The 110,910-nt window shown below is 75.1% G+C and carries 108 protein-coding genes and 4 pseudogenes (1 of these 112 only partly in view); 50 read left to right on the top strand and 62 right to left on the bottom strand.

From position 1 onward, the window contains the following. On the bottom strand, nucleotides 1-282 hold the 5' end (the start) of the coding sequence (locus QSK52_RS25825; protein WP_285738546.1) for a diacylglycerol kinase family protein. Its footprint begins 1,368 nt before the window's first position; the window shows 282 of its 1,650 coding nt (coding positions 1-282); its start codon is at nucleotides 280-282; its stop codon lies off the left edge, out of view. A gap of 132 nt (nucleotides 283-414) precedes the next feature. Between QSK52_RS25825 and QSK52_RS25820 the strand changes: the two genes are divergently transcribed. From QSK52_RS25820 to QSK52_RS25810, 3 genes are all read left to right on the top strand, one after another. Continuing rightward, entirely contained in the window at nucleotides 415-1,617 is a 1,203-nt protein-coding gene (locus QSK52_RS25820; RefSeq protein ID WP_285738545.1) for a phospholipase D-like domain-containing protein, read from the top strand. A 100-nt stretch (nucleotides 1,618-1,717) separates the two neighbouring features. After that, nucleotides 1,718-1,969, top strand: a complete 252-nt coding sequence (locus QSK52_RS25815; RefSeq protein ID WP_352230309.1) for a hypothetical protein — start codon at nucleotides 1,718-1,720, stop codon at nucleotides 1,967-1,969. 44 nt (nucleotides 1,970-2,013) lie between these two features. Beyond that, nucleotides 2,014-2,817, top strand: coding sequence for a DUF1206 domain-containing protein (locus QSK52_RS25810; RefSeq protein WP_285738543.1), 804 nt, complete (start codon nucleotides 2,014-2,016; stop codon nucleotides 2,815-2,817). A 61-nt stretch (nucleotides 2,818-2,878) separates the two neighbouring features. Here the strand turns inward: QSK52_RS25810 and ligD (QSK52_RS25805) are convergent, their stop codons facing one another. Together ligD (QSK52_RS25805) and ligD (QSK52_RS25800) are read right to left on the bottom strand one after the other, a co-directional pair. Further along, nucleotides 2,879-3,781, bottom strand: a complete 903-nt coding sequence (ligD, locus tag QSK52_RS25805) for a non-homologous end-joining DNA ligase (RefSeq protein WP_285738542.1) — start codon at nucleotides 3,779-3,781, stop codon at nucleotides 2,879-2,881. Then, nucleotides 3,778-4,740, bottom strand: coding sequence for a non-homologous end-joining DNA ligase (gene ligD / locus QSK52_RS25800; protein ID WP_285738541.1), 963 nt, complete (start codon nucleotides 4,738-4,740; stop codon nucleotides 3,778-3,780). The genes ligD (QSK52_RS25805) and ligD (QSK52_RS25800) overlap by 4 nt, the downstream gene beginning before the upstream one ends. Before the next feature lie 133 nt (nucleotides 4,741-4,873). Between ligD (QSK52_RS25800) and QSK52_RS25795 the strand changes: the two genes are divergently transcribed. Together QSK52_RS25795 and QSK52_RS25790 are read left to right on the top strand one after the other, a co-directional pair. After that, nucleotides 4,874-5,482: an endonuclease gene (locus QSK52_RS25795; RefSeq protein ID WP_285738540.1), complete on the top strand. Its 609-nt coding sequence runs from the start codon at nucleotides 4,874-4,876 to the stop codon at nucleotides 5,480-5,482. A 146-nt stretch (nucleotides 5,483-5,628) separates the two neighbouring features. Then, nucleotides 5,629-6,705 carry a Ku protein gene (locus QSK52_RS25790; protein WP_285738594.1) on the top strand — a complete coding sequence of 359 codons (1,077 nt, stop codon included), beginning with the start codon at nucleotides 5,629-5,631 and terminating at the stop codon, nucleotides 6,703-6,705. A gap of 15 nt (nucleotides 6,706-6,720) precedes the next feature. Here the strand turns inward: QSK52_RS25790 and QSK52_RS25785 are convergent, their stop codons facing one another. Genes QSK52_RS25785 through QSK52_RS25740 form a run of 10 tightly spaced genes read right to left on the bottom strand, consistent with a single transcriptional unit; the run spans nucleotide 6,721 to nucleotide 12,533 of the window. After that, a complete protein-coding gene (locus tag QSK52_RS25785) occupies nucleotides 6,721-7,008 on the bottom strand; it encodes a gas vesicle protein K (RefSeq protein ID WP_285738539.1) in 288 nt (95 codons plus the stop codon). Further along, a complete protein-coding gene (locus QSK52_RS25780; protein WP_285738538.1) occupies nucleotides 7,005-7,223 on the bottom strand; it encodes a gas vesicle protein in 219 nt (72 codons plus the stop codon). Before QSK52_RS25780 ends, QSK52_RS25785 begins: the two co-directional genes overlap by 4 nt. After that, nucleotides 7,220-8,014 carry a GvpL/GvpF family gas vesicle protein gene (locus QSK52_RS25775; RefSeq protein WP_285738537.1) on the bottom strand — a complete coding sequence of 265 codons (795 nt, stop codon included), beginning with the start codon at nucleotides 8,012-8,014 and terminating at the stop codon, nucleotides 7,220-7,222. Before QSK52_RS25775 ends, QSK52_RS25780 begins: the two co-directional genes overlap by 4 nt. Further along, nucleotides 8,011-8,448 carry a gas vesicle protein gene (locus QSK52_RS25770; protein WP_435053360.1) on the bottom strand — a complete coding sequence of 146 codons (438 nt, stop codon included), beginning with the start codon at nucleotides 8,446-8,448 and terminating at the stop codon, nucleotides 8,011-8,013. Before QSK52_RS25770 ends, QSK52_RS25775 begins: the two co-directional genes overlap by 4 nt. Further along, the gene (gene gvpO / locus QSK52_RS25765) at nucleotides 8,445-9,113 is read right to left on the bottom strand and encodes a gas vesicle protein GvpO (RefSeq protein ID WP_285738536.1); all 669 of its coding nucleotides are present in this window, start codon (nucleotides 9,111-9,113) and stop codon (nucleotides 8,445-8,447) included. The genes QSK52_RS25770 and gvpO overlap by 4 nt, the downstream gene beginning before the upstream one ends. Before the next feature lie 3 nt (nucleotides 9,114-9,116). Further along, nucleotides 9,117-9,359 (bottom strand): gas vesicle protein GvpG, encoded by a 243-nt coding sequence (locus QSK52_RS25760; RefSeq protein ID WP_285738535.1) that lies wholly within the window; start codon nucleotides 9,357-9,359, stop codon nucleotides 9,117-9,119. Then, nucleotides 9,350-10,138, bottom strand: coding sequence for a GvpL/GvpF family gas vesicle protein (locus tag QSK52_RS25755; RefSeq protein WP_285738534.1), 789 nt, complete (start codon nucleotides 10,136-10,138; stop codon nucleotides 9,350-9,352). Before QSK52_RS25755 ends, QSK52_RS25760 begins: the two co-directional genes overlap by 10 nt. Next, nucleotides 10,135-10,557 carry a gas vesicle protein GvpJ gene (gene gvpJ, locus QSK52_RS25750; protein ID WP_285738533.1) on the bottom strand — a complete coding sequence of 141 codons (423 nt, stop codon included), beginning with the start codon at nucleotides 10,555-10,557 and terminating at the stop codon, nucleotides 10,135-10,137. The genes QSK52_RS25755 and gvpJ overlap by 4 nt, the downstream gene beginning before the upstream one ends. 5 nt (nucleotides 10,558-10,562) lie before the next feature. Further along, entirely contained in the window at nucleotides 10,563-11,729 is a 1,167-nt protein-coding gene (locus QSK52_RS25745; RefSeq protein ID WP_285738532.1) for an SRPBCC family protein, read from the bottom strand. A 6-nt stretch (nucleotides 11,730-11,735) separates the two neighbouring features. After that, nucleotides 11,736-12,533, bottom strand: a complete 798-nt coding sequence (locus QSK52_RS25740) for a hypothetical protein (RefSeq protein ID WP_285738531.1) — start codon at nucleotides 12,531-12,533, stop codon at nucleotides 11,736-11,738. A 206-nt stretch (nucleotides 12,534-12,739) separates the two neighbouring features. On the opposite strand from QSK52_RS25740, the gene QSK52_RS25735 reads away from it, so the two are divergent. From QSK52_RS25735 to QSK52_RS25720, 3 genes and pseudogenes are all read left to right on the top strand, one after another. Further along, the gene (locus tag QSK52_RS25735) at nucleotides 12,740-13,009 is read left to right on the top strand and encodes a DUF6479 family protein (protein ID WP_285738530.1); all 270 of its coding nucleotides are present in this window, start codon (nucleotides 12,740-12,742) and stop codon (nucleotides 13,007-13,009) included. Between the two features lie 129 nt (nucleotides 13,010-13,138). Beyond that, nucleotides 13,139-13,687 carry a hypothetical protein gene (locus QSK52_RS25730; RefSeq protein WP_285738529.1) on the top strand — a complete coding sequence of 183 codons (549 nt, stop codon included), beginning with the start codon at nucleotides 13,139-13,141 and terminating at the stop codon, nucleotides 13,685-13,687. A gap of 3 nt (nucleotides 13,688-13,690) precedes the next feature. Beyond that, nucleotides 13,691-14,920 (top strand): annotated as a pseudogene (locus tag QSK52_RS25720) (PP2C family protein-serine/threonine phosphatase). A 111-nt stretch (nucleotides 14,921-15,031) separates the two neighbouring features. On the opposite strand, the gene QSK52_RS25715 reads toward QSK52_RS25720, so the two are convergent. Beyond that, entirely contained in the window at nucleotides 15,032-15,202 is a 171-nt protein-coding gene (locus QSK52_RS25715; RefSeq protein WP_285738526.1) for a hydrophobic protein, read from the bottom strand. A gap of 97 nt (nucleotides 15,203-15,299) precedes the next feature. Further along, nucleotides 15,300-17,501 (bottom strand): catalase, encoded by a 2,202-nt coding sequence (locus QSK52_RS25710; protein WP_285738525.1) that lies wholly within the window; start codon nucleotides 17,499-17,501, stop codon nucleotides 15,300-15,302. Between the two features lie 168 nt (nucleotides 17,502-17,669). Here QSK52_RS25710 and QSK52_RS25705 point away from each other — a divergent pair, with 168 nt between their 5' ends. From QSK52_RS25705 to QSK52_RS25695, 3 genes are all read left to right on the top strand, one after another. Beyond that, a complete protein-coding gene (locus QSK52_RS25705; protein ID WP_285738524.1) occupies nucleotides 17,670-18,632 on the top strand; it encodes an SDR family NAD(P)-dependent oxidoreductase in 963 nt (320 codons plus the stop codon). A gap of 24 nt (nucleotides 18,633-18,656) precedes the next feature. Then, nucleotides 18,657-19,844: an alcohol dehydrogenase catalytic domain-containing protein gene (locus QSK52_RS25700; RefSeq protein WP_285738523.1), complete on the top strand. Its 1,188-nt coding sequence runs from the start codon at nucleotides 18,657-18,659 to the stop codon at nucleotides 19,842-19,844. Between the two features lie 73 nt (nucleotides 19,845-19,917). Next, complete coding sequence (locus tag QSK52_RS25695; protein WP_285738522.1) at nucleotides 19,918-20,640, top strand: Mut7-C RNAse domain-containing protein; 723 nt, start codon at nucleotides 19,918-19,920, stop codon at nucleotides 20,638-20,640. A gap of 28 nt (nucleotides 20,641-20,668) precedes the next feature. Here QSK52_RS25695 and QSK52_RS25690 read toward each other — a convergent pair whose 3' ends face one another. The 6 genes from QSK52_RS25690 to QSK52_RS25665 form a co-directional block, all read right to left on the bottom strand. Continuing rightward, nucleotides 20,669-21,631 (bottom strand): LLM class F420-dependent oxidoreductase, encoded by a 963-nt coding sequence (locus QSK52_RS25690; RefSeq protein WP_285738521.1) that lies wholly within the window; start codon nucleotides 21,629-21,631, stop codon nucleotides 20,669-20,671. Nucleotides 21,632-21,658: 27 nt separating this feature from the next. Next, nucleotides 21,659-22,141 carry a hypothetical protein gene (locus tag QSK52_RS25685; RefSeq protein WP_285738520.1) on the bottom strand — a complete coding sequence of 161 codons (483 nt, stop codon included), beginning with the start codon at nucleotides 22,139-22,141 and terminating at the stop codon, nucleotides 21,659-21,661. Continuing rightward, complete coding sequence (locus QSK52_RS25680) at nucleotides 22,138-24,600, bottom strand: molybdopterin oxidoreductase family protein (RefSeq protein ID WP_285738519.1); 2,463 nt, start codon at nucleotides 24,598-24,600, stop codon at nucleotides 22,138-22,140. Before QSK52_RS25680 ends, QSK52_RS25685 begins: the two co-directional genes overlap by 4 nt. Nucleotides 24,601-24,680: 80 nt before the next feature. Continuing rightward, nucleotides 24,681-25,196, bottom strand: a complete 516-nt coding sequence (locus QSK52_RS25675; protein WP_285738518.1) for a CinA family protein — start codon at nucleotides 25,194-25,196, stop codon at nucleotides 24,681-24,683. Beyond that, nucleotides 25,193-26,659 (bottom strand): aminotransferase class I/II-fold pyridoxal phosphate-dependent enzyme, encoded by a 1,467-nt coding sequence (locus tag QSK52_RS25670; RefSeq protein WP_285738517.1) that lies wholly within the window; start codon nucleotides 26,657-26,659, stop codon nucleotides 25,193-25,195. The genes QSK52_RS25675 and QSK52_RS25670 overlap by 4 nt, the downstream gene beginning before the upstream one ends. Nucleotides 26,660-26,715: 56 nt before the next feature. Next, nucleotides 26,716-27,570: a class I SAM-dependent methyltransferase gene (locus tag QSK52_RS25665; protein ID WP_285738516.1), complete on the bottom strand. Its 855-nt coding sequence runs from the start codon at nucleotides 27,568-27,570 to the stop codon at nucleotides 26,716-26,718. A gap of 94 nt (nucleotides 27,571-27,664) precedes the next feature. On the opposite strand from QSK52_RS25665, the gene QSK52_RS25660 reads away from it, so the two are divergent. The 5 genes from QSK52_RS25660 (at nucleotide 27,665) to QSK52_RS25640 (ending at nucleotide 32,385) form a co-directional block, all read left to right on the top strand. Next, nucleotides 27,665-28,288: a TetR/AcrR family transcriptional regulator gene (locus QSK52_RS25660; RefSeq protein WP_285738515.1), complete on the top strand. Its 624-nt coding sequence runs from the start codon at nucleotides 27,665-27,667 to the stop codon at nucleotides 28,286-28,288. A gap of 97 nt (nucleotides 28,289-28,385) precedes the next feature. Beyond that, nucleotides 28,386-29,348: an ABC transporter ATP-binding protein gene (locus tag QSK52_RS25655; protein ID WP_285738514.1), complete on the top strand. Its 963-nt coding sequence runs from the start codon at nucleotides 28,386-28,388 to the stop codon at nucleotides 29,346-29,348. Beyond that, nucleotides 29,345-30,193: an ABC transporter permease gene (locus QSK52_RS25650; protein ID WP_285738513.1), complete on the top strand. Its 849-nt coding sequence runs from the start codon at nucleotides 29,345-29,347 to the stop codon at nucleotides 30,191-30,193. Before QSK52_RS25655 ends, QSK52_RS25650 begins: the two co-directional genes overlap by 4 nt. A 138-nt stretch (nucleotides 30,194-30,331) precedes the next feature. Next, nucleotides 30,332-31,702 (top strand): sensor histidine kinase, encoded by a 1,371-nt coding sequence (locus tag QSK52_RS25645; protein ID WP_285738512.1) that lies wholly within the window; start codon nucleotides 30,332-30,334, stop codon nucleotides 31,700-31,702. Then, nucleotides 31,699-32,385 carry a response regulator gene (locus QSK52_RS25640; protein ID WP_285738511.1) on the top strand — a complete coding sequence of 229 codons (687 nt, stop codon included), beginning with the start codon at nucleotides 31,699-31,701 and terminating at the stop codon, nucleotides 32,383-32,385. Before QSK52_RS25645 ends, QSK52_RS25640 begins: the two co-directional genes overlap by 4 nt. A gap of 20 nt (nucleotides 32,386-32,405) precedes the next feature. Here the strand turns inward: QSK52_RS25640 and QSK52_RS25635 are convergent, their stop codons facing one another. Both QSK52_RS25635 and QSK52_RS25630 read right to left on the bottom strand, forming a co-directional pair. After that, entirely contained in the window at nucleotides 32,406-33,773 is a 1,368-nt protein-coding gene (locus QSK52_RS25635; RefSeq protein WP_285738510.1) for a sensor histidine kinase, read from the bottom strand. Next, nucleotides 33,766-34,443, bottom strand: a complete 678-nt coding sequence (locus QSK52_RS25630) for a response regulator transcription factor (RefSeq protein ID WP_285738509.1) — start codon at nucleotides 34,441-34,443, stop codon at nucleotides 33,766-33,768. The genes QSK52_RS25635 and QSK52_RS25630 overlap by 8 nt, the downstream gene beginning before the upstream one ends. Before the next feature lie 141 nt (nucleotides 34,444-34,584). Between QSK52_RS25630 and QSK52_RS25625 the strand changes: the two genes are divergently transcribed. The 3 genes from QSK52_RS25625 to QSK52_RS25615 all read left to right on the top strand — a co-directional run bounded on the left by QSK52_RS25625 (nucleotide 34,585) and on the right by QSK52_RS25615 (nucleotide 36,662). Further along, nucleotides 34,585-35,133 (top strand): hypothetical protein, encoded by a 549-nt coding sequence (locus tag QSK52_RS25625; protein WP_285738508.1) that lies wholly within the window; start codon nucleotides 34,585-34,587, stop codon nucleotides 35,131-35,133. A gap of 153 nt (nucleotides 35,134-35,286) precedes the next feature. Continuing rightward, nucleotides 35,287-35,934: a DedA family protein gene (locus QSK52_RS25620; RefSeq protein WP_285738507.1), complete on the top strand. Its 648-nt coding sequence runs from the start codon at nucleotides 35,287-35,289 to the stop codon at nucleotides 35,932-35,934. Next, complete coding sequence (locus QSK52_RS25615) at nucleotides 35,931-36,662, top strand: phosphatase PAP2 family protein (RefSeq protein WP_285738506.1); 732 nt, start codon at nucleotides 35,931-35,933, stop codon at nucleotides 36,660-36,662. Before QSK52_RS25620 ends, QSK52_RS25615 begins: the two co-directional genes overlap by 4 nt. A 52-nt stretch (nucleotides 36,663-36,714) precedes the next feature. Here the strand turns inward: QSK52_RS25615 and QSK52_RS25610 are convergent, their stop codons facing one another. The 4 genes from QSK52_RS25610 to QSK52_RS25595 form a co-directional block, all read right to left on the bottom strand. Next, complete coding sequence (locus tag QSK52_RS25610) at nucleotides 36,715-37,056, bottom strand: VOC family protein (RefSeq protein ID WP_285738505.1); 342 nt, start codon at nucleotides 37,054-37,056, stop codon at nucleotides 36,715-36,717. Between the two features lie 71 nt (nucleotides 37,057-37,127). Continuing rightward, nucleotides 37,128-37,868 carry a class I SAM-dependent DNA methyltransferase gene (locus tag QSK52_RS25605; protein WP_285738504.1) on the bottom strand — a complete coding sequence of 247 codons (741 nt, stop codon included), beginning with the start codon at nucleotides 37,866-37,868 and terminating at the stop codon, nucleotides 37,128-37,130. 93 nt (nucleotides 37,869-37,961) lie between these two features. Beyond that, the gene (locus tag QSK52_RS25600) at nucleotides 37,962-38,660 is read right to left on the bottom strand and encodes a response regulator (protein ID WP_285738503.1); all 699 of its coding nucleotides are present in this window, start codon (nucleotides 38,658-38,660) and stop codon (nucleotides 37,962-37,964) included. Next, nucleotides 38,657-40,261 (bottom strand): ATP-binding protein, encoded by a 1,605-nt coding sequence (locus QSK52_RS25595; RefSeq protein ID WP_285738502.1) that lies wholly within the window; start codon nucleotides 40,259-40,261, stop codon nucleotides 38,657-38,659. Before QSK52_RS25595 ends, QSK52_RS25600 begins: the two co-directional genes overlap by 4 nt. Before the next feature lie 247 nt (nucleotides 40,262-40,508). Between QSK52_RS25595 and QSK52_RS25590 the strand changes: the two genes are divergently transcribed. Genes QSK52_RS25590 through QSK52_RS25580 form a run of 3 tightly spaced genes read left to right on the top strand, consistent with a single transcriptional unit; the run spans nucleotide 40,509 to nucleotide 43,270 of the window. After that, entirely contained in the window at nucleotides 40,509-41,333 is an 825-nt protein-coding gene (locus QSK52_RS25590) for an ABC transporter ATP-binding protein (RefSeq protein WP_285738592.1), read from the top strand. Beyond that, on the top strand, nucleotides 41,323-42,177 hold the full coding sequence (locus tag QSK52_RS25585; protein WP_285738501.1) for an ABC transporter permease: 855 nt from the start codon (nucleotides 41,323-41,325) through the stop codon (nucleotides 42,175-42,177). Before QSK52_RS25590 ends, QSK52_RS25585 begins: the two co-directional genes overlap by 11 nt. Nucleotides 42,178-42,214: 37 nt before the next feature. Continuing rightward, on the top strand, nucleotides 42,215-43,270 hold the full coding sequence (locus tag QSK52_RS25580; protein WP_285738500.1) for an ABC transporter substrate-binding protein: 1,056 nt from the start codon (nucleotides 42,215-42,217) through the stop codon (nucleotides 43,268-43,270). An 86-nt stretch (nucleotides 43,271-43,356) separates the two neighbouring features. Here QSK52_RS25580 and QSK52_RS25575 read toward each other — a convergent pair whose 3' ends face one another. Both QSK52_RS25575 and QSK52_RS25570 read right to left on the bottom strand, forming a co-directional pair. Beyond that, nucleotides 43,357-45,051, bottom strand: a complete 1,695-nt coding sequence (locus QSK52_RS25575; protein ID WP_285738499.1) for a serine/threonine-protein kinase — start codon at nucleotides 45,049-45,051, stop codon at nucleotides 43,357-43,359. A gap of 102 nt (nucleotides 45,052-45,153) precedes the next feature. Then, nucleotides 45,154-46,026, bottom strand: coding sequence for a hypothetical protein (locus tag QSK52_RS25570; RefSeq protein ID WP_285738498.1), 873 nt, complete (start codon nucleotides 46,024-46,026; stop codon nucleotides 45,154-45,156). An 81-nt stretch (nucleotides 46,027-46,107) separates the two neighbouring features. On the opposite strand from QSK52_RS25570, the gene QSK52_RS25565 reads away from it, so the two are divergent. Continuing rightward, nucleotides 46,108-46,749, top strand: coding sequence for an SMI1/KNR4 family protein (locus QSK52_RS25565; RefSeq protein WP_285738497.1), 642 nt, complete (start codon nucleotides 46,108-46,110; stop codon nucleotides 46,747-46,749). Nucleotides 46,750-46,822: 73 nt separating this feature from the next. On the opposite strand, the gene QSK52_RS25560 is transcribed toward QSK52_RS25565, so the two are convergent. Then, nucleotides 46,823-47,320 carry a MarR family transcriptional regulator gene (locus QSK52_RS25560; protein ID WP_285738496.1) on the bottom strand — a complete coding sequence of 166 codons (498 nt, stop codon included), beginning with the start codon at nucleotides 47,318-47,320 and terminating at the stop codon, nucleotides 46,823-46,825. 90 nt (nucleotides 47,321-47,410) lie between these two features. On the opposite strand from QSK52_RS25560, the gene QSK52_RS25555 reads away from it, so the two are divergent. The 4 genes from QSK52_RS25555 to QSK52_RS25540 all read left to right on the top strand — a co-directional run bounded on the left by QSK52_RS25555 (nucleotide 47,411) and on the right by QSK52_RS25540 (nucleotide 51,457). Beyond that, nucleotides 47,411-48,472 carry an ABC transporter substrate-binding protein gene (locus QSK52_RS25555; protein ID WP_285738495.1) on the top strand — a complete coding sequence of 354 codons (1,062 nt, stop codon included), beginning with the start codon at nucleotides 47,411-47,413 and terminating at the stop codon, nucleotides 48,470-48,472. Nucleotides 48,473-48,608: 136 nt separating this feature from the next. Beyond that, nucleotides 48,609-50,030 (top strand): APC family permease, encoded by a 1,422-nt coding sequence (locus QSK52_RS25550; RefSeq protein WP_285738494.1) that lies wholly within the window; start codon nucleotides 48,609-48,611, stop codon nucleotides 50,028-50,030. After that, nucleotides 50,027-51,046, top strand: a complete 1,020-nt coding sequence (locus tag QSK52_RS25545) for an acetamidase/formamidase family protein (protein WP_285738493.1) — start codon at nucleotides 50,027-50,029, stop codon at nucleotides 51,044-51,046. The genes QSK52_RS25550 and QSK52_RS25545 overlap by 4 nt, the downstream gene beginning before the upstream one ends. 84 nt (nucleotides 51,047-51,130) lie before the next feature. Further along, entirely contained in the window at nucleotides 51,131-51,457 is a 327-nt protein-coding gene (locus tag QSK52_RS25540; RefSeq protein WP_285738492.1) for a putative quinol monooxygenase, read from the top strand. Between the two features lie 27 nt (nucleotides 51,458-51,484). Here the strand turns inward: QSK52_RS25540 and QSK52_RS25535 are convergent, their stop codons facing one another. Then, complete coding sequence (locus QSK52_RS25535) at nucleotides 51,485-52,447, bottom strand: TerC family protein (RefSeq protein WP_285738491.1); 963 nt, start codon at nucleotides 52,445-52,447, stop codon at nucleotides 51,485-51,487. 131 nt (nucleotides 52,448-52,578) lie between these two features. On the opposite strand from QSK52_RS25535, the gene QSK52_RS25530 reads away from it, so the two are divergent. From QSK52_RS25530 to QSK52_RS25510, 5 genes are all read left to right on the top strand, one after another. After that, nucleotides 52,579-53,007 carry a protein-tyrosine phosphatase family protein gene (locus QSK52_RS25530; RefSeq protein ID WP_285738490.1) on the top strand — a complete coding sequence of 143 codons (429 nt, stop codon included), beginning with the start codon at nucleotides 52,579-52,581 and terminating at the stop codon, nucleotides 53,005-53,007. A gap of 81 nt (nucleotides 53,008-53,088) precedes the next feature. After that, the gene (locus QSK52_RS25525) at nucleotides 53,089-54,228 is read left to right on the top strand and encodes a winged helix DNA-binding domain-containing protein (protein WP_285738489.1); all 1,140 of its coding nucleotides are present in this window, start codon (nucleotides 53,089-53,091) and stop codon (nucleotides 54,226-54,228) included. A gap of 520 nt (nucleotides 54,229-54,748) precedes the next feature. After that, nucleotides 54,749-55,048: a hypothetical protein gene (locus tag QSK52_RS25520; protein ID WP_285738488.1), complete on the top strand. Its 300-nt coding sequence runs from the start codon at nucleotides 54,749-54,751 to the stop codon at nucleotides 55,046-55,048. Next, a complete protein-coding gene (locus QSK52_RS25515; RefSeq protein ID WP_285738487.1) occupies nucleotides 55,045-56,703 on the top strand; it encodes an alpha/beta hydrolase in 1,659 nt (552 codons plus the stop codon). The genes QSK52_RS25520 and QSK52_RS25515 overlap by 4 nt, the downstream gene beginning before the upstream one ends. Nucleotides 56,704-56,717: 14 nt before the next feature. After that, nucleotides 56,718-57,191: a hypothetical protein gene (locus QSK52_RS25510; protein ID WP_285738486.1), complete on the top strand. Its 474-nt coding sequence runs from the start codon at nucleotides 56,718-56,720 to the stop codon at nucleotides 57,189-57,191. 97 nt (nucleotides 57,192-57,288) lie between these two features. Here the strand turns inward: QSK52_RS25510 and QSK52_RS25505 are convergent, their stop codons facing one another. Then, complete coding sequence (locus QSK52_RS25505; RefSeq protein WP_285738485.1) at nucleotides 57,289-57,636, bottom strand: PRC-barrel domain containing protein; 348 nt, start codon at nucleotides 57,634-57,636, stop codon at nucleotides 57,289-57,291. Between the two features lie 99 nt (nucleotides 57,637-57,735). Further along, nucleotides 57,736-58,296, bottom strand: a complete 561-nt coding sequence (locus QSK52_RS25500; RefSeq protein WP_285738484.1) for a MarR family winged helix-turn-helix transcriptional regulator — start codon at nucleotides 58,294-58,296, stop codon at nucleotides 57,736-57,738. A 48-nt stretch (nucleotides 58,297-58,344) separates the two neighbouring features. Here QSK52_RS25500 and QSK52_RS25495 point away from each other — a divergent pair, with 48 nt between their 5' ends. Further along, complete coding sequence (locus QSK52_RS25495) at nucleotides 58,345-59,316, top strand: DMT family transporter (protein WP_285738483.1); 972 nt, start codon at nucleotides 58,345-58,347, stop codon at nucleotides 59,314-59,316. Nucleotides 59,317-59,359: 43 nt separating this feature from the next. On the opposite strand, the gene QSK52_RS25490 is transcribed toward QSK52_RS25495, so the two are convergent. Next, complete coding sequence (locus tag QSK52_RS25490; RefSeq protein WP_285738482.1) at nucleotides 59,360-60,412, bottom strand: aldo/keto reductase; 1,053 nt, start codon at nucleotides 60,410-60,412, stop codon at nucleotides 59,360-59,362. A gap of 330 nt (nucleotides 60,413-60,742) precedes the next feature. On the opposite strand from QSK52_RS25490, the gene QSK52_RS25485 reads away from it, so the two are divergent. Both QSK52_RS25485 and QSK52_RS25480 read left to right on the top strand, forming a co-directional pair. Continuing rightward, nucleotides 60,743-61,627, top strand: a complete 885-nt coding sequence (locus QSK52_RS25485; protein WP_285738481.1) for a helix-turn-helix transcriptional regulator — start codon at nucleotides 60,743-60,745, stop codon at nucleotides 61,625-61,627. A 157-nt stretch (nucleotides 61,628-61,784) separates the two neighbouring features. After that, nucleotides 61,785-64,976, top strand: coding sequence for a penicillin acylase family protein (locus QSK52_RS25480; RefSeq protein ID WP_285738480.1), 3,192 nt, complete (start codon nucleotides 61,785-61,787; stop codon nucleotides 64,974-64,976). Nucleotides 64,977-65,011: 35 nt separating this feature from the next. Here the strand turns inward: QSK52_RS25480 and QSK52_RS25475 are convergent, their stop codons facing one another. Genes QSK52_RS25475 through QSK52_RS25465 form a run of 3 tightly spaced genes read right to left on the bottom strand, consistent with a single transcriptional unit; the run spans nucleotide 65,012 to nucleotide 69,091 of the window. After that, nucleotides 65,012-67,087: an ABC transporter ATP-binding protein gene (locus tag QSK52_RS25475; protein WP_285738479.1), complete on the bottom strand. Its 2,076-nt coding sequence runs from the start codon at nucleotides 67,085-67,087 to the stop codon at nucleotides 65,012-65,014. Continuing rightward, complete coding sequence (locus QSK52_RS25470; protein WP_285738478.1) at nucleotides 67,084-68,049, bottom strand: ABC transporter permease; 966 nt, start codon at nucleotides 68,047-68,049, stop codon at nucleotides 67,084-67,086. Before QSK52_RS25470 ends, QSK52_RS25475 begins: the two co-directional genes overlap by 4 nt. A 58-nt stretch (nucleotides 68,050-68,107) precedes the next feature. After that, a complete protein-coding gene (locus tag QSK52_RS25465; RefSeq protein WP_285738477.1) occupies nucleotides 68,108-69,091 on the bottom strand; it encodes an ABC transporter permease in 984 nt (327 codons plus the stop codon). Between the two features lie 363 nt (nucleotides 69,092-69,454). Between QSK52_RS25465 and QSK52_RS25460 the strand changes: the two genes are divergently transcribed. Continuing rightward, nucleotides 69,455-71,146 (top strand): ABC transporter family substrate-binding protein, encoded by a 1,692-nt coding sequence (locus tag QSK52_RS25460; RefSeq protein WP_285738476.1) that lies wholly within the window; start codon nucleotides 69,455-69,457, stop codon nucleotides 71,144-71,146. A gap of 52 nt (nucleotides 71,147-71,198) precedes the next feature. Here QSK52_RS25460 and pip read toward each other — a convergent pair whose 3' ends face one another. The 4 genes from pip to QSK52_RS25440 all read right to left on the bottom strand — a co-directional run bounded on the left by pip (nucleotide 71,199) and on the right by QSK52_RS25440 (nucleotide 74,753). Next, on the bottom strand, nucleotides 71,199-72,185 hold the full coding sequence (gene pip / locus QSK52_RS25455; protein WP_285738475.1) for a prolyl aminopeptidase: 987 nt from the start codon (nucleotides 72,183-72,185) through the stop codon (nucleotides 71,199-71,201). 64 nt (nucleotides 72,186-72,249) lie between these two features. After that, nucleotides 72,250-72,885: a VOC family protein gene (locus QSK52_RS25450; RefSeq protein WP_285738474.1), complete on the bottom strand. Its 636-nt coding sequence runs from the start codon at nucleotides 72,883-72,885 to the stop codon at nucleotides 72,250-72,252. A gap of 97 nt (nucleotides 72,886-72,982) precedes the next feature. Beyond that, nucleotides 72,983-74,311: a hypothetical protein gene (locus QSK52_RS25445; protein WP_285738473.1), complete on the bottom strand. Its 1,329-nt coding sequence runs from the start codon at nucleotides 74,309-74,311 to the stop codon at nucleotides 72,983-72,985. 157 nt (nucleotides 74,312-74,468) lie between these two features. Further along, on the bottom strand, nucleotides 74,469-74,753 hold the full coding sequence (locus QSK52_RS25440) for a hypothetical protein (protein ID WP_285738472.1): 285 nt from the start codon (nucleotides 74,751-74,753) through the stop codon (nucleotides 74,469-74,471). A 129-nt stretch (nucleotides 74,754-74,882) separates the two neighbouring features. On the opposite strand from QSK52_RS25440, the gene QSK52_RS25435 reads away from it, so the two are divergent. Continuing rightward, nucleotides 74,883-75,452 (top strand): TetR/AcrR family transcriptional regulator, encoded by a 570-nt coding sequence (locus tag QSK52_RS25435; RefSeq protein WP_285738471.1) that lies wholly within the window; start codon nucleotides 74,883-74,885, stop codon nucleotides 75,450-75,452. 36 nt (nucleotides 75,453-75,488) lie between these two features. On the opposite strand, the gene QSK52_RS25430 is transcribed toward QSK52_RS25435, so the two are convergent. The 3 genes from QSK52_RS25430 to QSK52_RS25420 form a co-directional block, all read right to left on the bottom strand. Next, nucleotides 75,489-75,851 carry a hypothetical protein gene (locus QSK52_RS25430; RefSeq protein ID WP_285738470.1) on the bottom strand — a complete coding sequence of 121 codons (363 nt, stop codon included), beginning with the start codon at nucleotides 75,849-75,851 and terminating at the stop codon, nucleotides 75,489-75,491. A 118-nt stretch (nucleotides 75,852-75,969) separates the two neighbouring features. After that, nucleotides 75,970-76,275 (bottom strand): hypothetical protein, encoded by a 306-nt coding sequence (locus tag QSK52_RS25425; RefSeq protein ID WP_285738469.1) that lies wholly within the window; start codon nucleotides 76,273-76,275, stop codon nucleotides 75,970-75,972. A 90-nt stretch (nucleotides 76,276-76,365) separates the two neighbouring features. After that, a complete protein-coding gene (locus tag QSK52_RS25420) occupies nucleotides 76,366-76,668 on the bottom strand; it encodes a DUF3040 domain-containing protein (protein WP_285738468.1) in 303 nt (100 codons plus the stop codon). A 181-nt stretch (nucleotides 76,669-76,849) separates the two neighbouring features. Between QSK52_RS25420 and QSK52_RS25415 the strand changes: the two genes are divergently transcribed. The 5 genes from QSK52_RS25415 to QSK52_RS25395 all read left to right on the top strand — a co-directional run bounded on the left by QSK52_RS25415 (nucleotide 76,850) and on the right by QSK52_RS25395 (nucleotide 81,661). Beyond that, nucleotides 76,850-77,305, top strand: coding sequence for an SRPBCC family protein (locus QSK52_RS25415; RefSeq protein WP_352230308.1), 456 nt, complete (start codon nucleotides 76,850-76,852; stop codon nucleotides 77,303-77,305). 183 nt (nucleotides 77,306-77,488) lie between these two features. Beyond that, nucleotides 77,489-78,763 (top strand): NAD(P)/FAD-dependent oxidoreductase, encoded by a 1,275-nt coding sequence (locus QSK52_RS25410; protein ID WP_435053363.1) that lies wholly within the window; start codon nucleotides 77,489-77,491, stop codon nucleotides 78,761-78,763. Between the two features lie 2 nt (nucleotides 78,764-78,765). Continuing rightward, on the top strand, nucleotides 78,766-79,542 hold the full coding sequence (locus tag QSK52_RS25405) for a DUF1365 domain-containing protein (RefSeq protein ID WP_435053362.1): 777 nt from the start codon (nucleotides 78,766-78,768) through the stop codon (nucleotides 79,540-79,542). Nucleotides 79,543-79,574: 32 nt separating this feature from the next. Next, nucleotides 79,575-80,852, top strand: coding sequence for a class I SAM-dependent methyltransferase (locus QSK52_RS25400; protein ID WP_285738467.1), 1,278 nt, complete (start codon nucleotides 79,575-79,577; stop codon nucleotides 80,850-80,852). A 56-nt stretch (nucleotides 80,853-80,908) separates the two neighbouring features. Next, nucleotides 80,909-81,661 carry a DUF1295 domain-containing protein gene (locus QSK52_RS25395; protein WP_285738588.1) on the top strand — a complete coding sequence of 251 codons (753 nt, stop codon included), beginning with the start codon at nucleotides 80,909-80,911 and terminating at the stop codon, nucleotides 81,659-81,661. A 169-nt stretch (nucleotides 81,662-81,830) separates the two neighbouring features. On the opposite strand, the gene QSK52_RS25390 is transcribed toward QSK52_RS25395, so the two are convergent. The 3 genes from QSK52_RS25390 to QSK52_RS25380 form a co-directional block, all read right to left on the bottom strand. Further along, nucleotides 81,831-82,568, bottom strand: a complete 738-nt coding sequence (locus QSK52_RS25390) for an anti-sigma factor (RefSeq protein ID WP_285738466.1) — start codon at nucleotides 82,566-82,568, stop codon at nucleotides 81,831-81,833. Continuing rightward, on the bottom strand, nucleotides 82,565-83,149 hold the full coding sequence (sigK, locus tag QSK52_RS25385; protein ID WP_285738465.1) for an ECF RNA polymerase sigma factor SigK: 585 nt from the start codon (nucleotides 83,147-83,149) through the stop codon (nucleotides 82,565-82,567). Before sigK ends, QSK52_RS25390 begins: the two co-directional genes overlap by 4 nt. Nucleotides 83,150-83,341: 192 nt before the next feature. Further along, on the bottom strand, nucleotides 83,342-83,749 hold the full coding sequence (locus tag QSK52_RS25380) for an SsgA family sporulation/cell division regulator (RefSeq protein ID WP_285738464.1): 408 nt from the start codon (nucleotides 83,747-83,749) through the stop codon (nucleotides 83,342-83,344). A gap of 536 nt (nucleotides 83,750-84,285) precedes the next feature. On the opposite strand from QSK52_RS25380, the gene QSK52_RS25375 reads away from it, so the two are divergent. Then, on the top strand, nucleotides 84,286-85,371 hold the full coding sequence (locus QSK52_RS25375) for an S-(hydroxymethyl)mycothiol dehydrogenase (RefSeq protein ID WP_285738463.1): 1,086 nt from the start codon (nucleotides 84,286-84,288) through the stop codon (nucleotides 85,369-85,371). Next, nucleotides 85,371-86,003, top strand: a complete 633-nt coding sequence (locus tag QSK52_RS25370; RefSeq protein WP_285738462.1) for an MBL fold metallo-hydrolase — start codon at nucleotides 85,371-85,373, stop codon at nucleotides 86,001-86,003. Before QSK52_RS25375 ends, QSK52_RS25370 begins: the two co-directional genes overlap by 1 nt. Here QSK52_RS25370 and QSK52_RS25365 read toward each other — a convergent pair. The 4 genes from QSK52_RS25365 to QSK52_RS25350 form a co-directional block, all read right to left on the bottom strand. Beyond that, nucleotides 86,000-86,623: an AAA family ATPase gene (locus QSK52_RS25365; protein WP_285738461.1), complete on the bottom strand. Its 624-nt coding sequence runs from the start codon at nucleotides 86,621-86,623 to the stop codon at nucleotides 86,000-86,002. The two genes, QSK52_RS25370 and QSK52_RS25365, sit on opposite strands and share 4 nt — an antisense overlap. 40 nt (nucleotides 86,624-86,663) lie before the next feature. Beyond that, complete coding sequence (locus QSK52_RS25360; protein WP_285738460.1) at nucleotides 86,664-86,870, bottom strand: ferredoxin; 207 nt, start codon at nucleotides 86,868-86,870, stop codon at nucleotides 86,664-86,666. Between the two features lie 26 nt (nucleotides 86,871-86,896). Then, a complete protein-coding gene (locus tag QSK52_RS25355; protein WP_285738459.1) occupies nucleotides 86,897-88,105 on the bottom strand; it encodes a cytochrome P450 in 1,209 nt (402 codons plus the stop codon). A gap of 252 nt (nucleotides 88,106-88,357) precedes the next feature. Continuing rightward, nucleotides 88,358-88,705, bottom strand: a complete 348-nt coding sequence (locus QSK52_RS25350; RefSeq protein WP_285738458.1) for a hypothetical protein — start codon at nucleotides 88,703-88,705, stop codon at nucleotides 88,358-88,360. Between the two features lie 378 nt (nucleotides 88,706-89,083). Between QSK52_RS25350 and QSK52_RS25345 the strand changes: the two genes are divergently transcribed. Both QSK52_RS25345 and QSK52_RS25340 read left to right on the top strand, forming a co-directional pair. Next, entirely contained in the window at nucleotides 89,084-89,668 is a 585-nt protein-coding gene (locus QSK52_RS25345; RefSeq protein WP_285738457.1) for a TMEM165/GDT1 family protein, read from the top strand. Between the two features lie 90 nt (nucleotides 89,669-89,758). After that, entirely contained in the window at nucleotides 89,759-90,769 is a 1,011-nt protein-coding gene (locus QSK52_RS25340) for a phosphotransferase family protein (RefSeq protein ID WP_285738456.1), read from the top strand. Between the two features lie 18 nt (nucleotides 90,770-90,787). Here QSK52_RS25340 and QSK52_RS25335 read toward each other — a convergent pair whose 3' ends face one another. From QSK52_RS25335 to QSK52_RS25325, 5 genes and pseudogenes are all read right to left on the bottom strand, one after another. Further along, nucleotides 90,788-92,380 carry a M4 family metallopeptidase gene (locus QSK52_RS25335; protein ID WP_285738455.1) on the bottom strand — a complete coding sequence of 531 codons (1,593 nt, stop codon included), beginning with the start codon at nucleotides 92,378-92,380 and terminating at the stop codon, nucleotides 90,788-90,790. Nucleotides 92,381-92,598: 218 nt separating this feature from the next. Then, nucleotides 92,599-93,141, bottom strand: coding sequence for a transposase family protein (locus QSK52_RS39505; protein WP_352230310.1), 543 nt, complete (start codon nucleotides 93,139-93,141; stop codon nucleotides 92,599-92,601). Between the two features lie 1,028 nt (nucleotides 93,142-94,169). Then, nucleotides 94,170-94,511, bottom strand: a complete 342-nt coding sequence (locus QSK52_RS39500; RefSeq protein WP_352230307.1) for a SpoIIE family protein phosphatase — start codon at nucleotides 94,509-94,511, stop codon at nucleotides 94,170-94,172. After that, nucleotides 94,475-95,797, bottom strand: a pseudogene (locus QSK52_RS25330) (SpoIIE family protein phosphatase); the annotation flags it as partial. The pseudogene QSK52_RS25330 and the gene QSK52_RS39500, both read right to left, overlap by 37 nt. An 860-nt stretch (nucleotides 95,798-96,657) precedes the next feature. Next, nucleotides 96,658-97,893 (bottom strand): PucR family transcriptional regulator, encoded by a 1,236-nt coding sequence (locus QSK52_RS25325; protein WP_285738453.1) that lies wholly within the window; start codon nucleotides 97,891-97,893, stop codon nucleotides 96,658-96,660. A 224-nt stretch (nucleotides 97,894-98,117) separates the two neighbouring features. Between QSK52_RS25325 and QSK52_RS25320 the strand changes: the two genes are divergently transcribed. Continuing rightward, the gene (locus QSK52_RS25320) at nucleotides 98,118-98,903 is read left to right on the top strand and encodes an AMP-binding protein (protein WP_285738452.1); all 786 of its coding nucleotides are present in this window, start codon (nucleotides 98,118-98,120) and stop codon (nucleotides 98,901-98,903) included. Nucleotides 98,904-99,072: 169 nt separating this feature from the next. Here the strand turns inward: QSK52_RS25320 and QSK52_RS25315 are convergent, their stop codons facing one another. The 4 genes from QSK52_RS25315 to QSK52_RS25300 form a co-directional block, all read right to left on the bottom strand. Beyond that, complete coding sequence (locus QSK52_RS25315; protein WP_285738451.1) at nucleotides 99,073-101,526, bottom strand: SpoIIE family protein phosphatase; 2,454 nt, start codon at nucleotides 101,524-101,526, stop codon at nucleotides 99,073-99,075. Between the two features lie 251 nt (nucleotides 101,527-101,777). Beyond that, nucleotides 101,778-102,965 carry a sugar ABC transporter permease gene (locus QSK52_RS25310; RefSeq protein ID WP_285738450.1) on the bottom strand — a complete coding sequence of 396 codons (1,188 nt, stop codon included), beginning with the start codon at nucleotides 102,963-102,965 and terminating at the stop codon, nucleotides 101,778-101,780. Nucleotides 102,966-103,137: 172 nt separating this feature from the next. Then, entirely contained in the window at nucleotides 103,138-103,926 is a 789-nt protein-coding gene (locus QSK52_RS25305) for an ATP-binding cassette domain-containing protein (RefSeq protein WP_285738449.1), read from the bottom strand. 18 nt (nucleotides 103,927-103,944) lie between these two features. Beyond that, the gene (locus tag QSK52_RS25300; RefSeq protein ID WP_285738448.1) at nucleotides 103,945-105,015 is read right to left on the bottom strand and encodes a substrate-binding domain-containing protein; all 1,071 of its coding nucleotides are present in this window, start codon (nucleotides 105,013-105,015) and stop codon (nucleotides 103,945-103,947) included. Between the two features lie 318 nt (nucleotides 105,016-105,333). Between QSK52_RS25300 and QSK52_RS25295 the strand changes: the two genes are divergently transcribed. After that, nucleotides 105,334-107,373: a carbohydrate-binding module family 20 domain-containing protein gene (locus QSK52_RS25295; RefSeq protein WP_285738447.1), complete on the top strand. Its 2,040-nt coding sequence runs from the start codon at nucleotides 105,334-105,336 to the stop codon at nucleotides 107,371-107,373. A gap of 579 nt (nucleotides 107,374-107,952) precedes the next feature. Here QSK52_RS25295 and QSK52_RS25290 read toward each other — a convergent pair. Next, nucleotides 107,953-108,405, bottom strand: coding sequence for an SsgA family sporulation/cell division regulator (locus tag QSK52_RS25290; RefSeq protein WP_285738446.1), 453 nt, complete (start codon nucleotides 108,403-108,405; stop codon nucleotides 107,953-107,955). Nucleotides 108,406-108,688: 283 nt separating this feature from the next. Here QSK52_RS25290 and QSK52_RS25285 point away from each other — a divergent pair. After that, nucleotides 108,689-109,121, top strand: a pseudogene (locus QSK52_RS25285) (xylosidase); the annotation flags it as partial. A gap of 273 nt (nucleotides 109,122-109,394) precedes the next feature. Further along, complete coding sequence (locus QSK52_RS25280; protein ID WP_285738445.1) at nucleotides 109,395-110,018, top strand: carbohydrate-binding module family 20 domain-containing protein; 624 nt, start codon at nucleotides 109,395-109,397, stop codon at nucleotides 110,016-110,018. 492 nt (nucleotides 110,019-110,510) lie between these two features. Here the strand turns inward: QSK52_RS25280 and QSK52_RS25275 are convergent. Continuing rightward, nucleotides 110,511-110,786, bottom strand: a pseudogene (locus tag QSK52_RS25275) (transposase); the annotation flags it as partial. Nucleotides 110,787-110,910: the final 124 nt, after the last annotated feature.

The raw sequence follows: 110,910 nt of genomic DNA, 5'->3' as shown, positions 1-110,910 counted from the left end.
GTCCCGCCACCGGTGCCGGAGCAGCAGCAGGGCCGCGGCGGCGGCCGTCACCGCCACGACGGCCGGGGTGAAGGCGATCGCGGAGAGCCAGTCGCTGGCGGTGGTCAGGGCGGGGGTGCGGTGCGCGGCCAGCCGGCTGACCAGGCCGTTCTCGCCCGGGTCCCACCAGTGGCCGGGCGGGTGGGTGATCAGCAGTCCGACGGCGACCAGTGCCGCCAACTGCCCCAGCACCGCCGCCAGTACGCCGAGCGGTCCGGCCGCCCGTCCCCGAGTCCTCGTCATGGCCCCCGTGTCCCCCGGTCCGCGGTTTTCATCCCTCCCGTTTCCTCTTCGGCCCCCCTCCGCGGGCATCGTTCGCGGCGCAGTGGGTAGCCGAGCGGCCGCCACAGCGACCCGCCCCGGACGGAGAGACCGATGACGACCGAGACCGCGCCCGAACCCGCCCCGTCCCCACTCCCCGCGGACCGCGGCCGGGTGCTGCGCCGCCGACTGGAGGGGCTGATCGGCATCGCCGCGACCGAGGGCAACCTGCTGACGCCGCTGCGCAACGGGGACGAGATCTTCCCGGCCATGCTGGCGGCGATCGACGGGGCGCGGCGGACGGTCGACCTGATGACGTTCGTGTACTGGCGCGGGGAGATCGCCCGGGTCTTCGCCCGCTCGCTGGCCCGCCGGGCGGCCCTGGGCGTGCGGGTGCGGCTGCTGCTGGACGGGTTCGGCAGTCGGCTGATCGAGCCGGAGCTGATCGACCTGATGGAGTCGGCGGGCGTCCAGATCTCGTGGTTCCGGCGGCCGGTGCGGCTGTCGCCGTTCAAGCAGAACCACCGCTGCCACCGCAAGGTCCTGGTGGTGGACGGCCGGGTCGCGTTCACCGGCGGGGTCGGCATCGCCGAGGAGTGGTGCGGCGACGCCCGGCACCCGGGCGAGTGGCGGGACACCCACGTGCGGGTGGTCGGGCCCGCGGTGGACGGCATCGCGGCGGCGTTCGCGCAGAACTGGGCCGAGTGCGCACCCGGCACGCTGTACGACGCGGCGGACCGGTTCGCGGAGCACGAGCAGCCGGGCGGGGCGGTGGTGCAGGTGGTGCGGGGTTCGGCCGCGGTCGGCTGGCAGGACCTGCAGACCCTGATGCGGGTGGTGATCTCCTCGGCCGAGCGGCGGCTGCGCCTGGCGACGGCGTACTTCGCGCCCGACGACTACTTCGTCGACCTGCTGTGCGCCGCGGGCCGCCGCGGGGTCGCCGTCGACCTGCTGGTGCCGGGTCGGCACACCGACAAGCGGGTGTGCCAGTTGGCGGGCGAGCGCCACTTCGGGCGGCTGACCGCCGCCGGGGTGACGGTGTGGCGGTACGGGCCGACGATGATGCACGCCAAGGTGCTGACGGTGGACGGGACGGCCGCGGTGGTCGGCTCGGCGAACTTCAACCGCCGCTCGCTGGACCACGACGAGGAGGTGGTGCTGACCGTGGTGGACGAGGAGTTCACCGCCGTCCTGGACCGGCACTTCGACGAGGACCTGGCGCGCAGCGAGGCCGTCGTGCCGGAGCGCTGGCACCGCCGCGGCCCGGCCCGGCGCGCCCTGGAGGCGGCCACCGCCCCGATCCGGCACTTCCTGTGAGCGCCCCCGCCCCCGGCGGAAACGGCCAACTCCCCTCCCCTGCAACGGGTTTGGGGTCGACGCGACGGGCAAGGCGGCAGCCATGAGACGGACAACTTCGGTGATATCGGTCCTGGCCCACGCGCTCGCGGCGATCCTGGTCGTCTGGATCCTGCTGGACCTCTTCGGCGCCAACCAGGACAACGGCCTCGTCAACTGGTTCCACACCGCCGCCGACTGGCTCTCCGGCTGGTCCCGCGGCCTGTTCACGGTCTCCCACCACACCGCCCAGGTCCTGCTGGACTACGGCGTCCCGGCGGTCGTCTACGTCGTCATCGGCAACCTCGTCACCCGCAGCCGGGCCCTCGACTGAGCGGCCCGCGAGAACCGTACGAAGGAACGAGGAGGAGGACGTCGATGGACGGGAACCCGCGTGAGGACGCCCGGCTGGGCCGGGTGACGACGGCCGCGGGCCGGACGGGCTTCGTGGCCCGGGGCGTGGTGTACGCCCTGGTCGGGGTGCTGGCCCTGCGGATCGCCTTCGGGGCGGGCGGGGAGGACGCCGACCGGCAGGGGGCGCTGCACCAGGTCGCGGAGCAGCCGTTCGGCACGGTGCTGCTGTGGGCGCTGGCGGTCGGCTTCGTCGGGATGGCGCTGTGGCGGGCCTCGACGGCGGTGTTCGGCGAGGCCGGGCGGAAGAAGACCGGCTCGCGGCTGCTGTCGGCCGGGCGGGCGGTGTTCTACGGCTTCGTGGCCTGGGGAACGGCCTCGTACGCGGCGGGCTCCGGCGGCGGCTCGGACAGCGACTCCGCCTCCAAGGACTGGACGGCCACCACGCTGGGCTGGCCCGGCGGCCGCTGGCTGGTGGGCGTGGCCGGGCTGGTGCTGGCGGGCGTCGGCGCGGCGATCGCGGTCCGCGCCCTGCAGCGGCGCTTCCTGCGCAAGCTCGACACCGCGTCGATGGACCCGCGCACCCGGACCGCGGTGACCGGGACGGGCATCTCCGGCAACGTGGCCCGCGGCGCGGTGTACGCGGCCGCCGGGGCGTTCGTCGTGGTGGCGGCCGTCCGCTTCGACCCCGGGCGGGCCCGGGGCATGGACGACACCCTGCGCTCCTTCGCCGACAGCGCGGCGGGCCCGTGGCTGCTGGTGGCGGTGGCCGCCGGGCTGGTCCTGTACGGCGTGTTCTCCTTCGCCTCGGCGCGCTGGCGCCGGTTCTGAACCCCCGCCGGGTGACGAGGGCCCGGCTCCCGACGAGGGCCCGGCTCCCCCGGCCGCGCGGTCAGAGCCGTTCGAGGCGGCGGCGCGCGGCGTCCAGCGAGCGGACCCGGCGGGCGGCGCCCCGCCACGGGTCGGGGGCCTGCAGGCGTTCCGCCGTGGTGGCGAGGGTCCAGCGCCGGGCGGTGAGGTCGGGGTCGTCCAGTTCGTCGAGGGCCAGCGGGGTGGCGACCGGCGCGCCGGGCAGGGCGCGGACCGCGTACGGGGTGACGGCGTTCTGGCCGTAGGCGTTGCGCTGGACGTCGAGGTAGAGCCGCCCCCGGCGGGCCGCCTTGCGGGCCTCGGTGGTGACCAGGCCGGGGTGGCGGCGGGCGAGCAGCTCGGCGGCGTCCCGGGCGAAGGCCCGGACCTCGTCGAAGGAGGCGCTGCGGTCGAGCCGGACCAGCAGGTGCAGTCCGCGCGAGCCGGTGGTCATCAGGTCGGCGGGGAGGCCGAGTTCGGCGAACAGCCCGTGCGCCAGGACGGCCGCCTCCCGGACGGGTTCGAAGTCCTCGCCCGCCGGGTCGAGGTCGAGGACCATCAGGTCGGGGTGGTCGGGCCGGTCGGCCTTGGCGAGCCAGCGGTGCGGGGTGACGCACGCCTGCCCGACCAGGTGGAGCAGGGTGGCCAGGTCGTCGCAGACGGGGTAGCGCACCGTGCCGCCCGCCTTGGGCAGTTCGGCGCGCCGGATCCACTCCGGGAAGTGCTCGGGGGTGTCCTTCTGGACGAGCCGGGGGCCGTCGATGCCGTCGGGGTAGCGCTCCAGCATCAGCGGACGGTCGCGCAGCTGCGGCAGGATGCGCCGGGCGACGCGGCGGTAGTGCGCGGCGAGGTCGGCCTTGGTGAGGCCGTCCGCCGGGAACAGTTCCTTGTCGGCGCGCTTGAGCTGGACGATCCGGCCGCTGGCCCGGATCTCGACGGTGGTCATGGCGTGCTCCGTTCCCGGACCACCTCGGTGGGCCGCTTGTCCTCGCGCAGGCCCAGGTAGCGCGGGTGGCGCAGCCGCCCGGCCCTGGTCCACTCGGTGAAGGCGATCTGCGCGACCAGTTCGGGGCGCGCCCAGTGCGCGCCCGGCTCCCGGACCCGGTCGGCGAACGGCGGGCGCTCCTGCTCCAGTTGCTCCAGCCGGGCCCGCAGGGCGTGCAGGGTCGGGGTGTCGTAGCCGGTGCCGACCTTGCCCGCGTACCGGAGCCGCCCGTCCTGGTAGTGGCCGACCAGCAGGGCGCCGAAGCCGACCCGGCTGCCGGCCGGCTCGGTGAAGCCGCCGATCACCAGTTCCTGGTCGGCCGCGCACTTGAGCTTGAGCCAGTCCGGGGAGCGCCCGCGCCGGTAGCGGCCGTCGGCCCGTTTGGCGATCAGCCCCTCCCAGCCGCGTGCGCAGGCCGCGGCGAGCAGCTCGCGGCCGTCCCGTCCGACCCGGTGGGTGGTGTAGTGCAGCGGGGCGCGGAACTCCAGTGCCCGGCGCAGCAGGGACTTGCGGCTGCGCAGCGGCAGCGCGGTGGTGTCGCGGCCGTCCAGGCGCAGCAGGTCGAACAGGTAGTAGCGGACGGTGACGGGGCTGGCCCGGACGTCCTCGGCGCGGGTGAGCTGCATGCGCTGCTGGAGCAGGGCGAAGTCGCTGCGTCCGCCGCGGACGGCGGTGATCTCGCCGTCGACGGTGAAGTCCCGGACCGGCTGGGCGGCGAGGGCGGCCACGACCTCCGGGTAGGTCGGGCCCAGGTCCCGCCCGGTGCGGGACAGCAGCCGGACCGGGCCGCCGTCGCGGACCGCGAGGGCCCGCACGCCGTCCAGCTTCCGTTCGAACAGCATGTCGGCGTCGAAGGTGCGGCGGTCACTGAGGGTGGCGAGCATCGGCTGCTCGGGCCCGCGGGCGTCCGTTCCGGGCATCGTCCTGCCTCCTCCCGGCCGGGCCCCGGCGTCTACCCGGCCGGGGTCGGGCCGACACGTCCCGCGTGCCGGGTGCGGATCCGGGCAGGCGCGGTGGCGGGGGTGATACGCGCGGAAGGCGAGGTGCGGGGCGATGACGGTGGAGACGACCACGTCCGAACTGCTGGCGGAGCACGGCCGGACGTACGCGCAGGAGGCCGGGATCACGCTGCGCGACCGGCCCTCGCCGCTGTACCGGCTGCTGGTGCTGACGGTGCTGAGCGCGGTCCGGATCAGGGCCGCCACGGCCGTCGCGGCCGCCCGGGAGCTGTCCCGGGCCGGGCTGCGCACCCCGCGGGCGATGGCCGACGCCCCCTGGCAGGACCGGGTGGACGCCCTGGGCCGGGCCCACTACGTCCGGTACGACGAGAGCACCGCCACCGCGCTCGGCGACGGGGCCCGGCTGGTGCTGGAGCGCTGGCGCGGCGACCTGCGCCGGATGGCGGCGGAGGCGGACGGCGATCCGGGGGCGCTGCGCGGCCTGCTGCGGGAGGTGCCGCGGATCGGCCCGGTCGGCGCGGACGTCTTCTGCCGCGAGGCCCAGGCGGTGTGGCCGTGGCTGCGCCCGTCCTTCGACGCCCGGGCCTGCCGGGCGGCGCGGAGCCTGGGCCTGCCCGGCACGCCCGAGGGGCTGGCCCGCCTGGTGCCGCCGCAGCAGTACGCCGTCCTGGCCGCCGCCCTGGTCCGCTCCGGCGCCGCGTGAGTCCCGCGCGCGGCCCCGCGGGAGGCCCGTCCCGCGGGGCCGACCGGGTGCGGACCGGCGCCCGCGGCCGGACCCTGGTGTGGACACGGGCCGGATCGGGCAGCCGCGCGACACGTGCCGAGGCGGCGGAGGGAAAGGTGAGCACGATGGCCAAGGCGGTGTGGAAGGGAACCCTGACGTTCGGGCTGGTGAGCCTGCCGGTGGCGCTGTACCCGGCGACCGAGTCGCACGCGGTGCGCTTCCACCAGTTGCAGCGCGGCACCACCGACCGGGTGCGGCTGCGGCGGGTGAACGAGCGCACCGGCGAGGAGGTGCCGTTCGAGGACGTGGTCAAGGGCTACGAGCTCGCGGAGGGCCAGTACGTCGTCGTGGAGCCCGCCGAGCTGGAGGAACTCTCCCCCGGGCGCTCCCGGACGATCGAGATCGGCGGTTTCGCCGACCTCGCGGAGATCGACCCGGTCTTCTTCGACAAGACCTACTACCTGGGCCCCGCCGACCCGGCGACCGCCAAGGTCTACCAGCTCCTGGTGGAGGCGCTCGCCCACTCCCACCGGGCGGGCATCGCCGTGTTCGCGATGCGCGGCAAGGAGTACCTGACCGCGGTCGACTCCGCCGACGGGCTGCTGGAGCTGCGCACCATGCACTGGGCCGACGAACTGCGCGACCCGCAGCAGGAGGTCCCCGACCTGCCCGACCGACGCAGGGACTTCAATCGGACCGAGCTGGCCACCGCGGAGCAGCTCATCGAGATGCTGTCCGTCGGCTGGAACCCGGAGGACTACCACGACACCTACGAGGAGCGGGTCCGGGAGCTGGTCGAGGCGAAGGCCGAGGGCCGGGAGGTCGCCCTGTCCACCGGCGACGAGCCCGAACCCACCGAACTCACCGACCTGGTGGACGTCCTGCGCCGCAGCCTGGACGAGGCCCGCGCGGCCCGCGGGGGCAGTGCGGGCGGTGCGAGGGCCGGACGGGCCGGAGCGGGCCGGGCGGGAGCCGGCCGGGCTGCCGGGTCGAAGGGGTCGCCGAAGCGTGGGCGGGCCGGGCGGGAGGCGCCGGAGCCCGCCGAGGCCGTGGAGGACCTCGCCTCGCTCAGCAAGACCGAGCTGTACCGGCGGGCGGCCGCCCTCGGCGTCCCGCACCGGTCCACCATGACGCGCGACCAGCTCCAGTACGCCCTGAAGGCCGCCGCCCGGCCGCGCCGGAAGCTGGGCAGGGCGTCCTGAGCGGGGGGCCGGACGTCAGTCGGAGGAGAGCAGCGGGCCGAGCGGTCCCAGGTCGATGTTGAGGTCCTCGGGGGTGAGGCCGAAGTGCTCGCGGAGCTCCGCCATCCGGTCCTCCAGCGCCATCAGGGTCAGGCCCAGCTGCTCGACCTGCTCCTCGTCCAGGTCGCCCCGGTCGATCCGGCGCAGCGCCTGGCGCTCCATCAGCTGCCGGAGCAGTTCGACCACCGTGAGGACCAGGGACGCCAGGTCCCGTCCGACCGTCTCGGGGTCGAGCTCCACCCGCCGGGGCCGGTCGCCGCTCACGGCCCCGCTCCCCCGTCGGCGGTCGGCCCGTCGGCGACCAGCGAGCTGACCGAGGCGATCAGTGCCCGCAGGCTGATCCGGACCAGGTCGACGTCGGCGATCGAGAGGGTGATCTCGCCCGCGATCACCACCCCGCCGGCCAGCACCCGGTCGAGCAGGTCGACCAGGGCGACCTCGTGCTGCCGCAGCTCGGGGGCGAGGTCGTACGCACTCATTCCGCGTCGCCCCCGGACGGCCCGGACGGCCCGATCGGCAGGTCGGCGAAGGAGTACGGGGGCCAGGGCCCGGTGAGTTCCACCCGCAGCACGGGGCCGTGCAGGCGCTGGAGGCCGGTGACCGCGCGGGCGAACTCCGCGGCCCGCGAACGGTGCACCAGGTAGGCGCCGTTGAGCAGCATCGGGTCGCGGACGCCGGTCGCCTCCGGGGGCTGCGGCGGGTGCTCGGTGCTGCGGTCGGCGAGTCCGGCCAGGGTCCGGTGGACCTGCCGGGCGCGTTCGGCGGCGTCCGCCAGCGCGCGGTCGGCCCGGTCGCGGGCGGAGCGGCGGCGCAGCAGGTAGGCGGTGCCCGGACGGTCCTCCGGCGCGCCGTCCTCCTCGTCCCCCTCGTCCGGGTCCGTCCGGTCCTGGTACGCCTTGACGCCCCACTCGGTGCGGTCGGCGATGCCCGCGAGGGCGGCCCGGAAGCCGTCGGCGTGCGCCGTCAGCAGGGCGCGGACCCGGTCGTCGTCGCGGTACACCGTGCCGTAGCGGACCGGGAGGGCCCGGCCGCCGAGCGCGGAGACCACCCGGTGGTGGGCACGCGCGGTGCGTTCGAGCCACTGGGGTTCGCCGAGGTGGCGCTGTAGGGTGTCGCTGTCGAAGTCCGGGGTGGGCACCGAGCCGACGACCGCGAGCAGCCCGTCGGCCGTGACCGTCCGCGGGCCCTCGTCGGCGACGCCCCCGGGGAGGTCCGGCGGGAGCGGGTCGGGGCCCGCCGGGGCCACCGCGTACAGCCAGGTGTGGGTCATGACGTCCTCCGCGGGCGGGTGCCGGTGCCCTTCCGGGCCGGGGGCGGCTCCGCCGCCCCCGGCCCGGCGTCGGCGTCGGCCTCCCCGGCGTCCTCCTTCGAGCGGGCGGCCTCCAGTTCGCCGAGCCGTTCGCGCAGGCGGCGGTTCTCGGCGGCGAGGTCGCGGCGGCGGTCGCCGGAGGAGAGCGTGGGGTCGTGCTCCCACCAGTCGATGCCCATCTCGCGGGCCCGGTCGACCGAGGCGATCAGCAGCCGGATCCGGATCGTGAGCAGTTCGATGTCCAGCAGGTTGATCCGGATGTCCCCGGCGATCACGATGCCCTTGTCCAGCACGCGTTCGAGCAGGTCGGCCAGGTTGGCGGGCTGCGGCGCGGCGGAGGTCCCGGGGTACGCGGGCGCCGCGCCGTTGCCGCGCCACGGGGTCGGGGTGCTCACTGCTCCTCCTCCTCGGGGAACCGGCCGCGGTGGTAGCGGCTCTCCCGGCGGTAGGCGAGCAGGTCGCCGTCCGGGGCGAGGTCGACCCGGTAGAGGGCCAGGATGTCGGTGGAGTCGGGGATCCGGCGGCTCTCCACCACCTCGATGCCGATCCGCCAGCCGTCCTCGGTCCGCTCCACCGCGGTGACGCCCTCCGGGCTGCGGCCGGTCATCGCCCGCACCTGGGCGGCGGCCCGACGGGCGGCCCCGGCGGCGTCGATCCGGGGACGCTCCTCGTCCTCCTCCTCGTCCTCTTCCGGCTCCTCCTCGTCCTCCTCGTCCTCTTCCGGCTCCTCCTCGGGCTCGTCCTCCTCCGGCTCGACCTCCTCTTCCTCCGGCCCCGCGTCCTCGGGCTCGGGCTCGGGCTCGTCGCGCCGGGGGGCGCGGCGCCGCCGGGCCGGTGCGCCGCGCGGCTCGCCCTCGTCCGGGGGCCGGCGCCGTCGTCGTGGCGGTTCCGCCCGTTCGCGTTCCAGTGCGTCGGTGTCGGGCCGCTCCTCGGCGTCGGCGGCCCGGCGGCGGGGCCGTGGCTCCGCTTCGGGGTCGCGTGCGGGCCGCCGTCGCGGCGCGCCGGTGGACGAGCCGCGCTTCGGACGGTCGTCCGGGCGGCGGGTGCGTGACTCGGGCACGGCTCACACCTCCCAACCCTCGCTCGGCGGCACCAGCCGCCGTACCAGTTCGGCCTCCCGGGCCGCCGCGTCCTCCTCGCTGATCGTGCCGGCCTCCCGGGCGGCTTGGACCTCCATCAGCTGGCGGCGGACGGCCGCCGGGTCGTTCAGTTCCTGCCACGCCTGCTCGTACAGCCGCTCGGCCACCCACACGACGCCGCGGACCGGCGCGAGCGGCAGGGTGAACAGGCCGGTGATCAGTCCCATGAGCCGCGTCCTTGGGCGTCGACGAGTTGGGAGGCGAAGTCGTACGGGGCCAGCGGGCCGAGCAGCCGGAGGTCGATCCGGCCCTCCCAGGTGGCGGCGAGCCCGTCCGCGGCGCGTTCGAACTCCTCCCGCCCGTCCTCGGCGACCAGGAAGGAGGCGTTCACCGGCTGGTCGGCGGAGGAGTCGCCGCGGGCGGTGGCCGCGGCGAGCGGACCGAGCTGCGCCGCCAGTTCGTCGGCGTCGGCCTGCGCCCGGGCGGTGAGCTCCTCGGAGACGAGTTCGCCGAGCCGGATCCGCTGGTAGCGGGAGGCGTCCTCGGAGAGCGTGGCGATCTCCTCCCGGAGCCGGGCGACATCGGGCCGCTGGTCGAGGATCTCGCGCAGCACCCGGTCCTGCCGGTACGTGCCGCGGACGGTGAACTGGGCGAGGCCCTCCAGCCCCTCCAGCGCGGTCAGGAAGCGCTCCTGCTGCGGGGCGAGCAGTTCGTCGGTGACGGCCGTCGCGTCCCGGACCACCGCGCCGAACCGGAACGGCAGGACGGGCGTGCCCGCGGCCGCCACCGCGTCCAGCACCCGGGCGTGGCCGATCAGGTCCTGGGGCGTGCCGAGCGGGCGGCGGGGATCGATCTCGCTGACCAGGGCGGCCAGTTCCCGGTGCCGCACCGGAACGACCGGCCCGGGCAGGTCGCCGACGCCGACCACCCCCTCCGGCGCGGTGGCGTCGGCCGGGACGATGCCGTAGACGTAGCAGGCCGAGTCGGACGGCAGGGTGCTGCTCATTGCTCACGTCCCTTCCGGGTCGGCCGGGTCCGCCGCCGGGGCCGCTCCTCCGGCTCCTCCTCGTCCTCGTCGTCACCCCCGCCGACCAGGTCGGACACCTTCTCCTTGACGCCTTCGAGCGCGCCGCGGGTCTTGTGCCGGGCCCCGCCCTCCTGCATGTCGTTCACCAGTTGCGGGAGCCCCTTGCTGTTGTCCTGGGTGATGTCGAGCCGGTTGACCGCCTCGGCGAAGCGCAGGTACGTGTCGACGCTCGCCACCACGATGCGGGCGTCGATGGTGAGCAGTTCGATCCCGACCAGGGAGACCCGGATGTAGATGTCGATCACCAGGCCCTTGTCGAGGATCAGGTCGACCACGTCCACCAGGCCCGAGGAGGACGGGCGGGACATGTAGTTGCTGGAACGCGGGGCCACTGACACCGCTCTCACCTCTTCCGGGAGGAGGCCCGGCGGGAGCCTCGGCGGGCGGGCTGTTCGGGCTCGTCCTCCTCGTCCTCCGCTTCGTCCTCGTCCTCGTAGTCCTCGTCCTCGTCCTCGTCCTCTGGCTCGTCCTCGTACTCCTCCTCGTCGTCGTACTCCTCGTCGCCGTCCTGGTCCTCGTCCTCGTCCGGTTCCTCGTCCTCGTCCTCGTAGCCCTCGTCCTCGGGCTCCTCCTCGTACTCCTCCTCGTCCGGCTCGTCCTGGTCCTGGTCCTGGTCCTGCTGCTCTTCCTCCTCCTTCACGGCGTCCTCGTGGGAGCGGACCACCTCGCTGTCGCGGATCTCGCCGCGCCAGCCCTCGACGTCGTCGGGGTCGAGGATCGTGCGCGTCATCACGTGGCGGCGGAAGTGCTTCAGCTCCAGCCGGGCGCGGCGGCCCTGGGCCCGCCACAGGTTGCCGGTGCGTTCGAACAGGCCCTGGGGGTGGTACTCGAGGACGACCAGGATCCTGGTCAGGTTGGGGGCGAGTTCGTGGAACGTCACCGCCCCGTCCACCGAGCCCTTCTGGCCCTTCGAGCGCCACACGATCCGCTCGTCCGGGACCTGCTCGACGATCGTCGACTCCCAGGTGCGGTGCGAGAGGAAGATCCCGGCCTTCCAGCTCAGCTTCTCGTCGGCGGACTGGTCGACCTGTTCGACGCGCTTGGTGAACTTCGGGAAGTCCTGGAACTGGGTCCACTGGTTGTAGGCGACCCTGAGGGGGACTCCGACGTCGATCTGCTCGATGATGTTGGTGACCTTGGTCTCCTTGTTCCCGCCGCCACCACCCCCGCCGCCACCACCGAGTTTCCCGGTCACGGCGTCCTTCACCTTGGACGCCCCCGCCCCCAGCACCTTCTTCGCGATGGTCCCCCCGAGGCCGCCGCCGCCACCCCCGCCCCCGCCGCCGTCGTCGCCGTCGTCACCGCCGCTGCTGCTGCCGCCGTTCGCCACGTAGTCGACGAGCCGCTCGGTCACCCCGCCGACCCTGTCGGCCGCCGCCGTCATCGCCCGCTCCCCCAGCGCGGACGCCAACTCCTTCGCCTGGTCCTTCAGCCGGTCGGTGGGGAGCGCCTCCAGCACGCTGCCCGAGCCGTTCCCGCCGCCTTCGTCGGACTGGGACTGCCTGGCCATCGCCGGTCACCCCGCCTTCGTCTTCTTGGCCGACGCGCGTGTCCCGGTGCTCTTCCGGGCGGACGCGGTGCCGGTCGACTTCCGTCCGGCGGCCGACGAGGCGGTCCGTTTGGCGGCCGCGGACTTCCGCGGCGCCGCCGCCTTCTTCGCGGTCTTCTTCGCGGTACCGGTACCGGTGCGGCTGCGGCTGCCGGTCGAACGGGAAGCGGTGGACGCCGTGCTGCTCTTGGCCCGCGACGGGCGCTTCGCCGCGCCGCCGCCCGTCCCGCCGCTCGCGCGGGAGCCGCTGCTGCTACTGCTGCGCGAGGTGCGTCGTCGGGGCGGCGGTTCCTCCTCTGCCTCCTCCGGCTCCTCCTCGTCCGGCTCCTCCTCTTCCTCTTCCGGCTCCTCGCCCTCCTCCGGTTCCTCCTCGGCCTCCGCCTCGTCCGGTTCCGGCTCCTCTTCCTCCGCCGGCTCCTCGCTCTCCTCCGGCTCCACCTCGTCCTGGTCCGGTTCCTCCTCGTCCCGGCCGCGACCCGCGGTGCGGTCGCGGATGGCTTCGGTCTGCTGCTGCAGGCGGTCGGTGAGCGCGCCCATCCGGTTGCCCGCGGCCGTCACCAGGGCCTTCTTGCCCGCCTCGGTGAGGTCGCCGCGCATCTCGTCCACCAGGCCGCGCAGTTGCGGCGAGGACTCGACGAGTTGCCCGAACAGCACGCCCGGGTTGGTGCTGAGCTTCTTTCCCGCGGCCATCCCGGCCAGGGCCAGCGCCCAGCGGGCCTTGCGCCAGCGCCCGAGGAAGTAGCCCGCGACCACGGCAGTTGCCAACTTCGAATTCTTCATCGGATACCCCGTAGAAGGAGTCGGACCGGTCCTGGTGGCCGCCCCTCTTCGACAGTCGTACCGCCTACCCGACACCCGGAACACGACACACCGATATCCGGATCTTTCGGGCATTCATTCCGGCCCGGCCGGGTAGGCGGGATCCGACGCGGGCCTGATCGGACGGGTCCACCGGAACGAAGGAGCAGGTCATGACGGTCGACGCGGTACTGGCGGCGGGATCACTGGCGAAGGAGTCGAGCGGTCCGTCCCTCCTGGTGGTGGTCGTTCCGGCGCTGATCATCGTCGCCGCCCTGATCGGGGCGTTCGTGTGGGGCAGTCGGCGGCGGCGGCGTCCTCCGGCGGGGCCCGGGCCCGCTGCCCCGCGGGCCGACTCCTGGAGCACGCCGGAGGACGACGGTCCGGGCGGCCCGGGGTCGGCCGTCCCCCCGCGCGGCCCGGACGGTCCCGCCGGCCGTTGACCCGTGCAAGAGCCGCCCGGCGCGCACCGTCCGGGCGGCTTTTGTGTCGGTCCACCCGTTGGGCGCCGGAATGTCGGGCATACGTGCGGCGTATCCGGAGGCTTTCGGCGATCGAGGAGGCGGTCAGCGGTGGTGCTGCTGTGTCTGGGGGTGGTGGCGGGCTACGCGCTCGGCGGGCTGCTGACGGCCCGGACGGTCTTCCGGCGGGAGCGGGAGCGCTTCCTGCGGGCGGGCGGCGCCCGGGCGGTGGCCGACGAGCGGCGGGTCGGCACGTTCGAGCGGCAGGAGCGGCAGCAGACCGAGGCGTTCGCGCTGTGCGCGGGCGCGCTGTGGCCGGTGGCCCTGCCGGTCCTGGCGCTGCACGGCCTGGTCGGGGCGGTGGCCCTGGACCGCGGGCGCGTTGCCGTCGTCCGGCCCGACCCCCGGGAGGTCGCCGCCCGGATCGAGGAGCTGGAACGCGAGCTGGAGCTGGGCCCGCACGCCGGGCCCGCACCTCGGCCGACCGAGCGCCGTCAGACCGAGCGCCGTCCGGCCGAACCGCAGCCGGTCGAGCCGCGACCGGTGGAGGTCCGTCCGATCGGCGGCCGGGGCGCGCGGGGCGGTACGCCGTCCGGGTTGTCCCGGTGCCCGGAGCAGCGGACCGGGGCTGCGCCCTCCCGGTATCCGCGATCGGCTTGAGAGATGCCCGACGAGACACCGCCCCTGAACCTCGGCGAACGGCTGCTGGAGCAGTTCCTGACCGCGGGCCGCACCCTCGACCCCGGGGAGGCGCCGCGCTTCGCCGAGCAGTACACCCGGGCGCTGGGCCTGGGCTCGTCCGCCGTGTACCTGGCCGACATCCAGCAGCACCGCCTGGTCGCCCTGGCCGAGGGGCCGGACCTGCCGATCGACGGGACGCTGGCGGGGTGGGCGTTCCGGACCGGGACGATGCGGGTGGCCGAGGATCCCGACTCCGGCCTGGCGGTCTGGTTCCCGCTGACCGACGGGGCCGAACGGCTGGGCGTGCTGGGGCTGCGCACGCCGTAGCTGGACCGGGAGGCGGTGCGGCGCTGCCGCCTGCTGGCCTCGGTGCTCGCGATGGTGATCACGTCCAAGCGGGACACCAGCGACAGCTACGCGCACGGCACCCAGGCCGACACCATGAGCCTGCCGTCCGAGATGCTGCGGGCCTTCCTGCCGCCGCGGACGGTCTGCACCGACCGGGCGATCTCCACCGCCGTCCTGGAGCCGGCCTACCGGCTGGGCGGGGACGCGTTCGACCACGCGCTGGCCGACGGGGTGCTGCACGCCGCCGTGCTGGACGCGATGGGGCACGACCTGGCGTCCGGGCTGACCGCCTCGCTGGCGCTGGGCGCCTGCCGCAACGCCCGCCGCAACGGCGCGGACCTGCCGGACCTGGTCGACACGATCGACCGGGCGCTGCACGACTGGTTCCCGGACCGGTTCGCGACCGGCGTCTTCCTGCGCCTGGACATCGCGACCGGCACCCTGCACTGGGCCAACTGCGGGCACCCGCACCCGCTGCTGATCCGCTCCGGCGAGGTGGTGGCGGGTGCGCTGGACGGGCCGGGCGAGCTGCCGCTGGGGCTGAGCCACTACACCGGCGCCCCGCGGACGGTGCGGACCTTCTCGCTGAAGCCGGGCGACCGGCTGCTGATCTACACCGACGGGGTGGTGGACGCGAAGGGCGCCAACCACGAGTTCTTCGGGCTGGCCCGGTTCACCGACTTCGTGATCCGGGCGGCCGGTGCCGGGGAGACCGCCCCGGAGACGCTGCGCCGGCTGATGCACGCGATCCTGGAGCACCAGGACGAGGGGCTGACCGACGACGCCACCATCATGATGATCGAGTGGCAACCGCTCTCCCCGCCGCTGCTGGACGACACCCGTCCCCACCTCCCGCGCTGGTGAGACCGCCTGCCGGTGAGACCGTCCGCTGTTCTCCCGGGCCCCGGACGTGCGCCGACGGCGGAGGCCGTGAGCCTCCGCCGTCGGCGCCGTCGGGTCGGTACCGAGGATCCGCTACCAGCGGTACCAACGTCCGCGGCCACCGGACGCGTTGGTGCTGCGGGCGAGGAAGCCCACCAGCCACACCACGAGCACGACGACCGCGACCCACCACAGGATCTTCACCGCGAAGCCCGCGCCGAACAGCAGCAGGGCGAGGAGCAGGACCAGCAGGAGCGGAACCACGATTTGTCCTCCTTCGTATCGGTACGCCCGCCGTCTGCCCACTGATCGCCCGGGCATGCCGTCCACCGGCCGTCAATCGGTAGGAAAATCCGCCCGCTCAGCCCTGGCTGGGCGGCGGGAAGCGGTCCCAGACCCGGTGCTCGGCGAGCAGGTCCGCCAGGTCGCGCAGGACCTGCACCGGGTCGGTGCCGAGGACGACGCCGGGCCCGTCGGCCGGGAGTCCGGCCGCGGCGAGGGCGTCGCGGGCCCGGCCCCAGCCGCCGATCGCCTTGGCGTGCCGCCAGGCCTCGTCGAGCAGCAGGGCCAGCCGCGGGTCGAGGGCGGCGTGCAGCCCGGCGGCGCGGGCGTCCCGGGCGGGGGACGCGTCGGCGGCGGGGGCGGGGGCCCCGGCCAGCAGGACGGCGTCGAACTCGACGGAGCGGGCGGTGGCGAAGCTGCGCTGCACCCAGGCCGGGTCGCCGCCGGTGGGGGCGACCACCAGGGGCACCAGGTCGGCGGCGAGGGCGGCGCTGCGGACGGCGTCGAGTTCGGCGGGGTCGGTGTCCGGCCCGGTGAGGATGCCGACGGTGCGTCCGGCGACCGGCCAGCTGCGGCCGAGCTGGGAGAGCGCGGCGCTGGGCTCGACGGGCCCGTCGGCGGCGTCGCCCTCCGGGGCGGGCAGGCCGAGGGCGGCGGCGACCTCGGCGCACAGCCGCCCGTCGATCCGGGCCAGGACGCGCAGGGTGCGTTCGCGGACGGCGGGTTCGGTGCACTTGCCGAGCTCGAAGCTGTAGGCGTTGATGATGTGTTCCTGCTCGACGGGCGTCATGCTGGCCCAGAACAGCCGGGGCTGGCTGAAGTGGTCGTCGAACGAGGCGGGCGCCTCCCGGACCTTCCTGGCCTCCGGGACGGGCTGCGGGTGCTCGACGAAGGCCCGCTCGTCGGCCCCGGCGAAGAACGGGCAGCCGCCGTCCAGCGAGTTGGGCTTGTAGGGGGCGACGCCGGTGTGCACGGCGTCCTGGTGGAAGCCGTCGCGCAGCATGTCGTTGACGGGGGCGTGGGTGCGGTTGATCGGGATCTGCGCGAAGTTGGGGCCGCCGAGCCGGGTGATCTGGGTGTCGATGTAGGAGAACAGCCGCCCGGCCAGCAGCGGGTCGTCGGTGACGTCGATGCCGGGCACCAGGTGGCCGGGGTGGAAGGCGACCTGCTCGACCTCGGCGAAGAAGTTGGTCGGGTTGGCGTGCAGGGTCATCAGGCCGAGGGCCTGCACGGGGACCAGTTCCTCGGGCACGATCTTGGTGGGGTCGAGCAGGTCGATGCCCTCGAAGGTCTGCTCGGGCGTGTCGGGCATGACCTGGACGCCGAGCTCCCACTGCGGGTACGCCCCCGCCTCGATGGCGTCGTACAGGTCGCGGCGGTGGAAGTCGGGGTCGGCGCCGCCGATCAGCTGGGCCTCGTCCCAGGTCAGCGAGTGGACGCCGAGCTTGGGCTTCCAGTGCCACTTGACCAGGCAGGTGGCGCCCTCGGCGTCGACCAGGCGGAAGGTGTGGACGCCGAAGCCCTCCATCGTCCGGTAGGAGCGCGGGATGCCGCGGTCGGACATGTTCCACAGCGTGTGGTGGGTGGCCTCGGTGTGCAGCGAGACGAAGTCCCAGAAGGTGTCGTGGGCGGACTGCGCCTGCGGGATCTCCCGGTCGGGGTGCGGCTTGCCCGCGTGCACCACGTCCGGGAACTTGATCGCGTCCTGGATGAAGAACACCGGGATGTTGTTGCCGACCAGGTCGAACACGCCCTCTTCGGTGTAGAACTTGGTCGCGAAGCCGCGGGTGTCGCGGACGGTGTCGGCGGAGCCGCGCGAGCCGAGCACGGTGGAGAAGCGGACGAACACGGGGGTCTTCGCCCCGGCGGCGAGGAACCCGGCCTTGCTGATCCGGGCGCCGGTGCCGTAGCTCTCGAACACGCCGTGCGCGGCGGCGCCGCGGGCGTGCACCACGCGTTCCGGGATGCGCTCGTGGTCGAAATGGGTGATCTTCTCGCGCAGGTGGTGGTCCTGGAGCAGGACGGGGCCGCGCGGTCCGGCCTTCAGCGAGTGGTCGGAGTCCGGCAGCCGGGTGCCCTGCGCGTTGGTCAGGTACGCACCCGCCTGGGCGCGGGGCGGCCCGTCCGTCCGCGGGCCGCGGCCGGTGGCCGAGACCGGCGCGGGCGCGGCCTGGTCGGGCTTGGGGGGCAGCGGCGGACGGGGCTCGACCGGCTCCTCCACCGTGGGCCGGCCGGCGCTCGGTTCGCCGGGCAGGTCGGGGCGGGTGTCGTCGGCAGTCATGGAAGTCCTTCCGGGAGGTGGACGTCGGGGGGCGTTACCGACCCGGCTAACCGGTCGGGCCCGAACGGAAACGGACGAATGTCCCCGTACATCTCTTATCGCCCGGTTTCCTCCCCTGCACCTCGGGCAGGCGCGGCGCAGTCGGATCCCCGAGGAGAGGTGGCGGCCGTGGCACGGGTGGATTTCGCGGACCGGGCGGCGCTGGTGACGGGTGGCTCGCGCGGGCTGGGCCTGCTGGTCGCCGAGGAGCTGGCCCGGCGCGGCTGCCGGGTCGCGGTGTGCGCCCGGGACGGCGCCGAACTGGCCTTCGCGGAGCGGCGGTTGGGGCGGCTGACGACGCGCCGGGCGGCGCTGCAGTGCGACCTGGCGGTGCCGGGCGCGGGGCGGGCGGTGGCCGCGGAGGCGGCCGAGCGGCTGGGGCGCCCGCTGGACCTGCTGGTGAACAACGCGGGGGTGATCCAGGTCGGGCCGCTGTCGGCGCTGGTCGAGGAGGACTTCCGGCTCTCCTGGGACGTCATGGTGGCGGCCCCGCTGGAACTGGTGCTGGCGGTGCTGCCGGGGATGCGCGAGCGCGGCGGCGGCTCGGTGGTGAACGTCGCCTCGATCGGCGGGCCCGTCCCGGCGCCGCACCTGCTGCCGTACGTGACGGCGAAGGCCGCGCTGGCGGCGTTCTCCCGCGGGCTGCGGGTGGAGCTGGCGGGCAGCGGGGTGCAGGTGACCACGGTGGTGCCGGGGCTGATGCGGACGGGTTCGCACCGGGCGGCCCGGTTCTCCGGCCGGGCGCCGCTGGAGTACGCGTGGTTCGGCGCGGCGGCGAGCATGCCGCTGCTGTCGATGGACGCGGGCCGGGCGGCGCGCCGGATCGTGCGGGCCGCCGAGTGGGGGCGGCCGGAACTGGTGCTGACCCCGGCGGCCAAGCTGGCGGTGCGCCTCCAGGGAGTGGCCCCGGCGACGTTCGGGGCGCTGCTGGGCGCGGCGGGCCGGCTGCTGCCGGGGCCGGGCCGGGTGGCGGAGCACGACCTGCCGGGCGAGGCGGCGTCCGGGCGCACCGGGCGCCTCGTCCCGGTCCTGACCGCGCTCGGCGACCGGGCCGGGCGGCACACCAACGAGCCCGGCCCGCAGGCGGGCTGACCCATCGAACGGAAGGAGCGCGTGATGCGTGCGGTGACCTGGCAGGGCAGGCGGGACGTCCGGGTGACGGAGGTGCCCGACCCGATGGTCGAGGACCCCTCGGACGTGCTGGTGGAGGTGACGTCGACCGGCCTGTGCGGCTCCGACCTGCACCTGTACGAGGTGCTCGGGCCGTTCCTGGACCCGGGTGACGTCCTGGGCCACGAGGCGATGGGCGTCGTCCGGAAGGTGGGCGGCGCGGTGCGGACGCTGAGCCCGGGCGACCGGGTGGTGGTGCCGTTCAACGTCAGCTGCGGCACCTGCCGGATGTGCACGAACGGGCTGCACTCGCAGTGCGAGACCACCCAGGTGCGCGAGTACGGCAGCGGCGCGGCGCTGTTCGGCTACACCAAGCTGTACGGCCAGGTGCCGGGCGGGCAGGCCGAGTTGCTGCGGGTGCCGTTCGGCGACACGCTGCCGGTGAAGGTGCCGGAGGGGCCGCCTGACGACCGCTTCGTGTTCCTCTCCGACGTGCTGCCGACGGCCTGGCAGGCCCTCGAGTACGCGGCGGTGCCGGAGGGCGGCACGCTGCTGGTGCTGGGCCTGGGGCCGATCGGCGAGATGTGCGTGCGGATGGCGCTGCTGCGGCCGGGCGTGCGGCAGGTGATCGGGGTCGACCTCGTCCCGGAGCGGCTGCAGCGGGCCCGGGAGCGCGGCGCGGTGGTGCTGGACCTGAACGACCGGCCCAAGCAGCTGCCGCAGGCCGTCCGCGACCTGACCGACGGGCTCGGCCCCGACAGCGTGATCGACGCGGTCGGCATGGAGGCGCACGGCTCCCCCGCCGCGGGCGCCGCGCAGCGCGTCACCGGCCTGCTGCCGGACGCGCTGGCCCGGGCGCTGATGCAGCGGGCCGGGGTGGACCGGCTGCAGGCCCTGCACCTGGCGGTGGAGCTGGTGCGGCGCGGCGGCACCATCTCGGTGGCGGGCGTCTACGGGGGCGCGGCCGACCCGATGCCGCTGCTGACCATGTTCGACAAGCAGGTGCAGCTGCGGATGGGCCAGGCCAACGTGCGCCGCTGGACGGACGAGCTGCTGCCGCTGCTGACCGACGCCGACCCGCTGGGCGTGGACTCCTTCGCCACCCACCACCTGCCGCTGGAGGAGGCCCCGGAGGCGTACGCGATGTTCCAGCAGAAGCGGGACGGCGCGGTCAAGGTGCTCTTCAAGCCCTGACCGCGCGTGCCGGGCCCCCGGGCGGGACGGGGGCCCGGGCGGGACCGCTCGGGGCCGCTGGCATGCTGGTGCCGTGGAGAGACCCGAGATCTGGATCGAGTTCGCCCCCGAGCTGCACCTGTTCGTCCGCGCCCGGTACCGCGACGGGCTCGCGGCGGTGCGGACCGACGGCGCCTCGACGCTCGGGCACCTGGTCGAGTCGCTGGGCGTCCCGCTCACCGAGGTCGGCGGGCTGCGCGTCGACGGCGAGCCGGTGCCCGCCTCCCGGGTCGCCGGGCCGGGCGCCCGGGTCGCGGTGCTCGGGGTGACCAGGCCCCAGCGGCTGGCCGGGCCGGCCCGCTTCCTGCTCGACGTCCACCTGGGCACGCTGGCCCGCCGGCTGCGGCTGCTCGGCGTCGACGCCGCGTACGAGAGCGTGGACATCGGCGACCCGGCGCTGGCCGCGCGGTCGGCCGCCGAGCGGCGGGTGCTGCTCTCCCGGGACCGGGGCCTGCTGCACCGGCGCGAGCTGTGGGCCGGCGGCTACGTCTACAGCCACCGGCCGGCCGACCAACTGCGCGACGTGCTCTCCCGGTTCGCGCCGCCGCTGGCCCCGTGGACCAGGTGCACCGCCTGCAACGGCACGCTGCGCGCCGCCGCCAAGGAGGCGGTGCAGGACCGCCTGGAGGACGGGACCGAGCGCTCGTACGACGCCTTCGCGCAGTGCGCCGACTGCGGGCAGGTCTACTGGCGCGGGGCGCACCACGCACGCCTGGAGGCGATCGTGGCGGCGGCGGTCGCCGAGTTCGGCGGCTGACCGGGGTACCGCCGCGCCCCCGACCGGGTCAGGCGGCGCGCAGCGCGGGCAGCAGCTCCTGCTCGGCCCAGTCGAGGAACGCGGGCTGGCTGTCGCCGCCGACCTGGATCAGCGCGAGTTCGTCGAACCCGGCCTCGGCGTAGGGGCGGACGGCGTCGAGGAAGTCCTCGACCCGGTCGCCGCACGGGATGGAGGCGGCGACGTCCTCGGGCCGGACGTACTGGTTGGCGGCGGCGAACCCGGCGGTGCCGGGGAGGTCGGCGTTGACCTTCCAGCCGCCGCCGAACCAGCGGAACTGGGCGTGGGCGCGTTCGACGGCGGCGTCCCGGTCGCGGTCGAAGCAGACCGGCACCTGGCCGACCGCGGGCTTGCCCGCGCCGCCCGCCTCGGCGAAGGCGGTGAGCAGCTCGCGCTCCGGCTGGACGGCGATCACCAGGTCGGCGAGCCGCCCGGCGGTCGCGCAGGAGACCGGGCCGGAGACGGCGACGCCGATCGGCGGGGGCTGCTCGGGCAGGTCCCAGAGCTTGGCGCCGTCGACCTGGAAGTGCCGTCCGTGGTGGGTGACGTACCCGCCGTCGAACAGCGCCCGGATGATCTCCACGGCCTCGGCGAGCATCTCCTGCCGGACCGCGACGGGCGGCCAGCCGCGGCCCACCACGTGCTCGTTGAGGTTCTCCCCGCTGCCCAGTCCGAGCCGGAACCGGCCCTCGGAGAGCAGTTGGACGGTGGCGGCCTTCTGCGCCACCACCGCCGGGTGGTAGCGGACGGTGGGGCAGGTCACGTACGTCATCAGCGGCAGCGTGTCGGTGGCCTGTGCGACGGCGCCGAGCACCGCCCAGGCGTAGGGGGCGTGGCCCTGCTCGTCCAGCCAGGGGAAGTAGTGGTCGGAGATCACCGAGAAGTCGAATCCGGCGCGTTCGGCGCGCACCGCGTCGGCGACCAGGTCGCGCGGGGCGCGCTGCTCGGTCATGAGGGTGTATCCGATGCGCATCTGTGCCTCCTGGTGCGGCTGTTGCGGTCAGCTCGCGGTCAGTAGTTGCGGGGCGAGCGTCTTGATCAGGGTGTTGGTCCAGCGCATCTGGCGGAGCGTCTGCGGGTGGCAGCGGCTCGCCAGTTCCAGCAGTTCGGCGTCCCGGCCGGCCTGCGCGGCCTGGGCGAGCATCTCCCAGTGCAGCGAGTTGCGGGAGGCGGCGAGGTGCAGCGCGGCCAGGGCCTCCAGCAGGTCGGGGAGGCCGTCCGGTCGGGGGGTGAGGTCGGCGGCGGCCTTGCGGCGCAGCCGGGTGAGGGTGGTGGGGTCGTGGTCGGCGGGCAGCCGGAGGTCGCGGGCGGCGGCGGTGACGGCGATCAGGCGGGCGTGCTCCGCGGACCAGCGGGCGGTGTCGGTGGCGACGTGGTGGAACTCGTGCTCGGCCCGGTGGTCCTCGGCGGCGGCCAGCAGGTCGTCGCGGAGGGCGAGTTCGCCGTCGTGCAGGGTGCGCAGGACGGCTTCGACGGGGTTCACGGGGTGGCCTCCGGTGCGGGTGCGGGCCGCTGGTCGGCGAGGGCGGCGGGGCCGCCGGTGGTGGGCGGTGCGGCGGCGGGGTCGGCGGGCGCGGCGGCGCCGGTGGTGGGGGCGGGGGCGGGGGTGCCGTCGGCGGGGGCGAGCCGGGTGAGGCGGGCGGCGGCGGTCTTGAACAGCGGCTGCTTGGAGACCGGGTCCCAGTCGGTGGGGGTGGTCTCGTTGGCGGCGCGCCCGCCGTCGGCGCCGGGGTCGGTGCGGACGGGGGTGTCCCAGTAGCCGTAGTGGAAGGGCAGGAAGAGCAGTCCGTCGCGCAGCGCGGTGACCCGCAGCCGGGCCCGGACGGCGCCGCGCGCCGTGGCGACCTCGACCAGGTCGCCCTCGCCGAGGCCGCGCCGGTGGGCCTCCCCGGCGCCGATCTCGACCCACATTTCGGGGGCGGCGGCGTCGAGTTGGGGGGTGCGGCCGGTCTTGGTGCGGGTGTGGAAGTGGTAGAGGGTGCGGCCGGTGGTGAGCTGCAGCGGGTAGTCGTCGCTGACGTCCTCGTGCGGGGGCAGGTACTCGGCGGCCTTGAGCACGGCCCTGCCGTCGGGGTTGAGCGCCCGGTACTCGGTCTCGGAGACGGAGGCGCCGGTGACCAGGTCGCGCCCGTAGCTCTCGCAGGTGTCGGGGTCGGCCCAGGAGATGCCGTCGGTGTAGAGGCGTTCGGTGCCCTCGGGGTGCTCGGCGGTGCAGGGCCACTGGACGCCGCCGCGCTCGCGCAGCAGTTCGTAGCTGAGGCCGGTGTAGTCGCAGGGGCGTCCGGCGGAGCAGCGCTGCCAGGCCGCGAACGCGGTGCGCGGGTCGTGCCAGCCGATCAGCGGGGCGCCGTCGCGGTCGCGGAAGTCCATCCGGCGGGCGTAGTCGAGCAGGATGTCCAGGTCGGGGCGGGCCTGCCCGGGCGGCCGGACGGCCTGTTCGCAGAGGTGGACGGTGCGGTCGGCGTTGGTGAAGGTGCCGGTCTTCTCGCCCCAGGTCGCGGCGGGCAGCACCACGTCGGCGAGCAGCGCGGTCTCGGTCGGGTAGAGGTCCTGGACGACGGTGAACAGGCCTTCGGCGCGCAGGAGTTCGCGGATCCGGGCGAGTTCGGGCAGCGAGACCGCCGGGTTGGTGCCGGAGATCCACAGCATTTTGATCGAGCCCTGCTCGGCGTACCGGAAGATCTGCATCGCGGGGGTGGGGGGCCCGTGGTGCGGGATGCGGTCCACGTCCACGTTCCACAGCTTCGCGAGTTCGGCGACGTGCGCGGCGTTCTCCCAGTTGCGGAAGCCGGGCAGGTCGCCGTCGGCGCCGCACTCGCGGGTGTTCTCGGCGGTGGGCTGCCCGTTCATCTGCAGCACGCCGCAGCCGGGGCGGCCGAGCATGCCGCGCACCAGCTGGATGTTGTTGACCTGGACGGCGGCGGCGGTGGCCTGGTGCGACTGGTAGACGCCCTGCAGCACGGTGGAGAGCAACCTCCGCGCGTCGCCGAGCAGTTCGGCGGCCCGCCGGATCTCCCGGGCGGGCACGTCGCAGATCCGCGCGGCCCACTCGGGCGTGCACTTCTCGACGCCCGCGACGAGCTCGGCGTACCCGACGGTGTGCGCGTCCACGTACGCGTGGTCGATCCGGTCGGTGCGGACGAGTTCGTGCAGCAGCGCGTTGAGCAGCGCGACGTTGGTGCCGATCCGGGGCGCGAGGTGCACCTCGGCGCGGGCGGCGACGGGCGTGGGCCGCGGGTCGACGCACAGCAGCCGGGGCGGTTCGGGCCCGGCGAGGCGGTCCAGCACCCGCATCCACAGCACGGGCTGGGTCTCGGCCATGTTGTGGCCGTACAGCGCGAGCGTGTCGCAGTGGTCGACGTCGGTGTACGAGGCGGGCTGGCCGTCGCAGCCGAAGGTCTCCTTGAGCGCCTCGGCGGCGGTGGCGGTGCACAGCCGGGTGTTGCCGTCCAGGTGGTTGGTGCCGATGCCCGCGCGGGCGATCACCGCGAGGGTGTAGTACTCCTCCAGGAACAGCTGGCCGGAGGTGTAGAAGCCGATCGAGCCGGGGCCGTGCGCGTCCAGCAGGTGCCTGCTCCGTTCGACGACCAGGCCCATCGCGGTGTCCCAGTCGCTCTCCTCCAGGCGGCCGTTCCGTCGCACCAGGGGCACGGTGAGCCGGTCGTCGGCGTGGTTGGCCTGCCAGCCGAACAGGTCCTTGGGGCCGAGCCGTCCCCGGTTGACCCGGTCGTCCGCCCGGCCGCGCACCCCGACGATCCGGCCGTCGCGCACCGCGACGTCCATCGCGTCGCCGTTGGAGTGCAGCAGCGAGGCGGTCGGCACCCAGCGGTCCACCCCGTCCCCCGTCAGGTACGCGTCGCGGCGCACCGGCCAGGGCTGACCGGGCCGGTAGGGGGTGCGGTCGCCCCAGGGTTCGGCGATCCGGTCGATCCGGTCGCGCATCTCTCCTCCTCGGTGTGTCACCGTCCGACGGCCGGCGCGTCTACCCGGGGGTCCGCGCGGCACACTCGGCTGCGGCGGGTTCAGCCCTCGGGGCGCAGTGCGTCGCGCAGCAGGCGCAGGGCGGCTTCGACGGAGGTGGCCAGGACGTCGGCGGGCCGGTCGGTGGGCGGGTCGGGGCGGGCAGTGCGGGTGCCGCGGGGGCCGCTGACGGCGACGTGCACGGTGCCGACGGGGCGGCCGTCGTGCGGGGCGGGCCCGGCGACGCCGGTGGTGGCCAGGCCGTAGGTGGCGCCGGTGAGGGCCCGGACGCCCTCGGCCATCTGGGCGGCGACCTCGGGGTGGACGGTGCCCTGCTCGGCGACCAGGGCGCCGTCCACCCGCAGCAGTCCGGTCTTGACCTCGGCCGCGTAGGCGACGACGCCGCCGAGGAAGGCCCCGCCCGCGCCGGGGGCGTCGGCCAGGGCGGCGGCGAGCCGCCCGGCGGTGAGGGACTCGGCGGTGGCGACGGTGTGCCCGGCGGCGGTGAGCGCGGCGGTGACCTGCCGGGCCAGGACGGCGGTGTCGGGCAGGTCGGGCCGGGGCGCGCCGGTGCTCATGCCTCGCGGACGACCTTGACGGTCGCCAGGTCGGAGTCGGCGCTGTCGGGGACGAGCATGCCCGCGTCCAGTCCGGTGCGCAGGTAGTCCAGGACGGCGTCGTTCAGCCGCTCGCCGGGCAGGGCCGCGGGGATGCCGGGCGGGTACGGGGTGAGCATCTCGGCGGCGATCCGGCCGGAAGCCTTCGCCAGCGGCACCTGCTCGGTGGGGCCGAAGAACGCGTCGCGCGGCAGGTCCGCCTGCTCCAGCCGCAGCTCGCCCGGGTCGGGGACGTGCACGGTGGTGGCGGGGCGCAGGGTGGGCGCGGCGGCGACGAGTTCGCGCAGGCCGTGCAGCAGGGCGTCGGCGGTGGTGGCGTCGTCGGCGTGGGTGAGCTGGGCGCTGATCCGGCGGTGGTCGCAGACGTGCAGGGTGAGCTGGTGGTAGGAGCGCAGCCAGTCCCCGGCCCGGTAGCCGGTGGTGCCGAGCGCGGAGACGTCGATGATGACCTGCAGCGGGTCGAGGTCGGCGGCCAGTCGGGGCCCGCAGAAGTCCTCGCGGCCGTGGACGTGCAGCCCGTCGAGGGCCTCGATCCGCTCCCGGACGTCGGCGGCGAGCGCCAGCGCGGAGCCGAACAGCTCGTGGCCGTGCTGGACCATCTGGCGGCGCCAGCCGTCGAGCGCGGCGTAGATCAGGACGGAGGGGCTGGTGGTGCCGAGCAGGTCCTCGCGCTGCTTGAGCGCGTCGGGGGCGACCAGGTCGCCCTGCAGGTGGAAGACGGAGCTCTGTTCGAGGGCGGAGCCCATCTTGTGGACGGAGGTGACGCACACGTCCGCCCCGGCGTCCATCGCCCACTGCGGCAGGTCGGGGTGGAAGGGCAGGTGCGCGCCCCACGCCTCGTCGACGATCAAGGGCTTCCCGGCGGCGTGGCAGACCTCGGCGATGCCCTCCAGGTCGGCGCAGGTGCCGTACGGGGTGGGCGAGGTGACCAGGGCGCCCTTGACGTCGGGGTGGCGCTCCAGGGCGGCCCGGAACGCCTCGGCGCGCGGCGGGTGGGCCAGGTGCAGGTCGGGGTCCCAGGAGGGGTCGACCCAGACCGGGCGGATCCCGGCCAGGATCAGCCCGGCCACCACGGACTTGTGGGCGTCCCGGCCGACCAGCAGTTCCTCGTGCGGCCCGGCGACGGAGAGCATCGCGGCCTTCACCGACAGGGAGCTGCCGCAGGTGGAGAAGAAGGTGTACTCGGCGCCCACCGCCTCGGCCATCAGCGCCTGGGCGTGCGGCAGGATGCCGCGCGAGTCGGTGCGGTCGTCGAGGCCGCCGCTGGCCAGCACGTCGGAGCGGAACACGTCCGCCCCGAGGACCGCCAGCACGCGGGGGTCGGTGCCCCGCCCCTGCTTGTGGCCCGGCGGGGTGAAGACGGTCAGGGGGTTGGCGTGGAAGGCCGCGAGGGCTTCCAGCACCGGCGCTTGCGACTGGTCCATGCCGGCGCGTCTGCCCTCGCCGCGGAGGGTGAAACGAGCCCGGCCGGGGTGACGGCTCAGCGGCGGACGGCGGTGACCAGGTGGGCCGCGGTGCGCAGCCGGATGCCGTCGGGGCCCTGGTGGGGGGCGAGGGCGGCGGCGAAGGCGGCGCGGACGCGGGGGGCGGCGGCGTCGGGCCGCCCGGGCTCCAGGAGGGTGAGCAGGTGGCGGCCGGGGCCGGAGCCGAGCAGCAGGTCGGCGGCGTCCTCGGCGTCGCGCCCGAAGCGTCCGGCGGCCTCGACGGGTTCGGTGCGGACGCGGTCGAAGCCCGCCGCGTCGAGGGTGCGGCGGACGAGGGCGGGGTCGGCGAGCGAGAACATGCCGGGCCCGTCGGCGAGGCCGGGCTCCTGCGCGGGGACGCCGAGCAGGGCGCGGGCGGTGTCGTGCACCGCGATCCACTCGGTGCGGGCGGGGTCGGCCATGCAGACGAAGGCGAGGCGGCCGCCGGGGCGCAGGGCGCGGGCGAGGTTGGCGAAGGCGGCGACCGGGTCGGCGAAGAACATCACGCCGAAGCGGCTGATCGCGACGTCGAAGGCGGCGTCGGGCAGCGGGTGGACCTGGGCGTCGCCCTGCTCGAAGGCGATCCGCTCCAGGCCCTCGGCGGCGGCGAGGGCGCGGGCGGTGGCGAGCATCGGGCCGGAGAGGTCGAGGCCGAGGGTGGCGGCGGCGGTGCGGGCGGCGAGCCGGGTGGTCTGCCCGGCGCCGCAGCCGACGTCGAGGACGCGGGTGGCGGCGTCGATCGCGGCGGCGGCGAGCAGCGGGGCGTTGAAGCCTTCGTTGACGGCGTTCCAGCGGTCCTGGTGGTCGCTCCAGTGGCGGCCCTCGGGGCCGTTCCAGGCGTCTGACTGTGCGGTGTCGACCGGTGCGGACATGGGTCCTCCTCGTCCGGGAGCTAGTATGGGCATTCGCCCATACCCACGCTATGGGCGAACGCCCATACTGGCAAGAGCACCCGGGAGGCCCCCCATGTCACCGCGCGGCGTAGCGATCCCCGACGTCCGGGAGCGGCTGTTCGCCGCGGCCGAACGGGTGCTCTCCCGCGAGGGACCGGCCGGGCTGACCAACCGCTCGGTCACCGAGGAGGCCGACTGCGCGAAGGGGCTGCTGTACAACCACTTCGCCGACCTGGACGACTTCGTCGCGCAACTCGTCCTGGACCGCTTCGCGAAGGTCGCCGCCGAGGTCGCCCCGCTGCCCGACCGGGCCGGACGGGGGGACCTCCGGGAGAACCTGGCCGGGGCCGCGCTCGCCCTGCTCGGCGCGAACGGGCCGGTGGTCGCCGCCGCGGCGGTCTCCCGCAGCGGCGTCGCCCGGCGGGTGGAGCGGGCCTGGCGGGAGGGCGCGCCGGGGCCGGGCACGGTGGAGGCCGCGGTGGCCGCCTACCTGGCGGGCGAGCAGCGGCTGGGCCGCCTCTCCCCCGCCGCCGACGCCCCGGTGCTCGCGCTCGCCCTGGTCGGCACCGTCCACCACCTGCTGATGCACGCTCACGCGGGGACGGACGACCCCCCGGAGCTGATCCGCCGTCTGGTCGCCGCGCTGGTACCGGCACCCGAAGGGGGTAGTACCGCGGTACCACCGGACGGCGGATGATCGTCCCCGGGTGCCGCCGTCCCGGCCCGCGCCGCGCCTAGCGTGGCCACGAGGCGGTCGGGACGGTCCCGGCCGGGTGACGGCAGGGAGCGGGCCGATGATCGAGGCGCAGCAGTTGACGAAGCGTTACGGCGAGAAGACCGCCGTCGACGGGCTGGACTTCACCGTCAGGCCGGGCAGCGTGACCGGCTTCCTCGGGCCGAACGGCGCCGGGAAGTCGACCACCATGCGGATGGTCGTCGGCCTGGACGCGCCCACCTCCGGATCGGTGCGGGTCAACGGCCGCCGCTACGCCGAGCACGCCGCGCCGCTGCAGGAGGTGGGCGCACTGCTGGAGGCGAAGTCGATCCACCCGGGGCGCTCGGCCCTCCACCACCTGACGGCGCTGGCGCACACCCACGGCATCCCGCGCTCCCGGGTCGAGGAGGTGATCGGCCTGACCGGCCTGGAGTCGGTCGCGCGCAAGCGGGCCGGGGCGTTCTCGCTGGGCATGGGGCAGCGGCTGGGCATCGCGGCGGCGCTGCTGGGCGACCCGGCGACCGTCATGCTGGACGAGCCGGTCAACGGGCTCGACCCGGAGGGCGTGCTGTGGATCCGCAACCTGCTCACCGGCCTGGCCGCCGAGGGGCGGACGGTGTTCGTCTCCTCGCACCTGATGAGCGAGGTCGCGCTGGTCGCCGACCACCTGATCGTGGTCGGCCGGGGCCGGCTGCTGGCCGACACCACCGTGCAGGAACTCGTCCGGCAGGCCGGCGGCGACCGGGTCACGGTCGCCTGCGCCGACCCGGCGAGGCTGCGCGGACTGCTCACCGGGCCGGGTGTGGAGATCACCGGCCGCAGCGGCGCGGAGGAGCTGGAGGTGACCGGCCTGACGGCCCGCCGGATCGGCACCGTCGCCGCCGAACACGGCATCGCCCTCTACGAGTTGGCCACCCGGACGGTCTCCCTGGAGCAGGCCTTCATGGACCTCACCCGGGACGCCGTGGAGTACCACGGCTCCGCCACCGCCCCCGCCGACCCCACCCCCGCCACTTCGAGCACGTCGAGGAGCGCCGCGTGAGCACCATCGCCCCGACCCCCGCCACCCCGTCCGCCGCCGAACGCCCGGCCCGGCCCGCGTACCGGGTCACCGCCGTCCGGGTGCTGCGCTCGGAGTGGTCGAAAGCCTGGTCGCTGCGCTCGACCTGGATCACCCTCGGCCTCGGGCTGTTCTTCCTGGTCGCGTTCGGCCTGATCGCGGCCTTCCAGTTCAAGTCCCGGCTGAACTCCGGCCGTCCGATGGAACGGGACTTCGCCGACGCGAACGCGCTCACCCTGTCGCTGTTCGGCACCAACTTCGCGCAGCTCGCGCTCGGCGTGCTGGGCGTGCTGATCGCGGCGGGCGAGTACTCGACCGGCATGATCCGCTCCACCCTGGCCGCGGTGCCGCGCCGCCTGCCGGTGCTCTGGGCGAAGGCCCTGGTGTACGGGGTGGTCGCGCTGGTGCCGGCCACCGTCGGCGTGTTCGTGGCCTTCCTGATCGGCAGCAACGTGCTCTCCGGCACCCGGGCCGCCCTCGCCCTCTCGGACCCGGGCGTGCTGCGCGGCCTGTTCGGCGCGGGCCTGTACCTGGCCCTGGTCGGTGTGATCGGCGTCGCGCTGGGCATGCTGCTGCGCTCGGTCGCGGGCGGCATCTCGGTGCTGGTCGCCTCGCTGATGCTGGTGCCCGGCCTGGTCTCCCTGCTGCCCACCTCCTGGCACAGCCACATCAGCCCCTACCTGCCCAGCAACGCGGGCGAGGCGGTGTTCGCCCTGCACCACGACAGCACCACCCTGTCGCCGGGCGCCGGCCTCGCCGTGTTCGCGCTCTGGACGGCGGCGGCGCTCGCGGGCGGCGCGGTGCGCCTGGTGCGGCGCGACGCCTGACGCCGGTGCCGGGCGCGACACCGGCGCCGCGCCCGGCACCGGCACGACGCCTGGCACACTGACCTGTCGCGCTGCCCGGACGGCCCTGCGCCGTCCGGGCAGCGCGGCGCACTCCGTCCGACCACCCTGGGGCTTCCCGTGCACGATCCGGTCCTCCCCCACCACCCGAAGGGTTCCGAGGGCGCGCCGCTGCTCGACCTCCTGGCCCGGGCCGGGCAGCGCCTGCGCGGGCCCGCCGACCGGCACCCGTGGCTGCTGGACGCCGCCGTGGTGGCCGTCTCCTCCCTCGCGCTCTGCGTGCCCGACCTGGTGCACGACGGCGACGGCGAGGGCCCGCGCGGGCACCGCCTCGCCTTCACCCACCTGCCGCTGCCCGCCGTCCTGGCCTTCCAGGCCGCACTGCTGCTGCCGCTGCTGTGGCGCCGCCGCCGACCGGGCACCGCGTTCGCCGCGGTGACGGCGGTGTTCCTGCTGCAGTGGTCGCTCGGCGCGGCCCTGCGGGCGGACGCGGCCCTGCTGCTGGCGCTGTACGCGCTGGCCCTGCACGGGCGGCTGCGCGACCTCGCCCGGGCGCTCGGCGTCACCGCCCTGGGCATCGGCCTGGTCGCGGCCCGGCTGTCCTCGGCCGTCCCGGTGTGGGACGTGCTGTTCTTCCTCACCGCCGCGGTCACCGCCGCCGTCGCCCTCGGCATCGCGGTGCGGGTGCGCCGCGCCCAGCTCGCGGGCCTGCGCGAACGGGCCGCCCGGCTGGAGCTGGAACGCGACCAGCGCAGCCGCCTGGCCGCCGCCACCGAACGCACCCGGGTCGCCCGCGAGATGCACGACATCATCGGCCACAACCTGTCCGTGATCATCACCCTCGCGGACGGCGGCGCGTACGCGGCCCGCTCCTCCCCCGAACGCGGCCGGGAGGCCCTGACCCTGATCGGCGACGCGGGACGGCAGGCCCTCGGCGAACTGCGCCGGATGCTGGGCGTGCTGCGCGAGCACGGCGACGGCCCCGCGCTCGCCCCGCAGCCCGGCATCGCCGACCTGGCCGACCTGTGCGGCCGGATCCGGGCCGCCGGGCCCGAGGTGGTGCACCGCACCGAGGGCGCCCTGGAGACGCTGGACCGCGGCGTGCAGCTGATGGTCTACCGGATCGTCCAGGAGGCCCTGACCAACACCCTCAAGCACGCCGGGGCGTCGGCCCGCGCCCGGGTCTCCGTCGCGCTCTCCGGCACCCGGCTGCGGGTCCGCGTCGACGACGGCGGCCCGCCCCGCGGCGTCCCCGCGCCCGCGGCCGCGCCCGGCACGCCGACCGGCGCAGCGCCCGGCGAGGGGCAGGGCCTCACCGGCATGCGGGAACGGGCCGCGCTGTACGGTGGCACCGTCACGGCGGGCCCGGCCCCCGGCGGGGGCTGGTCGGTGGTCGCCGACCTGGACGTCACGCCCGCCGCCGACCCGGAGACCGCGCTCCCCGTCCCTCCCTCCCCGTCCCTCCTCGACCCGGCCGGAGGCCCGGTGTGACCACCGTCCTGATCGTCGACGACCAGCCGCTGCAGCGCTTCGGCTTCCGGATGCTGCTGGAGAGCCAGCCCGACACCTCGGTCGCCGGGGAGGCCGGGCACGGCGCGGAGGCGGTCCGGCTGACCGCCGAACTGCGGCCCGACGTGGTGCTGATGGACATCCGGATGCCCGGCATGGACGGCATCGAGGCCACCCGGCTGATCGTCGCCTCGGGCGGCCGCTCCCGGGTCCTGGTCCTCACCACCTTCGACCTCGACGAGTACGCCCACGCCGCCCTGCGCGCCGGGGCCAGCGGCTTCCTCCTCAAGGACGCCCGTCCCGAGGAACTCCTCGCGGGCGTCCGCGCCGTGGCCTGCGGCGACGCGGTGGTCGCCCCCGCCGTCACCCGCCGCCTGCTCGACGCCTACGCCCACCGCCTCCCCGCCCGCCCGTCCGGCCCCGCCACCGACGACCCCCGCCTCGCCGCCCTCACCGGCCGCGAACGCGAGATCCTGCTCGCCGTCGGCCACGGCTGGACCAACGGCGAGATCGCCGAACGCCTCGTCCTCTCCGAGTCCACCGTCAAGACCCACGTCGGCCGCGTCCTGGCCAAGATCGGCGCCCGCGACCGCGTCCAAGCCGTCATCCTCGCCTACGACCTGGGCCTGACCCACCCCAACCCGCCCGCCCCGCACCGCACGTGACCCACCCCGCGCAGCGGGTCTCAGCCCGCCCCCGGCAGGACGGTGCGGAAGGTGGTGGCCGGGCCGTCGAGGATCGTCAGGGTGCCGCCGTGCAGGGCGGCGATGTCGCGGGCGATGGAGAGGCCCAGGCCGGTCCCGCCGTCGTCGCGGCTGCGGGCGTCGTCGAGGCGGGTGAAGCGTTCGAAGACCCTCTCGCGGTCGGCGGGGTCGATGCCGGGGCCGTCGTCGGTGACGTCCAGCAGGACGGTGCCGTCGGCGGGGTCGGCGTCGACCCGGACGGTGACCCGGGTGCGGGCGTGGCGCTGGGCGTTGTCGAGGAGGTTGGTGAGCAGGCGGCCGAGCCAGAGGCGGTTGCCGAGGACCAGGGCGCCGTCCCGGGCGTGCAGTTCGACCCGGGGGCGGGCGGCGACGGTGGTGCGGGCGAGCTCGGCGAGGTCGAGCGTCTCGCGGGGAGCGCCGTGGCCGGTGGCGTCGAGGCGGGCGAGCAGCAGCAGGTCGGCGGCGAGGGACTGGAGCCGGTCGGTGTCCTGGAGCGCCCCGGCGACCATCTCGGCGCGGACGCCCTGGTCGGGGTGGGTGTGGGCGACCTCCAGCTGGGTGCGGAGCACGGCGAGCGGGCTGCGCAGTTCGTGGGAGGCGTCGGCGATGAAGCGGCGCTGCCGGACCCCGGCCGACTCCAGGCGGTCGAGCATGGCGTTCATGGTGTGGGCGAGCCGGGCGATCTCGTCGTCGCTGCCGGGTTCGGGGACGCGCCGGTCGAGGTCGCGGTCGCCGATCCCGGCCACCTCGGAGCGGATCGCCTCGACGGGTCGCAGCGCGCGTCCGGTGGTGTGCCAGGTGACGACGCCGACGGTGGCCACCAGGACGGCGCTGAGTGCGGCGAGCCCGGCGGTGGTGAGGTCCTCGGCGGTGTCGGCGGTGTGCAGGGAGGCGCCGACCCGGATGGTGAGCGGGCCGTTCGGGGTGTCGGCGGTGAGGGTGGTGACGCGCTGGTGGTGCTCGTCGCCGAGGGCGCCCAGGTCGAAGGTGGAGTGGCCGTCGTGGGTGCCGGTGGGGGCGAGGGCGGGGTGGCCGGCCAGGTTCTGGCTGGCGGCGACGACGCGCCCGTCCGGGCCGGTGACCTGGATGAAGTCGGTGCCGTGGTCGAGCGGCAGTTCGCCGGGCAGGTGTCCGTCGGTGGCGAGGGCGGCGACGGCGAGGGCCTGTTCGCGGGCCCCGGCCTCGACGCTGCGCTGCAGGTCGGCCCGCATCAGCAGCAGGACGGCGGCGGAGGCGACCAGCAGGACGGCGGCGACGGCGAGGCAGGCCGCGATGGTGGTGCGGGCCCGTACGGAGCGGGGGGCGGAGCGGACGAGGCGGCCCCGGAGCGCGGCGAACCGTTCAACCACCGTCGGGCTCCAGCCGGTAGCCCGCGCCGCGCACGGTCTGCAGGGCGGTGCGGCCGAACGGGGCGTCGATCTTGCGGCGCAGCGCGCTGATGTGCACCTCGACGGTGTTGGGGTCGCTGTCGGCGGCGGCGTCCCAGACCTGTTCGAGGATCTCGCGCTTGGAGACGGCCTCCCCGGCCCGCCGGGCCAGGTGGTCGAGGAGGGCGAACTCGCGCGGGGTGAGCGCGATCGGGGTACCGCCGCGGGTGCAGGTGCGGGCGGCGGAGTCGACCACCAGGTCGCCGAGGACGGCGCGGCGCGGGGCGCGGGAGCCGATCCGGCGGGCGAGGGCCTTGAGCCGGGCGACCAGGACGACGAAGGAGAACGGCTTGGAGAGGTAGTCGTCGGCGCCGGTGTCGAGCGCCTCGGCCTCGTCCCACTCGCCGTCCTTGGCGGTGAGCATCAGGATGCCCGCGTCGCTGCCCGCCGCCCGCAGCCGGGCGCAGACCCGGTAGCCGTTGAGGCCGGGCAGCATGATGTCCAGGACGACCACGTCGTAGGAGTGGTCGGTGGCCCGGGCCAGTCCGGACAGCCCGTCGTGGACGGTGTCGACGTGGAAGCCCTCCGCCTCCAGGCCGTGCTTGATCGCCAGGGCGAGCCGCCGTTCGTCCTCCACCACCAGTACGCGCATACCCCCAGGGTGGCAGCTCCGCGGGGCGGGGGGCTGAAGGTGTCTTCAGGTCGGCTCGGCTACCCTTCAGCGCGCCCCGGTGTCACGGGGCCCGCCCGGGCGTGGTGCCCGGACGCGCAGGGGGGAACGGGAGCCGGGGACGTGGACGAGCAGGAACAGCCGGGGCAGCCGGTGACGGCGGGGCGGTCGGCGGCCGGACGGGCGCTGCCGGGATGGCTGCGCGGGCGGGCGGCGCGCTGGGGCGGCGGGGTCGCGGTCGCGGCGCTGCTGGTCGGCGGCGGGGCGGCGGCCGTCGCCGCCGGGCACCACGACCGGCACGGGCACCACGGCGGGAAGGCCGCGGCCCGCGACGGGGAGCACGACGGGCGGCGGCCCGGCGACGGGCCGCGCGGGGGGCGGCACGACCGGGGCGGGCGCGAGGGCCGGGCCGAGCAGCGGCAGCAGGGCCGCGACCGGCGGCCGGACCGTCCGGCCCCGGCGCCGCTGCCCTCGCTGGCCGCCGCCGACGCGGTGGCGAGGGCGGCCGCCGCGGTGCCGGGCGGCCGGGTGGAGTCGCTGCGCGCGGTCGCCGCGGCCGACGGCGGCCGGGCCTGGGAGGCCGTGGTGCTGGGGCCGGACGGGGTCCGGCACCTGGTGACGGTGGACGGCGCCACCGGCGAGCCGACCGGCAACACCGTCCTCGGCGGCTGACGCCCGCCGCCCGGCCCGCCGCCCGTGCCCGGGCCGGACGGGCGGTTTCCTGAAGGCGTCTTCAGGTCTTCAGGAACCGTTCAGCACGGTTGGACCATGCTGGTGCCGACGGGGCCGTCCGGCTCCGGCGCTCCGCGGAAAGGCGCTTCGACGATGCTCCCCTCCTCGGCCCTGCTGGCCGTCAACCCCCTGGACGCGGGCTCACTGCTGGCCTCGTTCGGCGCACTGGGCATCGCCGTGGTGATGTTCGCGGAGACCGGCCTGCTGGTCGGGTTCTTCCTGCCGGGCGACTCGCTGCTGTTCACCGCGGGGCTGCTGTGCACCACGAGCGGGCACGGCGGGCCGCACCTGAACCTGGGCCAGGTGCTGGCGGCCGCCGTGGTGGGCGCGCTGGCGGGGGCGCAGACCGGGTACCTGATCGGGAAGCGGGGCGGCCGGGCGCTGCTGGCCCGTTCGCGCAACGAGCACCTGCTCCGGGGGGCGGAGCGGGCCGAGGAGATCCTGTCCCGGTACGGGCACGCGAAGGCGGTGGTGCTGGCGCGCTTCGTCCCGGTGGTGCGCACCGTACTGAACCCGCTGGCGGGCGCGCTGGGGGTGGACGTGCGGACCTTCACGCTCTGGCAGGTGGTCGGCGGTCTGCTCTGGACGGCGGGGCTGGTGCTGGCGGGGTACGCCCTCGGCTCGTCCGTCCCGAACGTGGACCACTACCTGCTGCCGATCGTGGCCCTGGTGGTGGCGGTGTCGCTGCTGCCGCTGGCCCTGGAGCTCCTCCGCTCCCGCCGCCGGGCCGGAGCCCGGTGACCGGCCCGGGACTGCGGCGCCCCGCCCCGTGGGCCGCGGCCTGCGGCGGGGCGTTCGCGCTGCTGGCGGTGGTGCTGGCGGTGCGCGGGTGGCGGCCGTTCGGCTTCGAGGCGGCGGCGGTGCGCTGGGGCGTGGCGCACCGGCCGGAGGGGGCGCGGGAGGTGGCGGTGGCGGTGACGGCGCTGGGCACCGACGTCTTCCCGTACGTGCTGGCGCTGGCGGCGGGTGCGGTGTGCGTCCGGGCGGGCGGCCGGTCCGCGGAGCGGCGGACGGCGGCGGAGCGGCGGACGGCGGCGGTGCTGCTGGCGCCGGTGGTGTGGCTGGTGGCGGGGCAGTTGCTGCGGCAGGGGCTGATGCGGGGCCTCGCCCGGCCGCGGCCGCCCGCGGCGGGGTGGGCGTTCGACGCCTCGGGGTTCGCGTTCCCGTCGGGGCACGCCTTCACCTCGGCGCTGTCGGCGGGGCTGCTGGCCTGGGCGGTGGCGCGGGCCCGGCCGCGGGCGGCGCGGGGTGCGGTGGCGGGGGCGGTGCTGTTCGCGGGGGTGATCGGCTGCACCCGGGTCTTCCTGGGCGTGCACTGGCCGCTGGACGTGCTGGGCGGCTGGCTGCTCGCGGGCTGCTGGCTGGCGCTGGGCGGGTGCCTGCTGCGGAGGCTCCCGGCCGGTCCGGGCCGGACGCGCCGGGCCGGAGCGCCGGCGGACCTGCCGCAGGACGGCCCGCCCCCGCGCTAGCCGCCGACGCGGTCGTCGGCTAGCGCGGGGGCGGGCCCGGCGGCCGTACGCCTCAGTGGACGCAGAACTCGTTGCCCGCCGGGTCCTGCAGCACCGTCCAGGTCAGGCCGGGGACGCTGTGCTCGCCGACGACGCTCGCCCCCAGCGCGACCAGTCGCTCCACCTCCCCCGCCATGCCCGTGCCGGGCACGGCGGCGAAGTCGACGTGCACCCGGTTCTTGCCCCGTCGCTCCTCGGCCACCCGCTGGAAGCCCAGGGCCACCGGCTGCGCGCGGACGATGACGAAGTCGCCGTGGTCCTCGGCGATCTCACCCCCCAGCGCGGTGGCCCACCACCGGGCCAGCTCCTGCGGCTGCGCGCAGTCCACCGTGATCATCACTGCTGACAGACTCATGATCGCCACCCTAACCAGGGCCACCGACAACCCGCGGCGGCCCGGACGGGCCGGGCGGGCGCGGGGCGGGTTCAGGCGGGCTTGCGCCACACCGAGACGTGCTTCGCGGAGTCCTGGGTGAACGGGCTGCCGTCCCAGTCCGCGACCCGGCGTTCGAGCGCCAGCCCGGCGATCCGCGCCATCAGGTCGAGCTCGGCCGGCCAGGCGTACCGGTGCCGGGAGGCGTCGCGGCGGTAGCGGCCGTCGGCGCCGTCGCGGGTGAGGTGGTGCGAGACGAGGAGCTGGTCGACCAGGTCGAAGGTGTCGAAGCCGAGGTGCCCCTCGGAGACGTCGAACGGCACCGCGACCTGGCCGGGCGGCAGGAACCGCAGCGGCGGGACGCCCAGCTCGACGACGAACCGGCCGCCGGGCTCCAGGTGGCGGGCGGCGTTGCGGAAGCACTCGACCTGTTCGTCCTGGGTGAGCAGGTTCGTGAGGGTGTTGTAGACGAGGTAGACCAGGGTGAACCCGCCGGGGACAACGGTGGTGGCCATGTCCCCGATGACCACGGGGAGGGTCTCCTCGTCGACCTTGCGCCGCAGCACCGCCGCCATGTGCGGGGAGAACTCGATGCCCGTCACCGGCACGCCGCGCTCCCGGAGCGGGACGCCCACCCGGCCGGTTCCGATGGCGAACTCCAGGGCCCGGCCGCCGTCGGCGAGCGCGGCGAGGAAGGCGAGGGTCGGTTCGAGGGCGGCGGCCGAGGAGTTCCCGGCCTCCTCGGCGTCGTAGCGCTCGGCGGTCTCACGGCTCCACAGTTCGCTGCTCGTCATGGGCATCCACTCTGCCGGGCGCCGGGAGCGCTGTCGAAGCATTTTGTGGCCCGCCCGAACGGGCGGTGGCGGCGGGGGCGGCGGACGGCGGGGTCAGCGGGCGGCGGGGGCGGCGGCGAGCAGGTAGCGGTGCTCGGGGCGGCCGGTGTCGCCGTAGCGCAGGGACAGCCGCAGGCGGCGGTCCCGGGCGAGTTGCTTGAGGTAGCGCTGCGCGGTGGAGCGGGAGAGGCCGGTGGCGTCGGCGACCTCCTGGGCGGAGAGGGCGGTGCCGGCCCGGCGCAGGGCGTCCAGGACGAGGTCGGTGGTGGGGGCGCTGTGGCCCTTGGGGAGGGCGGCGGCGGGCGCGGAGCCGGTGCGCAGGGCGGCGAACATCCGGTCGACCTCGTCCTGGGAGGTCTCCCGGGCGGCCGGTCCGGCGAGGGCGTGCCGCAGGTCGGCGTAGGCGGTGAGCTTGTCGCGCAGCCCGGCGAAGCTGAACGGCTTCACCAGGTACTGGAGCGCGCCGTGCTGCATGGCGGCGTGCACGGTGGAGACGTCGCGGGCGGCGGTGACCATCATGACGTCGCACCGGACGCCCGCCTCGCGCAGCCGCCGGACCAGGACGAGCCCGGTCTCGTCGGGCAGGTGGTGGTCGAGCAGGACGAGGTCGACGGGGGTGCGTTCGAGCGCGGCGTAGGCCTGGGCGGCGCTGTGCGCGGTGCCGGTGACCCGGAAGCCGGGGACCTTCGCGACGTAGGCGGCGTGCACGTCGGCGACCCGGAAGTCGTCGTCGACCACGAGGACGTCGATCATGCGTGCTCCAGCAGGTGTTCCGGGAGGGGCCCGGCGGTGCGCAGGGCCTCGGGGAGTTCGACGGTGAAGCGGGCGCCGCCGAGCGGGCCGGTGCCGACGGCGAGTCGGCCTCCGGTGCGTTCGACCAGGCGGCGGACGAGGGCGAGGCCGAGGCCGCGGGGGCGGTGGGCGGGGGCGTCCTTGCTGGTCCAGCCCTCCTCGAAGACCCGTTCGCACAGTTCGGGCGGGATGCCGGGGCCGCTGTCGGCGACCTCGGCCAGCAGGGTGGTCCCGGCGGTGCGCAGCCGGACCTCGACGGTCCCGCCGGGGGCGGCGTCCATGGCGTTGTCGACCAGGTTGCCGAGGACCGTGACCAGGGCGCGGGCGTCGAGCAGGGTGTCGGGGAGGTGGCTGTCGGGGGTGACGGCGAGCCGGATGCCGCGCTCCTCGGCGACGGCGGCCTTCCCGGCCAGCAGGGCGGCGGCGTGCGGGTCCTGGACGTGGCGGCCGATCCGGGCGGCGCGGGCGGCCTGGGTGCCGGACTGCTCGGAGATGAAGGCGGCGGCCTGGTCGTGGCGGCCGAGTTCGAGCAGGCCGAGCAGGGTGTGCATCCGGTTGGCGTGCTCGTGGTCCTGGGCCCGCAGGGCCTCGGTCAGCCCCCGGGTGTGGTCCAGCTCCCGGACCAGGGATTCGAGTTCGGTGCGGTCGCGGAGGGTGGTGACGGCGCCGCCGTCGGCGGTGGCCATCCGGTTGACGACCAGGACGCGGTCGTCGCGGACGGCGGGCAGGTCGGCGCCCTCGACCCGGCCGGTGAGCACGTCGGCGAGGCGGCCGGGCGGCAGCAGGTCGTCGACGGTGCGGCCGGTGCACTCCTCGGGGAGGGCGAGCAGGCGCAGCGCCTCGTCGTTGGCGAGCCGGATCCGTCCGGCGGCGTCGAGGGCGAGCATGCCCTCGCGGATGCCGTGCAGCATGGCCTCGCGCTCGATCAGCAGGGCGGCGATGTCGGCGATCGCGATGTTGTGGGTGCGGCGCTTGAGGCGGTGGGCCAGGGCGAGGGTGGCGGCGAGGCCGACGGCCAGTCCGGCTCCGGCGCAGAGCAGGATGCCGCCCGCCATCGAGACCAGTCGGCCGCGGATGGAGTCGTCGCTGAGGCCGACCGAGACCTCCCCGACGATCCGGCCGTCGGCGAGCCGCAGCGGGACCTTGCCGCGGGCGGTGCGGCCGAGGGTGCCGTCCTGGATGGCGGTGACGCTCTCGCCGTGCAGCGCGGGCCCGGGGTCGGTGGAGACCGGCAGGCCGATCCGGGTCGGGTCGGTGTGCGAGAGCCGGATGCCGCGGTCGTCGGTGACGACGACGAACTCGGCGTGGCTGGCGCGCCGGATCCGTTCGGCGATGTCCTGCGCGGTGGCGGCGTCGCGGTCGGCGGCGGCCCGGGCGACGGCCGGGTCGGTGGCGGTGACCTGGGCGATGGACAGGGCGCGCTGCATGGCGTCGCGGTCGAGTTCGGCGCTGACGGGGGCGAGGAACAGCCCGGCGGTGACGGCGGTGACGGCGACGGTCACCACGGTCTGGCTGAGCAGCAGTTGGGCGAAGACCCGGCGGGGTCGGCGCGGTCGTCCCATCGGGGTGTCCTTCCTGCTCAGGCCCGGTCCGGGGGTTCGGGGTGGGGGGCCACCCTATGTTTCCGGCGTGTTTCTGTCAGCCCCGGCCCTGGTTGTTGTAGCGGAAGCAAAACGAGCACAACAGTCCTCAACACCGCAAAGCCGCGTTAAGCCCGCAAGGCTCCCGCGGCCCCCGCCCGTGCTCGTAGCGTCCCGGTCCACAGCAGCGGGCCGGCGAGGGAGCCGGCCGAGGAGGTAGGTGGTTCACGTGGACCCGCACGAGGCCGGGGCCGTCCCGGCGATCGAGTTGACCGGGGCGACCAAACGCTTCCGGACGCCGTCCGGCACCCTGCACACCGCCGTCCGGGAGCTCGACCTGACCGTCGCCCCGGGCGAGTTCGTCGCCGTGGTCGGCCCGACGGGGTGCGGCAAGTCCACCACCCTGACGCTGGTCAGCGGCCTGGAGGAGCCCACCGAGGGCGAGGTGCGGGTGTACGGGGAGCCGGTGTCCGGCATCAACGGGCACGTCGGCTTCGTCTTCCAGCAGGACGCCGTGTTCCCGTGGCGCACGGTGCTGTCGAACGTGATGGCCGGGCCGCGGTTCCGCGGCGTCCCGGCCGACGAGGCGCGGGAGAGGGCCCGCGACTGGCTGTCCCGGGTGGGCCTGTCGGCGTTCGAGGACCGCTACCCGCACCAGCTCTCCGGCGGCATGCGCAAGCGGGTCGCGCTGGCGCAGACCTTCGTCAACGACCCGCGGATCCTGCTGATGGACGAGCCGTTCTCGGCGCTGGACGTGCAGACCCGGGCGCTGATGTCCGACCAGCTGCTCGAACTGTGGGCGGGCACCGGTTCCTCGGTGGTCTTCGTGACCCACGACCTGGACGAGGCGATCGCGCTGGCCGACCGGGTGGTGGTGATGACGGCCGGACCGGCCACCGTCAAGGAGGTCTTCACCGTCGACCTGCCGCGCCCGCGCAGCGTGGAGGCCGTCCGCCTGCAGCCGCGCTTCGTCGAGCTGTACCGCGAGATCTGGGCCTCGCTGGGCGAAGAGGTCCGGATCACCCGTGAGAGAGGAGCGGGTCGTGCCGCTTGAGACCGCCGTCGCCGCCCCCGCCGCCTCCCGCACCGAGGTGCGCGAACGGGCGGCCCGCAACCGGAAGGTGGGCGTGTACGGGGCCCGGGCCGCCGTGCTGGCCGGGTTCCTGGGCCTGTGGGAGGTGTGCTCCCGCACCGGGGTGATCGACCCGTTCAACTTCTCCCAGCCGTCGAGGATCTGGGACCAGATCCGGCAGTGGGTCACCCACGGCACCGCGCAGGGCTCGCTGGGCGAGCAGATCGGCTACACCCTCTACGAGGCGCTGACCGGCTGGGTGCTGGGCGTGGTCGGCGGCGTGCTGCTGGGCATCGCGCTGGGCCGGGTGCGGTTCCTGGCGGACGTGTTCGGCCCGTACATCAAGGTGCTGAACGCGATCCCGCGGATCGTGCTGGCCCCGATCTTCCTGATCTGGTTCGGCCTGGGCCCGGCCTCCAAGGTCGCCTCGGCCGTGGTGCTGGTGTTCTTCCCGGTGTTCTTCAACGCCTTCCAGGGCGCCCGCGAGGTGGACCGCAACCTGGTCGCCAACGCCCGGATCCTGGGGGCGAGCAACCGGAAGGTCACCCTGCAGGTGGTCGTCCCGGCCGCCACCACCTGGATCTTCACCAGCCTGCACGTCAGCTTCGGCTTCGCGCTGATCGGCGCGATCGTCGGCGAGTACATCGGCGCCACCAAGGGCCTGGGCCTGATGGTCGCGGCCGCGCAGGGCACCTTCAACGCGGCGGGCGTGTACGCCGCGATGACCATCCTGGCCGTGGTCGCGCTGTTCACCGAGGGCCTGCTGACCTTCGCCGAGAAGCGCCTGTTCCGCTGGAAGCCGGCCGACGCCGGCGACGGCCGCTGACCCCCGCTCCCTTTTCGTCCAGAGAGGCTCCCCCACCATGCGCAGAACCGCTGCCGCCGCCCTCGCCGCCGTCCTCCTGCTGCCGCTGGCCGCCTGTGCCAACGACGCCGCGACCTCGCACAACGGGGCCGCCCCCGCCGGGAAGAAGGTCGACGGGCCGACCGTCAAGATCATGGTCGGCGGCCTGGACAAGGTCATCTACCTGCCCGCGATGCTGACCCAGCGGCTGGGCTACTTCGCCGACGCCGGGGTCAACGTCGAGCTGCTGAGCGAGCCGGCCGGCGTCAACGCCACCACCGCGCTGCTGGCGGGCGACGTGCAGGGCGCGGTCGGCTTCTACGACCACACCATCGACCTGCAGGCCAAGGGCAAGAGCGTCGAGTCGGTCGTCCAGTTCTCGCAGGCCCCCGGTGAGGTGGAGGTGGTCTCCGCGAAGCAGGCCGACGCGATCAGGTCCGGTGCGGACTTCAAGGGCCGCAAGCTGGGCGTGACCAGCATCGGCTCCTCCACCGACTTCCTGACCAAGTACCTGGCGGTCAAGAACGGCGTCGGCGCGAGCGAGTTCAGCCCGATCGCGGTCGGCGCGGGCCAGACCTTCATCGCCGCGCTCCAGCAGGGCTCGATCGACGCGGGCATGACCACCGACCCGACGGTGGCGAACATCCTGTCCAAGCAGCTCGGCACCGTGCTGTACGACATGCGCACCCCCGAGGGCTCGAAGGCGGCGCTCGGCGGGCTGTACCCGTCCTCCTCGCTGTACATGAACACCGCGTGGGTGGACGCGAACAAGGACACCGTGCAGAAGCTCGCCGACGCCTTCGTGAAGACCCTGAAGTGGATGAACACCCACACCCCGGAGGAGATCGCCGCCCAGATGCCCGCCGACTACGCGCAGGGCGGCGCCGCCGAGTACGCGGCCGCGATCAAGGCGACCCTGCCGATGTTCACCACCGACGGCGTGATGCCCGCCGACGGCCCGAAGACCGTCCTGTCGGTGCTGGCCGCCTTCCACCCGGACGTGCAGGGCAAGGAGGCGAGCATCGACCTGGCGAAGACCTACACCACCGAGTTCGTCGCCAGGGCCGCCGGCTGAACCACCGGCTGACGGCCGGTCACCGCGGCGGCCCCGCCCCCTTCCCGGACAGCGGGGGGCGGGGCCGCCGCCGTGCCGGGCCCGGGTCAGGACTTCATCACCTTGAGGACCTTGCCGGTGGCGCCCGCGGTGAGGTAGCCGCCGCCCCCGTAGTCGTCGGACAGGTAGTAGCGGACGGTGATCTCGTCGGCGAACCAGCCGTAGGTGATGATCAGGTAGCGCGACTTCGGCGCGGGGACGTCGAGCTTGTCCCGCGCGGTGGCCATCACGGTCGGGACCTGGTTCCAGTCGATCTTCTGCAGGTCGACCGGCTTGTCCTTGTCGCCGGTGAGGCCGCCGGTGGCCCGGGTGACCTTGCCGCCCCGGTAGGTGACGTTGTCGTAGTGCTTGGGGTTGTCCTTGGTCAGCACCTTGGCGGTGGCGAAGTCCGGGTAGACCACCATCTCGACCACGGTCGCCCCGCCGGTGGACGAGCGGATCGCGTCCACCATCCCGCGGGCCCCGTCCGGCGTCAGCAGGTCGCCGCCCGCGGCGGGCGAGGCGGGCGCGGAGGGCGAGGGGCTGTCCTCGCCGTCCGGCCCGGGGGTGGCGGGCGGCAGGGCCCCGGCGGTGGCCGGGGCCGTGACCTTCGCGGTGGGGAGGCGGCCGCCGTTGGCCTTCTTCGCGTCGAACAGCCTCGGCCCGAGCGTCCACCCCAGCAGCCCGAGCACCGCGACCCCGGCCACCACCCCCGCCAGCACCGGCCCGGTGCGCCCCCGCACCCGCTGCGGACGCTCCGGGCGGACCGTCTCGGTCGGGGTGTACGGGCCGGTGGACGCGTACGCGTGCGGACCGGTCGGGGCGTGCGGGCGGGCGCCGTCGGTCTCGGTCCGGCCGTACGGGGGCGGCGTGTTGGTCTCGGTCGGCGAGAAGGCGGGACTGCCGCCGAGGGTGCCGTCGACGCCCTGCTCGGCGGCGGCGAGCAGCCGGTCCAGGCGGGCGGCGTCGGGCCGCTCGGCCGGGTTCCGGGACAGCAGGGCCACGAGGGTCGACCCGAGCGCGCCGGAGCGGACCGGCGGCGGCAGCGGCTGGTCGAGGACGGCCGCGAGGGTGGCGATGCTGGTGGCGCGGCGCAGCGGGTGGTGGCCCTCGACGGCGACGTACAGCGTCATGCCGAGCGACCACAGGTCGGAGGCCGGGTCGCCCTCGTGACCGCGGATGCGCTCGGGGGCGATGTACTCGGGCGAGCCGATCAGGGCGCCGGTGGCGGTGAGGCTGGTGGACTCGCTGAGCGCGGCGATCCCGAAGTCGGTGAGGACGGGCGTGCCGTCGGTGCGCAGCAGCACGTTGCCGGGCTTGACGTCGCGGTGCTGGATCCCGGCGGCGTGCGCGGCGGTGAGCGCGGCGAGCAGGCCGCGGCCGATCCGAGCCGCCTCCTGCGGCGGGAGCGGGCCGCGGGTGATCCGGTCGTGCAGCGAGCCGCCGGGGACCAGCTCCATCACCAGCCAGGGGTGCGCGAGTTCGGGGCTGTCGACGATGTGGTGGATCGTCACCACGTTGGGGTGCTGCAGCCGGGCCAGCGCCCGGGCCTCGCGCAGGACGCGCTCGCGCAGCTCGTGCGCGGCGGCGGGATCGGCGGCGAGCATCGCCGGGTCCGGCGGCCGGACCTCCTTGAGCGCGACCTCCCGCTCCAGCAGCGCGTCCCTGGCCCGCCAGACCAGCCCCATCCCGCCGCCCCCGAGCCGCGCCAGCAACTCGAAGCGGCCGTCGATCAGTTGGCCGCCCGGCCCCGCTGTCGTCATGCCGCCCATCGTAGGGGCCCGCCCCGACACCCCTCGCACCCGCCCGCGCCCGTTCCCGCACCTCACAACCGCGGTGGACGAACGACCCGGGCCGCTGCCGGGTCAGCCCCGCGGGGCGCCCAGCCACCGACCGCCGACGGAGAAGACCCGGCGCCACCACGCGGGGTCGGCGTCGGCGGGCACCGGGACGAGCATCGACTCGGCCTCGCGGCGCAGCAGTTCGGCCTGCGGCGGGGTCAGGCCCCGGCAGGCCCGGAGCAGGAGGGTGATCTCGGCCGAGAGCCGCGGGTCGAGGTACGGCTCCGGGTCGGGGGCGACGCCGACGATCGCGCCGAGGACGCCGGGGTCGATGCCGAGCAGCGCGGCGAAGCCGCTGACCAGCCGCGGCGTCAGGGGGACCGTGCCCCGGGCGATCCCCACGACGGTGGGGGCGGACAGGCCGACCCGCCCTTCCGTCATGTGCACCAGCGCCCAGTTGATCTGCATCGGGCCCGGCAGGCAGCGGTTCAGCCGGACCAGCTCGACGAGCACGGCCCCGCCGCCCTCGTGGTCGCCCCGGAGCCGCTCGACCCGCGGTGCCGACCGGTCACGCGACTGCCGCGCCGCGAAGCGGGTGAGGTGGGCACGCTGTTCGGCGGACAGCGCCAGCGCGACCCTCAGCGTCCAGGCGACGTCGCGCCCGGTCCCCCGGCCGGTCCCGACGTGCCCGACCGGCCCGACCGACGGCTCCGGCCCCGACGCCGCCACCGGCTCCGGCTCCGGCACCCGCGCGATCACCCGCAAGTCGTCCGAGTGCAGCCCCAGCACCGGGGCCAGGACGTCCGCCTGCCGCGCCGAGGGCGGTGCCCCGTCCAGCAGCGCCCGCACCGCGGCCGCCGGGAGCCCGGCCCGTTCGGCGAGTTCGTCGATCCCGACCCGGCGGTGCGTCATCAGGCGGCGCAGCACGCCCGGGAAGTCCGTTCCGACCGCTGTCACGTCGCCGTCCCCCTCGCCGTTCCGGTGCGGTGGCCAGGCTACCCGGCCGGGGCGTCGGGAGCGGGTGGGAGGATCGCGGCCGTGGAGAACACGGACGACGAGCTGGTGCGCTGGTACCGGGGCCGGATGGTGACCGGGCCGTTCCCGGCGTTCGACGGGGCCGGGGCGGCGGTGCTGGAGCGGGAGACCGGGCGCCCGCTGCCGGGGCCGTACCTCGCCTTCCTGCGGGCCGCCGGGGGCTCCGGGCTCGACTACGCGGTCCACCTGCCGGAGTGCGGGCCGGAGCCGCTGCACGCCTTCGACGAGCTGTACGCGCTCGGCCCCGACGCCGACGGGCGGTACGGCTCCGGCACCCTGCTGGGCGAGTACCGGCGGTACGACGCGGAGCCGGAGTTCCGCAGCCTGCTGCCGATCGCCCGCAGCGGCGGCGGGGACACCCTGCTCCTGGACCTGAACCCGGCGACGTACGGGCGGCTGTGCGCCGCCGTGTCCGGCGTTCCGTGGCCGGGGCGGCTGTCGCACGCGGTGTTCACCGAGGTCGCCCCGGACTTCGACGCCTACCTCGACGCGCTGGTCCTCGACCCGGACACGGCGGAACTGAGCTGGGAGGACGCCTCCGCCCTCGACCCGGCGGACCCGTGGCGCCGGGTGGTGGAGGCCCGGCTCGACCGGGAGCTGCCGCACTGGCGGGCCGAGCCCTGGGCGGACGGGCAGGCGCACTGACGGCGCGTCGGGCGACGGGCCCGGAGGGGTCGGTCAGCACGATCCGGCGCCACGGGTCCGCGCTGCGGCGAGGTCAGCCGGAGGTCCGGAGCGCGGCGAGGCGGGCGAGCGGACCGGTCGGGTCGGTGGGGTCGGTGGTCGGGTCGGAGAGGGCGCAGGCGGTGCGGACGGCGGCGTCGTGGGCGGCGGCGAGGGCGTCCAGGCGGGTCAGGCGGGTGCGGCCCCGGCGGGAGAGGTGGGCGGTGATCCGGCGCCGGTCCCGGTCGTCCTGGCGGCGGTAGGCCAGCCCGGCGTCGGCGAGGGCGTCCACCAGGCGGCTCAGGCTGGCCTGCGGGATGAGCAGGGCCTGCGCCAACTCGCCCATCGTGCGGCCCCGTTCGTCCGCGAGGGCGCGCATCACCCGCCACTGGTCGACGGTGCAGTCCTCCTCGGCGAGGGCGGCGGCCAGCCCGGCGGTGAGACGGCGGTGGGCGAGCGCGACGAGTTCGACCAGCAGCGGCGCCGGAGCGGCCGCGCCCGACGTGACGGCGTCCGGCCCGGTGGCCTCCTGCCCGGTGGCGTTCGCGGACATCCGCCCTCCCGTTCCGATCCCTTGCTGCGGCCCGCCGGGGTTCCCCGGGGCGGGCGCCTTGACCATACTCGCACCGGTGAGGACGCAGTGATGCTGGACGCCAGGCTGGTCGACCCGCTCGACGCGCTGCACCTGGGACGGGAGGACGGCGCGTTCCGGGTCGGCCTCGTCGTGCCGCAGTCCGGGACGCTCGGCCTGACCGGCCCGTCCGCGCTGGACGGCGCACTGCTGGCCGCGCACGAGGTGAACGCCCGCGGCGGGGTGCTGGGCCGCCCGCTGGAGCTGGTGCTGGTGGACGGCGGGGGCGCGCCGCAGCCGGTGGCCGCGGAGGTGCGCCGCCTGCTCGCGGCGGGGGCGCTGGACGCGCTGGCCGGGTGCCACACCAGCGACGTGCACCGGGCGGTGGAGGCGGTGGCCGCCGAGCGGGTCGCGTACGTGTTCACCCCGCCGCACGAGGGCGGCTCCCGGCGGCCGGGCGTGCTGTGCACCGGCATCGCCCCGGAGGCCCAACTCGGCCGCGCGATCGTCGAACTGACGGAGTGCCACCACCTGCGCCGGTGGGCGCTGATCGGCAACGACTACATCTGGCCGCGCACCGTGCACCGGGCCGCGGCCCGGCTGGCGGCGGGCGCCGGGGCCCGGGTGGTGCTGGAGCGCCGGGTCGCGTTCGGCGCCGTCGAGCGGTCGGTGGAGCCGCTGCTGGACGGGCTGCGCGCGGCCCGCGCGGACGCGCTGCTGCTCAGCCTGATCGGGCGCGACCAGGTGGTGTTCCACCGGGCGCTGCGCCGCAGCGGGCTGGACCGGCGCCTGGTGCGGCTGTCCGGCGCGCTGGAGGAGAACGGCCTGCTGGCCCTGGGCGGCGACGGCACCGGCACGCTGTACGCGGCGATGCCCTCCTTCGCGACGCTGCCCGAGGAGCCGCGCCAACGGCTGGCCGAGCGCCACCGCGCGCTGTGCGGCCCGTGGGCGCCGGTGCTGGACGCGTACGCGGTGGGCCTGTACGAGGGCCTGCACCTGCTGGCGACACTGGCCGCCCGGCGCGCCCTGGAGCCCGCGGGCCTGGCCCGGGCGGCGGCCCCGCTGCTGCGCGCGGCGCGGCGCACGGTGCACCTGGCCCGGGCCGAGGGCGCGGGCTTCACCGTCCTGACCTGAGCCGTTCCCCGCCCCGTCCCCGGCCGCCCGGCGCGCCGGGCGGCCGTCCCGCGCGCCGAGAAAACCCTTCCATCTGGAAATACTTGCCCCTACAGTCTCCCCCACACCCGCTGGTCCGCCACCGAGAGGGAGCACCATGGCCGACACGCCCGCGCCGCAGGGCATCGAGAGCTACGGCTACCACCAGGAGTTGCGCCGCTCACTGACCTTCACCGACCTGCTCGTCTACGGGCTGCTGTTCATGGTGCCGATCGCGCCGTTCGGCATCTTCGGCAGCGTCTTCCAGGGCTCCGGCGGCATGGTGGCGCTGGCGTACCTGCTGGGCATGGTGGCGATGGCGTTCACCGCGCTGTCGTACGCCCAGATGTCGCGGGCCTTCCCGATGGCGGGCTCGGTGTACACCTACGCGGGCCGCGGGATCGGCGCGCCGGTGGGCTTCCTGGCGGGGTGGATGATCCTGCTGGACTACGTGCTGGTGCCGGGCCTGCTGTACCTGGTCGCCGGGGCGGCGATGAACTCGCTGGTGCCCTCGGTGCCGGTGTGGCTGTGGGTGGTCGCCTTCGTGCTGCTCAACACCGCGGTCAACTACCTGGGCATCGAGACCACCGCCCGGGTCAACAAGGCGGTGCTGGTCGGCGAACTGGTGGTGCTGGCGCTGTTCGTGGTGGCCGGGGTGGTCGCGCTGGCGGACGGCCGGGGCCGGGGCTTCGACCTCACGCCGCTGTACGACGGGCACACCTTCTCCTGGAGCCTGGTGTTCGGCGCGGTGTCGATCGCGGTGCTCAGCTTCCTCGGCTTCGACGGCATCTCCACCCTCGCGGAGGAGAACCGGGACTCGGCGAAGGCGATCGGCCGGTCGATGGTGGTCGCGCTGCTGCTGGCGGGCACCCTGTTCATCGTGCAGACCTGGGTGGCGTCGCTGCTGGTCACCGATCCGGACGCGCTGGTGCGGGACGGCGACCCGGACGGCACCGCCTTCTACGACGCGGCGCGCACCGCCGCGGGCGGCTGGCTGGCCACCCTGACCGCCGCCGCGACCGCCGTGGCCTGGGGCTTCGCCAACTCGCTGGTCGCACAGGCGGCGACCAGCCGCCTGCTGTTCGCGATGGCCCGCGACCGCCAGCTGCCCGCCTTCCTGGCGAAGGTCCACCCGACCCGCCGGGTGCCGGTCAACGCGACCCTGCTGACCGCCGGGGTCTCGCTGGGGCTCGGCCTCTGGATGACCTCCCGGGACGACGGCATCACCCTGCTCGGCTCGCTGGTCAACTTCGGCGCGCTGACCACCTTCCTGGTGCTGCACGTCGCCGTGGTCGTGCACCACTTCGTCCGCCGACGCAGCCGGGACCACTGGCGCCACCTGGTCGCACCGGTGCTGGGCTTCGCGATCCTGGCGTACGTGGTGGTCAACGCGAACATCGCGGCGCAGCGCCTCGGCTTCGTCTGGCTGCTGGTCGGCGCCCTGGTGCTGACCGGGCTGGTGGCGACCGGCCGCCGCCCCGTCCTGTCCGTCGCCGAACCCTCCCCCGCCACCACCGCCCCCGTCGAGGAGACCCCGTGACCCTGCCCGAGCCCGTCCGCCTCTCCCCCGGCCCGGAGGACTGGTCCTACACCTTCGGCGGGCGTGCGCCGCTGCTGACCGTCCCGCCCGGCAGCATCCTGGAGCTGACCACCGAGGACTGCTTCGGCGGCAGGGTCCGCGGCGTCGAGGACCTGCCCAGCCGGGTCTGCGTCTTCCCGTACCTCAACCCGGTGACCGGCCCGGTCGCGGTGGCGGGCGCCGAGCCGGGGGACGTGCTGGCGGTGCACTTCGTGGAGATCACCCCGGCCCGGGACCGCGGCTTCTCCAGCACCTTCCCGCACTTCGGCGCGCTGACGGCCACCCACCGGACGGCGATGCTGCACCCGCCGCTGGAGGAGCGGGTCTGGGCGTACGACCTGGACGTGGCGGCGGGCCTGTGCCACTTCCGGGCCCGGAACGGCGAGTTCACGCTGGCGCTGCCGCTGGACCCGATGCACGGCACGGTCGGCGTGGCCCCGGCGGCCGGGGAGGTGCTGGCCTCGATCACACCGGGCGCGCACGGCGGCAACCTGGACACGCCCGAGATGCGGGCGGGCACCACAGCGTACTTCGGCGTCAACGTGGACGGCGCCCTGCTGGCGATCGGCGACGGGCACGCCCGGCAGGGCGAGGGCGAGGTGTGCGGGACGGCGGTGGAGGCGGCGATGCGCACCACCGTGGTGGTCGACCTGGTCAAGGGCGGCGGCCCGGCCTGGCCCCGGCTGGAGAACGACGACTTCCTGATCAGCACCGGCTCGGCCCGGCCGCTGGAGGACGCGTTCCGGATCAGCCAGCACGACCTGGTCGGCTGGACGGCCGAACTCCTCGGCCTGGACCAGCTGGACGCGTACCAGCTGGTCAGCCAGACCGGCCTGGCCCCGGCGGCGAACGTCTGCGACACCGACTACACGATGCTCGCCAAGCTGCCGAAGTCCGTCCTGGGCCGGGCCCGGGCGTACGACGGCCTGCACGAGCGGCTGCGGGCGACGGCGGCGGCGTACCTGCGGGCCCGGTGACGCGCCGCGCCCGCCGGATCTGCGATCGTTGCAGGTGAAGGCACACGCGCGCGTGTGCGAACCCACCGTCGAGGAGCAGCAGTCGTGATCTTCATCGCCGTCAAGTTCACCGTCCGGCCCGAGCACAGCGCGGACTGGATCGAGCGGGTCGCGGAGTTCACCTCCGCGACCCGCGCCGAGGAGGGGAACGTCTTCTTCGAGTGGTCCCGCAGCGTCGACGACCCGCACCAGTACGTCCTGCTGGAGGCGTTCCGGGACGGCGAGGCGGGCGCCCGGCACGTCGAGTCGGAGCACTTCAAGACCGCGATGGCCTGGATGCCCGACTTCATCACCCGCACGCCGGAGATCGTCAACGTCGAGGTCCCCGGCACCGGTTGGAGCGCGATGGCCGAACTCAGCCCGCGCGGCTGACCCCGCGCGCCGACGCCTGGCCCCGGGTCAGGCGTCGGCCGTCCGGTCCTGCTTGCGGGAGGCCAGCAGGCTCGCGACGGTGGTCACCGCCAGCACCACCACGATGAAGCCCAGCGAGAACGCGATGCCGATCTCCGGCACGTGCACGCCGCTCTCGTGCAGCGCGTGCAGGATCAGCTTGACGCCGATGAAGCCGAGGATCACCGACAGCCCGTACGACAGGTAGACCAGCCTGGTCAGCAGGCCGCCGATCAGGAAGTACAGCTGGCGCAGGCCCATCAGCGCGAAGGCGTTGGCGGTGAAGACGATGTACGCGTCCTGGGTCAGGCCGAAGATCGCCGGGATGGAGTCGAGGGCGAACAGCATGTCGGTGGTGCCGATCGCCAGCATCACCGTCGTCATCGGCGTCATCAGCCGACGGCCGTCGATCCGGACGAACAGCTTGGTGCCGTGGTACTCGTCGGTGGACGGCACCCGCTTCTTGATCATCCGCAGCAGCCGCCCCTCCTCGAACTCCTCCTCCGTCTTGTCCTGCCCGGCCTCCCCGAGCAGCTTGACGGCCGTCCAGACCAGGAACGCGCCGAAGAAGTAGAAGACCCAGGAGAACTCGGCGACCAGCGCCGCGCCGCCCGCGATGAAGACCGCCCGCAGCACCAGGGCGATGATCACGCCGAACATCAGCACCCACTGCTGGTAGATCTTCGGCACCGCGAACTTGCCCATGATCAGGATGAACACGAACAGGTTGTCGACGCTCAGCGACTTCTCCGTGACGTACCCGGCGAAGAACTCCACCCCCGACTTCGACCCGCCGTACCACCAGACGAACCCGCCGAACAGGCCCGCCAGCACCACCCACACGGTGGTCCAGATCCCGGCCTCCTTGATCGAGACCTCGTGCGGCTTGCGGCCGCCGATGAAGAAGTCGGCCACCACCAGCGCGATCAGCACCGCGATGGTGGCGGCCCACAACCCTGCGGACACGTCCATGACCGTCTCCTCCTCGCAGCCCCGGGCGGGGCGGTCGGGCACGGGAAGCACCATCCTGACCGCCGAAGATCGATCCGCCCCCGCGACACACCCGCACGGGCCGTCGGACCGGCCCCGGCTACGCTCACCCCGTGACCACCACCTGGACGGCCGGGGCCCTCGGCGTCCTGCCCCTCCCCTCCGGCCGGCTCGTCCGCGGCCGCGGCCTGCGCCGCCCGCTCCCCGACGGCCCGCCGCCCGCCTTCGCCCTCCACCTGCTGGGCCGTCAACCACCCGCCGTCGCCTGGGAGTCCCGCTGGGTGCGCTGGCCCGACTTCCGGCTGCCCGCCGACCGCGCGGACGCCGCGGACGCCCTGCGCGAAGCCTGGGCCCGCGCCGCCCACGAGCGGGTCGAGGTCGCCTGCGGCGGCGGCCGGGGCCGCACCGGCACCGCCCTGGCCTGCCTCGCCGTCCTCGACGGCGTCCCCGCCACCGAGGCGGTCGCCCACGTCCGCGCCCACTACTCCCCGCACGCCGTGGAGACGCCCTGGCAGCGCCGCTTCGTCACCCGCTTCCGGTGACCCGGATTCCGGACGGGAACTGACCGCTGCGGTCCGTAGCGTGGAGGCAGGCCACCGCCCCGAGGAGAGGAACCGCGCCGCGTGAACGACGTGCTGCCCGTCCGCACCCTGAACCGGACGCTGCTGGAGCGACAGTTCCTGACCGCCCGGACCGAGCGGCCCGTGCTGGAGGTGGTGGAGCACCTGGTGGCGTTGCAGGGGCAGGAGCCGAACTGGCCCTACCTGGGGCTGTGGACCCGGGTCGCGGGGTTCCGGCGGGAGGAGCTGGCGGCGCTGCTCGCGGACGGGCGGGTGGTGCGCTCGGCGTCGCTGCGCAGCACCCAGCACCTGTCGGGCGGCCCGGACTTCGAACGCTGGCGGCCGCTGCTCCAGCCGGTGCTGGACCGCACCTCGCGGGCCCGGTACTTCGCCCCGGCCACGGACGGGCTCGACCTGGACGAACTCGCCGCCACCGGACGGGAGTTGCTGGCAGGCCGGACCCTGTCGCGGCAGACCCTGGCCGCCGAGCTGGCCGCCCGCTACCCGGGGCGGGACGGCAAGCTGCTGGCGGGCGCGGTGCAACTGCGGGTGCCGGTGCTGCAGGGGCCGGACAGCGCCGCCTGGGGTGGCTGGGGCACCCGGCCGAACACCTCGCTGACGCTCGCCGGGCAACGGGCCGACGAGCCGCGGACCGACGGGCGGTCGGCGGGCGGGCGGTCGGCGGGCGGGCTGTCGGTGGGCGGGCTGTCGGCGGGCGCGGCGGTGCTGCGCTACCTGGCGGCGTTCGGCCCGGCCGGGGTGCAGGACTTCCGGGCCTGGTCCGGGCTGACCCGGATGCGGCCGGTCTTCGAGGAGCTGCGGCCCCGGCTGCGGGTGTACCGCGACGAGCGGGGCACCGAGCTGTTCGACCTGCCGGACGCGGCGCTCGCCGACCCGGCGCGGCCCGTCCCGGTGCGGTTCCTGCCCGCGTACGACAACCTGCTGCTCGGGCACGCGGACCGCACCCGGGTGCTCGCCGACCGGGACCGCCCGCGGGTGATGCCGGGCTCGGCCCGGGTCCGGCCGACCTTCCTGCTGGACGGCTTCGTCGCGGGCACCTGGGCGGTCGCGGGCCCGGAGCTGCTGGTCTCCCCGTTCCGTCCGCTGACGGACGGGGAGGCCGGGGAGGTGGCGGCGGAGGCCGGACGGCTGGCGGCGTTCCTCGGGCCCGGGCAGCGGGTGGTGCTCGGTACCGCCGACTGACCGGCCGTCGGTCCACGCCCGCCACCAGGGCGGTGGCGCCGTCGCGGCGCCCGACGGAGGCGTAGCGCTCGACGGAGGCGTAACGCTCGACGGAGACGTAACGCCCGAGGCGTAGCGCTCGGCCTCGGCGTGCAGGGCCCGGACGGCCGCGGCGGGGCGGAGGCGGGCGGGGTGGCTCGGGGGCGGCCGCGCGGGTGGTTCGCGACGCGTCCCCCACCCGGACCGGTGGCGGTGCGGTCCTCCCGGTCGGCGACGGACGTCGGCACCCGCCGGTACCGCCTCCGGTCCGGCCGAGGGCGACGGCGGATGACCCGATCGGATGACCGCGCGGCGGCCCCGACCGCCCGTCCGACGCCCCGACCGCCCGTCCGACGCCCCGCCGACACCGCAGCCACCGGTGCCGACGGGGCGTCAACCTCCCTCCTGCGCCCGCCGCCCCGCGGGCCGGGGCCGCCGTCGCGGGCCCCTATGCTCGGCCTCCCACACCACCGAACAGGGACTCACCGAGCAGGGGCGATCAGTGGACGGACAGGTCCGGGTGGACCCGCAGGAGCTGCGGGCGTCGGCGGCGGCCGCGCGGAACATCGGCGAGGAGTTCCGGCCCCCCGCCGACACCGCCACCGCGGCCGGACGGGCGGCCGGGGGCGCACTCGCCGGGTGGTCGATCGGGCCGGGACTGCACCGGTTCGCCGACGACTGGGCACCGGTGCTCGGCACCCTGGCGGAGCGCCTGACCGGCACCGCCGCGGCGCTGGAGGCCACCGCCCTAGCCCACGAGCGCAACGACCACCGGATCGCCGACACCTGGCGGCTGCCGTGAGCGCCACGAGCACCGCGAGCACCGCGAGCCCCACGGGCACCGCCGGCGCCACGAGCGGCGACTTCGCCCTGCTGTGCCGCTTCGACCCCGCCGCCCTGCGCGAGGCCGCCGCGGGCTGGCGGCGGCTGTCCGCCGCCGCCGAGGAGGCCCACCAGCAGCACCGGCTGCGGGTCGACGGCCCGCTGCGCGGGCACTGGCAGGGCGCGGACGCCGACGGCGCCTTCCGCACGATGGCCGGCACCGAGCGGCAGCTGGACGTCGTCCGGGTCGAGGCCGCGTCCGCCGCCCTGGCGCTGGAGACCGTCGCGGAGCGGATGGACCAGGCCAGGACCGACCTGTCCAACGCCCTGCGGCGGGCCGACGAGTGGCGGCTCCCGGTGGCGGAGGACGGCACCGTCGGCCTCCCCGCGCAGTCCCCCGCCGACCGCCACGACCCCGACGCCCGCGCCCGGCAGCAGCAGGACCTGCTGCTGCGGGCCCAGCTCCAGCAGCGCGTCGACACCGCCCTGGCCGCCGCCCGCGAGGCCAGCGACCGGGGCGCCCGCGCCCTCGGGGAGCTCGGCGCGAACGTGCTCACCCGGCCCCGGCTCTTCGGGTCGCTGCGCGAGTGCGCCGCCGACGCCCGGCTGGTGGCGGCCGACCTCGGCCTCGCCACCCCGTACGTGCCCGACAACGGGGACCCGGCCCGGTCCGCCGCCTGGTGGCGCTCCCTGACGCCGGAGCAGCAGCAGAGCCTGCTCGCCCTGCACCCCGAGCTGGTCGGCCCGCTCGACGGCCTGCCCGCGACCGTCCGGGACCGGGCCAACCGACTCGTCCTGGCGCAGCGGCTCGACGGCCTGGAGGAGGGGAACGCCCGGGGCTCCGGCCTGACGTACGAGCAGTGGGGCAGCCTGCAGTCCGGCCTGCGTGCGCTCGCGGAACGGCTCGACGGCGGAGGCGGGGAACGCGGGGAGCAGCCGTTGCTGCTCCTGGCGCTGGACCCGGACGGCGACGGCCGGGCCGTGGTGGCCAGCGGCGACCCGGACACCGCCGACCACACCGCCGTCCTGGTGCCCGGCACCGGCACCACCCTGCACCAGGTGCCCGGCCAGCTCGACCGCGTCGGCCTGCTGCGGGACGCCGCGCAGCAGGCCGCGGGCCCCGGGCAGCGGGTCGCCGTGGTCTCCTGGCTCGGCTACGACGCCCCCGAGGCGGACGGCAGCGTGCTGACCACCGACCGGGCCGAGGCCGGGGCCGCGGACCTGCGCCGCTTCACCGGCGGCCTGCGGGTCGCCGGGGACGGGCACCGCAGCCACCTGACCGTCATCGGGCACAGCTACGGCACCACCACGGTCGGCGCGGCCGCCGCGGGCGGGGCGGGCCTGCAGGCCGACGACATCGTGGCGGTGGCCAGTCCCGGGATGGCCGCCGAACACGCGGCCGACCTGCACCTCGACCCCACCCACGTCTGGGCCGGCACCGCCCGCGACGACGGCGTCTCCCTCGCCACCGGCACCACCCTGGGGCCGGACCCGACCCTCCCCGCCTTCGGCGCCCGCAGCTTCGGCATCGACACCTCGGGGCACAGCGGCTACTGGGACCCCGGCAGCGAGAGCCTGGCCAACCAGGGCCGGATCATCGCCGGACGGACCCCGCACCCGAGCGGCCCCCACTGACAGCGAGGATGTCCATGAGCGTCTCCCCGCAGGACCCGACCCGCCCGCGGACCGACCCCGACGAGCCGCTGCCCGTGATGGCGCGCGGCGACGCCGCGTCCTGGGCCCGGGAGTTGATCGCGTACCTGGCCCGGAGCGCGGGCCTCGTCCTGGCCCCGGGGAGCGTCCGGCCGTTCTTCGGCACCTGCACCGGCCGGAACGGCGAGCGCGCCGGGGACGGCCGCTACACCCTCGCCCAGCACGCCGACGGTCCCCTCCCGGCGGCCCGGCACCCGGCCGCCGTCCGCGCCCTGCGGGCCGTCCTGGAGCGGGACGGCTTCACCGTCACCGCCTACCGGGAGACCGTCGACGGCCGGCCGGACGCGCTGCTGTACGCCCGGCACCCGGCGGGCCGCTACTTCCTCGACCTCGGCACCGGCGGCGGCACCGACCGGTTCGTCCTCACCGTCCGCACCCGCTGCCTGCGACCGCCCGCCGACCCGTCCTGACCGGCATCGTCTCCCGAGCACCACGGTCCCGACGCGCGGACGACCACCGCGCCCCGTCCGCCGACGGGGCGCGGTGGCGCCGGGGGGGTGTGCGGCCTCAGAGGCCGGTGCCGTAGTAGCCGCCGACACCGCGGCGGTAGTCGCGGTCCATGGCGTGGGTCTCGTGGTGGTACTCCGGGGCGTTCTTGATCTCGTCCTTGCTGCGGTCGACCCAGACCGTCTTCTCGCCCTCGTCGATGAGCCGGATGACGCCCGCCGGGAGCAGCACGGTGCGGCCGAAGATCCACGGGCCGGTGTCGACCACGATGTGGCCGTCCTCGGCCTCGTAGGAGTGCTTGTCGACCTTGCCGATGTGCCCGTCGGTGGCCTCGACCCGGAAGCCGGTCAGGTCGACGCCCGGGTTGTAGCCCTCGGCGTTCTCGTAACCCCACATGCCGTCGCTCACAACTGCCTCCTTGTCACGGGGAGTTCGTCGGTCTGCGGTTCGGCTGCCCGGTTCCGGCCGGGGCATGCGCGGCTTTTCGGCGGATTCGGGCGGGAACGGTCAGCGGGACGGCGGCGGGGGCGGGGCGGCGGGTTCGAGGCGGGCGAGCCAGCCGGTGAGCAGGGTCTCCAACTGGGCGGCCTCGGCGGGGGTGAGGGCGGCGAGGAGGCGGTGCTCGTTGCGGATGTGGTCGGTGAAGGCGCGGTCGATCAGTTCGCGTCCGGCCCCGGTGAGGGCGACGACCCGGCCGCGGCGGTCCTCGGCGGCGGGGCGGCGGGTGACCAGCCCGGCCCGTTCCAGGCGGTCGATGCGCTTGGTGACGGCGCCGGTGGTGACCATGGTGTGGGCGGCGAGCTCACCGGGGGCGCGTTCGTAGGGGGCACCGGCCCGGCGGAGGGCGGCGAGCACGTCGAACTCGCCCTCGCCCAGGTCGTAGCGGGCGTAGACGGCGCACAGCTCGTGGGTGAGCAGGGTGGCGACCCGGTGCAGGCGGCCGATCACGCCCTGCGGGGCGACGTCCAGGTCGGGGCGTTCGCGCCGCCAGGCGGCCTGGATCCGGGCGACGTGGTCGGGCGGGCGCTCCGCGGACTCCCCCGCGGACGGCTCCGTGTGCTGCTCCATGGGGCCAGCATAGCGCCACTCTCTTCCACGGAAGCTATATTGTCTTCCATGGAAGCCATGTTCCGGTGGGGCGCGCTCACCGCCCTCGCCCCGGTGGCCTGGGGCGCCAACTACTACGTCACCCACCACTACCTCCCCGCCGACGCCCCGCTCTGGGGCGCCGCCCTGCGCGCCCTCCCCGCCGGACTGCTGCTGCTCGCCGCCGCCCGCCGCCTGCCCCGCGGGGACTGGTGGTGGCGGGCCGCGGTGCTCGGGGTGCTGAACACCTCCGCGTTCTTCGTCCTGGTCTACCTGGCCTCGCAGTGGCTCCCGGCAGGCACCGCCGCCATGGTGATGGCCCTCTCCCCGCTCGCCCTGACGCTCTGCGCCTGGCTGCTGGCCGGTGAACGCCCGCGGCCCGCCCAGCTCTCCGGCGGCGCGGTCGGCGTCGGCGGCGCGGCCCTGATGCTGGGCGGCGACGCGGGCCCGGTGGACGGGGCGAACGGCCTGCCGGGACTGCTCGCCTCGCTGGGGGCACTGCTCGCCTCCTCGGTCGGCTACGTGCTCGCCAAGCGCTGGGCCGCGCCCGCGGACGGCGGCGGCACGCCGGGCGTACTGGCTTCCACCGCCTGGCAGTTGACGCTCGGCGGGCTGCTCCTGCTGCCGGTCGCCGCCCTGTCCGAGGGGGCGCCCCCGGCGCTGGACGGCAGCGCGTCGGCCGCCTTCGGCTACACCTCGCTGGTCGCCACCGCGCTGGCCTTCCTGGTCTGGTTCACCGGCCTGCGCCGACTCCCCGCCGCCACCGTCGGCCTGATCGGCCTGCTCAACCCCGTCACCGGCGTCCTGCTCGGCACCGCCCTGGACGGCGAACCGCTGGGCCCCGCCCGACTCCTCGGCATGGCCCTGGTCGCCACGGGCCTCCTCCTCGGCCGCCCCCGCCCCACCCGCACACCACCCCGCCCGCGGACCGGGCACCCTGACGCCCCGTCCGCCCGCCGGACAGCAGCCGCCCAGCGGTCCGGGCCGCCGCCCGGGCCCTGAACGGGGCCCGGGCGGCGACCGGGGGCGGGCCCGGGCGGTGGGTTCAGGGGCGGGACGGGCCGGCGCCCGCGCCGGTGGCGGTGATGGCGGCGGCGATCGCGTCCCGGTCGGCGTCGGTGAGCTGCAGGGATCCGGCACCGATCCAGTCGGCGACCTGGTCGGGGCGGCGGGCGCCGACGATCGCGCCGGTGACGCCGGGCCAGGAGAGCGTCCAGGCGAGGGCGACGGCGGAGACCGTGGTGCCGTGCGCCGCGGCGATCGGGCGCAGTGCGTCGACCAGGGCGAGGTTGGCGGCCAGGCCGGTGGTGAACTCGGGGAAGCCCTTGCGCCAGTCGTCGTCCGGCAGGGCCGCGACCCGCTCGGCGCTGAACGCCCCGGTCAACAGGCCGGAGTGGAGCGGCTGGTAGACGATCGCGCCGGTGCCGTGGGCGTGCGCCCAGGCGAGTTCGGGCGCGGCCTCCCGGTGCAGCAGGCTGAACTGGGGCTGGATCGCGTCGACGTGCGCGACCGCCTCGGCGGCGGCCAGTTGCGCGGTGTCGTGGTTGGACAGCGCGATCGCCCGCACCTTGCCCTCGGCCTTCAGCTCGGCCAGCACCGCCCAGTACTCCTCCAGCGCGGTGGCGTGCCGGGCGGTGGCGACGGGGTCCTCGTCGGGGCCGAAGGTGAGCAGCGCGCCGTCGCCGGGCCAGTGCGCCTGGTAGAGGTCGATCCGCTCGACGCCCAGGCGGCGCAGCGAGTCCTCCAGTTCGGCCCGGATGCTGGCGGGCTTGAGCAGCTTGCGCGGGGCGCGGTCCGGGGCGGCCGGGTCCCACACCAGGCCGACCTTGGTGAAGACGTAGGGGCGCTCGGACTCGGGCAGGGCGGCGATCGCCTTGCCGACGACCTCCTCGGAGTGGCCGAGCCCGTACACCGGCGCGGTGTCGATCCAGTTCACCCCGGCCTCGACGACCCGGTGGACGGTCGCGATCGAGTCGGCGTCGTCCTGGGCGCCCCAGGCGAAGCTCCAGCCGGCCCCGCCCAGCGCCCAGGCGCCGAAGCCGATCCGGCTGATGTCGAGGTCCGTGCCGCCGAGGCGGGTGGTGGGAAGAGCGTTCATGGCTGCGGGTTCCTCACGTTCGGGTGTCCGGTGGTGCGTCACCCATCCTCACGGCCGCGCACACCCCCACCCAGGGCTCCGCTCGTCCCCGGTACCGCCCAACCTGGGTCTGCCAGAACCCCCATCGGACCCGCACCCCGCACGACGCGACGGGGGGCCCGGCCGCAGGGGGGGAACGACCGGGCCCTCGTCCGCCGCACCCGACGCCTGCCCGGCGCACGCTCCTTCATGCCTGCGACTTTTCCGGCGCCCCGCGGCCCCGTCCGTCCGGCCCCCGTCCACCCGTCCGTCCGGCCCGGCCCGTCGGGCCGGTTCACTAGGATCACGGGCATGAACCGACGAGCCGACCTCGGTGCCTTCCTGCGCTCCCGCCGCGCCCGGATCCGTCCGGAGGACGCGGGGTTGCGGGGTTTCGGCGAGCGGCGGCGGGTACCGGGCCTGCGCCGGGAGGAGTTGGCCCAGCTCGCCGGGGTGAGCGCCGACTACTACACCCGGTTCGAGCAGGGCCGGGCCGAGAACGTGTCCGACGCGATCGTCGACGCCGTCGCCCGGGCGCTGCGCCTGGACCGGGTGGAGACCGGTCACCTGCACCGGCTGGTGCGGGCCACCGACGGGCCGCTGCCGGCGCCCGTGCAGCAGGTGCGTCCGGGCCTGCGCCGGCTGATGGACTCGATGCCGCACACCCCGGCGTACGTGGTGGGCCGCCGGACCGACGTGCTGGCCTGGAACGCGCCGATGGCCGCCATGATGGTCGACTTCGCGGCGCTCCCGGCCGAGCGGCTCAACAAGGCGTGGCTGGTCTTCTGCCACGAGGAGCTGCGCAGCCGCTTCGTCGACTGGGAGGCGAAGGCCCGCGACATCGTCGCCTACCTGCGGCTCGACCTCGGCCGCCACCCCGGCGACCCCGCGTACCCGGCGCTGGTCGCGGAACTGTCCGAGCGCAGCGGCGAGTTCCGGCGGCTGTGGGAGCAGCAGGAGCTCCGGGAGAAGACCCACGGCACCTACCACCTGCGCCACCCCGCGGTCGGCGAGTTCACCGTCGCGTACGAGAGCCTGACCCTGCCCGGCGACCCCGACCAGACCCTGGTGACGTACACCGCCGAGGAGGGCTCCCCCTCGCAGGCCGCGCTGCACGTGCTGGCCGAACTCGCCGCGCCCTCGGAGCTGTCCGGCCGTTCCTTCACCCCGGCCGGGTCCCGTCCGGACGCCTCCTGACGGGCGACGGGCCGGTGCTCCGACGGGGCGTCAGTTCGCTTGCGTGACGGATGGATGACAGTTCCGTGGCAACGCCCGCGCGACCCCTACCCGTCGGTCACTCCGCGGACTAGCGTGCGCCCGAACTTCCGATACCCACTGTCAGGAAGAGGCCCAGGTGCCCGCTGCCCCCGTTCCGCGCCGATGGCGTTCGGCCGTCCTCGCCGTGCTCGCCTCCACCGCGCTGCTGCTCGGCGCCCTCACCGCCCAGCCCGCCGCCGGGGCCGCCGCCGGGCCCGCCCCCACCGCCGGGGACCCGTGCCTGGGGCAGTGCCAGGACATCCTGACGGCGGGCGAGAACGGGCACGCCACGCTGGCCGGGATCCTGCTGCACCAGAGCGTGGGCACCCGCCCGGCGCACTCGGCGGACCAGGTCGACGCGTACGACGCGCTGCTGCACGACTACAGCGGCCTGACGCCGGACCAGCTGTCGGCGTACTTCAACGACGCCTCGTTCGGGGTGCCCGCCGGGCAGGTGGAGAGCACCACCACGCCGCGCGCCGGGGTGACCATCACCCGGGACAAGGCGACCGGCACCCCGCACGTCAAGGGCGTGACCCGCTCGGACACCGAGTTCGGCGCCGGGTACGCGGCCGGGCAGGACCGGCTCTGGCTGATCGACGTGCTGCGGCACGTGGGCCGCGGCCAGTTGTCCTCGTTCGCGGGCGGCGCGCCGGGCAACCGGGCGCTGGAGCAGAGCCTGTGGGCGGTCGCCCCGTACACCGAGGCGGACCTGCAGCAGCAGATCGACCGGGTGAAGGCGTCCGGCCCGCGCGGCGCCCAGGCCTGGCAGGACGTGCAGGACTACGTGGCGGGCCTGAACGCCTTCGCGGCGGCCGACGTCGCGGCCGACACCTACCCGGGCGAGTACGTGCTGACCGGGCACGGGTCGACCGTCGAGCCGTTCACGCCCACCGACGTGGTGGCGATCTCCTCGGTGATCGGGGCGATCTTCGGCGGCGGCGGGGGCGGCGAGGTCGGCAACGCACTGGCCCGGCTCGCCCTGCGGCAGCAGTACGGCACCGAGGCGGGCGACCGGGCGTACGCGGCCTGGCGGGCCGAGGACGACCCGGAGGCGACGGCCACCGTGCACGACGGCACCGCCTTCCCGTACGCGGCCTCGCCCGCCGCCCCGGTGGGCACCGCGCTGCCGGACCCGGGGTCGGTCACCGAGCTGTCGCACGCCGCGAACGCCACCGGATCCGCCGGGACCACGGCCGCCCCGGCCGCCGAGGGCGTGCTGCCCGCCGACCTGATCACCGCGAAGAAGGGCATGTCGAACGCCCTGCTGGTCTCCGGCGCGCACACCGCCTCCGGGCACCCGGTCGCCGTGTTCGGCCCGCAGACCGGCTACTACGCGCCGCAGATCCTGATGGTGCAGGAGCTGGACGGCCCGGGCCTGCGCAGCCGGGGCGCGTCCTTCCCGGGTCTGAGCTTCTACGTGGAGATCGGCCGCGGCCTGGACTACTCCTGGAGCGCGACCTCCGCCAACCAGGACATCACCGACACCTTCGCGGTCGACCTGTGCGAGCCGGGCGGCGGCACCCCGTCCACCTCCTCCCCCGGCTACCTGCTGGACGGCACCTGCACCCCGTTCGAGCGCCTGACCAGGCACAACGCCTGGCAGCCGACCACCGCGGACTCCACCGCGGCGGGCGCCTACGACCTGGTGACGCTGCGTTCGGCCTACGGGCTGGTCACCCACACCGGGACGGTCGGCGGGCGGCCGGTGGCGTACACCGCGCTGCGCTCCACCTACCGGCACGAGGTGGACTCGGTGATCGGCTTCCAGCAGTTCAACGACCCGGCGGCAATCACCTCGGCGGCGGCGTTCCAGCGGGCCGCGCAGGACATCGGCTACACCTTCAACTGGTTCTACGCGGACGCCGACCACACCGCGTACTACAACTCCGGCGCCGAGCCGCTGCGCGCCCCCGGCACCGACCCGGACCTGCCGGTCCTGGCCCGCCCGGCCTACACCTGGCAGGGCTGGGACCGGGCCACCAACACCCCCGCGGTCGAACCGCCCGCCCGGCACGCGCAGTCCACCGACCAGGACTACTACGTCAGTTGGAACAACAAGCAGGCCCCGGGCTTCACCTCCGCCTGGGGCAACGGCGCCGTCCACCGGGCCGACCTGCTGGACACCCGGGTGAAGGCGCTGGTGCAGCGCGGCGGCGTCACCCGCACCGACCTGGTCAAGGCGATGGAGGACGCCGCCAACGTCGACCTGCGGGCCGAGCGGGTGCTGCCCGAACTGCTCGCGGTGCTGGACTCGGCGCCGGTCGCCGACCCGGCGGCGGCCGGCGCCGTCGCCGAGCTGAAGGCCTGGGCGGCGGGCGGCTCGCACCGGCGCGAGGCGAGCAGGGGCGCGGGCGCGTACACCGACGCGGAGGCGATCCGGGTGCTGGACGCCTGGTGGCCGCTGCTGGTCGAGGGCGAGTTCCGGCCCGGCCTGGGCGACGGCGCGTGGCGGGCGCTGACGGCCGTCGCGCCGATCAACGAGACGCCCTCCGGCGGGCAGTTGGGCACCACCTCCGGCGGCAGCGACATCGCGGCGGGCGAGGCGCACAAGGGCTCGGCGTTCCAGCACGGCTGGTGGTCGTACGTGGACAAGGACCTGCGCACGGTGCTCGGCCGCCCGGTCGCCGGGCCGCTGGAGAGGGCGTACTGCGGCGGCGGCGCGCTCGACGCCTGCCGGCAGGTGCTGCTGACCACCCTCGCCCGGGCGGTGGCGACCCCGGCGACCACCACGTACCCGGCCGACAAGTACTGCGCGGCGGGCGACCAGCTGTGCGCCGACTCGATCGTGCACCGGGCGATGGGCGGCATCACCGTCCCGCGGATCGCCTGGCAGAACCGGCCGACCTACCAGCAGGTGGTGGAGTTCCCGGCCCGCCGCACCGACGACCTGACCAACCTGGCCCGCGGTGCGACCGCCACCGCCTCCGACTACCAGGACGCGGTCGTGGTCGCCTACCCGCCCAGGCAGGCCGTCGACGGCAACCCCGGCACCCGCTGGGCGTCCAAGACGGTGGCCACCGCCTGGCTGGACGTCGACCTGGGCGGCGTCCGCAGGGTCGGCCGGGTCGTCCTCGACTGGTCCGACCAGTACGCCACCGCCTACCGCGTCGACGTCTCCACCGACGGCACCACCTGGCGCACCGTCTACTCCACCACCACCGACCGCGGCGGCCTGGAGAACCGCGCCTTCAGCCCGGTCGACGCCCGCCACGTGCGGGTGGTGATGCTGGCCCGCGGCACCGACAACCGCTACTCGCTCGACGAGGTAGGGATCTACGCCAAGTGACCCGGCCGTAGCAGGGCCCCTGCCACTGCCCGGCCTCAGTCCGGGTAGTGGCAGGCGGCGGTGTGGTCGACGCCCGGGGCCGCGGGGAGGGCGGGGGGCGTCTCGGTGGCGCAGCGGGTGCGCCGGTCGGGGGTGAGGGTGGGGTGGACGGGGCAGCGGGTGCGGAAGGGGCAGCCGAGGTGGCGTTCGGCCGGGGAGGGCGGGTCGCCGGCCAGCAGCAGGCGGGGGCGGGCGCGTTCGGCGGGCGGGTCGGGGAGCGGGACGGCGGCGAGCAGGGCGCGGGTGTAGGGGTGGCGGGGGCGGTCGAGGACGCGGGCGGCGGTGCCGCTCTCGACGGTGCGGCCGAGGTACATGACGGCGACCCGGTCGGCGAGGTGGCGCACCACCGCCAGGTCGTGGGAGACGAACAGGTAGGCGAGGCCGAGTTCGGCCTTGAGCTGCTGGAGCAGGTTGAGCACGCCCGCCTGGACGGAGACGTCGAGGGCGGAGACGGGTTCGTCCAGGACCAGCAGGTCGGGGCGGACGGCGAGGGCGCGGGCGATGGAGATGCGCTGGCGCTGGCCGCCGGAGAACTCGTGCGGGTAGCGGTCGGCGTGCGCGGGGTCGAGGCCGACCTGGCGCAGCAGTTCGGGGACGCGGCGGCGGGCCTCCGCCTTCGGGGTGCGCTGGGCGAGCAGGGGTTCGGCGAGCACGTCGCCGACCGGCATCCGCGGGTCGAGGGAGGCCGCCGGGTCCTGGAAGACGATCTGGACGCGGGAGCGCAGCCGCCGGACGGCGGCCCGGTCGAGGGTGGCGGTGTCCTGGCCGAGGAGTTCGATCCGGCCGCCCTGCGGGGCGGCCAGGCGCAGGATCTCGTACAGGGTGGTGGACTTGCCGGAGCCGGACTCGCCGACCAGGCCGAGCGTCTCGCCCTGCCGGACGTCGAGGTCGACGCCGTCGACGGCGTGCACCTCGCCCGCCCGGCGGCGCAGCAGGCCGCCGCGGTGGCGGGGGAAGCTGCGGGTCAGGCCGCGGACGGTGAGGACGCTGTCGCGGGCGGCCCGCGGGCGGGGGACGGCGGCGGGCAGGGCCGGGACGGGGTAGACCTCGGCGGGGGCGGGCCGGGTCGCGGCGAGGTGGTCGGCCCGGACGCAGGCGGCGCGGTGCTCACCCGGGCCGGAGCCGATGTCGGCGTCGGTGCCGGTGAGCGGGGGTTCGGCGGTGCGGCAGCGGTCCTCGACGAGCGGGCAGCGGTCGGCGAACGCGCAGCCGGGGCCGGCGGGTTCACCGGCGGCGGGCGGGCGGCCGGGGATCGGGACGAGCGGGCCGCCGCGGCCGTCGGGCCGGGGGACGGCGCCGATCAGGCCGAGGGTGTAGGGGTGGCGGGGTGCGGCGAACAGCTCGTCGACGGGGGCGGTCTCGACGATCCGCCCGGCGTACATGACGGCGACCCGGTCGGCGCTGCCCGCGATCACCCCGAGGTCGTGGCTGACCAGGACGAGGGCGGCGCCGCTCTCCCGGCGGGCGGTGCGCAGCACGTCGAGGACCTGGGCCTGGATGGTGACGTCGAGGGCGGTGGTGGGTTCGTCGGCGAGCAGCACGTCGGGCTCGTTGGCCACCGCCATGGCGATCATGGCGCGTTGGCGCATGCCGCCGGAGAACTCGTGCGGGAAGGCGTCCAGGGCGCGGGCCGGGTCGGGGATGCCGACCAGGTCGAGGAGGTCGGCGGCGCGCCTGCGGGCGGCGGCGCGGCCGACGTCCTGGTGGATCCGGACGGCTTCGGCGATCTGGTCGCCGATCCGGTGGACGGGGGTGAAGGCGGACAGCGGGTCCTGGAAGACCATCGCGATGCGGCGGCCGCGGACGGTGGCGAGCTGCCGGGCGGGCAGGCCGAGCAGTTCGCGGCCGTCCAGCCGGACGGAGCCGCCGGTGCGGGCGGTGGCGGGCAGCAGGCCGAGGACGGCGAGCGCGGTGACGGACTTGCCGGAGCCGGACTCGCCGACCAGGCCGAGGGTCTCGCCGCGGTGCAGGTCGAGGTCGACGCCGCGGACCGCCGGGTGGCCGTCGAAGTCGACGGTGAGGCCGCGGACGGTGAGCAGCGGGGCGGTCGGGGTGGGCGGCGGGGTGGTCACGGTGTGCTCCGGCGGGCGGGGGTGGTGGGACGGCGGCGGCTTCTGCGCCGGGGGCGGTGGCGTCCGGCGGCGGCCGTCGGGTCGAGGGCGTCGCGCAGGCCGTCGCCGACCAGGTTGACGGCGAGCACGAACAGCACCAGCAGTCCGGCGGCGAAGTAGAACAGCCAGGGGAAGACGGGCGCGTCGGCGGCTCCGGCGGCCAGCAGGGTGCCGAGCGAGACGTCGGGTGGACGGACGCCGAAGCCGAAGTAGGAGAGCGCGGCCTCGCTCATCACGGCGCCGCCGACGGTCACGGTGGCGTCGATGATCAGGAAGGAGGAGACGTTCGGCAGCACGTGCCGCCAGATGATCCGGAACGGTCCGACGCCCATGTAGCGGGCGGCGGCGACGAATTCGCGCTCGCGCAGCGAGCGGGTCATCGAGCGGACCACCCGGGCGGTGACCATCCAGTTGAAGACGGCGAGCAGCAGCACGAAGGCGATCCAGCCGCTGCCGCGCAGCCGGGGCGAGAGCACCGCGATCACCAGGAAGGCCGGGAAGATCAGCAGCAGGTCGACCAGGAAGGTCAGCACCCGGTCGGTCCAGCCGCCGAAGTAGCCGGCGCAGGCGCCGACCAGCGAGGCCAGCCCGGTGGAGAGGACGGCCACCAGCAGCCCGATCACCAGCGACTTCTGCAGCCCGCGGACGGTCTGCGCGAACACGTCCTGCCCGAGCCCGTTCGTCCCGAACCAGTGTTCCCCGGAAGGGGGTTGGCGCAGGTTGGCGTAGTCGGGCGCGGCGTAGTCCCAGGGCGTCAGGTACGGCCCGACGAAGGCCAGCAGGAACAGCAGCCCCAGCACCACCAGCCCCGCCAGCGCCCCGCGCGAGCCGGCCAGCCGCCCGGCGGCCAGCCGCAGCCGCCCGCGCGGTGCGACCGGTTCATCGGTCAGCTGCTGTGCTACGGCCGTGAGTTCGGCGCTCATGCGGTCACCGTCCCGGGGCGGAGCGCCGACTTCCGTGCGGAGGACGTGAACTGCGCGCTCATGCGGTGCGCACCCGGGGGTCGAGCGCGGCGTGCAGGGCGTCGGCGAGGAAGCCCGCGGCGAGGACCACCACGGCGGCGAAGAGGTTGACCGCGGCCACCGAGTTGACGTCCTGTTCGTTGACGGCCTGGATGAACCACTCGCCCATGCCGTGCCAGCCGAAGATGGTCTCGGTGAAGGCGGCGCCGGTGAACAGGCCGAGGAAGGCGTAGGCGAACATGGTGGTCATCGGGATGACCGCGGTGCGCAGGCCGTGCTTGAGCAGGGCGCGGCCGCGGGTGAGCCCCTTGGCCTCGGCGGTGCGCAGGTAGTCGGCGCCGAGCACGTCGAGCATGGTGGCGCGCTGGTAGCGGCTGTAGGTGGCGAGGCCGCCGAGGGCGAGCGAGAGGGTGGGCAGCAGCAGGTGCAGCGCCCAGTCGGCGAGGTGGGTGCCGATCCCGCCGGCCAGGTTGGGCGTCTCGTAGCCGGTGAACGGGATCACCTCGTGCCCGGCGGCGTTCTTGGCGGCGATGGCGCCGTTCTTGAGCAGTAGGGCGAGCAGGAAGACGGGGGTGGAGAGCAGCACGAAGGAGAGCACGGTCAGCGCCCGGTCGGAGAGCCGGTACTGCCGCACCGCGCTCCAGGCCCCGGCGGCGACGCCGAGCAGCATGCCGAGCAGGCTGCCGACCAGCAGCAGCCGCAGCGAGACCCAGATCCGGCGGCCGAACTCCTCGTTGACGGCGGTGCCGTGGATGGTGCGGCCGAGGTCGCCGTGCAGCAGTCCGTTCGCCCAGGTGCCGAAGCGTTCGACGACGGGGGTGCGGTCGTTGAGGTTGAGCGCGGTCAGTTGCCGGTCGACGGCGGCGGCGGAGGGGCGCGGCTGCTTGGCCTCGAAGTAGGCGCGGGGGCCGAGCGCGGTGCCGGTGAGGGCGTACGAGAGGAACACCGCTGCGGTCAGCAGGGCGGCGTAGTAGCCGAGCCGCCCCGCGAGGTATCGCGTCACGGCCTGCCTCCGGTGTGGTTCGCACACCTGGGGAACATGGTCATTTGCCTTCGCTAGTACGGGTTTTGACGCACTTTCGCGCAGCAGTTGTACGCCACGCCGAGCGGTCCGTCCAGGGCCCCTCCGACCGACCCGACCGTCCGGCCCGACGAACCCGCTGGTCACAGCTGATCAGACGGGTACGGACGGGGTGTTGCGGCGGTGTTGCGCCGCGTTTCGTTTCGATCAGTTCTGCGCACGACCCCCTGGTGGGCGGACTGACGGGCTGTTACGTTCGGCCCGCCGGCACCGACTTGGCTGCCCACCATCAAGCGTCGCCACACCCGACGGCTCCCGACTCTTCGAAATCCGAGGACTCCCCCGATGCACACACCGTCCGCGATCCGCCGCTCCGGCCGCACCGCCGCCGCGGCCCTCGCCGTCCTGCTCGCCGCGACCGCCTGCAGCTCGGCGGGGGGATCCGGCGACGTGGCCAAGACCGTGGCCCCCACCGTGGACGCCGAGGACAACAACCCGCAGCCGCCGGAGAACCTCAAGGACGGCGGCGAGCTGCGCCTCCCGCTCCAGCAGTGGATCACCCAGTGGAACCCGTACCAGGTCGACGGCAGGTACGGCGACGCGGTGGAGATCATGGGCTACACCGAGGCCAAGCTCTTCCGGGTCGACGCCAAGGGCGGCTACCACCCCGACCCCTCGTACCTGGTCTCCGCCGAGGTCACCTCCACCTCGCCGCAGGTGGTGACGTACAAGCTCAACCCGAAGGCGGTCTGGTCGGACGGCACCCCGATCGGCTACCGCGACTTCGCGGCGGTCTGGAAGACCTCCAACGGCAAGGACCCGGCGTACAACATCGCCGACCCCTCCGGCTACGAGCAGATCTCCGCCGTCGAGCAGGGCGCGGACCCGAGCGAGGTCAAGGTCACCTTCGCCGAGCCGTACGCCGACTGGCAGAACCTGTTCAACCCGCTGCTGCCCGCCGCCGGACTCTCCACCCCGCAGGACTTCAACGAGGGCTGGGTGGAGAGGACCCCGCTCTTCGGCGGCCCGTTCGTGGTCTCGAACGCCGACAAGACCGCGCAGACCATCACCCTGACGCCCAACCCGCGCTGGTGGGGCCCCAAGCCCAAGCTGGACCGGATCACCTACCGGGTGCTGGACGCCGCCGCGATCACCCAGGCGTTCCTGAACAACGAGATCGACCTGGCCTCGGCGGGCAGCGCCGCCTCGTACGGCCAGCTCAAGGACGCCCCCGACGCGGCGATCCGCACCGGCACCCCCTGGGACGAGGTGCACATCTCCTTCGGCGGCAACGGCCCGCTCGCCGACCGGAAGGTCCGCCAGGCGCTCGGCCGGGCGCTGGACCGCGCCTCACTGATCAAGATCGCCAACAAGGGCGTCCCGGTGGAGTTCAAGCCGCTGGACAACCACCTGTTCATGACCAACCAGAACGGCTACCGCAACAACTCCGGCGACTGGGCCGCCTACGACCCGGACACCGCGAAGAAGTGGCTGGACGAGGCCGGCTGGAAGGACGCGGGCGGCACCCGCAGCAAGGACGGGCAGCCGCTGGAGCTGCACTACGTGCTCAGCGACGGCTCCAACCAGGCGCAGACCGACCTGGCCACCGCCGCGCAGAACATGCTCCAGCAGGTCGGCGTCAAGCTGGTCGTCGACAAGGTGCCCAGCAAGGAGTACTTCACCAAGTACGTCAACCAGGGGAAGTTCGACCTGGCCAGCTGGCGCAACACCGACTCCTTCCCGCTCTCCCAGACGGTGGCGATCTACCGCGCCCCGCAGGGCGACAACGTGTTCGGCAACTACTCGAAGCTCAGCACCCCCGAGATCGACACCCTGCTGCGCAAGGCCGCCGCCACCCTCGACCCGGCGCAGGCCGCCGAGCTGTACAACCAGGCCGACGCGAAGATCTGGGAGCTCGGCCACACCCTGGAGCTCTACCAGCGCCCCAGCATCGTCGCCGTCCGCAAGGGCCTGGCCAACTACGGCGCGGGCAGCCTCGCCAGCACCGTGATCACCTCGGTCGGCTGGCAGAAGTGACCGCCCGGCCGGTGCCGCCCGCCCCGGGCGGCACCGGCCGGCACCGGGCGGCTCAGCGGTGCTTGAACTCCTCCAGGGCCTCGAACACCGTCCGCCGCATCGCCTCGCCGCCGACGTGCCCGGAGTCGTCGAAGACGTGCAGCCGGGCGTCCGGCCACGCCTTGGCCAGCTCCCAGGCGGTCTGCACCGGGGAGCCCATGTCGTACCGGCCGTGCACCAGCACGCCCGGGATGCCCGCCAACCTGTGGGCACCGCGCAGCAGTTGGTCCTCCGCCAGCCAGGCGCCGTGGCTGAAGAAGTGCGCGCAGATCCGGACGAAGGCGATCCGGTCGTCCGCCTCCCGGGCGCCGTACATGCCGGGGATCCCGTTCGGCTCGTCCGAGACCACCGCGTCCTCCCAGGCCAGCCAGGCGTCGGCGGCCGCCGCCCGCACCGCCCGGTCCGGGTGCTCCATCCGGCGCGCGTAGGCGGCCAGCAGGGCGTACACGTCGCCGTCCCAGACGTGTTCGGGGACGGCGGCCCGGAAGCGGTCCCAGGCCTCGGGCTTGAAGGCCGACACCCGGTGGTAGAGCCAGTCGGTCTCGGCCCGGCGGGTGGTGGTGACCGCCTGGAGGACGATCTCGCTGACCCGCTCCGGATGCTGCTGCGCGTACGCCAGGATCAGCGTGGAGCCCCAGGAGGCGCCGTCCAGCAGCCAGCGCTCGATGCCGAGGTGCTCGCGCAGCCGCTCCATGTCGTCGACCAGGTGCCGGGTGGTGTTCAGCGCCAGGTCCGCGGCCGGGTCACTGGCGTGCGGGGTGCTGCGCCCGCAGTTGCGCTGGTCGTAGCGGATGACCCGGTAGCGCGCCGGGTCCCACGCCCGGGTCGGCCGGTCCGGCGTGCCCGCGCCGGGGCCGCCGTGCACGTACAGGGCGGGCTTGCCGTCGGGGTTGCCGAGTTGCTCGTAGTAGACGCGGTTGCCGTCGCCGGTGTCCAGGAATCCGCGGTCGTAGGGGACGGTCGGCGGGTGGAGGAGGTCGTCCAGGGAGGTCGCAGGCATGACGGACGATCATAACCGCCTTGTCCTCCACGGCAACTGGTTGACCGTCAGCCGCCGAAGGGTCTCAGGCGGCGCCCGTGGGCACCTCCGCCGCCGCCCAGCGGAAGCCGTCCAGGTCGGTGAACGCCTCCGTCCCCGCGGCGTTGACCGTGAGCCGGTGCGAGCCGCCGCCCTCCGGGGCCACCCCCAGGTCCTTGGCCAGCGCCTTGCGGCGGTAGAGCGCGAGCTTGACCCGGCCCTCCCCCGGCGCGAACTCGGCGTACACCCGGCCGAAGCCCTTGGCCACGGTGAAGCCCCGCTCGACGTAGTAGCGCTTGGTCGCCGCGAAGTCCGCCACCCCGATCAGCAGCACGACCTCCGCGACGCGGCGGGTGGCCGGGCCGGTGCTCTTCTTCGCCGAGGTCGCCAGCTTCCAGATCGCCCCGTCCGGGGCCTGCACCACCGCGCCGTAGCCCCACAGCGACTTGGCGGCGGGCTTGAGCACCGTCGCACCGGCGGCCACCGCCGAGGCGGTGAAGCTGTCCACGTCGGCGGGCTCGGGCACGGTCAGGGCGAGCGTGAACCCGCGGAACCCCTCGCTGGGTTCGGTCGCGGCCCGCAGCCGCAGCAGGCCCTCGTCGAGGCCGAACGCGTCGGCGTAGAAACGTGCGGCGGCCTCGGGGTCGGCCGCGTCCAGGGTGATGCTGTCGATGTCTGCCATGCCCACCACGCTAGGTTCCGCCGCCCGCCCGGGGCTTCTCGATTCCTGACCGGTGCCCCGCCGGGTTCCTGCCGGTGCGCCCGGACCCCGGGCGCGCTCAGCGCCGGCGGGCCAGGACGCGGGCCCGGCAGGGTGCGCAGGCGTGGACGCCGCGGGGGCCGTAGCGGTCGATCGGGGCGCCGCAGCCCGCGCACGGGCCGACGTGGGCGACGTGGCAGTCGAGCGCGGCGGCGGCCCGCTGGCGCTGTTCGGGGGTGACGACCAGGCCGCGGCGGCTCTGGCGGGGGACGGTGAGCAGCCGTTCCGGGACGCCGTCGTGGGTGTGCAGGGCGACCGCGTCGGCGTGGCCGTCCCGCGACCGGGCCCGGTGGCGGGTGCGGGGGCGCGGGTCGTCGTAGGCGAAGTCCTCCTCGCCGTAGCGGCAGACCCGGTCCAGTTCCTCGCCGGGGTAGCTGACGCCCGCGTCCGGGGCGGGGGCGACGGGCGCGGCGTCGGCGGGCCCCGGAGGGGCGGGCCGGTCCTCCTCGGCGAAGGTCTCCCGCCAGCGGTCCCGGTCGGCGACCGGGACCCACATCCGGGCGACCGCGGAGGGGTCGGCCTGCAACGGCACCCGCATCGGGACGAGTTCCCCGGCCGCGCTCGCCCCGACCAGTTCGTCCACGTCGGTGGGCGGCCTGCTCGGCAGGCACAGCGCGGGCAGGTACCAGCCGGTGTGCAGCCGCCCGCACCACGAGCCGTTCAGCGGGCAGGCGCGGACGCTGCCGCGCAGGCACTTCCACTGCTGCAGGTGCCGCACGCCCGCGCGCACCGCCATCGGCGCGCGGGAGGCGATCCGCTGCCACGGCAGGTCGTCGACCCGGGCCCACGGCGCCCGGTCGACCGGCGCGGCCCGCTCGTCGCAGGTCACCCAGAGCGGCACGATGCCGTGCTCGGCGGCGGCCCGCGAACGGCGGCGCACCGTCTCGGCGGTGACCGGCGCGTACGGGCCGGTCCAGCCGATCCGCAGCCCGCCCGGCCCGGTGACCAGCACGTCGCCGCGGGCCCGGCCGCCGGTGCGGGCGCCGACCTCGTACCGGCAGCCGTGCCGGTCGGCGGCGCGGGCGATGCGCTCCTGCAGGGCCTTGCGCCGGTCGTCCTCCTCGGCGGTCGGCCGGTGGCGGGCGGGCAGGTGCGCGGCGACCCAGGTGGTGCGGGCACCGACGGTGCTCCGCCGGACGTGCATCCACGGGGAGCGCTCCCCGCCCTGTTCCTCCGCCCCGCAGCGGCCCTCGCGGTGGTGCTGGAGGCACTGCAGGAGGTGGCGGTCCCGCCGCTCGACCGGTGCGGTGATCTCGGCGAGCAGGCCGGGGCGGTCGGGGTGGCCCGGGTCGGGCCGGGTGAGGTTGATCTCGATGCCGTACACGGTGTGGAACGCGCCGTTCGCCATGGCACGAGATGAGGGCGCCTTTCCCCGCATCCGGCCGGGAATCGGGGAACGCCGTTCCCCGGTCAATTGAATTCCTCTCCCAAACCCCGGCAGTGCAGCGAGATCGCGCCGTTCTCGGACCGGTCCGGTTTCCGGGCGGACGCTTTCCGGGGCGGATTCAGTCGCGGTCGCCGACCGTGCGGCCCGCGGCGTGGAACAGGGCCGTCGGCAGCGCGCCGACGGCCAGCCCCAGCAGTGCGCCGCCGGGGTGCCGCACCGGGTGCGCGCCCAGCAGGCAGAGCCCGGCGAGTGCCAGCCCCGCCCAGCCGGCCAGCACGTTGACCCGCGGGGAGGACCCGAAGACGGTCGGGAACCGCTCCGCCGCGATGCCCTTGGTGAAGTGGGGGTACGCGTTCGCGGCCAGCAACCCGGCCAGGAACGCGAGCAGTACGGTCTGCCACATGTCGGTCTCCGCCCCTCCGCGGTGGAACCCGCCGGACCGTTCGGCCCGGCGGACGCTCAGCCCTAGAATCGGACTCGTGACTCCGATTCGACGATACGGACTGGCCACTCCGTTTTCAAGGGGCGGCCGATGACCGCCGACCGCCCCCTGCGCGCCGACGCGCAGCGCAACCGCGCGCGGGTCCTGGACGCGGCCGAACGGGTCTTCGCCGAACGGGGCACCGCCGCCTCGACCGAGGAGGTCGCCCGCGCGGCGGGCGTCGGGGTCGGCACCGTCTTCCGGCACTTCCCCACCAAGGAGGCGCTGCTGCGGGCCCTCGTCCTGGCGCGCCTCACCCGGATCGCCGCCGAGGCCCGCGCGTACGCCGCCGCACCGGACCCCGGGGCGGCCTTCTTCGACTTCTTCGCCGCCACCGTCCGCGGCTCGGCGAGCAAGCTCGAACTCCTGGACGCACTGGCCGAGTCGGGCGTCCACCCGGACGAGACCGCCGCCCCGGTCGCCGCAGAGCTGACCGAGGCCGTGGCCGCCCTGCTGCACCGGGCGCAGCGGGCCGCGGCGGTGCGCGCGGACGTCGGAGTCGACGACGTCGTCGCCCTGCTCGCCGGCGCCTCCCGGGCCCGCCGCCACACCCCCGACGAGCGCCCGCTGACCGTCATCCTCGACGGACTGCGCGCCCCGGGCGCCCCGGGCACCCCGTAGCGGCCGTCCTGCGGTCCCGCGGCGGGGAGGGGAGCGTCAAGCCTGTCCCAGCGCGGCGCGCAGCCGTCCGCGGGTGGCGGCGGCGGCCTCCCGGGTGACGGGGTCATCGCTGCCGAGGGCGTCGCCGAGCAGCAGGTCGGCGGCAGCGACCACCGCGGCGGGCAGCACCACCTCGCGCAGGCCGAGCAGTTGGGCGGCGGCCTGGTGCCCCAGTGACGCCTGCGGCGCCTGGTGCCCCTGCGGTGCCTGGTGTCCCTGCGGCACCTGGTGCCGCTGCGGTGCCTGGTGTCCGAGCGACGGCGGCCCGGCGGGTCGGCCGTGCGGGTCGGCCGGGTCGGGGACGCGCGGGGGCGCCGCTGCCGGGTGGCCGCCCTGCGGGCGGCGCGGTTCGTTGATCACGGGCATGTTCCGTCCAACGGGTCACGGCCCGCGACGGTTACGCGGGCGGGCTGGTCGGGTGGTCGGGCCGGGGGCGATCAGGGGTCGGCCGGGGGCCGGTCGGGGGCCGGCCCGGCGCTCAGGAGGCGTGCCGGTCCCGGACGACGGCGGGCGCGGGCCCGCCGAGGGCGGGGCGCTCGGGGCGCGGGGCGAGCGTGCGGACCGCGGCGGGCGGCCGGGCCGGGCCGGCGGTGTGCGCGGCCCGGATCCACCGGGCCAGGGCGTGGGCGAACTCCGGTCCGATCGCGGCGGCGTGCTGCAACTGGTCCAGGTCCCCGGGCCGGAGCGGCACCCCGGCTTCCGAGAGGGCGGCCAGCAGGGGTTGCAGCAGCGTCCACTGGAGGCGGACCACGGGCAGCGGGCTGGTATGCGCAGGCTCTGTCACGCCCGGTCCAACTCCCCGCCCCCACCGGGGTCACGGCCCGCCCGCCCGGTTCCACCGCAGGGTGCAACGGCGGCCCCGCGGGCGCGGCCGTCAGCCCAGGTGCAGGGTGGCCAGCCGGTGCAGCGCGAGCGCGCCCAGCAGGGCGGCCCCGGCGGCGAGCAGCACGGCCGCGAGCGGCTGCGGGCCGCCCGCCCCGGCCCACAGCGCCCCGGCGGCCGTCAGGACGGCGAGCAGGGCGACGGCCAGGACGAGCGGGCGCGGGCGGTGGGCGAGCCGGACGACCCGTCCGGGCGGGCGGCCGAGCCGCCGGTCCAGCCGGGGGTCGGTCCGGCACAGGTGGTGCTCGATCTCCGCGAGCAGGACGCGTTCCCGCGCGGTCAGTCGGGTGTCCATCGCGGTTCTCCTCTCGGTGCGGCGGACCGGGCCCACCGCGTGTACCCCTCCCTGCGGAAAGCTTTCGCCGCCGGGCGGCCGGGTGCCTTCTCGCAGCGCTGGCGCAGCGTTTCGGGGCGGCACGGCGCCCCTCCCGCCCCCATCCGCCCCGGGCGCGGCTCCGAATGCCGGTCGTCGTGCCGTGAACGAGGAGGTCCGGGTGATCGAGGTGGTGCGGGAGATGCGGACGGTGCGCCCGGCGGGCGAGGTGCTGGCCTACCTGGCGGACTTCGCGCACGCCGCCGAGTGGGACCCGGGCACCGCGGAGTGCGTCCCGCTGGGGGCGGGCCCGCCGGTGCCGGGGGCGCGCTGGCGGAACGTGTCGGTGTTCCGGGGGCGGCGCACCGAGCTGGTGTACGAGCTGGCGGCCCGGGAGTCGGACCGGCTGGTGTTCGTCGGGCGCAACCGGACGGTCACGGCCACCGACGAGATCCTGGTGGACCCGTCCCCGGACGGGTCCGGGGCGGTGGTCCGCTACCGGGCCCGGCTGCGCTTCCACGGGGTGGCGCGGCTGGCGGAGCCGTTCCTGCGCCGGGAGTTCGGGCGGTTGGCCGACGCGGTGGAGCAGCGGCTGCCCGCGGTGCTGGACCGGTCCTGACCGGCGGACCGGTCCCCCGTTCGGAGCAATCCGGGCGGACGGCGGCTCCGAATGGCCGGTACGAGGGTCGCCGAGGGCGGCCCGGGAGCAGCGGGGAGGACCCACGTGACGACACTCGGCACCGTTTCCAGCGGAGGCTCCGTCCCACCTCCGCCGCGCCGCCGCCCCTCGGGCGTGCGGCGGGTGGCCGTGGTGGGGGCCGGGGTGTCCGGGCTGAGCGCGGCGTACGCGCTGGCGCGGGCCGGGGTGACGGTGGAGCTGTTCGAGGCGGAGGGGCGGCTGGGCGGGCACGCGCACACCCAGCGGACCACGGCGGCGGACGGCCGGGAGCTGGCGCTGGACACCGGCTTCCTGGTGCACAACGCCCGGACGTACCCGGAACTGGTCGGCCTGTTCGGCGAGTTGGGGGTGCGCACCCAGGAGAGCGACATGAGCATGTCGGTGCGCTGCGAGGGCTGCGGGCTGGAGTACGCGGGGGCGCGCGGCCCGGCGGGGCTGCTGGCGACGCCGGGCTCGCTGCTGCGCCGCCGGTACCTGCGGATGCTCGGCGAGGTGCCGCGCTTCCACCGGCTGGCACGCGCCCTGGTGGCCGATCCGGGGCTGGGCGACCCGAGCCTGCGCGACTTCCTGGAGCAGTCCGGCTTCTCGCCGTACTTCGTGGGGCACTTCATGACGCCGGTGGTGTCCGCGGTCTGGTCCTGCGCGCCGGACCTCGCGGGGGACTACCCGGCCCGCTACCTGTTCACGTTCCTGGCCAACCACGGTCTGCTGAGCGTCAGCGGCTCGCCGACCTGGCGCACCGTGGTCGGCGGCTCGGCCGCGTACGTGGCGCGGATCGCCGAGCACGTCACCGCCCGGTCCGGCACGGTGCACCACGCGGCGCCGGTGCGCGCGGTGCGCCGCCACCCGGACGGCGTCACGGTCACCACCGAGGACGGGCGCTCGACCGGGGCGGACGCCGTGGTGGTGGCCACCCACGCCGACCAGGCGCTGCGGCTGCTGGCCGACCCGACCCGGGCCGAGCGGGAGGTGCTGGGCGCGTTCGAGTACTCGCGCAACCCGACGGTGCTGCACCGGGACGCCTCGCTGCTGCCCCGGGCGGCCTGGGCCCGCGCCTCCTGGAACTACCGGATGCCGAGCTGCGACGCCCCCTCCGACCGGGTCCGGGTCAGCTACCACCTGAACCGGCTGCTGCGGCTGGGCGGGGCGGAGGACTACCTGGTGACGCTGAACGAGGACGAGCACTCCCCCGTCCCCGAGGAGCTGGTGGTCTCGCGCACCGTCTACGAGCACCCGGTGTACACCGCCCGCACGGTCGCCGCGCAGCGGCGGCTGCCCGAACTGGCCACCGGCCGCACCGCGTTCGCGGGCGCCCACCACGGCTGGGGGTTCCACGAGGACGGCTGCCGCTCCGGCCTGGCCGCCGCCGACCGGCTGCTCGCGGCGGTCGCCCCGTGAGCCTGAACGACCCCGCCCTCGCGCCCCGGGCGGCACTGCCCGGCCCGTGGGGCGCGCTGCTGTACGAGGCCCGCACCACGCACGTCCGCGCCGAGCCCCGCCGGGTGTTCCGCCACCGCTTCCCGCTCTGGCTGGTCGACCTCGACGCGCTGCCGCAACTGCCGTGGCCGCTGCGCCCGTTGGCCCGCTTCCTGCCCCGCGACCACGCCCTGCACCCCGGCTCCCCCACCCTCCGCGGCGACCTGGAGCGCGACCTCGCCGCGCACGGCCTGCAGCTGGACGGCGGCCGGGTGCTGATGCTCGCCCAGGCCCGCTCGCTCGGGCACGTGTTCAACCCGCTCACGGTGTACTGGTGCCGGGACGCGGCGGGCGCGCCGCTGTGCACCGTCGCCGAGGTCCACAACACCTACGGCGAGCGGCACCGCTACCTGCTGCGCCCGGACGCCGCCGGGCTGGCCGGGGTCGCGAAGGACTTCTACGTCTCGCCGTTCCTGCCGCCCGACGGCCGCTACCACCTGCTGCTGCCCGAGCCCGCCCCGGACGGCGCCCGCCTGCACCTGTCGGTCCGCCTGGAGCTGCCCGGCGGCCCGGCCCTGACCGCCACCGTCTCCGGCACCGGCCGCCCCGCGGGCCCGGCCGCCCTGCTGCGGACCACCCTCCGGTACCCGCTGGCGACCTTCGCCGTCAGCCTGCGGATCCGCGTCCAGGGCGTGCGGCTGTGGCTGCGCGGCCTGCCCGTCCACCCCCGCCCGTCCGCCGAACGGGCGGCCCGCCCGTGACCACCGAACCGCTCCGGAGAGGCCCCGCCCCGATGACCACCGCCCCCACCACCGCCACCCCGTTCCCCTCGCCCACCGTCGACCCGCTGCGCTGGCCGGACGTCGCCCGGGTGCCGCACGCCCCCGTGCGGGCCGCGGCGGCCGGGTGGCTGCTGCGCCGGGCGGCGGCCCGCCGCGGGCTGCGGGTCGAACTGCCGGGCGGGCGGCTGCTGCGGCCCGCACCGCCCGGGGCGCCGGTGCTGCGGCTGCACCGGCCGGAGGCGTTCGCGCACCGGCTCGGCGCGGGCGGCCTGATCGGCTTCGGCGAGTCCTACCAGGCGGGCGACTGGGACAGCCCGGACCTGGTCCGCCTGCTGACCGCGCTGGCCGCCGCCCCGGAGACCCTGGTGCCGCCCGGCACGGCGGCGCTGCGGCGGCTGTACCTGCGGCGGACCCCGGCCGAGGAGCTGTCCACCACGGCCAACGCCCGGCAGAACGTCCACCGGCACTACGACCTGTCGAACGAGCTGTTCGCGCTGTTCCTGGACCCGACCATGTCGTACTCCTCGGCGGTGTTCTCCGACCCCTCGCCCGCCACCCGCTGGAGCGACCTGGTGCCCGCCCAGCACCGCAAGATCGACCGGCTGCTGGACCTGGCCCGGGTCGGCCCCGGCACCCGGCTGCTGGAGATCGGCACCGGCTGGGGCGAACTCGCCCTGCGCGCCGCGGCCCGCGGCGCCGAGGTGGTCAGCGTGACGCTCTCCGCCGAGCAGCTCGCGCTGGCCCGGCGACGGATCGCCGACGCCGGGCAGTCCGCCCGGGTCGACGTCCGGCTGTGCGACTACCGGGACGTGCGGGGCGAGTTCGACGCGATCGTCAGCGTGGAGATGATCGAGGCCGTCGGACGCCCGTTCTGGCCCGCCTACTTCACCGCCCTGGACGGGCTGCTCGCCCCCGGCGGCCGGGTCGCCCTGCAGGCCATCACCATGCCGCACGCCCGGATGCTGGCCAGCAGCGGCACGTACACCTGGATCCTCAAGTACGTGTTCCCCGGCGGGCAGATCCCCTCGCTGCGGGCGGTCGCCGACACCGCCGCCGCGCACACCCGGCTGCGGGTGGTCGGCGCGGACGCGTACGGGCCGCACTACGCGCAGACCCTGCGGCTGTGGCGGGAGCGCTTCACGGAGCGCGCCGAGGAGGTCGCGGCGCTGGGCTTCGACGCGGTGTTCCGCCGGATGTGGGAGCTGTACCTGGCGTACTCGGAGGCCGGGTTCCGCTCCGGTTACCTGAACGTCCACCAGGTGCTGCTGACCCGGGACGGCCTGCGGTGAACGCCGCCGCGTTCGCCACCGGTGCGGCCGCCTCCGCCGCCGCGGTGCTGGCCGTCATGCTGGCCGCCTTCGCGGTCGGGGTGCGCACCGGCCGCCACCGCGGCGTGGACGTCGCCTGGGGCCTGGCCTTCACCGCCGCCGCACTGACCGGCTGCGCGCTGTCCGCCGGGTACGGCGACGGGGGCCGCCGGGCGCTGGCCACCGCCCTGGTGACGGTCTGGGGCCTGCGCCTGGCCGCCCACCTGTGGTGGCGGGCCCGCGGCCTGCCCGAGGACCCGCGCTACGCCCGGATGCTCGCCAGGGCCCCCGCCGGGGCGCCCCGCACCCGGTACGCGCTGCGGATCGTCTACCTGCTGCAGGCCGCCCTGGTCTGGTTCGTCGCCCTCCCGGTGCTGGCCGCCCAGTACCTGCCCGAGCCGCCCGGCCCGACCGCCTGGGCGGGCACCGCGCTCTGGGCGGTCGGCCTGTTCTTCGAGGCCGTCGGCGACGCCCAGCTCGCCCGCTTCAAGGCCGACCCGGCCCACCGCGGCCGGGTCATGGACCGCGGCCTGTGGCGGTACACCCGCCATCCCAACTACTTCGGTGACGCCTGCGTCTGGTGGGGCCTGTTCCTGCTGGCCGCCGACCACCCGGTCGGCTGGGCGTTCGTCGGCAGCCCGCTGCTGATGACCTGGCTGCTCGCCTTCGGCAGCGGCAAGCCGATGCTGGAACGCCACCTCGCCACCACCGACCGCCCCGGCTGGGCGGAGTACACCGCCCGCACCAGCCCGTTCCTCCCCCTCCCGCCCCGCCGCCCCCACGGCCGCTGAACGCCCGCCGCCCCGCCCCCGCACCGGTGGTCCGCCCTGCGGCGGTCGCCGGGTCGGTGCGGGCCGGTCCTACCAGCACCCGGGCGGAGGCCTGCAGCGCCACCGGCTGCACGGGGCGGGGCCGGGGCCGGTCGTCGGTCTGCGACCGCCACCGGCCCGCTCCCCCTCCTCAGCTGAACGGCAGCAGCAGCACCGGCGCCCCGCTCGGGTGCGCGGAGCCGCCCGCCGGTTCCAGGGTGACGCCGACGCCCGCCGCGCCGTCGAGGGCGCCGGTGAGCAGCAGGGTGCCGCTGCCGGTGGGGAGCAGGCCCGCGGGGCGCATGGTGCCCGCGTCGTCGTACCAGAGCTGGTAGGTGCGGCCGGGGCCCGGGGCGGGGAGGCCGGTGGCGAGGAAACCGGCCTGGTCGCGGGCGGCCGACCAGACGACGGTGCCGGTGCCGCCCCCGGCGGTGGCGGCGGTCGCGGTGCGGGCGTCGGGTGCGGTGAGCAGGGCGGCGACGGTCTGCTGCTGGCGGGCGAGGGCGGCGGCCCGGTCGCGGGCCCGCTCGGCCTCCCGGTGCTGCTGGACGGCGACCGCGCCCGCGCCGAGGGCCAGTGCGAGGCAGGCGGCGAGGGCGAACCGCGGTGCGCGGCGGGCCGGTCGGGCGCGGGGCCGGGCCGTCCGGGCGAGCTGCGGGGCCTCCTGGCGGACGCCGGGCAGCGCGGCCAGCACCCGGGCCTTCAGCTCCGGCGGCGGGGTGACCGTCTCGGCCGCCCCGAGCCGGGCCAGGGTGGCGGCGAACTCGGCGGTCTCCTGGGCGCAGGACGGGCAGTGGCCGAGGTGGCGTTCGAAGGCATCGCGTTCCTCCGGGTCGAGGGCGTGCGCGGCGTACGCGCCGGTCAGGGTGTGCGGGTCGAGGGCGTTCACGCGGCCACCCCCAGGCAGTCGCGCATCCGGATCAGGGCGTCGCGCATCCGGGTCTTGACGGTGCCGAGCGGCGCGCCGAGCACCTGGGCGACCTCGGGGTAGCTGTAGCCGCGGTAGTACGCGAGCGTCAGCGACTCGCGCTGGAGCTCCGTCAGCGTCCGCAGGCAGCGCCGCACCTGTTCCCGCTCCAACCGGCCCTCGACCTGTTCGACGACCTCGTCGAAGGCCGGGGCCTGCGAGGCGGCCGCGGCCCGCCGGTCGCGGTCGGCGGCGGCCTGCGCGGAGCGGACCCGGTCGACGGCCCGCCGGTGCGCGATGGTCAGCACCCAGGGCAGCACCTCGCCGCGCTCGGCCCGGTAGCGGGCCGCGGTGCGCCACACCTCCAGCAGCACCTCCTGGGCGACCTCCTCGGACTGCGCGGCGTCCCGCACCACCCGCCGCACCAGCCCGAGCACCGGCCCGGCGACGGCGTCGTACAGCGCGGCGAACGCCTCCTGGTCGCCGCGCACCACCCGTGACAGCAGCTCCCCCAGGTCGGGCCCCGGCCTGCGCGGCGGGGCCAGCGACACCACGCGGCTCATCCCGCCGCCCCGCAACGGACGTTCCTGCACTGCACCACCGGCACCGGGGCCTCCCCTGGCGACGGCCGGAACCCCGGCCGCGGCGAATCGACGACACTTCTCCACCGCTGTTCGTCACGGCCGCCCGCCCGGATTGCCCCGCCGGGGGCGCGCCTCGGCGCACCTCCTACGGCTGCGGGGCCCGGTGGTTCGTCAGGAGGCTTCCAGGACGCGGGTGATCAGGCCGTCCACGTCCAGGTGGTCGCCCTCGCGGCCGGCCGGGACGAGGGAGTAGCACTCGACCAGGAAGCCGGTGACGATCTCGGCCGGGATGCTGACCACCGCTTCCCCGGTGCCGCCGTGCAGGGTGACCAGCACCTCGCCGACGGCGCCGGGGCGGACGGTGACGTCACCGTGTCCGGCGGGGGCGAGGCGTCCCTCGTTGAGCAGGTCGCGGCCGAACACCCACTCCACGGCGTCGATCCGGCCCACCGGCGGGAAGGCCAGCCGGACGGCGTACGGCAGCGAGGTGTCGAAGTGCAGCCCGGCCTCCACCGCCAGGTCGGGGTGCGGGCTGTGCGGGAGCGTGACGGTGGTGGACCAGCAGGTGGCGACGGCCATGCGGGCGGCTTCCTTCCAGACGGCGGCGGCGGTGCCGAAAGGTGACGGCAGGACCCCGACTACCCGCCCGGCCCGGAGATCCGCACATCGACGCAGAACCTTCACCGATGCCCTGCGCTCACCACACGAACGGCCCAGTCCGCTGACGGTGGGACGTGCTTGCTGGAGCGGGGTCCGTCGATCACGGCGGCACAGAGGACCGAAGGGGGCACGGACCGGGGGCGGGAGTTCCTGGAACCGTGGAGCGCGCCCGCCGGGCGGCGCTCGCGGGCGGACCCGGCCTCGCGCCGGACCTGCTCGGGCAGACCGGGCTGCCGGTCGGGTACGAGCCCTTCCCGGAGGATCCCGTCCCCACCACGGCCGCCCACGGCCGGAGTTCGCACCGGAGGCCGCCGCCCCGCCGTGAACCCCGCCGGAGGCACCACGCGTGCCGCCGGACCCCACGGGCGACTTCGCAGCTGAAAGCGCGTAAGTTCGCTGCTGGGCGGCGTCCAGCACCGGGCGCCGCCGTTGGCCGAGCGAGGACGGGTACGGAGATGGCTCAGGTTGTCCGGGGTGTGATCGCACGTGCGAAGGGGGCGCCGGTGGAGGTGGTGCCCGTCGTGGTGCCGGATCCGGGGCCGGGTGAGGCGGTGGTGCGGGTGCAGGCGTGCGGGGTGTGCCACACGGACCTGCACTACCGGGAGGGCGGGATCAACGACGAGTTCCCGTTCCTGCTGGGGCACGAGGCGGCGGGCGTGGTGGAGTCGGTCGGCGCGGGCGTGGCGGACCTCTCCCCGGGTGACTTCGTGATCCTCAACTGGCGTGCGGTGTGCGGTAGTTGTCGGGCCTGCAAGCGCGGTCGGCCGTGGTACTGCTTCGCCACCCACAACGCGGAGCAGAAGATGACGCTGGAGGACGGCACCGAGCTGTCCCCGGCGCTGGGCATCGGTGCCTTCGCGGAGAAGACGCTGGTCGCCGCGGGCCAGTGCACCAAGGTCGACCCGGCGGCGTCCCCGGCCGCGGCGGGTCTGCTGGGCTGCGGGGTGATGGCCGGTCTGGGCGCGGCGATCAACACCGGCCAGGTGGGCCGGGGCGACAGCGTCGCGGTGATCGGCTGCGGCGGCGTGGGCAACGCGGCGGTGGTGGGCTCCCGGCTGGCCGGGGCGGGCACGATCATCGCGGTGGACGTGGACGACCGCAAGCTCGCCACCGCGCAGCGCCTGGGCGCCACCCACACCGTCAACTCCCGCGCGGTGGACGCGGTGGAGACGATCCGCAGCCTGACCGGCGGCCACGGCGCCGACGTGGTGATCGACGCGGTCGGCCGCCCGGAGACGTACCGGCAGGCGTTCTACGCCCGCGACCTGGCGGGCACCGTGGTCCTGGTGGGCGTGCCGACGCCGGAGATGCGGCTGGAGCTGCCGCTGCTGGACGTGTTCGGTCGGGGCGGCGCGCTCAAGTCGTCCTGGTACGGGGACTGCCTGCCGGAGCGGGACTTCCCGATGCTGATCGACCTGTACCTGCAGGGCCGCCTGGACCTGGACGCGTTCGTCAGCGAGACCGTCCCGCTGGACGGCGTGGAGGAGGCGTTCGCCCGGATGCAGCGCGGCGAGGTGCTGCGCTCGGTGGTGGTGTTCTGATGGCGGCCCGGATCGAACAGCTGGTCACCTCGGGCGAGTTCAGCCTGGACGGCGGCACCTGGCAGGTCGACAACAACGTGTGGATCGTCGGCGACGACACCGAGGCGGTGGTGATCGACGCGGCGCACGACGCGGCGGCGATCCACGCGGCGCTGGGCGGCCGGCGGCTGCTCGCGGTGGTCTCCACCCACGCCCACAACGACCACGTGGACGCGGCGCCCGCACTGTCGGCGCTGAACGGCGGCGCGCCGGTGCTGCTGCACCCCGCGGACCAGGTGCTGTGGCGGCAGACCCACCCGGACCGCGAACCGGACGCCGCACTGGCCGACGGCCAGGAGCTCCCCGTCGCGGGCACGGTGCTGTCCGTCCTGCACACCCCGGGCCACAGCCCGGGCGCGGTCAGCCTGTACGCCCCGGAGCTGGGCACCGTCTTCACCGGCGACACCCTGTTCGCGGGCGGCCCGGGCGCCACCGGCCGGTCGTTCTCGGACTTCCCCACCATCGTCGCCTCGATCCGCGAGCGCCTGCTGACGCTGCCCCCGGAGACGGTGGTCCGCACCGGCCACGGCGACTCCACCACCATCGGCGCGGAGGCCCCGCACCTGGAGGAGTGGATCGCCCGCGGCCACTAGGTCCTCTCGTCCGGGCGCCGGTCGCCGAAGCGGATCCCGGCCAGCCGTTCGCGGGAGGCCGCGTCGGCGAGCAGCACCGAGCGGGCGCCGGGGAAGGCCGTCCGTCCGCGGCGTTCCAGGGCGGCCAGCAGCCGGGCGGTGCGGCGGACGTGCAGCCGGAAGGTGCGGGGGGCGGCGGTGCGGGCGCGGGCGTGCTGGCCGGCCAGCGCCTCGGCGGGGCGGACGGCGAGCAGCACCACGTGCAGTTCGCGTCCGCTGCGCCGGGCCCAGTGCGCCAGGGCGCGGCGCATCCACCAGCGGCTGCCGCAGTCGTGCACCAGCAGCGGCCCGGCGCGGCGGAAGGCGGCGCGGGTGCGCAGGAAGTGCAGGACGCGCACGGCGGGGCGGTAGAGGGGGTACGGGAGGGCGGCGGGCATCCGGGCCTGGCAGGCGAGGCGGGTGGTGCGCGGGTCGATCAGGGCGGCGGGGGCGTCCCAGCGGCGCAGCAGGGTGGACTTGCCGCTGCCGGGGACGCCGCCGACCAGCACGGCGGCGTCCGGCCCGTAGCGGAGCACCAGCGGTCCGCCGGGGCGGCCGCGCAGGTCGGCGACCTCGCGCGGGGCGTACCCGGTGACCTGCACGTGTTCTCCCCCGTCGTCGCGGCCCTGGCGTCCGGGCAGCCTACCGGGGGGCTCCCTCCTCCAGCCTGATCGCCCCTCCCGGGCAGGCGGCGACGGCGTCGGCGACCTCGCGGGCGAGCGCGGCGGGCGGGCGGGGGTCGAGCAGGAGGACGGTGCCGTCCTCCTCGCGCTGGTCGAACACCTCGGGGGCGGCGAGGACGCACTGCCCGGCGCCGCAGCACCGGTCGGGGTCGACGTGGACGATCACGGGGGTTCCTCTCGGGGCGGGGGCGTTCACCAGGTGACGGGCAGGGTCTCGACGCCGTAGACGGTCATCTCGTGGCGGAAGCGGATCTCCTCGAAGGGGACGGCCAGGCGCAGTCCGGGCAGGCGGCGCAGCAGGGTGTCGAGGGCGATCTCCAGTTCCAGCCGGGCGAGCGGCTGGCCGAGGCACTGGTGGACGCCGAAGCCGAAGGCGAGGTGCTGGCGGGTGTCGCGGGTGAGGTCGAGGGCGTCGCCGTCGGGGTAGCGGCGTCCGTCGCGGTTGGCGGTGTTGATCTGGCAGACGACGCCCTCGCCGGCCCGGATCAGGACGCCGCCGATCTCGACGTCCTCGGTGGCGACCCGGGTGACGCCGGTCTGCACGATGCTGAGCCAGCGCAGCAATTCCTCGACGGCGGCGGGGGTGGCTTCGGGGTGGGCGCGCAGGTGGGCGAGCTGGTCGGGGTGCCGGAGCAGGGCGAGGACGGAGAGCGCGGTCATGTTGGCGGTGGTCTCGTGCCCGGCGATGAGCAGCAGGCGGCCCATGGCGCCGATGTCCTCGGTGGAGAGCTCGCCGCGGGCGACCAGGCGGCTGAGGATCGCGTCGTCGGGTTCGGTGCGCTTGCGGTCGGTGAGCGCGTCGAGGTAGGCGGTGAGTTCGTCCTGCGCGGCGACGACCTCCTCGATCGGGCTGTCGCGGCGCAGCAGGGTGCGGCTGCAGCGCTGGAAGAACTCGTGGTCCTGGTAGGGGACGCCGAGCAGCAGGCAGATGACCAGGGAGGGCAGCGGGAGGGCGAACTCGGCGACCAGGTCGGCGCCGGTGCGGTCGGCGGTCATGGCGTCGAGGAGCCGGTCGGCGGCCTGCTGGACGGCGGGGCGCAGGGCGGCGGTGCGGCGGATGGTGAAGTCGCCGGTGAGCATCCGGCGCAGGCGGTGGTGCTCGGGGTCGTCCATCCGGATGAAGGAGGTCTTCCCGGCGCCGAGGTGGCGGGCGGCGGCGCTGAGGAAGGGGAAGCCGGGGCGGGTGGCGTCGGCGCTGAAGCGGGGGTCGGCGAGCAGGGCGCGGGCTTCCTGGTGGCGGGTGACCAGCCAGCAGGGGGTGCCGTCCCAGAGGGTGACCCGGGTGACGGGGGTGTCCTCGCGGGCCTGCTGGTAGGCGGGCGGGGGCGCGAACGGGCAGGTGCCGCGGGGGGCGGGGTGGGTGGCGGGGGCGGGGTGGGCGGCGGGGGCGGCAGTGGCCATGCGGGGTTCCCTTCCCGGCGATCGAGTGCCTCGGAATTGAGTGCCTCGGGCAACTAACTCACCGTCACGCTAACTCGCGTTCCGTGTCCAGGAGAAGGATGCCCGGCCGCCGGGCCGCATTCTGTCCGGATTCCGGTCCCCCGGGCGGCCCGCTGCACCGCCCGGCGCACCGCCCGCCATCAGGCGTGGCCATGCCACCGGCCGCCCGTTCCCGGGCGACCGGCACGGTCGAGAACGGGCCACCGGCCGCGGTCAGTCCTCGGGGCGGCCCTCCTCGTCCGGCCGGAACCGGCGGGCCCGCCCCGGGTCGGCGGTGGTGGCGTCGCCCTCCTCCTCGTCGAAGGGACCGACCGGGCGGCCCTCCTCCCGTCCGCCCGGCTCCGCCCCGGGCTGCTCGACCTCGTGCTCCTCCCCCGCGTCCGGCTCCTCCCCGGTGCCGCGCTCGGCGTCGTCCCGGAAGCGCCAGCCCTCGCTGCGCCGGTCGTGGCGGACGGTCGGCGGACGGCCCTCCGACCGGTAGTCGTCGCCCGCGTAGTCGGGGTCGGGCCGGTGCGGCACGCCGCCCGCGCCGCCCTGCGGCACCTCGTCCATCGCGTCCATCTCCTCGCTCCTCTCCTCGCGGCCCTCCGCCCCCCGGCCCTCCGTCCCTCCCCCGGGCCCTCCGGCCCCGCGCGTGCCCGGGGTGCGGCGGCTCACACCGGACGGGGGCGGCTTTACCCCGGCTTTGCCCGTCCCCTAGACTCGCCGGAGCGAAGGGGAGTAGTCCCGAAACACCACCGGTCGACACACTGGACGGTCACCCGTCCCGGCCCGTGGGTCGCAGCAGGCCGCTGCCGCGACGGACGAGACCTTCGGCCCGTGCATGGCCCTGCCGCACCCTCGTGCGGCAGGTCTCGTCGCGCCGGGCCGAGAGGTTCGCCCGTCGCCCGCCCGGTGCCGTTCGAGCCCTGCGGCCCGGCCCCTGCAGAAAGCGCTCCGATGTCCTTCGACCCCCTGGCGATGCTCACCGCCTTCGGGCTGATCTTCCTCGCCGAACTCCCCGACAAGACCATGTTCGCCTCGCTGGCGATGGGCACCCGCATGCGCCCGCTGTACGTGTGGTTCGGCACCTCCGCGGCGTTCCTCGTGCACGTCGCGATCGCGGTCGGCGCGGGCAGCCTGCTGGGCCTGCTGCCCGGCCTGGCGGTCAAGCTGGTCTCCGCCGCGCTGTTCGGCTTCGGCGCGTTCGTGCTGCTGCGCTCGGGCGGTGACGAGGACGAGGAGGAGGGTGGCGCGCGGACGGTCACCGGCTTCTGGCCGGTGTGGGGCACCGCGTTCACGACCGTGTTCATCGGCGAGTGGGGCGACCTGACCCAGATCACCACCGCCAACCTGGCCGCCACCAACGGCTGGCTGCCCACCGCGATCGGCTCCGCGGCCGCCCTGATGTCGGTCTCCGCACTGGCCCTGCTGGTCGGCCGCCTCATCGCCAGGCGCGTCCCGCTGCGCACCGTTCAGCGCGTCGGCGGCCTGTGCATGGCCGCGCTGGCCGCCTGGACGCTGGTCGAGGCCCTCACCGGCTGACCCCGCACCGGCCGACCGGCCGGGGGCGCGCCGCCGGAGCCCGGAGAAAACCGCTCCGGCCGCGCGCCCGCCCGGTGGGAGACTGCGCCGATGGACACCGCTCACCCACCGCGCCGATCGTTCGCCGACGCCCGCGCCCTGGCCCCCGTCGTGTGGGAGGTCTTCGGCACCGACCGCCGGATCACCACCGTCGACCGGCTGACCGGCGGCACCAGGAAGGGCGTCTACCGGGTCGTCCTGGACGACGCCACCAGCGCGGTCGTCTACCGGTGGAGCCCGGACGAGGACTACTGGAGCGGCCTGCTCCCGGACGGCCACGACGACCCGGCCGACCCGTTCTCGCACGCCTCCGGGCTCGACCTGCTGGAGGGCGCCACCCGCCGCCTGGAGGCCGTCGGCGCCCGCGTCCCGCGCCTGCTGTTCACCGACCGCGGCCGCGGGCCGCGCCCCGTCGAACTCGCCGTCGCCGAGGACGTCCGCGGCGGCACCCTGGAGTCCCTGCTGGAGCGCGACCCGGCCGCCGGGCGGCGCGTCCTGGCCGAACTCGCCGCCGTGCTGCGCCGGATGCACACCCACCGCGCCCCCGCCTTCGGCCGGGTCGGGTGGCTCGACGGCGGCGGCGCCCCGACCGGCGACAGCTGCGAACGCGCGTACCGGGACCGGGCCCTGGTGAACCTCGCCACCGCCGTCGCCCACGACCCGCGCGCCGCCGCGGCCGAGGGCGCGCTGACCGAGAAGCTGGACGCCCTGTACGCCCGGGTCCGGCCGCGCGCCGAACTCGGCGTGGTGCACGGCGAGCTGGGCCCCGACCACGTCCTGGTCGGGCCGGACGGCGAGCCCGTCCTGATCGACGTCGAGGGCCTGCTGTACGCGGACGCCGAGGTCGAGCACTGCTGGCTGCGGATGCGCTTCGGCCCGCACCGCGCGGCGCTGCACGAACCCGCCCTCGACCCGCGCCGCCTCGCCTTCTACCGGTACGCCATGCACCTGGACCTGGTCGGCGGCCCGCTGCGGATCGCCGCGGGCGACTTCCCCGACCGGCAGTGGATGCTGGAGATCGCCGACCACCACCTGCGCCAGGCCCTGGCGTACCGGGCCTGACGCAGGGTCGGCGGCGGGTCAGGAGACGGACACCGCGCTCCAGGCCGCGCCCACCGCCGCGTACTCGGCGGAGCCCGCGCCGTACAGGTCGCGGGCGGCGTTGAGCGAGGCCGTGCGGGCGCCCTTGTAGTCGGTGGTGGAGGTCATGTAGACGGTCAGCGCCCGGTACCAGATCGCGGCGACCTTCTGGTTGCCGATGCCGGTGACGGTCGAGCCGTTGCAGGTCGGCGAGTTGTAGGCGACGCCGTTGACGGTCTTGGCGCCGCTGCCCTCGCTGGCCAGGTAGAACCAGTGGTTGCCGACGCCGGAGGAGTAGTGCACGTCCAGCCGGCCGACCGACTTGCTCCAGCAGTCCGCCGAGCCGCCGTCCAGCGAGGGCTTGTCGAAGCGGCGCAGCCACGGCGGGGTGGACTGGTCGCTGAACAGGTAGTCGCCCTTGTCGACCGCGTTGTTGGCGTACCACTCGACCATGGTGCCGAAGATGTCGCTGGTGGACTCGTTCAGGCCGCCGGACTCGCCGCTGTAGCGGAGGTTGGCGGTGGCGCTGGTGACGCCGTGGGTCATCTCGTGACCCATGGTGTCGAGGTCGACCTGCTCGGGGTCGGTGCTGCCGTTGCCGTCGCCGGTCATCATGCAGAAGCAGGCGTCCGACCACTGGGCGTTGTCCCAGTTGGTGCCGACGTGGACGAAGACGGTGGCGCCCTTGCCGTCGTTCTTGATGCCGCTGCGGCCGAAGGTGTTCTTGTAGTAGTCGTACGTCCAGGCGGTGTTGGCGTGGGCGTCGACGGCGGCGGTGGCCCGGTCGGTGGAGAACTTCCGGCCGTCGCCCCACACGTTGTCGGCGTCGGTGTAGAGCGTGCCCGAGGTGGCCTTGACGCTGCTGGCGGAGAGGTTGTGCGCGTCCTTGGTGGTGTGGCCGCGGACGGGGTCGATCAGCGCGTAACTGCCGTCCGCCTGCTGGGTGGTGGAGAGCGTGACGTCGCCGGTGTACTCGGAGTGGCCGGTGCCGGTCGCGGAGTGCTCGGCGTCGTAGCTCTCGATCGCCGCGCCGGTGGTGGCGTCGGTGACCACCACCCGGCCGGTGGGCTGGCCCTGCTTGCCGGTGCCGCTGACGGTGGTGCGCCAGGCCAGGCGGGCGGTGCCGTCGGCGGCCCAGACCACCAGCTCGGGCGCCGAGGTGGCACCGGATATGCCCGGCGCCTGCCCCAGCGCCTCGGCGGCGCTGCGCTGCGCCGGAACCGCGGGGCGGGTGGTGGGCACCTTCGGGTCGTGGCCCTTGGCGCGGGAGGAGTCGGCGAGCCGCCCCCGCGCGTCCTGGTGCACCACCAGGTCGCCGCCGACCACCGGCAGGCCCTGGTAGGTGCGGTCGAAGCGGACGTGCTGGGTGCCGTCCGGGTCGAGCACCACGTCCTTGAGGACGAGGTCCTGGCCCGGGCCGTAGCCGAACAGCGCGGCGTGCTGGGCGACGTTGGCCCGGGCCCGGGCCACGGCGGCGTCCCGGCCGGGCGCGGCGGCGGCGCTGCCGGTGGTGACGGAGCTGAGCAGGAGGGCGGCGGTGGCGGCGAGGGCGGCCGTGCCGAGGGCGCGACGGCGCGCGGAGGAGGGGCTCACGCGGGACTCCAGTCGGGTAGCTGAGGGGTAGCCGACCGAGAGCCTGTCCGTGAACAGACAAACACTTCTATTTAACAGAACGGAACGTGACCCTATCGTTGCGTTCCGTCCGCCCCAGGGGGCCTCCGCCCAACGACCTCGCGCATGGTCGGCGGTGGGCCGTGTTCGGCTGGGTGGTGGCCTTGCCGCTCAGGCGGCTCGCCCTGCCGGGAGGGCGATCAACTGGCTTGTGCGGGTGAGTTGTTGGCCCGAGAGGAGTGCGGCGGCGGCCCGGATGGTGTCGGGGCAGGCGGTAGCGGCGCCCGTGGTGGCGGGCGAGGGTGCGCCGGTTCTTGAGGTGGGCGATGCCGTGTTCGACCGGCATGCGGCGTGAGGAGTGGGCGAAGCGGGCCTGGGTGGTGTCGGCGGCCGATCCGGCCCGCACCTCGCCGCAGAACGGCAGGCGCCCGCGGTCGTCGGTGACCACCAGTGCCTTCATCGCGTTCATCCGGCTCCTGCCCGGGACGAAGCGGTCGCGGCCGGGCGGTCGGCCGGTGGGCCCGGATCTCGCCGACGGAGCGGGTGACGATGGAGCGGTCCGCACCGAACCAGCGGGCCAGGACGTCGTGGGTGACCCCGTGCCGCAGGTGGACGAGCGCGACCGGGAGCCGGTCGACGAAGACCGGCTTGTGCTTCGCACCGGCACCGACCGACCGCCGCCGCGGCCGGTCGCACAGCCCGGCGTCCCGCCGGGCCTGCCGTACCGGCCCCAACCCGGCCACCAGGTCAGCGATCAACGCCCGCGACAGGCCGGTGATCCGAGCTCCGAGACGACCGATGCACGTGCCGCCGTCCCCACCACGAACGGCCAACGAGCCGAGCCCACACCAGCCACGGCTGACCGTGCACCAGGTCGTTGGTCGGCCGGAGTGGACTCCACCGTCGTCCGGGCCCACCAGCACGCGGCCGGCGCCCGCACCGACCCGCCGCCGGTCCTCGCGCCCGAGGGGGCCGGGCCAGGGAACGCCAGGACAGAACGCCTTGGCATGGTCTCCTCCCCGCCTGGCGGAGGTGCTCCGGGAGGTGAGGGCCTCGGCCGCTCGCGCGGTGGTTCACCCTCCAGTTCCACCCCCTTCGGCGGTGGGCGCACCGGCGTCGTGATGAGCCGCAACATCCCCGACGACAGCGGAGCGGAGTCCTTCGTCACCCGCCCGGACCGGCAACCGGACAGCACGGTCCCGGGTGCCCACGACCCCCACGCCCGACCGCTGCTCCTGCTGCCCGCACTCGGCGACGAGGACGCTCCGGCAGACGCCGCGGCCGTCATCGCCGGGGCACCGGTCCAGGTCGGAGCTCCAGCCGAGAAGGCCCCACACGTGGCAGCGCTGCTCCTGGACCAGCCGCCGGAGCAGGCCGAACAGCTCTCCCTCGGAACCCGGCCCGTCTGGCGTCGAGAACCGACACGCCGCCAGGAGCCGACACCACGACTTCCCGGGTACGCCGGGCACTCTCGCCTCTCGGCCACGTGCGTCCTCGACTCCCGCCGACAGAGCCGCCGTGTGGACGTGCCGAGGCTCGATTCCACGCTGCAGGAGGCACCCGTACGGAATGCCGCCCTCGGTGTGCGCCTGGACCGCCCGGCATCCCTGGACCGCCGAACGCCCCTTCAGCCCGGCGACCGCGCCCGTCACCTGGATCTTGCAGCGTTTCTGGCGGTGAGCGGGGCGGCGGGCACCACGGGTGGCGGGGCCGCGGTGAGCACCGCCCGCAGACCGCGCTTGACGCCCGCTCCCGTGGTCGGCGTGTGGCGTCAGCGGGTCGGGTCGGCACGGAAGGCGATCATGGCGATGTCGTCGCGGGCTTCGGAGAGGTCCTGCAGGTTGCCGAGCAGTTCCGGAAGGGGTTCGCCGCGGTGGCGGGTGGCTGCTCGCTTCAGCCGCTGCTGGCCTTCGTCGAAGGAGGAGGCGGGGGTTTCGATGAGGCCGTCGGTGTAGTGGAGGAGGGTGTCCCCGGGAGCGAGAACGCCCGTGTGGGTGGTGCGGTGCGTGGCGGGGTCGACGCACAGCGGGGGTCCTCCCCGGTGCCGGTGAGGAAGCGGGGTGCCCCCTCGGAGGGGATGAGCAGGGGTGGCGGGTGTCCGGCGTTGGACCACGCCGTCCACCAGGTGCCGTCGGGCCGCCGCCGCAGCTGGGTGTGGACCGCGGTGGCGAACGAGGCGGTGGCCAGCCCGTCGGCGGCGTCGTCGAGCATGGCCAGGACGGTCCCCGGCTCGCAGTCGGGGCCCATGCTCCAGGCCAGGCCGCGGCACATGCTGCGCAGCTGGCCCATGGCGGTCGCCGCGGTGAGGTCGTGGCCGGCGACGTCCCCGATGTCCAGGGCCAGGGTGCCGTCGGAGTGGACGAAGGCGTCGTACCAGTCCCCGCCGATCTCGTGGATCGAGCTGGCCGGCTGGTAGCAGGCGGCCAGGGACGCGCCGGGTACGACCGGTGGCTCGATGAGGTGCGCGTGCTGGAGGTACAGGGCGGTGTGTCGGGCGCGCTGCAGGTCCAGTACCCGGTGGATCGGCCGTTGTGCGAGATGGAGGACCTTGCGCAGCAGTTCCACGTCGTGCGGGCCCGGCACCGGGGTGTCGCCGTTGGTGCTCGTGGCGGCGTAGCCGAGGACGGTGCCGTCGAGGACCAGCGGGATGAGCGTCAGGCTGGTGGCGCCCGCGGCGCTCAGCCAGCGCTCGGTGACGGCCGGGAGCAGCCCGTCGGGGAACCGCCCGGTGGCCGGGAAGCGGAAAGTGCGTGGAACCCGGCCCTCCAGGAGCTCCCGCACCGCGCCCGTGACGGTCACGCTCTGGCTGCGCAGGGCCGGTGCTGCCGGCAGTCCCGGGCGGACCTCGGAAGCGACCCGCCGGGCCGTGACGGTCGAGTTCCGGGGCAGCGGCCATTCCTCGTGGGACAGCAGCAGGATCACGCAGGAGTCGGCGAGTTCGGGCACGACGGCCCGCACGACCGGGGCGAAGACCTCCTCCAGGCTGCCGGCGGCCACCTCCGCCACCCGCGCGAGAACGCGTTCGTGCAGCGCGGCGCGCCACTTCTCCTCGACGTCGACCGTCGCGGCCACCCACTCCTCGGCGCGGCCGTGACGCAGAACGGGCACGCAGCGGGTCGACATGTGGTGGTAGGAGCCGTCGGCCGTCCGTACCCGGAAGGTGCTCTCCATGACTCCCGGAGGCTCCTGGGCGGCTGCGGCGCGCCAGGCGCGGCCGAGTCCCTCACGGTCACGGGGATGGATGTACGCGTACCAGTCCTCTTCCGTGCCGCCGTGCCAGGGCTCTCCGGTCAGTTCCTGCCAGCCCGGGACGACTTCCTCCGCGGAGCCGTCCGCGTGCAGGACCCACACCATCTGCGACACGGCCGACACCAGGGCCCGGTACCGCTCGAGCGTCATCGTCTCGGCCGTGGTGTCCAGAGCGACGACCATGACGCCGGGCCCGTCGGGCAGCACGACGGGCGTGCAGGAGTAGACGAAGTACCTGGCCTGTTCCACAGCGCCCGGGTCGGGTTCACGGGACTGCGTCATCCGGCGCGGCCGGCCCGCGGCGACATCGTCCAGTACGGTCATGAACTCCGCGGCGTCCGGTTCGCTGAACGCCTGCCGGGCGGGCAGTCCCAGGGGCCGCGCGCCGAGCAACCTGCAGCAGGCTGCCTTCTGGTAGACCAACCGGTGCTCGGCTCCGACGAACAACGCGACCGCAGCCACCGTCTCGTCGAACAGCTTCGGATCGAGGAAGCCCCCCGCACTCATGACCGGCCCGCTCCCGCCTGCACCCGCCCGTCCCGTCGGTGCGCTCCCCGCCAGATCAGCGTCGTCACCGCGCAACCCCATCCACTGTCGGCGTCGAGGACTCCCCCATCTTCCTGATACCGCAGCCGCAGCGGGCGCGCCACGCCGACGACCCCGGCCCGCCGTCCTCGCAGGCAGCACACTCGCTCCGCGCCCGGGCGCCCGGCAGGATCCCGGGCGCTGCGCGGTCCGAGGACGCGGGAAACGGCCGTGGCCCAGCGGGGGGCGCCACGGGGGCGGCTTCCGGTCGACGCCTGGCAGGACCTGCACGGTCCACCCGCCGGTGCCGGGTGGGTGGCGCCGGTGGCCCGCCCTCTCCGGGAGGCGGTCCACCGGAAAGCCGCTTCCGGCTCCTCGGTCCCGACCCGGCCCCCACCCGGCACTCAGCGGTCCGGCCGCTTCGGGAAGCGGACCTCCACGTCGACGACTTCGGCAGCAGAGCGGGACCGGGCCGGCTGTTCCGGTCAGTTCGGGCGGCCGACCGGCGTAGCCGGCCGGTGGTGGTTGAGCAGCGTGGGGAAGGTGCCGACGGCGTCGAGGGCCATGGTGAGTTCGGCGACGATCTTCGGACTGTCGAGGGGGCCGCGGAGGTACTCCTCCAGGCGGCGCATGCGGTACCGGACTGTGTTCTGGTGGCAGTACAGGGCCCGGGCCGCCTCGGCGGCCGAGCCGTCGGCCTCCAGCCAAGCGCGGGCGGTCGCCAGGAGGGTGGTGCGGTCGTCCTCGGGCAGGGACAGCACTCCGCCCAGGATGCGGTTGACCGCGCGACGAGTGGTCTCCAAGTTGGTCATCACCATCTCGGTCAGCGGGGTGTCGTCGAGCTGCCGGAGCGCCGCGGCGCCCTCGGGCAGAGACTCGAGCGCCACCTGGGCGTAGCGCAGCGCGCGGGGGGTGTGGTCGAGGCGGCTGTAGGCGGGGCTGACACCAACCCGTCCGGTCGCGGCGGTCCGTACGGCGTCCAGGACTCGTTCGACGCTGCGCGGTCCGGGCAGGGACAGGACGCCCATTTCGTGGCCCGGCTCTGCGCGCCAGGCCGAGGCGACACCGATCGCCCGGAGCAGGGCGTCCACGCCCGGCAGCGGCGGCTCGCCGGTGGAGAGGGCTTCTGCGGTCACCAGGACGAAGGTGCCCTCGAAGGGGAAGTCGAGCATGTGTGCGATCTCCCAGACCGTGTCACTGCCCGGGGGCGGCCCGTCGACCAGTGCCCCGACCAGCGCGGACCGGCGCCGGTCGGTCTCCACGAGCCGTTCGGCGAGCGCGTCGCGGTAGGCGGCGGTCAGCGCGGAGGCGTAGGCATCGGACATGCCCCAGATCCGGCCGGCTTCTCGCAGCAACGCCAGTTGCGCCGCGGTACCCGCCTTGTCGGCTTCGATGAGGAGTTGCTCCCAGAAGTAGGAGAACCCGAGGCGGTAGGCGCGCAGCATCTCCGGCAGCGGCACCCCCTGCCGGGCGCGGACGCGGCCGAGCGAAGTGGGGGCGGACAGGTCGAGTGGCTCGCCGGAGCCGGCCAGGTAGGCGATGGAGAAACGGGTGTTGTTGCTCAGTGAGGCGACCAGGTCCTCGGGGCCGACTCCCGCGTTGCGGTAGAAGTCGATCTCCCTGGCGATCATCCGGGCCATGCCGACGACCAAGTCGTCGAAGCGGGCGGTCAACGCGTTCGCGAGATCGCAGACGAGCGGATCCACTGCTACGTAGTCCAACACGAAAAGCCTTCCTGATCCCCGTGCACGGCCGAGGCGAGCGATCGGTCCGGACGCCAGCGACCGGCCGCGGACCAGCCTATGGCGCATGGGGCGCCCCGGGTGCCCGGTTGTCGTCGGCGACAGAGCCGCACGGGGAAACACTGTCGGCGCCCACAGGGGGTCGCCCGTGCTCGGGACGTGAGGATCGGTGCAACGCGAACCGTCCTGTTCAGGGGAAGAAATTGAGCAACCTCGCCACCAACTTGAAGGACGCCGTCGGCCAGCACCCGAACCGTCCCGCGCTCCGCCTCGGGAGCACCACGTGGACCTACGCGCAGCTGGACGAACTCAGCGCCTGCGTCGCCGGCGGCCTCCTTGCCCACGGCCTACGGCCCGGCGACCGGGTGGAGATCGAACTGCCCGACGTGCCGGCCTTCCCCGTGCTCTACTACGGCGTCCTGCGCGTCGGCGCGATCGCCGTGACCAAGGACCCGCAGCGGCCGGTCCGCGAGCTGTGGCACCGCCCTGGTGACACACGCCGCGCACGGTTGGGGTTCACATGGGCCCGTGGAGCAACCGAGGGCGTCGCACGGGACGCCACGGTCCGCGTCCCGGTCGGAGCGGACTTCTTCGATCAGCTCGCGTTCTGGCCCCGGCACTGGGCGGTTGCCTCCCGCTCCGACCGGGAGGTTGCGATCGTCACCGAGACCCCGGCGAGCGCCGGTGCGGGAACCGTCCAGGAGGTGGCCGTGACCCACGGGACGCTGCGCGCCGACGCCTTCACCGCCGCCGTCTCCATGGACCTGCATGCGCACGACACCATCCCGTGCGACCAGCCGCTCTTCCACGCGGTCGGCCAAGCCCACGGCCTCAACGCCGTCGTCCTCGCGGGCGCGTGCCTGTCGTTCCCGGCGTCGACGAACGCGCGACCGGGCCGCCACGGGTCCGCCCCTGCAGCACCGGCGGCCCGTGGGGCTTTCTCCAGGCCCGTCCAGTACGCCTGCTCGTATTCGTCGGGTGGCAGGTAGCCGAGGGCGGGCGGAGTCGCTCGCTGCTGTGCCACGCGGCCCGCTCGAAGACGTCCGCACGAATCGGCGACGGAGCCCGCGGACGCCGGGGCGCCGACCTCGACCAAGCGCTCCGTGTGGCGAACGGACACGCATGGCGCCCCGCGGTCGGCGCGCCGGCCCGATGCCCTCACCCCCCGGGTGGTGCGTCCCCCGGCCCGGGAGTCCGCGCGGCGCCGGGTGCGGGCTCCTCGCGTGGCGGGAGCGCGATGTCGCACCACACCTGTTTGCCGCCCCCCAGGGGTACTGAGCCCCAGGCTGCGGACATGGCCGCGACGAGCAGCAGGCCGCGTCCGCCGGTCGCCTCCCAGTCGGAGCTCTCGACCCTGACCGGTGCGCGGGAGGAGGCGTCGTTGACCGCGACGCGCAGCCGGTCCCCGGTCAGTGTCAGGTCGAGCCGTATCTCGCCCTGGGTGTGCGCGACGGCGTTGGTGACCAGTTCGGACACGACCAGCAGGGCGGTGTCGGCCTCCTCGTCCACCGACCAGTGGCGCAGGGTGCGGGCGGTGAAGCGGCGTGCGTGCATGACGGCGTCGGGGAGCCGCCACACCGCCCACTGGGCCCGGGTCGGCCGCACTCGCATGCCGTCGTAGCGCATGATCAGCACGGCCACGTCGTCGTGCCTGCGGCACGCGCCGGCGACGATGCGGTCCGCCACCTGTTCGGGATCGGCCGGGTCGACGTCGGTGAGCAGTTCGCGCACGGCCCGCATGCCGTCCTCCAGGTGGAGGGTCGCCGATTCCACGAGGCCGTCGGTCAGCAGGGTGAGGAGGGTGCCCGGGGCGAGGTCGAGCTGGGTCATCGGGAATTCGCCGTCGGCGGTCACGCCGAGCGGGGGCCCGCCCTCGACCGCCGCTTCCTCGGTGGTGGCGTCGGGCAGCCGCAACAGCGGCGGCGGATGGCCCGCGCGGACGGCCCAGGCGATGCCGTTCTCCAGATCCAGGTCGACGTAGGTGCAGGTGGCGAAGAGGTCGGTCTCCATGCCGACGAGCAGCCGGTTGGTGTGGGCCATCACGACATCGGGCGGGTGGCCCTCGACGGCGTACGCCCGGATGGCGGTGCGCATCTGTCCCATGATCGTGGCGGCTGCGGCGCTGTGGCCCTGCACGTCGCCGATGACCAGCGCCACGTGGTTGTCGGGCAGCAGGATCACGTCGTACCAGTCCCCGCCCACTTCGAGGCCCGCGGTGGCGGGCAGGTACCGGGCGACGGCCACCCCCGCGGGCAGTTCGGGCAGTGCGCGGGGCAGCAGGCTGCGCTGCAGCATGGTGGCGAGTTCGCGGCCGGCGTCCAGGGCGTGGGCGCGGGCCAGGGCCTGTCCCGCCATGCTCGCGGTCGCGGTCAGCAGGGAGCGCGCTCCGGGGCCGAAGCGGTGTTCGCCGTCCCATCCCAGGAGGCACACCCCGAGCATGCGGCTGTCCGCGGGGAGCGGTAGGACGGCGAGGCCGCCGGGCCCGACCTCCTGGAGGACGGGTTCGAGTCCGCTGCCCGCCGGCCAGAGGCTGACGTGTCCTTCCCGCAGCGCGTTCTGCAGGGTCGGCACGTGCCAGGACTCGTCGGACCGTCGCGAGTACCAGGACCGGGGCCAGGCGTCCGGCTCCGGCGGGTCGAGGACGGTCACCACGAGGCGGTCGCCCTCCAGTTCGACCACTGCCACCCGGTCGGCGCCGAGCGGGACGCGCAGGGACTCCACCACCGCCCTGCTGGCGTCGTGGACGGTGGTCGCGCCGGACAGTGCGGCGGACAGCCGCTGCACGAGGGACACGTCGTCGGCGCTGGGGCGCAGGTACGAGGCGTCGCCGACCACGCCCAGCACGCGCTGCGGCCTGCCGTCGGGGCCGGCCAGCACCCGGCAGCGCAGCCCCAGCCAGCGCAGTTCGCCGTTGCGGCGCCGGATGCGGAATGCCAGGTGCTGGTCCGAATCGGCCTGCCTGGGCCCCACGATCGACATCAGGGCAGGTACGTCGTCCGGGGCGGTGCACTCGAGCAGCGCCGAGACGTCGCCGTCGAAGTTCTCCGGGGAGATGCCGAACAGGTCGAGCACCGCCGGGTCCGCGTCCATCCGTCCGGTGCTGAGGACGAGTCCGAAGCAGCCGCCGTGCCCGGGCAGCAGGGTGGGCCCGAGTGGGGGCGGCGTCCCGGTGCTCCCGGCGGTTCGGGCCGCGGCGGCTTCGAGGCCCGCGGCCGCCTGATGGGCGTAGAGCTCCAGCAGCGTGCGGCGGTCGGCGTCGAAACCGGCGCCGTCGGCCCGGTGCACGACGAGCAGGCAGCCCAGCAGGTGGGCTTCTCCTCCCAGCGGCAGCAGGCCCGTCGAGACGGCGCCGTCCGGGGCGGCGCTGCCGCTCTCGACGGGCGTGTGGTCCCGCAGGCCGTGGCGGGCGGCGTCCTCGGCGGTCAGCCACAGGGGGCGGCCGGCGCGGCAGGCATCGGCGAGGGGTGAGTCGCCGGCGATCGAGGGCACGGCCGGGTGCTCTCCAGGGGTGTCCTCGGCGACCTCGGCGAGACGCAGTTCGCGGCCGTGTTCCGCCACCAGGTAGACGGCGGCGAGCCCGACTCCGCACGAGGCGAGGATCTGTCTGTCCAAGGGCCCGCACCCCCTTCCCGCGTGCGCCCGAGTCCGGTGCCGCCGCTGTTCGTCGGCCTGTAGTCCATGCTCGCCGTGCCGGCTGGTGGCAGCCAGCGGGGCCGGTGAAGTCGTGGGCGCGGGTCGGCGGGGCCTGCCGCCGCGGCGCGGCGTCGGAATCCCGTCCCCCGGCCGGGGGCGTCCCGGTGGTGACGTGGAGAGGTGGTCGGCGGAGGACGTTCTCCGGAGGCCGGGGAGCCGAACGGCCGGGGTCACGCCCTGGCGTCCGGGCGCGGGGCGGAGCGGGGGCGGCGTGCGAGGGCGTCGGCGATGATGGCGATCACGAGGATGCCCGCCGTGATGGTGGTCTGGACGGCGCCGCGCAGGCCCAGGAGCGCCATGCCGGAGGCGACCGACTGGATGACCAGGATGCCGAGCAGGGCGGACCAGGTGCGGCCGCGGCCGCCGAAGAGGCTGGTGCCGCCGATGACGGCGGCGGCCACTGCGTTGACCAGCAGGTTGAGGCTGGGCGAGCCCGCGCCGACCGTGCTGGTCCGCGAGGCGATGAACAGGCCGCCGAGCGCGGCCGTCGTCCCGGAGACCATGAACACCGAGATGCGCACCCACACCACGTGGAGTCCGGCGCGGCGGGCCGCCTCGACGCTGCCGCCCTGGGCGTAGACCGTGCGGCCGTAGGAGGTGCGGCGCAGACCGTAGTCCAGTCCGGCGACGACGACCAGGAAGATCAGCAGGGCCAGCGGCAGCCCCCGGTACTGGTTGAGCACGGCGGCACCGGCGAAGGCGATCAGGGCCAGCACGGCCGTCCGCACGGCGATCTCGCCGGTGGAGGAGAACGCCGCGCCGGAGGCCCGGTGGTAGCGCGACCGTCGGCGGGCGGCGAGGAAGTAGGTGCCGGTGACCAGCGCGGCGAGGATGTAGGCGGCGGCGGGGTGGCCGAAGTGGTAGCGGGTCAGCGTCGCCACGAACCCCTCGTCGTCGAAGAAGATGGTGCCGCTGCCGCCGAGGAGGATGGACAGCATGCCGCTCCATCCGAGCGCCGCGGCGAGGGTCACCGCGAACGGCGCCACGCCCAGCCGGGCGAAGAGGACGCCGTTCAGGGCGCCCGCCGCGCAACCGGCCGCGACGGCCAGCAGTGCTGCGAGCACCTCCGGCAGGCCGTGGTGGACGTTCAGGACGGCGAACAGGGCGGCCGTGAAGCCGCTGAGTGCCCCGACCGAGAGGTCGATCTCGCCGATCAGCAGCACGAACACGAGGCCGGTGGCGATCAGTCCCGTGCCGACGATGTCCACGCTGAGGTTGGAGAGGTTGCGGGGGGAGAGGAAGTGGGGGTCGAGGATCTGGAAGACGGCCCAGGTGAGGACCAGGACGATGGCTGCGGGCACCGGGCCGAGGCCACCTGCCAGCAGGTTGCCGGGCCGGGCGTCGAGGCAGGCACGCACGCCCTTCCGGCACAGGGCTCGGAGCCGTTCGAGGAGTGTGGGACCAGGCGCGCTCACTGCACCCCCGCATTCTTCTCCGGGACGGAGGGTCGAGGGGCGCCCACCACCGCGTCCGCACGGCAGGCTCGGCCGGTCGAGGGCGCCGGCGGGCCGGCCGCCGCGTGCGGGTCGCTCACGATGCGCCACCCCTGCCCTCGGCGGCGCGGTGGGCCACGGCGTGGTCGGTGGCGCCGGTGATCGCGGAGGTGATCATTTCCTGGGAGGCAGTGTGCACGTTGAAGACGCCGTTGTTGCGGCCCAGGCGGAGCACCGCGACGCGGTCCGCGACGGCCTTGATGTCGCCCATGGTGTGGCTGATGAACAAGATGCCCAGACCCCGGTCCCGTAGTCCTTCGACCGTGTCGAGGAACTTGTTGGTCTGCCGGGTGCTCATGGCCTGGGTGGGCTCGTCCAGGAGGAGGAGCTCGGGTTCCCTCAGCAGCGCGCGGGCGATCGCCACGATCTGCCGTTGGTCGGAGGAGAGCGCGGCGACAGGGACGCGGGCGTCGGGGATGTCGATCGGCAGGGAGTCCAGCAGCGCGCGGGTGCGGCGCCCCATCTCCGTCTCGTCGAGGAAGCCGAAACGTTTCAGCTCGCCGCCGAGGAAGAGGTTGCCGACGACGTCGAGGTTGTCGCACAGCGAGAGGTCCTGGTAGACGGCGTGGACACCCAGGCTCTGGGAGTGCTGGGGGCGGGCCAGCTGCACCCGGCGGCCTTTCCAGCTGAACGACCCCGCGTCGGCGGGTTCGACGCCGGCGATCACTTTGACCAGGGTCGACTTGCCCGCCCCGCTGTCTCCCATCACCGCGACCACTTCGCCCGCACGGACCTCCAGGTCGACGCCGGTCAGCGCACGGACGGCGCCGAAGGACTTGACGACGCCGTGCAGGGCGAGCAGGGGTGGGGCCGGTGCCTGGGTCATCTCGCTCTCCCTCGCCGTTCAGTCGATGAGTCCGGCCCTCTCGCAGGCGGGCCGGTATTTCGGGGTGCAGATCTCGTCGATGGTGTACATGCCGCCCCGGACCACGGTCTCCTTGACGGTGTCGACGGTCACCAGGGACGGTGCGAGTTCCACGCTGGGGATGTCCTGGGCGGTGGCGGAGTTGATGGTGCCGGTGGCTATGGATCGGAGGGACTGGCCGCGGGCCAGGGCGAGTGCCATGTCGGCGGCGGCGTCCGCCTGGAGCCGGTAGGGCTTGTAGATGGTCATGTACTGTTCGCCGCTGACGATGCGCTGCACCGCCGACAGGTCGGCGTCCTGGCCGCTGACCGGCGGCAACGGGTCCGCGTGCGCTTCCTCGAGTGCGGAGACGGCTCCGGCGGCCAGTGAGTCGTTGGCGGCCCAGACCGCGTCGATCTTGCCGGCCCCCAGGTTGGCGATGGCGCCGACCGTGACGGCATAGGCGTTCTCCGGCGTCCATCCCGAGGTCACGTACGTCCTGCTGACGTGTGCCCCCGCCCGCTCGAGGATGGACACCGCCACGTGCTTGGGGTTCCACAGCGGCCCCTCCACCCGGACGACCCGCGCCCCGCGGGCCCGGTCGCCGAGCCCCTTGACCAGGCCCTCCCCCTGGAGGGTGCCGATGGCGGCCGGATCGAAGGAGACGTACCCGGAGATCGGCCCCTCGGCGACCCGGTCGTAGGAGACCACCGGGACGTGCATCTGCGCCGCCTCGACGATCAGGCTCCGGAGGTAGACCTCCTGGACCGGGTCGAGGACCAGCACGTCGACGCCCTGGGTGAGCATGGCGTTCATCTGCCGGTGCTGGATCTGGGCGTCGTTCTCCGCATTGGCGTAGCGGACGGTGCACCGCGGGCACCGGTGTCGGATCGCCTGCTCGATCAGGGGCCGGTCGAAGGTTTCGTAGCGGCTGGTCTCGGTCTCCGGAAGCAGCACACCGACCGTCAGGTCGTCCCCGCGCTTCCCCGGAGCGCCGGCGGTGGTCGCACAAGCCGCGCTCGCCAGAACGAGTCCGGCGACCACGGCGGCGCCGAACGCCCGCGGCTTCATTCGGTACCTCCACCATCCACCGGCATCACTCTGAGGCACAACACACGCACATGGCCGCTATGCACCATTTTATTCACTCCGGGTCCACGCGGGCAGGACGACCCGCCGCCGCCACCGCACCTCCGTCCCGCAGTCACCCCCGGACGGCGTCTCCGAGGCCAACTCATGCCGTCCCGGCTTCGGTTGACGCCCCGTCGACCGGCCGCACGACCCTTGACCCCGCCCAGGGCGTGCCCCTACGTTTCTAAAACATTGCCGAAATTTGCAGCAATGTTTTTCAGGAGTGAACCTTCCCACCCGTTCGTAAGGAGCTCCGCCATGCTCAGACGCACCACAGCGGCACTGTCAGGTGCGGGCCTGGTGCTCGGCCTGGTCACCGCGCTGGCCGCCCCGGCCCAGCCCGCGGCCGCCGCGCCGTCGGCCAACGGCAGCAAGAAGGTCACCGCGGTGCTGTTCGAGTGGAACTTCGACTCCGTCGCCCGCGAGTGCACCACCGTGTTGGGGCCCAAGGGCTACGGGTTCGTGCAGGTCTCCCCGCCCCAGGAGCGCATCCAGGGCCCGGCCTGGTGGACCGCCTACCAGCCGGTCAGCTACAAGGTCCAGGGCCCGCTCGGCGACCGTGCCGGCTTCCAGAACATGGTCACCGCCTGCCACCACGCCGGCGTGAAGGTCATCGTCGACGCGGTCCTGAACCACATGACCTCGGGCTCGGGCACCGGGACCGCCGGCACCCAGTACAGCAAGTACAACTATCCCGGGTACTACCAGGACCAGGACTTCCACGGCTGCCGCCGCCCGATCGGCAGCAACTACTCCGACCGGTACAACATCCAGCAGTGCGAACTCGGCGATCCCGGGCAGCCCTCACTCGCCGACCTCGACACCGGCAGCGAGTACGTCCGCGGCCGCCTCGCCGGATACCTCAACGACCTCACCTCGCTCGGCGCGGACGGCTTCCGGATGGACGCCGTCAAGCACGTCCCCACCGACGACCTCCTGGCGATCCGCGCCAAGCTCACCGACCCCAACGCCTACTGGGTGCAGGAGGCCGTGTACGGACCGAACGAGGCGGTGTCGCCCGCGGAGTACCTGCGCACCGGCGACGTGCAGGAGTTCCGCTACACCACCGACCTCAAGCGGGTCTTCACCGGCGAGAAGCTCGCCTACCTGAAGAACTTCGGCGAGAGTTGGGGCTACCTGCCGTCCGGGCAGAGCGGCGTGATGGTCGCCAACCACGACACCGAGCGCAACGGCAGCAGCCTCAGCTACAAGGACGGCGCCGAGTACACCCTGGCCAACGTCTTCATGCTGGCCCACCCGTACGGCACCCCGTCCGTCCACTCCGGCTACGAGTTCAACAGCAGGGACGACGGCGCACCCAACGGGCACACCGTCAACTCCTGCTACAGCGACGGCTGGAAGTGCCAGCACGCCTGGCGCCAGATCGCCAACATGGTCGCCTTCCGCAACACCGCCGAGGGCACCGGCATCACCGACTGGTGGGACAACGGCAACAACGCCGTCGCCTTCGGCCGCGGCGACAAGGCGTTCGTGGCCGTCAACCACGAGAGCGGCTCCCTGACCCGGGCCTTCCAGACCTCGCTGCCCGCCGGCACCTACTGCGACGTCCAGCACGGCGACCCGACCGCCGACGGCGGTTGCACCGGCACCACCTACACCGTCGGCCCGGACGGGAAGTTCACCGCCACCATCGGCGGCGACGACGCGGTGGCCCTCTACGTCGGCGCGGGCGGCGGGGGCGGCGGCCGCAGCACCACCGTCTTCTACGGCACCGACAGGAACTGGCCCGCCTACGACCTGCACTACGCACCGAACGGCGGCACGTGGACGACCGCGCCCGGCGTCGCCATGGAACCCGCCTGCGCCGGGTGGGTCAAGAGGACCGTCGTCCTGGGCACCGCCACCGGCCTGGCCGCCACCTTCAACGACGGCGCCGGCACCTGGGACAACAACGGCGGTGCCAACTACGCGCTCGGGACCGGCGACGTCACCGTCAAGGGCGGCGTCGTCGGCGCCGGCGACCCCTGCGCGGGCAGCGGGGTGGAGTCCGGCGCATCGTTCGCCGTGAACGCCACCACCGTCCCCGGCCAGAACATCTACGTGGTGGGGAACCTGGCCGCGCTCGGCAACTGGTCCCCGACCGCCGCCCTCAAGCTCGACCCCGCCGCGTACCCGGTGTGGAAACTGGACGTGAAGCTCCCGGCCGGAACGGCGTTCGAGTACAAGTACGTCCGCAAGGACGCCGCCGGCAACGTCACCTGGGAGAGCGGTGCCAACCGCACCGCCACCGTCCCGCCCACCGGCACCGTCGCCCTGAACGACACCTGGCGCCCCTGACCCCCTCGTCCGCGGCGGCCCGCCCCCGCTCGGGAGGCGGGCCGCCGCGCCCCCCTGGGAGGGTTCGGTCGGGTGGGCCGGGCAGTCGTCCGTTCCCGGGACCCGGGGCGGGGGTGGTTCGGCGGCCACGCGTTCCTCGCGCCGACGCCGGGCCGCCTCGCCGCGCTTGAGGTCGGCGTGGCGACGGGCGGCGGTCTCCAGCAGCCAGCCGTGCGGGTGGTCGGGCACGCCGTGGACGCTCCAGTGGCCGACGGACGATCCGGGCCAGCCGCCGATCGGCCGGCGGCGTGAACCGCACCGTCTCACCGCTCGCGACCAACTCCTTCGTCAAGGCCGCGTAGTAGTCGAAGTGCGCCGCCGCGTCGTCGGGCGCCCACTCGTCCATCGACTCCTCGTACACCCCGCCGTCGTGGTTCACCGTCAGCAGGAACTTCGGCGTCCGCACTCCTCGATCGTCCGCGGCGCAGGCCCGCCGCGCGTCGAAGACCAGCGGCACACGGGTGGCCCGGGTGAGCACCCCGGGCTCTCCACCAGCACGACCGCGTCCTCGTCGGCCTGGCGGGCGGAGGGCGGCGGCGCTCAGGAGCCGAGGATCCCGCGGACGAGTGCGTCGATGTCGAGGCGTTCCTCCTCGGCCCCGGCCGGGACGACCACCTCCGTCTGCTGCAGGAAGAAGCGGACGTCGGCTGCCGACGCCCGTAGGACGGCCGCCGCGTCCGCACCCCTGAGCGAGATGAAGACGTGGCCGGCGCAGGGTCCCGCCCCGGGGACGACGGCGACGTTCCCGTGGCCGCTGGGCCGGTGGATGCCCGTGAGCAGGAGGTCCCGGGCGAACAGCCAGGTGACCGGCGCCTCTCCGCCGGCGTGGATGTCCAGGACGACGGCGTACGGGTCACTGATGTCGTAGCTCAGGCACGCGGGGACGGGAGCGCGGTGGCGCGGGTCGCCGACCACCTCCACCAGGAGGGCCACGGCGCACGAGGCGCTGCTGGAACGCTGGACCGGCACCCGCTCGGGCTCTCGACGCTTCACGGTTGCCGACCCCTCGTCACGGTGGCGCTCTGCTGGCCTGCGCCCGGTGGACCGCCGTCCCCCGGAAAGGGCGGTCCACCCGCGCACGCACCCGGCGGCCGGACCGTGTGGGGCCGGCCGGGCGCTGGCGGGAGCACACCCGTGTCCCCCCATGAGTCACGGGCGTTGCTTCCGTGGCGGGACGCTACCAGATGAAAAGTCTTGCTGAAACTTTCAGGGGCTCGCGGAGCCACACAGCGGAGCCGGTGCGGCATCCGGCGTCCGTCCAGGCCGGGACTCCTCGCGCACCGTCAAGCCGCCCACCGGCAGCGACACCTTCACGACGGCCACCTTCGGCCCCGAGCGGGAGTGGAACCACAACCCGGACAACACGAAGTGGTCCGCGGGCAACGGGCTGCGCCTGCAGACCGCGACCGTCACCGGAGACCTCTACCCGGCCCGCAACACGCTCACCCACCGCATCCCCAACACCACGAGCACCGGGATCGAAGCGGCGAGCGCGGCCGTCACCGGCAGCCGGATCCGGCTGCGCGTCAACGCGGACATCCGTCCCGGCACGGGGCGGCAGGCACCGTTCCCCTACAGCACCGACGGCGTGAATGAACTTCACCCGGCTCGGCCCCGGCTTCACCATGGGCAACGCCTGGCAGTTCCACCCCGGCCACCGCTTCGCCGCCTTCGACTACGCCACGCAGGCTCTCGGCCCGGCTCTCCGGATACACCTGCAAGGAATTTCAGCCAGGCGACATGGATCCCCGCCCTCTACCGGTTCAACATGTCCAACATCCCGAGGCGGAGCGCTTTCCAGCCAAACGATCTCTGCGGTTCCAACGCCACGTGCCCACCGGACCCGCCGTGCGCGGGTCCGGAAGACCTGGATGATCAGCAGTTTCGAGCAGAGCCCAAGCCGGGGTCGCACCTCTGAACGCTTGTCTGAAAAAGTTTTCACAGCCTTGCGCAAGGAAGCGGCTTCTCGCCAGGCTGCCGGTATGACGAACCCGTTCTCCCGCACCCGCATCTCACGTCCGTTCGCCCTCGCCGCCGTCGGGGCGGCCGGCCTCCTGGGGTCGCTGGCCACCGCGCCGTCCGCCTCGGCCACCGAGGGCACCGCGCCGCCGGCCTGCGTGCAGTACTACTCCGGCTGGCGCTACACCCAGGTCTCCAACACCTGCTCCACCGCCGTCAGCATCAGCGTCCAGTACACCAACGGCCAGAGCAGCACCTGCCGGACCGTCCCGCCCAGCGCCTGGGCCACCTTCGACGGCTACGGCCCCGACATGAACTACGTGACGGGCCTGCTGACCTGCACCCCCGCGCCCGTGGCCGCGGTCTTCCACGCCACCGCCACCACCACCTACGGACAGAACCTCTACCTGGTCGGCGACATCGCCGAACTCGGCGGCTGGGACCCGGCGAAGGCCGTCCCGCTGACCACGGACAGCAGCAGCTACCCGGTCTGGACCGCCGACCTGCAGCTGCCCTCCGGCACCCCGATCGCGTACAAGTACATCATCAAGAACCCCGACGGCACCGTCATCTGGGAGAGCGGCGACAACCGCACCGCCACCACCCCGACCTCCGGCACCTTCACCGCCGACGACACCTGGCGCTGACCGAGCGCCAGCGGGCCGAAGGGCGCGGGGCGGCCGGGCACCACACGTGCCCGGTCGCCCCGCGCCGCCATGCCGTGACGGGCACGACGCGCACCGCCCCGCGGACTGCGCCGCTGCGTAGTGGCGCAACGCGGTGGAAACGGCGCGGTCGCGGCGGGCGGGCCGGTAGCCGGCGCCGGCCTCTCGGTACGCGCAGACGGGGTACATCCGGACGATCGTCGCGGCCTTCAGCGGCGCCTCGGACGCCACCGCCCCGTCCGCGCGAAGCCGAGGGCACCGCAGGTGTGCGTGCAGCTCGGAGGCTTTGCCCTTCGCCGCGAAGACGGACACGAGAGGGTCCGTACAGCCAGCGGTGTGACTGGTGTGGTGTGAGTTGCCGTCGGCCGGTGGAGAGTCGGCCGTCGAAGGCGATGTCGAGGGCCTGGAGTGCGGGCTTCCAGCGCATGGTCCAGCGTTCGCGGCCGGCGCCGGTGGGGTCCAGGATGGTGCGGTGCCGTCCACGGTCACCGCCGGGGCCACGTGGATCGGGCGGTCGGCGACCCGGCCGTCGCGAACCTTCACGTGGGGTGCAGCCGGTGAAGATCACCGGGTAGACCGCTTCGAGGGGGCGGTTCTGCCATTCGGCCCTCCCGCCCCGGCCTTGTCGGTGATGGCCGAGACGGTCCGCTTGGACACGCTCGCGCCGTACACCTCCGCGAGATGGGCGGAGAGGTCACCGTGCGCCATACCCCGTGCTGGCGACGACAGCACCATCTCGTCGACACCGGATGCTCCTATGGCTGTCAAGCTGCTGGAGCGAGGTCGGTTTGGGTGATTTGTGGGGTGGGTGTCCTGGTCAGGGCGCGGTAGACCTCGCGGGCGACGAATCGCTTGAGGCATCGCATGATGTCCT

Source organism: Kitasatospora phosalacinea, from assembly GCF_030268885.1.
In the GTDB taxonomy this organism is placed as follows: Bacteria; Actinomycetota; Actinomycetes; order Streptomycetales; family Streptomycetaceae; genus Kitasatospora; species Kitasatospora phosalacinea_C.
Note: the sequence above shows the minus strand (reverse complement) of the source record. Positions and strands in the feature narration are given on the sequence as shown.

Bases quoted from the DNA above. Each gene is read 5' to 3' on its own strand.
- QSK52_RS25820 (WP_285738545.1), top strand. From the start codon at position 415: ATGACGACCGAGACCGCGCCCGAACCCGCCCCGTCCCCACTCCCCGCG.
- QSK52_RS25810 (WP_285738543.1), top strand. From the start codon at position 2,014: ATGGACGGGAACCCGCGTGAGGACGCCCGGCTGGGCCGGGTGACGACG.
- ligD (WP_285738542.1), bottom strand. From the start codon at position 3,781: ATGACCACCGTCGAGATCCGGGCCAGCGGCCGGATCGTCCAGCTCAAG.
- ligD (WP_285738541.1), bottom strand. From the start codon at position 4,740: ATGCCCGGAACGGACGCCCGCGGGCCCGAGCAGCCGATGCTCGCCACC.
- QSK52_RS25795 (WP_285738540.1), top strand. From the start codon at position 4,874: ATGACGGTGGAGACGACCACGTCCGAACTGCTGGCGGAGCACGGCCGG.
- QSK52_RS25790 (WP_285738594.1), top strand. From the start codon at position 5,629: ATGGCCAAGGCGGTGTGGAAGGGAACCCTGACGTTCGGGCTGGTGAGC.
- QSK52_RS25780 (WP_285738538.1), bottom strand. From the start codon at position 7,223: ATGAGTGCGTACGACCTCGCCCCCGAGCTGCGGCAGCACGAGGTCGCC.
- QSK52_RS25775 (WP_285738537.1), bottom strand. From the start codon at position 8,014: ATGACCCACACCTGGCTGTACGCGGTGGCCCCGGCGGGCCCCGACCCG.
- QSK52_RS25760 (WP_285738535.1), bottom strand. From the start codon at position 9,359: ATGGGACTGATCACCGGCCTGTTCACCCTGCCGCTCGCGCCGGTCCGC.
- QSK52_RS25755 (WP_285738534.1), bottom strand. From the start codon at position 10,138: ATGAGCAGCACCCTGCCGTCCGACTCGGCCTGCTACGTCTACGGCATC.
- QSK52_RS25745 (WP_285738532.1), bottom strand. From the start codon at position 11,729: ATGGCCAGGCAGTCCCAGTCCGACGAAGGCGGCGGGAACGGCTCGGGC.
- QSK52_RS25735 (WP_285738530.1), top strand. From the start codon at position 12,740: ATGACGGTCGACGCGGTACTGGCGGCGGGATCACTGGCGAAGGAGTCG.
- QSK52_RS25710 (WP_285738525.1), bottom strand. From the start codon at position 17,501: ATGACTGCCGACGACACCCGCCCCGACCTGCCCGGCGAACCGAGCGCC.
- QSK52_RS25700 (WP_285738523.1), top strand. From the start codon at position 18,657: ATGCGTGCGGTGACCTGGCAGGGCAGGCGGGACGTCCGGGTGACGGAG.
- QSK52_RS25690 (WP_285738521.1), bottom strand. From the start codon at position 21,631: ATGCGCATCGGATACACCCTCATGACCGAGCAGCGCGCCCCGCGCGAC.
- QSK52_RS25680 (WP_285738519.1), bottom strand. From the start codon at position 24,600: ATGCGCGACCGGATCGACCGGATCGCCGAACCCTGGGGCGACCGCACC.
- QSK52_RS25675 (WP_285738518.1), bottom strand. From the start codon at position 25,196: ATGAGCACCGGCGCGCCCCGGCCCGACCTGCCCGACACCGCCGTCCTG.
- QSK52_RS25670 (WP_285738517.1), bottom strand. From the start codon at position 26,659: ATGGACCAGTCGCAAGCGCCGGTGCTGGAAGCCCTCGCGGCCTTCCAC.
- QSK52_RS25665 (WP_285738516.1), bottom strand. From the start codon at position 27,570: ATGTCCGCACCGGTCGACACCGCACAGTCAGACGCCTGGAACGGCCCC.
- QSK52_RS25660 (WP_285738515.1), top strand. From the start codon at position 27,665: ATGTCACCGCGCGGCGTAGCGATCCCCGACGTCCGGGAGCGGCTGTTC.
- QSK52_RS25655 (WP_285738514.1), top strand. From the start codon at position 28,386: ATGATCGAGGCGCAGCAGTTGACGAAGCGTTACGGCGAGAAGACCGCC.
- QSK52_RS25630 (WP_285738509.1), bottom strand. From the start codon at position 34,443: ATGCGCGTACTGGTGGTGGAGGACGAACGGCGGCTCGCCCTGGCGATC.
- QSK52_RS25620 (WP_285738507.1), top strand. From the start codon at position 35,287: ATGCTCCCCTCCTCGGCCCTGCTGGCCGTCAACCCCCTGGACGCGGGC.
- QSK52_RS25610 (WP_285738505.1), bottom strand. From the start codon at position 37,056: ATGAGTCTGTCAGCAGTGATGATCACGGTGGACTGCGCGCAGCCGCAG.
- QSK52_RS25605 (WP_285738504.1), bottom strand. From the start codon at position 37,868: ATGACGAGCAGCGAACTGTGGAGCCGTGAGACCGCCGAGCGCTACGAC.
- QSK52_RS25600 (WP_285738503.1), bottom strand. From the start codon at position 38,660: ATGATCGACGTCCTCGTGGTCGACGACGACTTCCGGGTCGCCGACGTG.
- QSK52_RS25595 (WP_285738502.1), bottom strand. From the start codon at position 40,261: ATGGGACGACCGCGCCGACCCCGCCGGGTCTTCGCCCAACTGCTGCTC.
- QSK52_RS25580 (WP_285738500.1), top strand. From the start codon at position 42,215: ATGCGCAGAACCGCTGCCGCCGCCCTCGCCGCCGTCCTCCTGCTGCCG.
- QSK52_RS25575 (WP_285738499.1), bottom strand. From the start codon at position 45,051: ATGACGACAGCGGGGCCGGGCGGCCAACTGATCGACGGCCGCTTCGAG.
- QSK52_RS25560 (WP_285738496.1), bottom strand. From the start codon at position 47,320: ATGTCCGCGAACGCCACCGGGCAGGAGGCCACCGGGCCGGACGCCGTC.
- QSK52_RS25555 (WP_285738495.1), top strand. From the start codon at position 47,411: ATGCTGGACGCCAGGCTGGTCGACCCGCTCGACGCGCTGCACCTGGGA.
- QSK52_RS25550 (WP_285738494.1), top strand. From the start codon at position 48,609: ATGGCCGACACGCCCGCGCCGCAGGGCATCGAGAGCTACGGCTACCAC.
- QSK52_RS25535 (WP_285738491.1), bottom strand. From the start codon at position 52,447: ATGGACGTGTCCGCAGGGTTGTGGGCCGCCACCATCGCGGTGCTGATC.
- QSK52_RS25510 (WP_285738486.1), top strand. From the start codon at position 56,718: ATGAGCGTCTCCCCGCAGGACCCGACCCGCCCGCGGACCGACCCCGAC.
- QSK52_RS25500 (WP_285738484.1), bottom strand. From the start codon at position 58,296: ATGGAGCAGCACACGGAGCCGTCCGCGGGGGAGTCCGCGGAGCGCCCG.
- QSK52_RS25495 (WP_285738483.1), top strand. From the start codon at position 58,345: ATGGAAGCCATGTTCCGGTGGGGCGCGCTCACCGCCCTCGCCCCGGTG.
- QSK52_RS25490 (WP_285738482.1), bottom strand. From the start codon at position 60,412: ATGAACGCTCTTCCCACCACCCGCCTCGGCGGCACGGACCTCGACATC.
- QSK52_RS25485 (WP_285738481.1), top strand. From the start codon at position 60,743: ATGAACCGACGAGCCGACCTCGGTGCCTTCCTGCGCTCCCGCCGCGCC.
- QSK52_RS25470 (WP_285738478.1), bottom strand. From the start codon at position 68,049: ATGAGCGCCGAACTCACGGCCGTAGCACAGCAGCTGACCGATGAACCG.
- QSK52_RS25460 (WP_285738476.1), top strand. From the start codon at position 69,455: ATGCACACACCGTCCGCGATCCGCCGCTCCGGCCGCACCGCCGCCGCG.
- pip (WP_285738475.1), bottom strand. From the start codon at position 72,185: ATGCCTGCGACCTCCCTGGACGACCTCCTCCACCCGCCGACCGTCCCC.
- QSK52_RS25450 (WP_285738474.1), bottom strand. From the start codon at position 72,885: ATGGCAGACATCGACAGCATCACCCTGGACGCGGCCGACCCCGAGGCC.
- QSK52_RS25445 (WP_285738473.1), bottom strand. From the start codon at position 74,311: ATGGCGAACGGCGCGTTCCACACCGTGTACGGCATCGAGATCAACCTC.
- QSK52_RS25440 (WP_285738472.1), bottom strand. From the start codon at position 74,753: ATGTGGCAGACCGTACTGCTCGCGTTCCTGGCCGGGTTGCTGGCCGCG.
- QSK52_RS25435 (WP_285738471.1), top strand. From the start codon at position 74,883: ATGACCGCCGACCGCCCCCTGCGCGCCGACGCGCAGCGCAACCGCGCG.
- QSK52_RS25420 (WP_285738468.1), bottom strand. From the start codon at position 76,668: ATGGACACCCGACTGACCGCGCGGGAACGCGTCCTGCTCGCGGAGATC.
- QSK52_RS25400 (WP_285738467.1), top strand. From the start codon at position 79,575: ATGACCACCGCCCCCACCACCGCCACCCCGTTCCCCTCGCCCACCGTC.
- QSK52_RS25395 (WP_285738588.1), top strand. From the start codon at position 80,909: ATGCTGGCCGCCTTCGCGGTCGGGGTGCGCACCGGCCGCCACCGCGGC.
- sigK (WP_285738465.1), bottom strand. From the start codon at position 83,149: ATGAGCCGCGTGGTGTCGCTGGCCCCGCCGCGCAGGCCGGGGCCCGAC.
- QSK52_RS25380 (WP_285738464.1), bottom strand. From the start codon at position 83,749: ATGGCCGTCGCCACCTGCTGGTCCACCACCGTCACGCTCCCGCACAGC.
- QSK52_RS25375 (WP_285738463.1), top strand. From the start codon at position 84,286: ATGGCTCAGGTTGTCCGGGGTGTGATCGCACGTGCGAAGGGGGCGCCG.
- QSK52_RS25370 (WP_285738462.1), top strand. From the start codon at position 85,371: ATGGCGGCCCGGATCGAACAGCTGGTCACCTCGGGCGAGTTCAGCCTG.
- QSK52_RS25355 (WP_285738459.1), bottom strand. From the start codon at position 88,105: ATGGCCACTGCCGCCCCCGCCGCCCACCCCGCCCCCGCCACCCACCCC.
- QSK52_RS25350 (WP_285738458.1), bottom strand. From the start codon at position 88,705: ATGGACGCGATGGACGAGGTGCCGCAGGGCGGCGCGGGCGGCGTGCCG.
- QSK52_RS25345 (WP_285738457.1), top strand. From the start codon at position 89,084: ATGTCCTTCGACCCCCTGGCGATGCTCACCGCCTTCGGGCTGATCTTC.
- QSK52_RS25340 (WP_285738456.1), top strand. From the start codon at position 89,759: ATGGACACCGCTCACCCACCGCGCCGATCGTTCGCCGACGCCCGCGCC.
- QSK52_RS25305 (WP_285738449.1), bottom strand. From the start codon at position 103,926: ATGACCCAGGCACCGGCCCCACCCCTGCTCGCCCTGCACGGCGTCGTC.
- QSK52_RS25300 (WP_285738448.1), bottom strand. From the start codon at position 105,015: ATGAAGCCGCGGGCGTTCGGCGCCGCCGTGGTCGCCGGACTCGTTCTG.
- QSK52_RS25295 (WP_285738447.1), top strand. From the start codon at position 105,334: ATGCTCAGACGCACCACAGCGGCACTGTCAGGTGCGGGCCTGGTGCTC.
- QSK52_RS25280 (WP_285738445.1), top strand. From the start codon at position 109,395: ATGACGAACCCGTTCTCCCGCACCCGCATCTCACGTCCGTTCGCCCTC.